The following is a 115343-nucleotide window of genomic DNA, read 5'->3' as shown; positions in this document are numbered from 1 at the left end:
TTGTGTCAGTATTTTCAGTCATTGCAGCTTCGCCAGCGTTCTCTGCCTCCACTTGTGCAGACTCATTTGAAAATGCAGCGACTTCTGCCTCGGAAGCGTTCGTGTCAGCCGCTTCTTCCGCAGCAGCGTTTGTCTGCTTTCTAATCAGCTCCGGATCGGAAGCCGGACCAGATGGTGTCTGGGCTGCTTCGGTGGAAATGCCGTTTGTTTCTTCACCGGCTGCCGCATCTATTTGGGAGACAAGCTCAGTTCCGGCATCTGTGGCTGCCAGTGTATTCATGGTGCCTGCCATGAGACAGACCAGGCTCATTGCCGTTGTGGCAAGTCCGCGCCGCATGGTGTTCATCATATTCATCAAATAAAAACCTCTCATTTCAATTTAGATTCATTTGTCTCATCGCAACGATTGTGTATCTCACAAATATTGCAATGCGTTTACAAATGTTATAATTTGTTACTATTATATTACAAAAATGTTAAATGTCAAGCCGGAGAGCCTGAAATAGGGCTCTGGGAGCGGTCGGAGGTTCGACAAGTCGAAAGCTTGTTCGGACGCAAACAGGAAAGCGGGTGAGTGAGTTTCTACCTATAGAAAGTGTGAAAATCAGCGTGCCTAAAAACAGGGTATGCAGAATGAAAAATTTTATTCGAAAAAAGAAGAAAAAATTTTTTTTAAAAACCGAAAAAAATCATTGACAAATACTTGCGTAAGTAATATAGTATGAACTGTAGATATTAGCACTCTGATAGATTGAGTGCTAACAAAAAACTTCCAGAGCGGGTTTAAGAGACCGGCGGAAGCGGATGCACGGAAGGAGAGATTGGATGGAACTGGATGAGAGAAAAGAAAAGATTTTGAAAGCGATTATCCAGAACTATCTGGAGACCGGAGAGCCGGTTGGTTCCAGAACGATCTCCAAGTATTCCGATTTGAAACTCAGTTCGGCGACGATTCGAAATGAGATGTCGGATCTGGAAGAACTGGGATATATCATTCAGCCGCACACATCGGCAGGCCGGATTCCTTCAGATAAAGGATATCGTTTCTATGTGGATCAGTTGATTCATGAGAAAGAGACGGAGGTCACGCAGGTGCGTGATATGGTCATCCAGAGAGTGGATCGGGTGGAGCTTCTGTTAAAGCAGATGGCAAAGCTTTTGGCGAGCAATACGAATTATGCGACGCTGATCAGCGGACCGCAGTATCACCAGACGAAGATCAAGTTTATACAGCTTTCCAGAGTGGAAGCCGGGAAACTCCTGATTGTCACTGTTTTAGAAGGCAACATTATCAAGAACTCGATTGTGGCACTCGATGCGGAGCTGACTGATGAGGACATCCTGAATCTGAATATTCTTTTAAATAGCGGTCTCAACGGATTGACGATGGAGCAGATTAATCTGGATGTCATTACCCGGATGAAAGGGCAGGCAGGCGAGCGCAGCCACATCGTGGATGTGGTACTAAGCGAGGTGGCCGAGGCGATTCGTTCCGGCGAGGAAGATTTACAGATTTACACCGAAGGTACGACGAACATTTTCAAATATCCGGAACTGAGCGATGGTGCGAAAGCCAGCCAGCTCATCGGGACACTGGAGCAGAAAGACCTCTGGAGAGAGATTCTTACCGAGGACGATGCGGACAGCGATAAGAAAAATGAGATTCAGGTCTACATCGGAAGTGAGACACAGGTGCAGTCGATGAAGGACTGCAGTATCGTTACTGCCAATTATGAATTGGGGGACGGACTTCGGGGAACGATAGGAATCGTTGGACCGAAACGAATGGATTATGACAAAGTTGTATCGACCCTGCGCTCATTAAAGAGCCAGCTCGATCAGACATTCAATCATAAAGATACCGAGTAGCACGGATGTGCAAAATAAAGAGGTGAGAGACATGGCAAAGACAGAGATAGATTCCAAAGCAGCCGAGGCAGCAAATGAGGAGCAGGTAAAAGAAACAGAAACCCAGGCAGAAGCTGAGGTAGTGAAGGAAAAGGAAGCTTCTTCGGAAGACGCACAAGCGCCGGAGGGAGAAAAAGAGAAAAAAGGATTTTTCTCCAAAAAGAAGGATAAGAAAGATGAGCAGATCGAGGAGCTGACGGATCGCCTGAAGCGCACGATGGCTGAATTTGACAATTTCCGAAAACGAACGGAGAAAGAAAAATCAGCGATGTATGAGATTGGCGCAAAGGACATCATCGAGAAGATTCTCCCGGTGGTGGACAATTTCGAGCGTGGTTTGGCGACCATCCCGGAGGGCGAAGAAAAAAGTGCTTTCGCCGAGGGCATGGATAAGGTTTACAAGCAGCTCGTAAAAACACTGGGTGATGCAGGTGTAAAGCCAATCGAAGCGGTTGGTCAGCCATTTGATCCGAACTTCCACAATGCAGTGATGCATATTGAGGATGAAAACCTGGGTGAGAATGTGGTAGCCGAGGAGTTCCAGAAAGGCTATGTATACCGCGACAGCGTGGTTCGCCACAGCATGGTAAAAGTGGCAAATTAAAATAGGTAACACGTAAACAGCTGGCACCCAGAATTCGGTGCTGGTGGTTGATTTGATATAATATAGACAGACAGGCGGCAGAATTTAACTCCCATGGGGAGAAAGAGAACTGCCAGAAAAAGATAATTTCAGGAGGAAATAACTATGAGCAAGATTATCGGTATTGACTTAGGTACAACAAACAGTTGTGTAGCCGTTATGGAAGGTGGTAAACCGGTTGTTATCGCAAATACAGAAGGTATCCGTACCACACCGTCCGTTGTGGCATTTACAAAGACAGGCGAGAGACTGGTCGGCGAGCCGGCAAAGCGTCAGGCAGTTACCAACGCTGAGAAGACCATTTCTTCTATCAAGAGACACATGGGCAGCGACTACAAAGTAACCATTGATGACAAGAAATATACGCCGCAGGAGATTTCCGCGATGATTCTGCAGAAGCTGAAAGCAGATGCAGAGAGCTACTTGGGCGAGAAGGTAAACGAGGCAGTTATTACTGTTCCGGCTTACTTCAACGACGCACAGCGTCAGGCAACCAAGGATGCAGGTAAGATCGCTGGTCTGGATGTAAAGAGAATTATCAACGAGCCGACGGCAGCAGCGCTTGCGTATGGCCTTGATAATGAGAAAGAGCAGAAGATCATGGTATATGATTTAGGTGGCGGTACATTCGATGTTTCCATCATCGAGATCGGTGACGGCGTTATCGAGGTTCTGGCAACCAACGGCGATACACATCTGGGCGGCGATGATTTCGATAACCGTATTACCCAGTGGATGATCGACGAGTTCAAGAAAGCAGAGGGTGTAGACCTTTCCGCTGATAAGATGGCGCTTCAGAGACTGAAAGAAGCAGCTGAGAAAGCGAAAAAAGAGCTTTCTTCCGCAACTACAACCAATATCAACCTTCCGTTCATCACTGCAACCAGCGAGGGACCGAAGCATCTGGATATGAACCTGACCAGAGCTAAATTTGATGAACTGACCAGAGACTTAATCGAGAGAACCGCAATTCCGGTACAGAACGCACTGAAAGATGCTGGTATCACTGCTTCTGAGTTAAGCAAAGTACTTCTGGTAGGTGGTTCCACACGTATGCTGGCAGCACAGGAAGAAGTAAAACGTCTGACTGGTAAAGAGCCGAGCAAATCCTTAAACCCGGATGAGTGCGTAGCAATCGGTGCAGCTATCCAGGGTGGTAAGCTGGCTGGCGATGCCGGTGCCGGTGATATCCTTCTTCTGGATGTAACTCCGCTGTCACTGTCCATCGAGACTATGGGTGGCGTAGCAACCAGACTGATTGAGAGAAATACCACAATCCCGACCAAGAAGAGCCAGATCTTCTCTACCGCAGCTGATAACCAGACCGCTGTTGATATCCACGTTGTACAGGGCGAGAGACAGTTCGCAAAGGACAACAAGACACTGGGAACCTTCCGTCTGGATGGCATTCTTCCGGCAAGAAGAGGTGTTCCGCAGATTGAGGTTACTTTCGATATTGATGCAAACGGTATCGTAAATGTATCTGCAAAAGACCTTGGTACAGGCAAAGAGCAGCACATCACGATTACCTCTGGTTCCAATATGTCCGATTCCGATATCGATAAGGCAGTCAAAGAGGCAGCTGAGTACGAGGCACAGGATAAGAAGAGAAAAGAGGGCATCGATGCAAGAAATGAAGCTGACTCCATGGTATTCCAGACCGAGAAAGCTCTGCAGGATGTAGGCGATAAGATCGATGCAAACGATAAAGCAGCCGTAGAAGCTGACTTAAATGCACTGAAAGAAGCTATCAACAAAGCTCCGATCGACCAGATGACCGATGCACAGATTGATGAAATCAAGGCTGGTAAGGAAAAACTGATGAACAGCGCACAGGCACTCTTCAGCAAGGTTTACGAGCAGGCACAGGCAGCTGGCGCAGCAGGAGCACAGGGCGGTGCTCAGGGTGCAGCTGATGCAGGAAGTGCACCGCACGACGATAATGTAGTTGACGGCGACTTTAAAGAGGTATAATATAATAGGCAGCCATTTTTCAAAGAAAAATGAGCGGATTACGAATGCTTTTGAGGATTGCGGGAGCAGGTAGTGCGGAGCAATCCGGGGCATCGGGGTATCAATAGAAAAACGCAGTGAGGGGCTGTCGCAGGAATCTGCGGCAGACCCCCATTTGTAGGTTGTGGGGTAACTGTTCAGTAGGTCTGCGCATTTACTGCGCGTGACTGTGAAGGTACTGAACAGTTACGTTTTGGGAAGATAAATAGATACGATAGAAACTCTGCCGGATGCGGTCAAATGTACCGGCGGATTTTGGGAAGGAAGAGCTGAAATGGCAGAGAGTAAGAGAGATTACTATGAGGTCTTAGGCGTCCCGAAGGATGCGGACGATGCGACACTCAAAAAAGCATACAGAACCCTGGCCAAAAAGTATCATCCGGATGCAAATCCGGGCGATCAGGCGGCAGCCGATAAATTTAAGGAGGCATCGGAGGCCTACAGCGTACTGAGTGATCCGGAGAAGAGACGTCAGTATGATCAGTTCGGCCATGCGGCTTTTGACGGCGGTGCAGGCGGCGCTGGCGGATTCGGTGGTTTTGATTTCAACGGCGGCGATATGGGAGACATTTTCGGAGATATCTTCGGAGATATTTTTGGCGGCGGACGCAGCCGCGGCGGCAGAAGCAACGGACCGATGCGCGGCGCAGATGTGCGTACCAGTGTGCGGATTACTTTTGAAGAAGCGATCTTCGGCTGTGAAAAAGAGCTGGAGTTAAACTTAAAGGAAACCTGTGAGAAATGTCATGGAACGGGTGCAAAACCGGGAACCCAGCCGCAGACCTGTCCGAAATGTAACGGTAAAGGCAAGATCATGTACACGCAGCAGTCGTTCTTTGGTCAGATTCAGAATGTACAGACCTGTCCGGATTGTAACGGAACCGGAAAGATAATCAAGGATAAATGCCCGGATTGCTACGGAACCGGCTATGTAGCGAAGAGAAAGAAGATCAAAGTGACGATCCCGGCAGGTATCGACAACGGTCAGATGCTGCGTGACCGCGGCAATGGCGAACCGGGTACCAACGGCGGTCCGCGCGGAGATCTGCTGGTAGAAGTAGTGGTATCCCAGCACCCGATCTTCAAGCGTCAGGATACAACGATCTACTCAACCGTGCCGATCTCCTTCGTGAAAGCAGCACTCGGTGGTCCGATCCGCATCAAGACGGTGGACGGCGAGGTAGAGTATGAGGTCAAACCGGGAACCCAGACAGATACGAGAGTCCGTCTGAAAGGAAAAGGTGTTCCGTCTCTGCGTAATCGCAACGTGCGCGGCGACCATTTCGTGACGCTGGTGGTACAGGTTCCGGAGCGCATGACCGAGGCACAGAAGGAAGCGCTTCGCAAGTTTGACGATGCCATGAACGGAATTGCACCGGAGGGCGAGAAACATAAGAAGAAAGGACTGTTCGGAAAGCTGGAGAAATAGAATACGGACAGGACAAAAATAGAAAAGAGCTGTCGGGCTGACATAAAAATGCGGCTCGGCAGCTCTTTGTTTCTGTTTCATAGAAAATTACGTCCCATTACGCGTTCTGTAACAGAATATAGTTACTGTTCACGCATACGTGCCCAGTAACGGAATTTGCCGTGGCTTCGCATTTAAATACGGCAAATTCCTGCTGCCACCACGTTTTCTTACGGCACTTTCGGTTCCAAAAGTGTCTACCCGTGAACAGAAACGTAACAGAATATACCAGAAAATGACAGAGTTTTGTAAGTTGACTTCCGTTTAAAACTTATATACAATAGGACGATGGAGGACCAGCAACACAGATGGCATGGATTTTTGCCGGAAAAATATGCCAAATGATAAAATCATTCCTTGAATGGCAGGTCCTTCCGGGAATAGGAACCCGTATTGGATTTTTAAAGGGAGAATAGGAAGATGACAGATAGAAACGGGAATTTGAATAAAAATTCACGTTCCGGCAGCCGCGAAGATGGGCGGGAACCGGTGAGACGAAATACGGCGATGAATAGCCGGGAGATTGTACTGGAAGATGAAGATTATCTGGATGAGCCGGATGAGGACTATTTGGATGATGATTATTTCGACCGGGATATGGAAGAACGGATCCTGAGAGAAGCGGAGTTGGATATGGAAAACATACACCAGCCAGAGAGTCAGGATCAGAACCGGTGGGAAGAGCCGGAACGCCTGCCGGAGAAAGAGCCGGAGGAGACAGCCAGTCGAAAGCGCAGCCGCGCCCGTGGAAATCAGAGCGCGGGCACAGGGCGGGAGGCAGCCCATGCGGCGCCGCAGCGGGGACAGGATTCCGGAAGGACGGCATCCTGGACGGAAACTACCCCGGAAAAGGCAGCTCTGAAAGCTGAGCATAGAAAAACAACCGGTAAAAAGACGGCATGGATCGCTGCCTGCACGGCGGGCATTCTGCTCGTGGCAGCCGGAGGTGTCTATGCGGGAATGTCCCAGAAATATAAGACTCGTTTCTTTCCGAATACGCAGATCAACGGTGTTGACGCGTCTGGAAAGACAGCGGCAGAGGTGCAGGAACTGATTGCGGAAGGTGTGAATGGTTACACACTGACGATTACTGAGAGAAATAATCAGACAGAAACCATTGCCGGAACCGATATCAAGCTGCATGCGGAGTTTGACGGCAGTCTGGAAAAGATGGTAGCGGCGCAGAACCCGTTCGCATGGCTGTGGCATATGAAACAGGAAGAATATACGATCGGAACGATGGTGGCGTATGACGATGCGGCGCTGGAAAGCCAGATCCGGAATTTATCGTGTTTAGACCCGGAGAAAGCGGTAGAACCGGTCAATGCAAAGATTTCTGAGTATGTGTCCGGACAGGGATATTCGATTGAGCCCGAACAGGAAGGAACGGCAGTCGAGGCGGAGAAGCTGACACAGGCGGTAACGGGTGCGATCGAGAATCTGCAGGATCATTTATCGCTGGAGGAAGCAGATGTCTATAAGAAGCCGACGGTATTGAAAGACGATGCATCTCTGGCAGAACAGCTGGATAAGATGAATAAATACGCGAAAATGAGCGTGACATACCAGTTTGGCGATTCGACGGAGACCTTAAATGGAGATCAGATTCATGGGTGGCTGATTGCCAATGCAGACGGAAGTGTTTCGGTAGATTCCTCCAAGGTGTCGGAGTACGTGTCTGAGATGGCGAAAGCACACAATACTTCAAACAAAGCGAAAACATTGAAAACATCGTATGGTTCCACGATTCAGGTAAGCGGCGGAACGTATGGCTGGAAGATCAACCAGGCGGCAGAGACGGAAGCGCTGGCAGCGATCATTGCCTCCGGCGAGAGTACGACGCGTGAGCCGGAGTATTCCCAGAAGGCGGCGAGCCATGGGGCAAATGACTACGGCGATACTTACGTGGAGATCAACCTGACCGGACAGCACCTTTTCTTCTATAAAGAAGGAAAGCTGGTGGTAGAGTCGGATTTCGTATCTGGAAACCTGGCGAAAGGCTGGGGAACCCCGGCAGGCTCGTATCCGCTGGCATATAAGCAGAAAAATGCGGTCCTGAAGGGTGAGAATTACCGGACGCCGGTTAATTACTGGATGCCGTTCAATAATGGTATCGGTATGCATGATGCGAAGTGGAGAAGCAGTTTTGGCGGTGCGATTTACAAGACGGGCGGTTCCCACGGCTGTATCAACCTGCCGCCGAGTGTTGCAAAGACAATCTTTGACAATATTTCGGCAGGAACTCCGGTGATCTGCTACAATCTGCCTGGTACGGAGAAGAGTACGACGAGCGGTACGGCAAAACCGGCGGAGACGAAGCCGGCAGAGACCACGGCGCCAGCAGAAACACCAGCTCCGGCAGAGACGCAGGCGCCAGCACCGGCAGAAACACAGGCACCGGGTCCGGCATCGACCACAGCGCCGACGCAGGCGGAGACGAAAGCGCCGGAGACTGCGGCACCGACCCAGGCAGGACCGGGAGGTCCTTCGGGGGATAATGGTGGAAATATTGCAGTGGGACCAGGAGCATAGGAAGAAACGGGAATAAAATCGAGAAAAAACCTGCATAAAATGATTTACACCGAAAACATATTGTGTTATACTAAATACGTATGAGTCCGCCGGTGCTCAGTTTTTTGACGACTCCGACATAAACTTAGCATACGGTAAGAATAATTTTAAGGAGGAAATCACAATGATTTCAAAGGAAAAGAAAGCAGCTATTATCGAACAGTACGGAAGAAAAGCAGGCGATACAGGTTCACCGGAGGTTCAGATCGCAATTCTGACCGCTAGAATCGCTGAGCTTACAGAGCATTTAAAATCCAATCAGAAGGATCATCATTCCCGCCGCGGACTTCTGAAGATGGTAGGACAGAGACGTGGTCTTCTGGATTACTTAAAGAAATCCGATCTGGAAGGATACCGTGCACTGATCGAGAAGTTAGGCATCAGAAAGTAATTAAGATTAAAACGTATAGGGTGGAGCAATCCACCCTAGTTGTTTATGTAGAAGAAAAGTCCGAGACCGCTGCTGTACCCGTAAAGCGGAAAAACATATTTGCGGGCAGAGCAGTAGTTTCGGTATTACTTTTCACAGAAAGGCACTTTTGGAACCGAAAGCGGCGTATGAGAATGTGAAGGTTCTTCTGCAAAACAAGATGAAAGGAGATATGAGATGTACAAGAGTTTTTCGATGGAACTGGCTGGCAGAACTTTAACAGTGGATGTTGGCCGTGTGGCAGCTCAGGCAAATGGTGCTGCATTTATGCATTATGGAGATACAACCGTATTATCAACCGCGACAGCTTCTGACAAGCCGCGTGACGGTATTGATTTCTTCCCGTTAAGCGTTGAGTTTGAGGAGAAGATGTATTCGGTCGGAAAGATTCCGGGCGGATTTAACAAGAGAGAGGGAAAGGCATCTGAGAACGCAGTTCTGACAGCACGTGTTATCGACCGTCCGATGCGTCCGCTGTTCCCGAAGGATTACCGCAACGATGTTACCTTAAATAACCTCGTATTATCCGTTGACCAGGACTGCAGCCCGGAGTATACCGCGATGTTAGGCTCTGCAATCGCAACCTGCATTTCCGATATCCCGTTTGATGGTCCGTGTGCGACCACCCAGATCGGCATGATCGACGGCGAGTTTATCGTAAACCCGACCAATGCACAGAAGAAAGTATCTGATATGGCTCTGACCGTTGCTTCCACCCGCGAGAAGGTTATCATGATCGAGGCTGGCGCAAAGGAAGTTCCGGAGAACATCATGATCGACGCGATCTTCAAGGCACACGAAGTAAACCAGGAGATCATCAAATTCATCGACACTATCGTAGCTGAGTGCGGCAAGCCGAAACATTCCTACGAGAGCTGTGCAGTTCCGGAAGAGCTGTTTGCAGCGATTCGTGAGCTGGTTCCGCAGGAAGAGATGGAAGAGGCTGTATTTACAGACGAGAAACAGAAGAGAGAAGAGAATATCCGCGCAATCACCGAGCGCCTGGAAGAGGCATTCGCTGATAACGAGGAGTGGCTGGCTGTTCTGGGTGAGGCTGTATATCAGTACCAGAAGAAGACTGTCCGCAAGATGATCCTCAAAGATCACAAGCGTCCGGATGGCCGCGGTATCACCGAGATCCGTCCGCTGGCAGCAGAGATCGACATTCTGCCGCGTGTACACGGTTCCGGTATGTTCACCCGTGGACAGACACAGATTTTAAATATCTGTACACTGGCTCCGCTGTCCGAGGCACAGAAGATCGACGGACTGGATGAGAATGAGACATCCAAGAGATATATGCACCATTACAACTTCCCGTCCTACTCCGTAGGCGAAACCAAACCGTCCAGAGGACCGGGACGCCGTGAGATCGGTCATGGTGCGTTGGCGGAGCGTGCGCTTGTGCCGGTACTTCCGACTGCGGAAGAGTTCCCGTATGCAATCCGTACCGTATCTGAGACGATGGAATCCAATGGTTCTACCTCCCAGGCAAGTATCTGTGCATCCACTCTGTCCCTGATGGCAGCAGGTGTACCGATCAAAGCTCCGGTAGCTGGTATTTCCTGCGGTCTGGTAACAGGCGACACCGATGATGATTACATCGTTCTGACCGATATCCAGGGTCTGGAAGACTTCTTCGGCGATATGGACTTCAAGGTAGGCGGCACTCACAAGGGTATTACTTCCATCCAGATGGATATCAAGATCCACGGTCTGACCCGCCCGATCATCGAGGAGGCAATCGCTAAGACGAGAGAGGCAAGACTCTACATTCTGGATGAAGTTATGGCACCGGTTATCTCCGAGCCGAGAAAGACCGTCAGCCAGTACGCTCCGAAGATCGTTCAGATCTCCATCGATCCGCAGAAGATCGGCGATGTAGTCGGAAAACAGGGCAAGGTAATCAACAAGATCATCGAGCAGACCGGCGTTAAGATCGATATCGAGGACGATGGCAGCGTATCTGTATGCGGCACCGATCAGGCAATGATCGACAAGGCAGTTTCCATCATCAAGGGCATCGTGACCGACATCGAGCCGGGTCAGATTCTGACAGGTACCGTTGTCCGTATCATGAATTTTGGTGCATTCGTAGAGCTGGCTCCGAACAAAGATGGTATGGTTCATATTTCCAAGCTTTCGGACAAGCGCGTAGCGAAGGTAGAGGATGTTGTCAACATCGGCGATGAAGTTACTGTAAAGGTAATCGAGGTCGATAAGATGGGTCGTATCAACCTGAGCATGAAACCAGGCGATCTGGCTGAAAATAAATAATAAATAGATTGCAAATGCACACGATGTGCTGCAATCATCCATCATAAAATCAATGTGCCTGCATCACTGCGGCGCAGACCAGATAAAGTAAGGAATGCTGCAAGGCAGAGAAGCGGTTCGCTTCTGCTTTGCGGTGTTCCTTTTTACTTTACAAAGAGGAAAAATATGTTAGAGGTAACAGGGATAGAAAAACGGTACCGCGGAAGGACGATCCTAAAAAATGTCTCTTTTCGGGCAAATCCAGGGGAATGCATCGGGATTGTCGGCGGAAATGGATGCGGCAAGACGACGCTGCTCTCGATCCTCGCGGGGATCCGCAAGCCGGATCGGGGGAGTATTCGGATTGACGGGCAGGAGGCGCTTGGAAGACATCGTCTATTAGAAGAAAAAATTGCCTATGTGCCTCAGGAAAATCCATTGATCCCGGAGCTGACGGCATTTGATAATTACCGTCTCTGGTTCCGGGGGAAACGGCGGGAGATGGAGCGGGATCTGGAATGCGGCGTCGGTCGTGTGCTGGGCGTGGACCGATTCTTGAAAACGCAGGCGGGACGGCTTTCCGGCGGAGAGAAAAAGAGGCTGAGCATCGCGGCGGCACTCTCCGGGCGCGCGGATATCCTGATTCTCGATGAACCGGGGGCAGCGCTTGACCTGGAGGCAAAGGAGCAGATCCTGACTTATATCAGGAGCTATGTGAAAGCAGGGGGGACAGTTCTTTTGACGTCCCATGAGATGGGAGAGATAGGGGCGTGTACAACCCTTTATGTATTAAAGGACGGTGTGCTGGTTCCAACGGAGGCAGGGCTTTCGGCGCGGGAGCTGATACAGAGGTTTTAAGGTTACTGGGCACGTATGCGTGAACAGTAACGTTTTAGGAGTGAGAAAACAGGAGGAGGTACAAGATGGAAGAGGGAAACAACACAAACAATACAAACAATGCAAACATGTCAAGCAATTCAACCCCGCTAAACCCGGCAGAGGCAGCGGCACAGGCGCTTACGGCCGCATCTGACACAGCGGATGGAACCGGTGCAGGCGGCTCCGCTGGTGCTGGCGGCGGAATCGGTGGAAATGCTGCAGGCGGCAGTGACGGTGGCAGAACGGGCGGAAATGGTTCTGGCAGGAAGAAATGGCTCATTTCAGCCGGAGCAGCCGCAGCGGTGGCCGTGGTCGGCGGCGGTGTGATGCTCAGCCATCAGGCAGACCCAAAGGACACAGTGATCGATGCGTTCAAGAGCATCACGGCGGAAGGGCAGTTAAATCCGTCTGAGGAGATCTTTGGGACGAAAGAGCTGGAAAAACTTTTACAGAAGGGATCCGCGCAGACGGGGATGGAATTAAGCATGATGGGTATTTCCGATGAATCCCTGAACCAGATGAGCGGTGCGGGCATCGGTCTGGATGTGAAGCGTGATGTGGACAGCGGACGGCAGCTGCTAAATCTTTCCTTGCAGTATGGCGGCGGAGAATTGGCGGACGCACAGCTTTACATGGATGATACACAGATCATGGCGGCGATTCCGGCACTTTCCAGCCGCATGTTTACCCTTGACTATGTCAATGATCTGGAAGGACAGCTCATTAATTCTCCGTATGCGGCGCAGAAGCTCGAAGAGCAGGGGATTGATATTGAGGGGCTGGCAAATTATCTGGGACAGTACAAGGAAGCGCTTTCGGACGAGGAGCCGATGTTGGATCTGAAAGCACTCTGGAACCGCTACAAAGAGGGAAGCAAGGCGATTGATGACCTCAAAGCGGCTATGACCGTCACTAAGAATGACAAAAAAGAGTTTACGATCGATGGACAGAGCGAGAACTGCCGCGGTTACCATGTGACTTTGCCGAAGGATGCGCTGATTCGCTTTGCAAAGACGACGAGAGAATTTTTCCTGAATGATGAGACACTCAAACAGGATGTGGTGCGCTATCTGGAACTGGCAGGCGACGCAAGCAGCATCTATGCAGCGGACGGGGACGGAGAGAGCGTGGATCCGGAGGAACAGCAGAAGGAACTCTGGGCGCAGGCGGAAGCGGTGCTGGACAATCTGGTAGAGGGAATGGAAAATACCATCGGGGATGTGACGATGGATGTCTATGTGAGAAAAGATGGCAAAATGGCTGGATTTTCCTATGAGACGGATGCAACGGTTGAGGAAGAAAATGTCCGTTTTTACGGCGATGTTTCCTTTGGCGGCGGTTACAACATGCTGTCGAATGTGAATGGGGCGTTAAATATTGAGGATTCGGACGGTCAGATTATCACGGTTTCCCTGGATAAAACAGGCGCTTACGAGGCTGGAAAGAGCTGGAGTGGTCAGGTAATTGCGACCCTGGAAGATGACGAAGAGAAATACCAGTTTATCCTGGATGGCGATTATCAGATCGCGGACGGCAGCTATGAGGTAAAGCTGGATTTGCAGAGTAACGGTGCGTCTCAGGCGTCGCTCACGGCGAATGGCGCGGTCAGCGACCTTTCAAAGGGCGAGAGCGTCCATATCGATATGGATTCCCTGCGTCTGGAAACTACATTGTTAAATGGAAGCAGTTCTTATGTTGAATTTGCCGGTTCCTATTATGTCAACCCGCTGGAGGATGAGATCGCGCAGCCGGACGGCGTTCCATTTGATGTGCTGGCTTCCTCCGAGGAGGATTATAACCAGGTCACAACGGAGATAACAGGCAACCTGTTCGCAATTCTACTGAAAGTCATGTCATAGGCGGCGGAAAATGCGAACATATATGATATATCTGCTGCTGACCGGAAAGCGCCTGCTCCGCCAGCTGCCGTATTTTCTGGCAGGGCTGGCAGTGATGGTGCTGCTCATCGGCATGGCGGCGTTTTCGGCATCTAAGGTTTTATATGGGGAAACATCTTTAAAGAAAATCGAGGTGGGTGTGGTGCTTCCGGAGGACGATGCGCTTTCGGAAAAGATAACCAAAATGATTGCCTCGCTGGACAGCGTGGAAAGTCTCTGCGATTTTTCGTATCTGGAACACGATGAAGCGTTCCAAAAGATGAAAAGCGGGGAACTTCAAGCGGTTTTCGAGGTGCCGTCCGGCATGGCGCGCGGCATTTTGGACGGTACGAACCAGCCAGCCACGATCTGGTTTCCGGATGAGAGCGGGCTGGAAGGCACCGTTTTCAGGGAGCTGGCAGAGTCGGGCAGTTCGATGCTTGGCACTTCGCAGGCGGCGATCTACGCGGCAAATGAATGTTTAAATATCCAGGGAGTGCCGGAACAGATTCCGGTGTCTGAACAGGATTTGAACCGTATCTTTTTAAAATATGCGATGAACCGGGAGGCACTTTTCCGGAAGAAAACGGTCAGCGCGGCGGGGGATGTATCGACGGCGGTCTTTTATGGAATTTCGGGGATTGTATTTTTGATGATTCTTACCGGAATCCCGGCAGCGCCGTTTCTGGCGCCCCAGACGGAGGCGCTGGAACAGGGGCTTCGGCGTATCGGGATCCGGCGGTGGTATCCGCTTTTCTGCAAATGCTTGTGCATGATGCTTCTTCTGATGGCAGTCACGGCGGGCGGCTATGGCTGGGCGGTGCAGAAGGGATATGCGCTGGCGGGGCGGGAAGAACTGGCGGCGTGGGGGCTGACCTGCGCGGCAGTTTCGGCGTGGATTCTGCTGTTTTATGAGGTGTGCAGAAGTTCGGCAGCGGCGATTTTGACGTTGTTTGCGGTCAATGTGGTATTTCTCTTTCTGGCGGGCGGCATCATCCCGTCCGTCTTTCTGCCGGAGCTGGTTCAGAAAGTCGGAAATATGACGGTGACGGCGCTCTGGATGGATGGAATCCGCTTTATTGCTTCGGGCGAGGAGACAGGGACGGTTCCGGTGCTGTGGAAACTGGCTGCGGCGGCATTGGCATGCTTTGCACTGGCGCTTGCCGCCGGAAAAAGGAGGGATTGACGGATGCGGAAGCTGGCGTGGTGGTTCTGTATGTTTGGAATGACGCTGCGGCGGGCTCTTTACCGCCCGGTGTTCCTCCTGTTTCTTCTGATCTTTCCATTGGGAATGGGCGCGCTCCATCAGGTGGAAAAACGGGATTCCGGGCGGATCGCGGTGGCGCTCTGCCCGGGAACGGATGCGTGGAATCAGGCGCTTGCAGAAAGACTGGAATCGGAAGAGAGCCGTTCATTTTTCTTTTATCCGTGCGGGACGGAGGAAGAGGCAAAGGAGGCGGTTATGACCGGACGGGCGGAGTGCGCCTACCTGTTTCCAGAGAGATTAAAAGAACGGCTGGACGAGGGGCATTATACCCGTGCGGTCCGCGTGCTGGTGTCGCCGTCCACAGTGGCAGAGAAAATTATATCAGAAAAGATATTTTCTGAACTGTTCGAGGTGTACGGGCGGGAACTGCTGGCGGACTATGGGAAAAATGGAGCGGCATTTCAGACGGTGATGGCACGCTGCCAGACGACGGAGGCGCGGGAAAAGGCGTGCGGCATGCTGCTGGAACTCTATGAAAAATACCGCAGCAACGGAAGCACCTTTACCTTTGATTATCAGACCTTACAGGGAGGAACGGCACTGCAGACAGGGGCGATAAAGGTGGTCTTTCCGGTGCGCGGGCTGACGGCGGTATTCCTTTTTATCATGGGGCTGGCGGCAGCTGTCATGGCGGGCGAGGATGCAGAGCGCGGGCTTTATGCGGCGGTCCGGAGCCGGGAGCGGTGGTTGCTGCAGACGGCGGAGATCGCGGCGTTTGTATTTTTAGCATCCATTTCGGCCTATGCGGCGCTTCTGGCGTCGGGAAATGGGGCAGAGCCGCTTTTAGAGGCGGGAAAGCTGCTTTTTTATCTCTTCTTCGTGACCATGTATGCCTTTGGATGCCTGGCAGTCTGCCGGAAGCCGGGATTTCTGGCGGCGCTGATTCCGGTGTTTATCCTTGCGAGCCTCCTGCTCTGCCCGATCTTTTTTGACGCTTCAGTCTTTTTGCCGGGAGCCGCGGGTATGCGAAAGCTGCTGCCGCCGTGGTGGTATCTGAGCGGCATTTTCGGTTCCAAAAGTGCCTACCCGTGAATAATTACTTTTTAACAACGTTTTTTTGGATAACTTCGATAAAAAGATTGCTATTTTTTCATTCAATTATTATAATAAAAAGAGACATCCGGTATCGAGCATCAATCTGCCGGATGTTTTCATGCGAGAAAATCAGGAGAGGAGTGAACACAATGGAAAGCCGGAGTCATAAGGCGGAATCAGACGGCAGCTACCCAGAACCGAAGGCAGCGTACACATGCATTTGCAGGAATGACAGCTGCAAACAGCGGATTCCTTGTGTACACTGCCGCATCTGTGGATAAGTTTCCGGCATTCTGCCTGTGTGCAGGAGCAGGAAAGGAGCAGCCTGTCCGATTTCCAAAATGACAATATTTTGGAAGGAGACGGGAATGTTAGAAGAAGAGAAGAAAGAAGAGCTGCTGGCTCTGCTGACCGGGAAGAAGTACCGGGAGCTGAAAAGCCAGCTGGTCGAGATGAATGAGGTGGATATTGCCTCATTTATCGAAGAATTGGATTCAGAAAAGACGGTCGTTGTATTCCGTATGCTGCCGAAAGAGCTGGCATCGGAGGTATTTGCCTGTCTGGAAGTCGAACAGCAGCAGCACATCATTACCAGTATCACGGATAATGAGCTGCGTGCCATCATTGACGATTTGTATGTCGATGATGCGGTCGATATGCTGGAGGAGCTGCCGGCGACGATCGTGCGGCGTGTACTTCAGAACTCCAGCCCGGATACGAGAAAACTGATCAACCAGTTCCTCAATTACCCGGAAAACAGCGCTGGAAGTGTCATGACGGCGGAGTACGTGGGACTCAAGAAAAATATGACGGTGGAGCAGGCATTTGCTTATATCCGGAAATATGGTGTGGACAAGGAGACGATCTACACCTGCTACGTCATGGATGAAAAACGCCGCTTAGAGGGCGTTGTGACGGTCAAGGATCTTCTGATGAATGATTATGCGGCGCTCATGGGCGATATCATGGATCCGCATGTGATCAAGGCATATACGACGGAAGACCAGGAGAAGGTCGTGGAGACGTTCAATGAGTACAACCTCCTGAGTTTACCGGTTGTGGACGGCGAAGACCGTCTGGTCGGCATCATCACGGTCGATGATGTCATGGATGTCATGGAGCAGGAGGCGACGGAGGACTTCGAGAAGATGGCGGCGATGCTGCCGAGTGAGAAGCCGTACCTGAAGACGGGCGTGTTCCAGCTTGCGAGAAATCGTATTCCGTGGCTGATGATCCTGATGTTGAGCAGTATGGTGACCGGCGGTATTTTGTTAAAATATGAGAATGCCTTTTCGGTGATTCCGCTTTTGGTTACGTTTATTCCGATGTTGATGGATACGGGCGGAAACTCCGGCAGCCAGGCGAGCACGATGATCATCCGTGGTATGGCGGTCGGCGAGGTAGAACCGGCGGATATTCTGAAGGTTATGTGGAAAGAGATCCGCGTGGGAATGCTCTGTGGACTTTCTCTGGCGCTTGTCAATTTCGTGCGTCTGATGATCCAGTATCCGGGGCAGGTACTCATCTGCCTGACGGTAGTTATCAGCCTGTTCTGCACGGTTATCATCGCGAAGACGATCGGATGTGTGCTTCCGATTGCGGCGAAGACGATCCATCTCGACCCGGCGATCATGGCGTCGCCGATGATCACGACGATCGTGGATGCGTGCAGCCTGATGATTTATTTCCAGCTGGCGTGCCATCTGCTGAATATGAAGGCGTGATATAAATTACCTGCCTGCTGGCCCATGTTTTCGTATGGTCAGCGCAGTAAATGCGCAGACTTACGGAACAGTTACTTTATTTTATAATTCCAATATTTTAATTATTTCTAGGAAAGGAAAAACTGTTTGGAACATAAGCTTCCAGACAGCCGTGTGAAAAGTATGACAAAGATCAGAACCAGATACGCACCGAGCCCGACAGGCAAAATGCATGTAGGAAACTTAAGAACTGCATTATACGCATACCTGATTGCAAAACATGAGGGCGGCGATTTTATCCTGCGAATCGAGGATACCGATCAGGAGCGTTTCGTTGAAGGCGCGACCGAGATCATTTACAATACGATGCGCGATACCGGACTGAAGCATGACGAAGGTCCGGACATCGGAGGTCCGGTTGGCCCGTATGTACAGAGCGACCGTCAGAAACAGGGCATCTACATGGAATATGCGAAGAAGCTGATCGATAAAGGCGAAGCTTATTACTGTTTCTGCGATCAGGAACGCTTAAACAGCTTAAAGAGAGAAGTAAACGGCGAAGAGATCATGACCTATGATAAGCACTGCCTGCACCTTTCCAAGGAAGAGGTAGAGGCAAACTTAAAGGCAGGAAAGCCGTTTGTCATCCGTCAGAACAACCCGACCGAGGGAAAGACTACCTTCCACGATGAGATTTATGGGGATATTTCCGTAGATAACTCCGAGCTGGACGATATGGTTTTAATCAAATCGGATGGATTCCCGACCTACAACTTCGCAAATGTGGTGGACGATCATTTACAGCAGATCACTCATGTAGTCCGCGGTAACGAGTACCTGTCTTCTTCACCGAAGTACAACCGTCTGTACGACGCATTCGGATGGAAGGTTCCGGTTTATGTGCACTGCCCGACCATCACGAACGAGGAGCACAAGAAGCTGAGCAAGCGAAGCGGTCATTCTTCCTATCAGGATCTGATCGATCAGGGCTTCGTTTCCGAGGCAGTTGTCAACTTCGTTGCCCTGCTTGGCTGGTCACCGGAAAATAATCAGGAGATTTTCTCCTTAGACGAGCTGGTAAAAGAGTTCAACTACAAGAATATCAGCAAATCTCCGGCTGTTTTCGATATGGTAAAACTGAAATGGATGAACGGCGAGTACATCAAGGCGATGGATTTTGATAAGTTCTATGAGATGGCAGAGCCGTACATCAAGAAAGTAATCACCAAGGATCTGGATCTGAAGAAGATCGCGGCGATGGTTAAGACGAGAATCGAGATTTTCCCGGATATCGAGGGACACATCGATTTCTTTGAGACACTGCCGGAGTATGATCCGCAGATGTATGTTCACAAGAAGATGAAGACCAATCTGGAGACATCCTTAAAGGTATTAAAAGATGTTCTGCCGATTCTGGAAGCACAGGAAGACTACTCCAACGACGCCCTGTACGCGGCGCTGTCCGAGTATGTATCCAAAGAGGGCGTTAAGACCGGCTTTGTAATGTGGCCGATCCGTACCGCTGTATCCGGCAAGCAGATGACGCCGGCAGGCGCGACCGAGATCATGGAAGTGCTTGGCAAGGAAGAGTCGATCCGCCGTATCAAGAAGGGGATTGAACTTCTGGAGGCACAGCAGTAGGCTGTCGTAACCGTCGATGTTCGACTTGAAGCAAGTTTGGCTTCGCAGATTAAATCAGTAGGTAGTAAATAAATAACTGCTTTTTCATGTATCGTAGATGCATGAAAAGCAGTGAAAAGGTGCGCTTTGTGAGAAATACATTCCAAGGCGCACTTTTCTTACATTTGTACTTGACAGATTTGCTTCAGATGCGCGGCAGAAGGATGTCTTGCACGTCAAAATGCGAATTTCGAAGCAAATATGCCGAGATATTCTTGAATTGTGGAGTAAGGAAACAGGAAATGGCATTCAGTAAAGCACAGACACAGGCAATCATGCATAAAGATGGTCCCATGATGGTTCTGGCGGGACCGGGATCAGGGAAAACAACGGTGATCACCCATCGGGTCCAGTATCTGACGAAGGAGTACGGAATCGATCCGGGGGATATTCTTGTGATTACCTTTACCCGGGCAGCAGCCGAGGAGATGCGGGAGCGGTATGAAGCATTGATCGGCGGCGGATCCAGAGTCACCTTTGGCACGTTTCATTCGATCTTTTTTAGGATCTTAAAGCTGGCATACCGATATACCGCTGACAATATTGTCCGGGAAGAGCAGCAGATGCAGTTTGTCCGGGAGCTGGCTCAGGCCGGAGGTCTGGAGCCGGAGGATGAAAATGAGTTTGCAGCCTCCATTTTAAGTGAGATAAGCTCTGTCAAGGGAGAGAGGATTGCACTGGAACATTACTATTCCAAAAACTGTCCGGATGCAGTTTTCCGTCAGCTCTATGCGGGCTATGAAGAGAAAATGCGCCGGGCCGGACTCATCGATTTCGATGACATGATGGTGCTGTGTCTGGAACTTTTTACGGAAAGAAAAGATATCCTGTCTGCCTGGCAGAGGAGGTATCGGTACATCCTGATTGATGAGTTTCAGGACATCAACCGGCTTCAATATGAGATCGTGCGGATGTTAGCCAAGCCGGAAGATAATCTTTTTATCGTGGGCGATGATGATCAGTCGATTTACCGGTTTCGTGGGGCCAAACCGGAGATTATGCTGGGGTTTGAGCGGGATTATCCGGGTGCCGGACGGATTCTTCTGGATGTGAATTACCGCAGTACCGAGGAGATCGTGGCACCGGCATTGCGGCTGATCGGAGAAAACCAGAAACGTTTTTCAAAGACCATCCATACAACGGGACGGCATGGGAAGAACGTGATCACGAAGCTCTGGCAGGATCCGGGGGAAGAAAATCTGGCCATTGCCAGGGAGATACAGCTGTATCTGCAGTCGGGAGTGCGGCCGGGGGATATCGCAGTTTTATACCGGACCAATGCTGGTCCTCGTTTTCTGATGGAAAAGCTGATGGAATACAACCTTCCCTTCCGGACAAGGGATACGGTGCCGAATCTCTATGAACACTGGATTTCGCGAAATATCCTGACCTATATCCGAATCGCCATGGGAAGCCGGGCTCGGGAAGATATTTTGCAGGTCATCAACCGTCCGAAGCGTTATATCAGCCGGGATGCGATGCCGGATGAGACGGTTTCGTTCGAGAAGATGAAGGCATTCTATGCGGAGAAAGACTGGATTGCCGAGCGGATCGAGAGTCTGGAAGGCGATCTGCGGGCGATCGCCCGGATGTCACCTCTGGCAGCCGTCAATTATATCCGCCAGGGCATGGGATACGACGAATATCTGATCGAGTATGCGGCATTCCGGCGGATGCGACCGGAGGAACTTTTAGAGACTGCCGACGAATTAAAAGAAAGTGCGGCGGGTTTCAAGACCTTTGACGAGTGGTTTGCACACATCGAGGCGTACAAGGAGGAACTGCTCCGGCAGGCGGCGCAGCGGCGGACGGAGACGGATGCGATCACACTCGCGACGATGCACAGCGCCAAGGGGCTGGAATTTCCCATTGTCTATATTCTCGATGCCAATGAGGGCATCACGCCGCACAGCCGCGCGATGCTGGACGAGGATATGGAGGAAGAACGACGTCTGTTCTATGTGGCAATGACGCGTGCAAAGACCCGGCTGCATGTATATGCGGTGCGGGAGAGGTACCATAAAAAGGCGGAAGTATCGCGGTTTGTGTGGGAGTATCTGGGGCGGGATGGAGATAGCAGGTAACGAAATTCACAATGAAAATCGGGAAATCAGGCAAAAAAGTTTGAGGACAAAGGAGAAATGTCGTTCGGTTCCAAAAGTGCCTACCCGTGAACAGTAACAATAACGGTACCAAGCATATATTGTGTATAGTTTGTTGACATTTTTTGAAAATTGTTCAATAATAACAGTATGAGAATTAAACTTCATGAGCGTCAAAAGAGATGAAAGGTAAACAGAGAGGAGATGGGAGAATGAAAGGTATACGAAGGGCGGCAGCGGTGTGTCTGACAATGACATTGGCAGTATCGACATTATTTGGAAATACGGCATGGGCGGATATGCCGCAGAAGACGGAGAGGAAAAAATGTGTCCATGTGCATACAGAGGAGTGCTACGGCGAGCCGGATGAGGAGGCAACCTCGTCCCAGATAGGAGAAGAGCCGACGGAATGTACCCACGTCTGCACTGTAGAAAGCGGATGCATACGGAATACAGCCGTGTCTTCCGGTACGGGCGCGGACGATTCTGAAAACAGTCCGGATGATGAAGAAACCAAGGATCAGAAGAATTCTGCCGACAAAGCAGAGGATGACGAGAAACAGGAGAATGCACCTTCCGTCAGTACACCATCGGATATGGAAGATACGACAGTTCCAGGCGGAACTGTGATACCGGCTGTGAAGTCCCAGATCTTCTCATGGTCCTGGTATGATCCGGAGGAGAACCTGCTGGATGGCAAATTAGAGCTTAGCGGAGTTACCGAGGAAGCCCAGCCATCCTTCGAAGAGGTCACGGAGTACTTACCACAGGCTATTATTGCCCAGGTCGGAGAAGAAAGCGAAGCGGGGGGGGGGGAGAAGAGGAAAAAATTCCGATCACTGGCTGGATCTGTAGCGAGTACGTGCAGGATGAAGAAGACCGCTGGCCTCTGGAAGGCACCTATGAGTTTGCAGCAGAGCTGCCGGAGGCATATGAACTGGCGGAAGATGTAGAGGCGCTGGTGGTGGAAGTGTCTGTGACAGGAGACCAGGCGGCGATGCCTGTAGTAAGTGGAACTCCTGTGTTACATGTAAGTTTTAACTCAGGCGAAGACTCTAAAAGTCTATACTTTGATGACCACAATTTTTCTAGTGTTAATAACGATGTAATGGATTTATTGAACGATCACGGTATAAGGGTTACTAGTTCAGGAGAAAATAGCTTTCAATTAAAAATGACGAGTGCTTCCATACAGAACCTTGAGTTAAGCCGGGGAACATGGGAGATAGAGTTAAATGGAAGCAATGTATTAGAGGGAAAAGGAAAGGGTTTTAACGGATGTGGCCTCAGGATTAATGACTGGACAAGCGCGACGATTAAGGCAGAACCAGAATCGGCTTCTTTGAAAGTTCAGAATTATCCAACGAAAAAAACAAGGGATGATACATCCAGCGCAATAGTGGTCGCAGGCAGCTTGACGATAGAGAGTGGAACGATAGAAGCAGCTGCCGATGCGGAACAAAATAGCGAGCCAGTCTCAGGAGCTATTGTTGTGCAAAGCAAAGGAAATTTAAATATTAACGGAGGCTCTGTTACTGCTACGGGAACACATAAGAATGGTGTGTATGTCCTTAATAATTTTCAGATGACTGGTGGAAGTTTAACGGTAACCGGAAGTGGAAAACCCGGAATTGAGAATGTGGGGAGTTTTGAACTTTCAGGTGGAACAATTTCAACAAAATCTAATAGTGGTGGAATAGGATTTTTGCAGAGTGGTAGATCTGCAACGATCCAAGCCGGAGAACTGATTACGGATCGATTATGTATTACGAATAGTTCCTTCACTGTTGCAAGAGGCGGAAAGGTAACCTCCGAAAGTACGATAATTGATAATGGTACACTTACCAATGCAGGTGAATTTGTTTCAAATGGTCCATTTGAAAAAAGAAACGACGGAACATTCAATAATACCGGTACAATCAGCGGAACCGGAAGCCTGCCCGATGATGCAAAGCAGATTCCGGATAATATTACAGTTTATACAGCGGAAATAAGTGCAGATTATCGCGATAATATGTCGATCAATGTTCAAAACCTTGCGGCTATTCAGAAACCGGTTAACGCCGGAAACCTGCAATATGAACTTGTTGAAGATACAGGAAGTGATAAGGGAGTAGGAACGATTGACAAGGAAAGGGGCCAGTTGAGGGTGACCAAGGCTGGTGTATTTAAAATCAAGGTGAATACACAGGCAAGCGGATTCTATAAAGCCGGAGAACATCCGGTTTATATAATGTTGACGGTTAATAAAGCAGCTTTTCCTGCTTCCTGGAATTTGATCGTAACGGCTACCAGCGGTATATATAATGGATCTAAAGGGTATCCGGCAGCAGCCATTAGCGCAAGTAGTATTCCTAGTGATGCAAAATATGAATATCAGCTGAAGAGTACAAATCGTAAGGATGATTTACAAGAAGCTCAGTGGAAGTCGGAGTGTCCGAAGATTGTGAATGTAGCAGAGTCGGAGCAGTTTGTATTTGTAAGAGTGACAGTAGATAATTACGAGTCGAAGGTATTTTGCTCTGGCAATCAGACAAATATTACCCAACGGAGGTTTGCAGATACAAAAGTAACACTTGAACCAGAGAAAGTCATTTATAATGGTCAATCCCGGGATCCGGAGATCAAGGTGGTTGAGAACTGGCAGGAAGCTTCCGGGGATGTAGTGGATAGGGCGGATTATATAATCCAATATTGGACATATTGGACAGGAACTGATAATATGATAGTTACAGAGCGAAAAGATGCTGGAACATACACTGTCCATCTGTTGGGTCAGAGAAATTATACGAATGAATCGAAACAAGCTATACTTACAATCGACAAGTGTAAATTAAATGCGCGGATAACAGGACACTCTTTCGATAAAGTCTATGATGGAACGACAGATATTAGGGAGGAGCAGAATTTATCCGTTCAGCTTTACAGTGATTCTGGTACTCCTGATTCTCAGGATGTTCGTGCTGACCAGGTGAATTTGGCATATCAGAGTGCGGATGTTGGAGAGCACAATATTGAGGCGGCAAATATTACGTTAGCAGGTGATAACGCAAAGAATTATGAGCTGACAGAAAATAGCGCATCCATTAAAGGTAGCATCATAGCACGTGATTTTGCATCCATGACTGTGTCGGCAGATCCGCTTACCTACAATGGTACCGAGCAGAAACCGCAGATCCAGGCATCTGTGGAAACCGGTCTTTCAAATGTGAGTCCAGATGCAGTGGTATTTACTTATTCTAAGAATGGAGTGGATTACCAGAGTGAGATCCCGGGCTTTACAGATGCGGGAACTTATCAGGTATATGTGAAAGCTTCGATGGTCAATTTCAATGATGCTGTAAAAACAGTCAATGTGACGGTTCAGCAAGCGCCTTCAAGCTCAGGCAGTCATTCAGGCGGCCGAAAAGACAGCGGTGGAAAAGACAGCGGTGGAAAGGGCAGCAGTGGAACAAGCAGCAGCGTAAGTTCCGGCACAGTAACCAAAGATAGCCAGAAAGGCTACCGCAGCGAGGAGCAGGGGGTTATCACCGGTGCATCGAATCAGGCAGTGAATGACGGTTACAGCCATTGGATAAAGGATGCCAGAGGCTGGTGGCTCCGCTACAGTGACGGCACCTGGCCTATGGGCAATACCGGTGCATTTCATTGGGAAAAAGTCAACGGCAGATGGTGGGCATTTGGCGCTGAGGGATATCTGAGTACCGGCTGGATCTATGACACCCTGTACCAGGGATGGTTCTATATGGACGAAAACCAGGGTATGCTTACAGGATGGCAGTTCATCAATGGAAAATGGTATTATCTGAATTCGAATCAAGACGGCAGTGCCGGCATCATGTATTCAAAACGCCGGACACCGGACGGCTGGTACGTGAAAGAAGACGGCAGCTGGGATGAAGAAGCGGGAAGATAATAGGTAAAAGAGTTATTTAAAGCGGTTGATCGGGAGGTCAGCCGCTTTTCTTTGCTCATATTGAGGTCTTAAAGTTTCGCATTTCATATCCGATATATTTACAATTCCCATCCAACTGACTATAATAAAGAATGCCCGTTTGCCTGCAAAGGCGCGGAACTATATCCATCTGCATCAGGGCGATATGACAGAAAAATGAACTTAAAAGAATGGAAGAAAGAACAATGGATGTAATTGAAAAATTTGGAAATAGGGTGAGCAGCCAGGCGCTTAAGGATCCGGAAAAAGCGCGTCGGCTGCTTCTTGCGGGATACCGCCTGCAGGAAAAGAAGCTTCAGTTTTTGCCGGATCGGGGGCTGCCGTCGTCGGGACAGTATGTGGCGCGGGTGGTTATGAAAAATATCATTCAGTCGCTGTCGGAACCGGAGAATGCGGCGATGGTCAGCATATTTGTGCCGGGAGAGCTGGTGATGGCGGCAGGGCTGACGCCGTACTCAGTGGAGGCGATGTCCTGTTTTATGGCGGGAACGAAGTGTGAGCAGACGTTTCTTCGGAAAACGGAGGAAGAAGGATTTCCGGAGACGATGTGTTCGTACCACAGGGTGTTTCTGGGGGCGGCGCTGACGGGGATTCTGCCAAAACCGAACTGCATGATTTATACGAACCTTGCGTGTGATGGAAATATGATGACGTTTCCGTATTTAAAAGATAAATTTGAATGTCCAGGCTTTTATATTGATGTTCCGTATGAGAAAAACCGGGAATCGGTTCTGTATGTGGCGGATCAGCTGCGGAAATTGAAACGGTTTCTGGAGGAGACGACGGACAGACGGATTTCGGAGGAAACAGTGCGGAGTGCGGTAGATAACAGCCGGAAAGCGGCGGCGAATTATAAAAAACAGCTTGCCCTGCGGTGTGCGCATGACCCGGTGACCTCTCTGACGAATGAATTGTATGCGCTTTTTATGTGCCATCTGATGGCTGGCTCAGAGACGGCGGTTACCTATACGGAAAAACTTCTGCGCGATGTGCGGATGTCACCGAGGGGAGATGGTCTTTCGGTAATCTGGATGCACATCATGCCATTTTTACAGGAGCCGGTTAAGGATATTTTTAATTATAGTAAGAAAATGCACATCCGCGCTTGTGATTTCATCGCAGATGGTTTTCAGGAGATGCATGCGGAAGACCCGTATGAGTCGATGGCAGAGAAAATGGTCTATTGCATTTACAATGGCAGTGTGAAACAGAGAATTGAGGAAGCGGAACGGCTTGCCAGAATCACGGAAGCGGATGGTGCTGTTTTATTTGCCCACTGGGGCTGTAAGGGAACGATCGGTGCATCCAGCCTGATTAAGCAGTCCTTAGAAAAGACAGGACTTCCGACGATGATTCTCGACGGTGACGGCTGCAACCCTGCCAATACCAGCGACGGTCAGGTATCGACGCGGCTTCAGGCGTTTGTGGAAATGCTGGAAAAGGGCAAGGAGGAGAAACACGCATGATTTATTACGTCTGTAAGTACACCCCGATCGAGCTGTTCCGGGGGTTTGGAGAAGAATGTTCTGTTTTGGAGGAAATGCCGGAAAATTTCGAACAGTCGGATCAGATTGCACATGCAAATCTGTGCGGCTTTGGAAAATCGGTCATTCAGGCAGTGCTGGAAGGAAAGGTTGAACAGCTGGTGCTGGTAAACTGCTGCGATTCGATGCGACGCGTTTACGATATCGTGGAGAGCACGGGAAAATGTAAGTTTTTATATATGCTGGATCTGCCGCATGATGATAATGAATGTGAAAAAGTGAAATTTGCGGGCACGATCCGGAGGCTTAAAAAGGCGTATGAGGCATATTCCGGGAAAGTGTTTGATAAACGCGCTTTTATCAAGTCCTTTATTACGTCGGAAATGAACACGGAGCCATACATTGGTGTGCTGGGCGTGCGGGTCAGCGGCATTCTGGAGGATATGATCCGGGACAATATCCAGATGGATGTGGAAAATCTGACCTGTACGGGTGGTCGGAAACTGTCGGTCGTACAGGATGAAATGTGGAATATGGAGGAAGAGGAGCTGTTTCTTTCTTACGCGGACGTCCTGCTGGGACAGATGCCGTGTTTCCGCATGAACCGTTCGATCCGCAGAAACCGTCTGTATCTGGATCCGAATTTAAAGGGAATTATTTATCACACGATCAAGTTCTGTGATTATTATGGATTTGAGTATGCGAGTATCAAGCGGGATATCAAGGTTCCGCTCCTTAAGATTGAGACTGATTTTACGAGCCAGAGCGCGGGGCAGCTTTTGACGCGCATTCAGGCATTTGAGGAGACGATCGAGGGATCAGAGGATATGGATCCGGGAAAAGGTATCAGTGAGGAGGCAAGAAAGAAGATGGAGTCGGGCATTTTTTATGTAGCGGGAATCGACAGCGGTTCGACAAGTACGGATGTGGTCATACTGGATCAGGATGGAAAAATTAAATCGACGATGATTATTCCGACCGGCGGCGGTGCGATGATGAGCGCCGAGAAGAGTCTGGATCTGGCGATTGAGAAAGCGGGAATTAAGAAAGAGGAGATCGTGCGGATCGATACGACCGGATATGGACGATCCTACATTGACAGCGGGGATGACAGCATCACGGAGATTACCTGCCATGCCAAGGGCGCAAATTATCTGAATCCGAATGTCCGCACTATCATCGACATTGGCGGGCAGGATATCAAGGCGATCAGCATCGACGGACAGGGAGCCGTGAAAAATTTCCTGATGAATGACAAATGTGCCGCCGGAACGGGGCGTTTTCTGGAAATGATGGCGAAAACGCTGGGACTTTCCCTGGAGGAAATGAGTGTGAAAGGGCTGGAATGGAAGCATAATATCGTGATTTCCAGCATGTGTACGGTGTTTGCAGAGTCGGAGGTCGTGTCGCTGGTGGCACAGAATAAGGATGTGGCAGATATTATCCACGGTTTAAATGTGTCAGTTGCCTCAAAAGTCGGCGCGTTGGCAGCCCGCCTTGGAAAGGATCATCCAGGCGAATATATGATGACCGGCGGTGTGGCGAAGAACCAGGGTATCATCCAGGCATTGGAAGAGAAGCTTGGTGCTAAACTTTATATCTGTGATGAGGCGCAGCTCTGCGGTGCGCTGGGAGCGGCGCTATTTGCTTATGAGAAATGTAAAGGCAGTGCGGAGGAAACGCGATGAAGCGGCAGGGTTAAAACACTTGTATCGATATTTTCGTCAGATATTCACTGGGAGAGGCTGTGGCCAATTCGTCGATCACAGCCTCTTTATAAGAGTATTTGCCGGTTTTAAACTTGTGTTCATCGGTCCAATCAAAGAGTTTTTCGTAGGTGGCTTTCGAGTCATAGTAATTTCCCATTAAGTAAGCAACTGCGTAGGTTCCGGCCGGTTTTAAGTGATAGGGGTGATTTTTCGGTTTTGTTATAACTTTTGTGAAAAAATAAGCATAGGTATCCAGATGATTTTTTCGTAAATCTGCCACATCAAGCATGGCCCCATAAGGATGACCGGCATTTAGAGCGTGGGCATTGCAGTAACCGATGTGGCGGCAAAGAGCCTGGATGATTTTCTGATGGTCATCTGTATGAATCGGATCGCTGAGAATCAGATATTCTTCCGGTGTCGTCTCGAGAAAAATACGACCATTTTTATTTTCTGTATGGAAGAATAATTCATCTTCTGTACGTTCTGCCTGTTTCTGATTCAGTGATTCCTGGAGTGATACCAGGGATAATTTTATATGATTGGACTGTAAAGTGAATAAAAATCCAAGAATGCATCTACATTCTGAAATCAGAAATCAAATTAAAACATTATAATCTTCGATGCCTCGTTGGGAAGCCAACGGGGTATTTTTTTACCCAATCAGGCTGTATAGGACACCTCATTTTTGATGTCTTTGGACGGTGCGGGAAGCATTACTGATTGGAATCCTTATATCTATGATATAGCTTTTTGCAATACAAAAAGACTTTACATATGGCTATAAAAATCAACTGTATTCCAAGCGGAACCTTCCCCCATTTTCTGGAACACGAAAAAGAAGAAACGCTTTCGGTCTATCTGGAGGTCGTCAAATGGGCGCTTCTGGAAGAATGAATATGTCCGAAAAAATGTTGGAATTATAATAATATTAACCGAAAAAACGTGATTTATAATAAAATAATGTCCGCAAAAATGCTGTTTAGCAATGGAAATATGCCCTAAAAAGTGTTAAGATAGAATACAGATGCTTTTGGATGTATATGTTGCGCAGGAGGTTTCTTAATGGAAAGAGAGCTGTTTACGAAACTGGAACGATGGATGAATAAAAAGAACAGAAAGCCGCTGATCATACAAGGAGCGCGCCAGGTCGGAAAAACCTGGATTATGAAGGAATTTGGAGCCAGGTTCTATGAAAATACAGTCTATATCAATTTTGATAATAATAAAGCAATGAAGGATGTATTTGACCTAGACTTTGACTTAAAGCGGATCCTTTCTGCAATCAAAATTGAGTACGGAAAGAGTTTTCAGGCTGAAAATACATTGATTATTTTTGATGAGATCCAGGAAGCACCAAAGGCGCTGGCATCTTTAAAATATTTCTATGAGAATGCACCGCAGTATTCTATCATTGCAGCTGGTTCCCTGCTCGGTGTTGCATTACATCAGGGAACATCCTTTCCTGTTGGGAAAGTTGATTTTTTAAAATTATGCCCTATGAGCTTCAATGAATTCATTTTGGCAGTTGGTGAAAAGGGGTTGCATGAAGCGTTGAGGTCCCAAGATTATGAACTGATCAATGCATATGCCGGGAAATATACGGATTTGTTAAAAAAGTATTATTATGTGGGCGGAATGCCAGAAGTAGTCCAGACATATATTGATTCCGATGATCTATTTGAGGTACGTGAGATCCAAAACAATCTTCTGCAGTACTATGAAGAGGATTTTAGCAAACATGCGCCAAAGGAAGTTGTTCCGCGCATCATGATGGTCTGGAATTCGATTCCTTCCCAATTGGCTAAGGAAAATCGTAAGTTTATGTATGGAGCACTACGAGAGGGTGCACGGGCAAAAGATTTTGAACTTGCAATTCAGTGGTTGGAAGATGCAGGGTTAATCCTGAAAAGCTATAGAGTATCAAAGCCAGATATTCCACTGATTGCGTACATGGAAATGAACAGTTTTAAAATGTTCATGTTCGATGTGGGATTGTTAACAGCAAAGGCCGGACTATCAGCAAGACTTCTATTGGAGGGAAGCCGGATCTTTGAAGAATTCAAGGGGGCACTTACGGAACAGTATGTTGCACAGGAGTTACACGCTGCAGGATATCCGCTTTATTATTTTGCAACAGCACGATCAACTGGGGAGATAGATTTTATGTTGCAGGGAGATTTAGACTGCGTTCCGATTGAGGTGAAGGCAGAACAGAATCTCCGTGCCAGGAGTTTGAGGGCATTTTGCGATAAATATAAGCCGGGCATGGCGATTCGTAGCAGTATGTCAAATTATAAGCAGGAAGACTGGCTGACAAATGTTCCGTTATATATGCTTGCGGAATATTTGAAAAGAACAATATATGTGGTAAGCTGATAACAATTTACCTCAAAACCAACGGGGGATTTTTTGTTCTGAATCAGACAATACAGAAGTTCGCGCTAAGCGAACTAATAAAATGGAGGTTCTGGAGTCCCTTCACGGCAATGTAGTATGTGCATTAGCTGCCGGAATCGGTGACTATGTGCGATGTACTCTCTTGGAATATAGCTATCATGATGACCAGTTTTGGATTTTTACAGAAGGCGGCGAGAAGTTCATAGGACTTGAGAGGAATAAAAATGTCAGTCTTGCTGTCTTTGAAAAGCCCCCGGACTTTGGTGCGCTGAAAAGCGTACTGGTCATGGGAACGGCAAAGCTCATCGAGCCGATGTTATTTGAGGTTCCTGGATTTGATGAATATTCGGAAAACTTGATAAAAAGTTCGATGATAGGAGTTCGAAAAATTTCTTTCGGGAAAGAATCTGTTGCGGAAACGCGGGAAATACCGTATAATAATGCGGTCTGATCTGCACATATGCAACAGATTTGTCCGTAAAAAAATGAAAAATCAGAATTGTGCGTATTTCAGAAACAATTTCTTGCTGTAAGAGTGAAAAAAAGTTATGTAAACTGTCTGCAAAAAAATACTTGACAAGAATTTGTGTTTTTACGCTTACGGAGAAGAACAAAAAAGAACTAAAAAACAGCGATGAACACATCGCAAAAAATGAGAAATGTAGGTAAAAATAATTTTATGAGAAAATTAGCATTAAGTGATGAAATCCTTCTCAAGATCTCCCAGCCGGCGCGTTATATTGGCGGCGAGGTGAATATGGTGAAGAAGGATCCGTCGAAGGTAGCAGTCCGGTTTGCCATGTGCTTTCCGGACGTGTATGAGATCGGTATGTCCCATCTGGGCATCCAGATTCTTTATGATATGTTCAACCGCCGGGATGACGTTTACTGTGAGCGCGTTTATTCCCCGTGGATGGACTTAGATCCGATCATGCGGGAGCAGAAGATCCCGCTGTTTGCTGTTGAAAGCCAGGATCCGATCAAAAAATTTGACTTCCTTGGAATTACAATCCAGTACGAAATGTGCTACACCAATATTTTGCAGGTGCTGGAATTATCACAGATTCCGCTCCATGCAGAAGATCGTACCGAGGAGGATCCGATCGTTATCGGCGGCGGTCCGTGTACCTACAATCCGGAGCCGATTGCACCATTTTTCGATCTCTTCTACATGGGTGAGGGAGAGGTGGTTTATTTTGACCTGATCGACCGCTACAAGGAGATCAAGGCGCGCGGCGGCAGCCGGAAGGAATTTCTGGAGCAGGCGGCGCAGATTCCGGGTATCTATGTGCCGGGATTTTATGATGTGACGTACAAAGAGGATGGCACGATCGAGGCGATGACGCCGAACAACCCGCACGCGCCGCAGACCGTTTCCAAGCAGCTTGTCATGGATATGAGCGATACCTGGTATCCGGAGAAGCCGGTGGTTCCGTATCTGCGCGCGACGCAGGACCGTGTGGTTCTCGAGATCATGCGCGGCTGTATCCGTGGATGCCGTTTCTGCCAGGCGGGCATGGTATACCGCCCGGTGCGCGAGCGCAGCCTGGAGGAACTGAAACGTCTGGCGCGGACGATGCTAAAGAGCACCGGACATGAGGAAATTTCGCTGAGTTCGCTGAGCTCTAGTGATTACACGAAGCTGGAGGGAATCGTCAATTTTCTGATCGACGAGTTTGACGGAAAGGGTGTCAATGTGTCCCTGCCGTCCCTGCGTATTGACGCATTTTCCCTCGATGTCATGAGCAAGGTGCAGGACGTGAAGAAGAGCAGCCTGACCTTTGCACCGGAGGCGGGATCCCAGCGTCTGCGTAACGTTATCAACAAGGGTCTGACCGAGGAAAACATTTTAAATGGTTCTGCCGAGGCGTTCAAGGGCGGATGGAACCGCGTAAAGCTCTACTTCATGCTGGGACTTCCGACTGAGACCGTGGAAGATATGCAGGGCATTGCCGAGCTTTCGGAGAAGGTGGCGGAAGTGTACTATGACACGGTTCCGAAGGAACAGCGCCACGGCAAGGTGCAGGTAACCGCCAGCACCTCGTTCTTTGTGCCGAAGCCATTTACCCCGTTCCAGTGGGCGCCGATGTGCACGAAAGAGCAGTTCTTGGAGCGCGCGAGCATCGTCAATCACCGCATGAAAGAGATGTTAAATAAGAAGAGTCTCCGCTATAACTGGCATGAGGCGGATGTGACCGTGCTGGAAGGTGTTCTGGCGCGCGGCGACCGCAAGGTGGCAGCTGTGATTGAGGAGGCGTATCGCAAAGGTGCAATCTACGATTCCTGGTCAGAGTATTTCAACAATGATATCTGGATGAAGGCGTTTGAGACCTGCGGCGTGGACATTGATTTCTATACGACGCGTGAGCGAAGCCTTGATGAAGTGTTCCCGTGGGATTTCATCGACGCGGGTGTGACGAAGGATTTCCTGAAACGCGAGTGGGCGAACGCACAGGCGGAAACGGTAACGCCGAACTGCCGGATGCGCTGTTCGGGATGTGGTGTCCGTAAGTACGGCGGCGGAGTCTGTTTCGAAGAACGGGCATGAGGAAGGAGCGGTCATGAAAATACGAATTAAATTTCAAAAACAGGGAACGGTGCGTTTTATCGGTCATCTGGACGTGATGCGTTACTTCCAGAAGGTGATGCGCCGGGCGGAAGTGGATATCCGTTATAGCGAAGGATTCAGCCCGCACCAGATCATGTCGTTTGCGTCTCCGCTCAGCGTGGGGCTTATCAGCCATGCGGAGTATGTGGATATTGATGTCAATTCCAGCGGAAATTCGACCGGGATGGTGCGCCGCTTAAATGAGGTCAGCGCCGAGGGGCTGGAGGTGCTCAGCTACCGCGAGCTTCCGGAGACGGCAAAGAATGCGATGTCGCTGGTGGCAGCTGCTGATTACACATTCTGGTTTAAAGAGGGATTTGAACCGGAGGACGGCAGCAGTGTAGAAGAATTTTTCGGGAAATTCCTGACATTCTGCAAAAGCGAGACAATTCCGTTTGTGAAGCAGACGAAAAAGGGCGAGAGAACCGTGGATCTGCGTCCGCTGATCTGTGAGGCGCGAATCGCGGAGCGGAAAGAGTATGTTCCGGCGATGGTCGCAGACTGGTATCCGGATCTGGAAAATGAGACGGTTGAGGAGGAAAAACAGGCAGAAGGAATCTGTGTATTCCTGCGCCTCTTATCGGGCAGTGCGGCAAACGGAAAGCCGGAGCAGGTATTGCAGGCATTCTATGAGAGTCTGGGGCTGACCTACCGCCCGTTTGCCATTCAGGTCGAGCGCGAGGAGCTGTATGCGGACGAGGGCGCCGAGGGCGCACCGGAGTATGTGCCGCTTGAGGCGTATGGAAGCGAGATTGTGTAAATGCTTCAATGTTCATTAAGAGATGAAATGCGAAGCGCCAGCAAAATCCGGCTGCAGTTAGCGCGAAGTGTGAACGGCAGCAAAAAATGAGAGGAGACGAAGAGTTTGGATCAGTTAATAGTGACAAAATGGAAGGATCGAAGCCTGACGGCGCTCCTCTCGGACGGGCACTGCCGGTCGCTGACGCTGGAATCTGGCGATGAAAGCCTGTTGGGGAATATTTACATCGGCAAGGTGAAAAATGTGGTAAAAAACATCAACGCCGCGTTTATTGACCTCGGCGGTGGAAAAACCGGGTATTTCAACCTGGCGGAAAATCCGGTTCCGCTTTATACAGACGAGCTGAACCAGCTATGTTCATTCGGATATTCTGGAAATTCTGAGAAAAAAGTAAGTCCACGGAAACTAAAAGCTGGAGACGAGCTTCTTGTCCAGGTGTCCCGCGACGCCCTGAAAACCAAGGATCCGTCCGTGACCTGCTGTCTGAATTTTCCGGGTACCTATATGGTTCTGACGGTTGGAAAACCGCAGATCGGATTTTCGGCAAAAATCAAGGATAATGCCTGGAAAGAGAAGGTGCGGGAGGAACTTCTGACACATAAGGATGAGCGTTTTGGACTGATTGTCCGGACGAACGGGGCGTCGGCTTCCATCGAAACACTCTGTGCAGAAACAGAGAAGCTGAAACAGCAGATGGAAGAACTTTTTGCCCGGGCAGCCTGCCGCACCTGTTACAGCCTTTTAGAGCAGGGTACGCCGCCCTATATCCAGAGTCTTAGGGATGCGAAGAAAGGAACCCTTTCGGAGATCATCACAGATGTGCCGGAGTATGCGAAGAAGATTGAGGCATGGCTGGAGGAAGAGAAGGAAGAGGACAAGGAACAAAAAGAAAATCAGACCCAGGCAGATAAAAATGAAAGCATAAAACAGGCGGTTCCGAAATTGTCCCTATATACAGATGAGAACCTTCCATTAATGAAGCTGTACCGCCTGGAATCGGTGCTTAAAAGTGCGTCGGATCGCCGTGTCTGGATGAAATCCGGTGGATATCTTGTGATTGAACCTACGGAAGCGTTGACAGTTATCGATGTCAATACGGGGAAATACACCGGCAAGAAGACACCGGCGGAGACCATTCTTAAGATTAATCTGGAGGCGGCGCATGAGGTGGTGCGCCAGCTTTCCCTGCGGAATCTTTCCGGTATTATTATTGTGGATTTTATCGATATGGAATCGAAAGAAGATCAGGAGACGCTGATGCGGACGCTCGGGGAAGAGCTTTCCCGTGACCCGGTCAAAACGATCCTGGTGGATATGACGCGGCTTGGGCTGGTGGAGATCACCCGCAAGAAGGTGCGCCGTCCGCTTCATGAGATTTTGTAGCGGTTGAATCATAGAATGAAAAACACAAGGAGAAGAAAAGATGTTTGAAAAAGTATTTAAGCTATCCGAGCATCAGACGACCGTAAAGACGGAAGTCATGGCTGGAATTACGACCTTTATGACGATGGCGTACATTCTGGCAGTTAATCCGAGCATCCTCGGATCGACCGGCATGGATCCGACTGCGGTGCTTCTGGCTACGGCTCTGGCATCATTCATCGGTACTGCCTGCATGGCATTTATGGCGAACCTGCCGTTCGTTCTGTCCGCAGGCATGGGGCTCAACGCGTATATGGCGTATACGGTGTGCGCGGGCTATGGCTATAGCTGGCATGTTGCACTGCTGGCTGTATTTGCAGAGGGTCTGATCTTCATCGTGCTGTCTCTGACAAACGTGCGCGAGGCGATCTTCAATGCGATTCCGTTGACTTTAAAGCGCGGTGTGTCCGTCGGTATCGGTCTGTTCATCGCATTTATCGGTCTTCAGAATGCGGGACTTTCAGTAGACTCTTCCACACTGGTAACGATCATCAGCTTCCCGGAAAATTTCCATACCGCAGGTATCTGCGCGCTGCTGGCGCTGATCGGTCTGTTTATCATGGCGGTTTTATACACCTACCGTGTGAAGGGCGCGATTCTGTACGGCATTCTGGGAACCTGGATTCTCGGTATGCTGTGCCAGGTAACCGGCATTTACACACCGGACGTAGAGAATGGTTTCTACACCCTGTTCCCGACCCTGGGAATCACCGATTTCTCCAAACTGGGAGAGACATTTGGTAAATGCTTTACCGTTGACTTCGATGCAGTTGGAATTATCAATTTTATCGTAGTTATTTTCTCATTCCTGTTTGTAGATATTTTTGATACACTTGGTACATTAATTGGTGTAGCAACCAAGGCAGACATGCTGGATGAGGAAGGACGTCTTCCGGGTATCCGTCCGGCGCTGATGGCAGATGCGATCGCAACTTCCTTTGGTGCGGTATTAGGTACTTCCACAACGACTACCTTCGTTGAGTCTGCATCGGGTGTTGCAGTCGGAGGACGTACCGGTCTGACTGCCCTGGTATCGGCACTCCTGTTCCTGCTTTCCACCCTGTTTGCACCGATTTTTACGGCGATCCCGTCCTTTGCGACGGCTCCGGCATTAATCATGGTTGGCTTCCTGATGGTGGGAACTGTAACCGAAATTCGTTTCGATGAGGACAATATCACCGAGGCAATCCCGGCATATCTGGCAATCATCGCCATGCCGTTGTTCTACAGCATTTCCGAGGGTATTTCCATGGGAATTATCTCTTATGTGCTTTTGAATGTGGCAGCAGGAAAAGCAAAGAAGATCACTCCGCTTATGTATGTGCTGGCGGTACTCTTCGTTCTCAAATACATTTTCCTGTAACAACTTGTAATAATTTAACCCCTGAAAACTTGACGAAAACAGGTTTTCATAATAAAATAGTCTATATCAAAAAAAGTTTTTAAAATTTTTTTGATTAACGTGCAATAAAATGCGTATGCAGCGCATTAACTTATTGAACGGATGAAAATCATTCCCGCGCGGAAGAACGCGGACAGAGACGAACAAAAACAAATCAAGTTACTCGAAATTCCTTGATGCATTACACTCCGTTACGAACTGTCCAAGATTTTCTGCTGGGATCTTTTCGGTATCGGTTGACAACCAGCAACCGATATTGGGTAAAAAGCGCCGGACCTGCTTGCAGTGCCGGCGCTTTTTACTGTACAAAAAAGGGGTAATTTTTATCAGGAATATCTCATTGACATTTTGGCGGGCAGACGGTATAAAGGACAGAGGGTAACTGTTCACAGGTAGGAATTTTCTGAACGGAAAATTCCGTACGATACAGTTCTGGCAGAAGATTTTGCCGATTTGGAATGCGTAGCATCGGCAAAATCCCGTTGCTGGGCACACGTGTGTGAACAGTAACGACAGAAGAGAGAGTAGACTCTGGCGATAGAAACACGCATGGAACCAGTTCTGGGAGGAAAAGTTAAGAAAATAAAACAGCAGGGCGGGTTTCATACGGAGGTGGGATACATATGAAGATAGAAAATGATTTGGGGCGGGACGATATCCGGCGGCTGGTGCTCCGTCTGGCGATTCCTTCGATGCTGGCGCAGTTTATCAATGTGCTCTACAGCGTGGTCGATCGAATCTATATTGGAAATATCCCGGTGATCGGGGAGACGGCGCTTGCGGGCGTCGGCGTCAGCGGACCGATTGTGACGCTGATCTCCGCGTTTGCCTATCTGGTCGGTCTGGGCGGCTCGCCGCTCATGAGCATCCGTATGGGCGAGGGGCAGGATGAGAAAGCGAAAAAGATTCTGGCAAACAGCTTCTGGATGATTGTCGGGCTGTCGTCGGTTCTGACGTTGGTTCTGTTTGTATTTAAACGAGAAATTTTGACGCGGTTTGGTGCGAGTGAGGCGATTCTGCCGTATGCGGAATCGTACTTTACGATCTATCTGCTGGGAACGGTCTTTGCGCTGCTTTCCATCGGAATGAACCAGTTTATTATCTGCCAGGGATTTGCGCGGATCGGAATGATTTCGGTGGCGCTCGGTGCGGTAACGAATATTGTGCTGGATCCAGTGTTTATTTTTGTGTTTGACATGGGCGTGGCGGGGGCGGCGTTTGCCACGGTTCTGTCACAGTTTGCGTCGGCGGCCTTTGTCCTTCGTTTCCTGCGAGGAAATCGCGTGCTTCTGCGGCTTGAATTTGAATGTCCGCAGGTGAAGACAGTCTGTAAGATTGCGCTGATGGGACTGTCGCCATTTCTGATTATCGCATTTGACAATGTGCTGATCATTTCGCTCAATACGGTAATTCAGATGTATGGCGGCGCGGAGGCGGACATGCTTTTGACCTGTACGACAATCGTGCAGAGCTTTATGCTGATTGTGACGATGCCGCTCGGAGGCATTACATCGGGAACGGGGGCGATCCTGGGCTTCAATTTCGGCGCGGGACGCCCGGATCGGATCCGGAGCGCACAGAAGTATATCACATTGCTGGCGGTGGTGCAGTGCAGCATCATGTTCCTGTTTTCCCGGACGCTGGCGCAGTATTTTGTGTATCTCTTTACGCGCAATGAGTCCTATGTGGAACTGACTGTCTGGGCGATCCGGGTCTACACGATGGGGATTATTCCGCTGGCAGTCCAGTATGAGGTCGTAGATGGATTTACCGGAATGGGTGTGCCGTCGGTGGCGATCTCGCTGTCAATGTTCCGGAAGCTGCTGTACCTGGTCAGCGTGTTCCTGATTCCGGTGTTTGCGGGAGTTGAAAATGTTTTCTATGCAGAAGTGGTATCGGATTTCGGCGGAACGACGATGTCAGTGATCGTGTATCTTCTTTTGATTGGGCGCATTATGGGGCGCTGTGTAGAGCGCGCTAAATTGAACGGGAAAGCAGTGGAAGCAGACACTTGAAGCGGCGCTTAAAATGGCTGAAAATGTGTGTCAGATAACGTTGTCATCAATCAATAAATGAAAAAAATAATGGATTGACAAACGGATTCTCTGGATCTATAATGCAATACAGATAATGAATGACAACAAAATAACGATATCTTCAGGGCAGGGTGTAATTCCCGACCGGCGGTAAAGTCCGCGAGCGCATGGCGCATGATTTGGTGCAATTCCAAAACCGACTGTATAGTCTGGATGAAAGAAGAAAAAACGTAAATAAAAACGGCGGTGCCGAAGAGCTTCCAGATACGAGGTCCCCGGATGATGGATATGGCGGATATATACCGCTATGGCAAAAGAGGGAGAAAAGTCATCGAGAAAGGATGCATAAAAAATATTTACGATAATTAATATCATAAAAGATGTTATGGAATAAAAATTATAAGCCCTGAGATGTGAAAATAAAAGTGTTTCACATTTCAGGGCTTTTTGCATGGAAAGGTGGGGAAAAAGATGGAACGAATCCATGTAAAGGTTCCCGGTGAGCAGCCACAGGATCGGGAATATATGAAGCAGGCGTTAGTACTGGCAGAAAAAGGGCACGGATGGGTCAATCCGAATCCGATGGTCGGCGCGGTGCTGGTAAAGGATGGACACATCATCGGCGAGGGATATCATACACGATATGGACAGCTTCATGCAGAACGGGAGGCATTTAAGAATGCGGCAGAGCGGGGCGAAGAGACGGCGGGAGCAGATTTGTATGTGACGCTGGAACCCTGCTGTCACACCGGAAAACAGCCGCCGTGTACGGAAGCGGTGCTGGCATCCGGGGTGAAGCGCGTGATTGTCGGCTGCACGGATCCGAATCCGGTGGTGGCAGGGCGCGGCATCCGGCTTCTGAGGGAAAAAGGGCTGGAAGTGGTGGCCGGAGTTTTACGCGGGGAGTGTGAACGGCGGAATGAGGTGTTCTTCCATTTTATGCGGACGAAACTTCCGTTTACGGTGCTGAAATACGCGATGACACTCGACGGAAAGACAGCGACGGTGTCGGGTAAATCCCAGTGGATCACGGGCGAGGCGGCGCGGAAGCGGGTGCATGAGGACCGCGGGCGTTATATGGCGATTCTGACTGGCGTTTCGACGGTGCTGGCGGACAATCCGCAGCTGACCTGCCGGATTCCGGGAGGAAAAAATCCGATCCGGGTGATTGCAGATACGAAGCTTCGGACACCGCTTTCATCGACCGTGGTACAGACCGCGCGGGAGACACCGACCTGGATTGTGACGGCGGTATCGGATGCCGGAAGGAAGAAAGCATATGAGGACGCCGGCTGTCGTGTTTTAAGTGTCCCGGCAAAAGAGGGAGAACTGGATTTGCAGGCGATGATGCAGCGGCTGGGCGAGGAGAAAGTGGACAGCGTGATGGTCGAGAGCGGCGGGACGCTGGCATGGTCGTTTTTAAAGGCAGGGCTTGTGAACCGGGTGCAGGCGTACATTGCTCCGAAGATTTTCGGAGGTGCAGGCGCCCCGACCCCGGTGAGGGGAACCGGCGTGGATGCGCCGCCGGAGGCATTTCTTCTTAAAAAGCCGGAGGCAGTGTGGCTGGGAGAGGATCTGCTGCTGGAATATGAAGTGTCCGGTCGAGATGCATGAGGCGGTGTTAGAACGGGAAAAAATCGCTGATTTGAAAAGGAGAAAAGATGTTCACAGGAATCATAGAGGAAGTGGGAAGGATCCGCGCGATTGAGCGTCAGGCGGTATCGGCACGGCTGACGGTTGCGGCGTCCAAGGTGCTCTCGGATGTCCATCTGGGTGACAGCATTGCGGTCAACGGTGTGTGTCTGACGGTCACGTCATTTGGGAGAGATTATTTCTGTGCGGATGTGATGCATGAGACGCTGAACCGTTCGTCCCTGGGGGCGCTGGGCGTCAAAAGCCCGGTCAATCTGGAGCGGGCGATGCTGGCGGGCGGACGGTTTGGCGGACATATCGTCTCCGGTCACATCGACGGAACCGGAACCATCCGGGATGTGCGCCGGGATGGAAATGCCGTCTGGTATACGATTCAGGCCCCAGAACCGATTCTGCGGCTGATTGTGGAAAAAGGATCGATCGCGATCGACGGAATCAGCCTGACGGTCGCACGGGTGGATCACGTATCATTTTCCGTTTCCATCATCCCGCATACGCTGCAGGAGACAGCGCTAGCGTTTAAGCGGGCAGGCGATATCGTCAATCTGGAAAATGACTGCATTGGAAAGTATGTGGCGAAGCTGATAGGAGTGGAAGAAGAGGATAAGGCAGGAAAGGGCATGACAAGAGAATTTCTGCAGCGGTATGGATTTTAATAGAGGAGGAGAACAATGAAGCAGTTTGATACAGTTGAAAAGGCTCTGGACGAGCTGAAACAGGGACATTTAATCCTGGTTACGGATGACGAGGATCGCGAAAACGAAGGCGATCTTATCTGCGCGGCAAGTTTTGCCACGACAGAAAATGTCAATTTCATGGCGACGCATGCGAAGGGCTTAATCTGTATGCCGATGAGCGCAGAAATCTGCCGGAAGCTGCAATTCCCACAGATGGTGATGGATAACACGGATAACCATGAGACGGCGTTTACCGTATCGATCGACCATAAAACGACGACCACCGGCATTTCCGCTGAGGAGCGCGGTATTACGGCGCGTGCGTGTGTCGATCCGGACACAAAGCCGGAGGATTTCCGCCGCCCGGGACATATGTTTCCGCTGATGGCGAAGAAAAACGGCATTCTGGAGCGCAACGGCCACACAGAGGCGACGGTAGATCTGATGCGGCTTGCAGGGCTGCCGGAATGCGGTCTGTGCTGCGAGATTATGCGCGAGGATGGAACGATGATGCGGTCGGAAGAATTATTTGCGATGGCAGAACAATGGGGGCTGGCGATGATTTCCATTAAACAGCTGCAGGAGTACCGCAAGAGACATGAAAAACTGGTCGAGTGTGTGGCAGAGACGCGGATGCCGACGAAATATGGCGAATTCCGCGCGTATGGCTACCTGAATCTCTTAAATGGAGAACACCATGTGGCACTCGTCAAGGGCGATATCGGAGATGGGAAAGATGTACTCTGCCGCGTGCATTCGGAGTGCCTGACCGGCGATGCATTTGGTTCCCTGCGGTGCGACTGTGGACAGCAGCTTGCGTCGGCGATGACCCAGATTGAGAAAGAGGGACGAGGCGTTCTCCTTTATATGCGGCAGGAGGGACGCGGCATCGGGCTTTTAAATAAGTTGCGCGCCTACAAGCTGCAGGATGGCGGCATGGATACGCTGGATGCGAACCTGGCGCTGGGATTTAAAGGCGATCTGCGGGAATACTACATTGGGGCGCAGATTTTAAAGGATCTGGGAATCAAGACGCTTCGTCTTTTGACCAATAACCCTGATAAGGTATATCAGCTTTCGGATTTTGGCATGGAAATCAAAGAGCGCGTGCCGATTCAGATGGAGGCGACGCCGTATGATGGATTTTACCTGAAAACGAAGCAGGCGCGGATGGGACATATTTTGAATTTTAAATAGAAAAAGTGACAGGCGAAAATAGATCGTCGGAAAGGATGGTACTTATGCGTACATTTGAAGGAAACGTAGTAGCGGAAAATAATATGAGGATCGGAATTGTGGCGGCACGATTCAATGAGTTTATCACCTCGAAACTGGTTGCAGGCGCGCAGGATGCGCTGCGCCGTCACAATGTCTCGGAGGAGGATGTAGATGTTGCGTGGGTTCCAGGTGCTTTTGAGATTCCGCTGATTGCGTCGGAGATGGCGAAGTGCGGAAAGTATGATGCGGTGATCTGCGTGGGTGCAGTTATCCGTGGAAGCACAAGCCATTATGATTATGTGTGCAGCGAGGTTTCGAAAGGAATCGCACAGGTTTCTCTGGCAAGCAGCGTGCCGGTTATGTTCGGTGTGCTGACGACGGATACGATCGAGCAGGCGATCGAGAGAGCGGGAACAAAGAGCGGAAATAAGGGATTTGACTGCGCGACGGGAGCAATCGAGATGGTGAATTTGCTGCGGGAGATCCGGAAGTAAAAATAATCAGGTAATCGGGCATCGAAAAAGCCAGGACTGCGGAATGCTGCAGCCCTGGCTTTTTTGTCTTAGGAAAATTTGTCCATGCGCCAGGTTTTGGGTGTTATCTGTTTTTGTTTGCTATCATGTTACTCTGTTTTCAACAGCCCCTGTTCCGTATAATATTTCTCAGCTCCCGGATGCAGCGGAATAGGAAGCTGGCTGCATATATATTCCGGATCAGATAAGTTACTTAAGGAGGGGTGGGCGCTGATCAGTTCTTCACGGGATTCGTCGAGAATCTTGGTGATGGTGTAGACCAGCTTTTCGTCCATGGATGCGTCCACGCAGAGAAGGCATTTGATTCCGAAGGTTTTCAGTGTCTCGGTTTGTCCCGGATAGGTACCGGCTGGGACGGTGGCGCGGACGTAGAAGGGGCTGGCTGCAAGAATTTTTTGCAGTTCTTCGTCAGTGTACTCCAGCAGGCGGCAGGGCGTCTGGCTGGCCAGGTCGGTCAGGCTGTGGACTGGGATTCCGGCGAAGCTGTGGACGGCGTCGAGTTTACCGTTTAAGACAGAGTCCACGCTGGCGGAGAAGCTGTAGTTTTCAAGGGCAGTGTTGGCAATATTGAGCCCGGCTGCCTTGAGAGCGGTGCGGGCGGAAAGCTCCGTGGTGGATCCTTCTGGTCCGACGGCAATGTGGTGTCCGGCGAGTTCATGAACGTAGGAGATATGCTCGGATTCCGGCGCCATCCAGGTGGACAGGCTTGAATAGACGGCCCCGATCGCCCGCAGGGATTCGACCGGATGACCGGAAAATTCGTCCGTTCCCTGATAGGCGGAAAATGCCACATCGCCGCTGACCAGTCCCATATCAAATTGTCCGTTTTTGATATTTTCCACGTTCGTGTAGGAACCGTTGGAGGCGCTTAAATTGACCTTGAGCTGTTCATCATGTCCGCTTAAAACAGAGGCGATGGCACTGCCAACCGGGTACATGGTTCCGCCGCTGTCGGCAGTTCCGATGGTCAGAACGTGCAGCTCTTCGTCTGCTTCGTTGGGATGGTCGTTGACCCGCGCATCTGCGGAGGTGCTGCCGGAACAGCCGGAAAGTCCGAGCAGGAAGGTAAGAAGCATCATTGGTGCCAATTTTACTAGTTTTTTTATTTTCATAGATCTCACCTTTTCGTAGTTTATCAGTATATAAAAAAACGCAGCGGTTCTGTCGAATGCTGCCTTAGCGATTAAAAGAATATTAAAACTCTATAAAAGTATAACATAAAAAACAGTGATAAGACAAGACCAAGGAAGAGGAAAATATAAATGTAACTGTTCACAGGTAGGCACTTTTGGAACCGAAAGTGCCGTAAGAAAACGTGGTGGCAGCAGGAATTTGCCGTATTTAAATGCGAAGCCACGGCAAATTCCGTTACTGGGCACGTATGCGTGAACAGTAACAAAAAAGAGCGTCCGGTTTATGTGGGGGAACCGGACGCTCTTCTTTCAGGTTACATTTTCAATTGAGCTTTAGGTATGTTGTTATATAAAAGATGTCTTATATGAAGTGTTCCTATCTCGTCTCAGTGATTATTTTGTAATCAGGCTGGAGAAGATGGAAAGGAAAATCGGGTTGTAAATATCGTCGATGATAACTGCGAAGGACGGATACAGAACCCAAGCAACGGTGTGCCATCCATACTGATCCATAACGGCTTTCTCGTTTGCTACTGCGTTCGGACCTGAACCACAGCCCCATCCACAGTTACCAGCTGCCATAACAGCTGCACCGTAATCGCGGCCAAATACGTTGAAGGATACGAAGATTGCAAAGAGTGCCATCAGGATAGCCTGCGCAAGGAGGATGATACCCATCTGACCAGCTACCGGAGCTAGCTTTGTGATATCGATGGTCATCAGAACCAGTGCCAGGTAGAGTTCCAGGAACATATGCTCGATAGCGTCGATCTCCGGAACCGGGAATTCGATACCAGCTGCATCCATGATGTTTCTTGCGATAGCACCTGCGAACAGACAGCCGATGAATTTCGGCATCTCGATCATCGGGATGTTGTCTAACAGGCAGTAGATCGGCATACCAAGTGCTGCTACAAGCAGAGACAGGGCAAATGCTTTGATCATACGGGTGTTGTTAAGAACAGCTGCTGAACCTGCTTTTGCGGATTCCGGTCTGTCGTTCGGGTCAGATTTCAGACCGTGACGGGAAATCAGGAAAGCTGCAACCGGACCACCGATTAAGGAACCCATGATGTTGCCCATAGTACCGGCTGCTACACCGACTGTGGTTGCATCCGGAGCACCCATGTTCTCGAAGATAGGACCAAATGCAGAAGCAGTACCAACACCGCCGGACATAGCTGAGGAAGAACACTGCAGAGCCAGAAGCGGATGAAGACCGATGGCGCTGCCTACCAGGTAACCAACGACATCCTGTAAGGTAATCAGGACACAGGCTGCAACTGCGATTGCGATACAAAGCTTTCCGCCTGCGTGCTTTAACATCTTGTAGCTGAAGCCGAAACCTACGCACAGGAAGAATAAGTTCTGGCATAAGTCTTTTACGATTTTTGCATCAAAGGAAAAACCGATGATTCCGGAACCCTTGATGATAGATACAACAACAGAAAAGATGATACCGGAAATAACCGGAGCCGGTATAGCATATTTTCTGAGCAGGGCGCTGTGAGCGACAATCGCGCGTCCTAAGAAGATAACGATGGCTGCGAAACCAAGTGTGGTCAGATACTCAAACTGGAATGTTGCGATGGCACCGTCCGCTGCCGGTGTGTAAGTTCCAAAGTATCCCATAATGTGTTCTAACATAGAACTTCCCTCCATTCTTTTTTAAGAATTTGTTTATTTCTTTTATAAACAGTTTATAAGATTGAAAAAGGGAAGTCAATTTATGTAATTTTAAATACAGTTTTGTAAGTATTGTAAATAAAAATGACTATAAGAAAGCGACTGCAGTATAGATACGGTTCTATGATGAATCTGTACAGCTGCAGCCGCGAACAGGCAGGAAAAACCTGAAGATTGCTGGAAAACGAAGTGGCTCTTATTTTCCGGAATATCGTAACTGTTCAGTACCTTCACAGTCACGCGCAAAAATCCATTAAAAATTGCCTGCGGCAATGGGATTTTTGCCTGCTGGCCCATGTTTTCGTACGGTCAGCGCAGTAAATGCGCAGACCTACTGAACAGTTACGGAATATCTATACTTAATAGAAGGGCGTCCACCGGTCTGGTAATCGATCATGCTGACCAGTTCGTTGGTTTCAACCAGGTAATTTAAGTACCGCCGGACTGTAATACGGGACAAATGAACCTGTTCCGAAATCTGTTCGCTGGACCAGACCTCCTCCGGATGTTCGGAGAGAAAGAGACGGATCAGTCCAAGGGTGCGTTCATTTAGGCCCTTTGTCAGCGGAGCGCTCTGGGAGGAGACATCCGGGACGGAGAAGAGGCGGTCGATCTCCGCCTGTCCCAGGTCAGAAGCGGACGCCGATGTTTTCAATTCCTCCTGACGTTTCACAAATCGTTCCAGGGCAGCTTTGAAACGGTCATATTCAAATGGTTTGACGAGATAATCGGTGACGCCGCGGGATATAAGCCGGCGGACGGTCTCTGCGTCGTTGGCAGAGGTTACCATGATGATCGCAGGGGTCATGCCAGCCGCGTGGAGCTGGTCGATAAATTCGTCACCGTTCATCTGAGGCGTGTAGTAGTCGAGAATAATCAGGTCAACCGTGCAGTTCTGCAGATACTGCAGGGCAAGGATGCCGTTTTTGAAAGTTGCCTCCACGTGAAAAGAGGAGGTCAGCTCGACATACTGTTTATTGATGGATGCAACCATCGGATCATCTTCTATAATAATGACTTTATACATTAGATTCTGTCTCCTTTCGGGTAAATGTCAGGGTGAAGCAGGTGCCCTCGCCAGGCTCTGTGTCAATATCGATGGTTCCGCCGTACTCCTCCATCAGCTCATGAACCAGGAAAAGCCCGGTTCCGCGGTTCTCGCCCTTGGAGGAAACACCTTTTTCGAAAATATGATCGAGCAGCTCCGGCTGTATGCCGTGCCCGGTGTCCTCGCAGGTGATGATGTTGACGTCTGGGCGGCAGTAGATGCCGATGTGGATCTCGCGCGGGCTTTCAGATGCGTTAATGACATCCGGACTGGCGGTGTGATCGTGGCTTAGCTCTTCAATGGCATTTTCCATCAGATTGCCGAGAATGGTGACAAATCCTTCCACCGGGATCAGCAGATCATGGTCGCGGCAGGTGCTGTCGGCGCTGACCTGCAGGCGGATGCCAAGCTCGGCGGCGTGCATCATTTTCCCGATCACAAGCGCACAGATTTTCGGAACGCGGATGCAGTTGGCTGTCTCACGGACGGACTGGCTGGAGACAAGGCTGCTGTTGGTGATAAAATTCATCGCCTGCTGAATCTCCCCGGTCTGTAGGTAGCCGAGAATGATGTGCAGCTTATTTAAAAATTCATGGTTGAACGCGCGCAGCGTGTCCAACATATTGTGGGCGCCGGAAAGCTCGTCGGAGAGACGCAGGAGGTCGGTGCGGTCAAATAAAACGATCAGGACACCTCGGCGCGCCTGTTTACCGCGTCCATGGATCGGCACCTCCTTGACGATGAGCTGGCGTCCGGCGAAGCTGATGCTCTCGTGCGTTACACTTTCGCCGGTTTTTATGACCTGATCGAATGAGGTCTGTGGAAACAATTCCTGAATCGTTAAGTGGGTGAGCGGAGGTTCGTTTGCAGGACGACCGAGTATCGTGGAAACTTTCTGGTTGGCAAAGAGAATTCTGCCGTCCAGATCGGTTGCGGCAAGTCCCTCGTCGATCATATTCATGACCTCATCCTGGCGGGTATAAATATTGACGAGTTCTTCCGGGTCATATCCCAACAGGGAGTCGCGCAGCAGGGAGAACATTGTGTGCGTCAGGGAAATGCTGACGATCATCATGATCAGGAATATAATTATATAAAAGAACAGCAGACTGCGGTGCTGGGCTGACAGAGTAGCGGTGAACAGGGAAACCATCACAAAACCGACGATCTCTCCGTCGCTGTTTTTTACTGCGTGAAAGGCGCGCCGCTGCATGCCGTGCGTGCCGTAGCCGGTTGTGATATATGGATCGCTTCCTGCCAGAATAGCGTCCTCGTCACCTGCCACGTAGGAATCGCCGGTTTTCAGACGGTTCGTGTGGTAAAAGCGCAGTCCGTTTTTATCACTGATGAGGATGACATTGATATCTGGTATATTCAAAGAAAGAGAATCCAGGTCGCGGGTCACGGTGGAATCAGGATAGCCGTTTTCCAGCATGGCGGCGACATCCGGAATTGCAGCAATATAAGAAGCAGTACCGCTGATCAGCTTGTCCATATCCTTTCGCTGCCTGGAAATATCAAAAAACAGAGTAAAACCAAGTGAGATGAGCACCAGGGTAGCGGAAAGGAGCAGAAAGGATCGGTACAGATTCTGTTCCAGCGCTGATTTTCCTTCCTTTATCTTCATATATAAAACCTCCGGAATTTATTTGATGTAGGAAATGAGTTGATCCGGTCTGCAAAATGTGTAAACCAAAACGATGATTAAAGTTATTATAGTAAAAAAAGAAACGATCTGCAAGAAAGTGTGGAGGTTTACAAGGCGCCGGATGGCGAATTGCAAAGTGGACGGGTTATTGTTCACGGGTAGGCACTTTTGGAACCGAAAGTGCCGTAAGAAAGCGTGGTGTCAGCAGGAATTTGCCGTATTCAAATGCGAAGCCACGGAAAAAGGTTGAAAAACAAGAAGAGATCGATTAAAATGAAAATAGTTCGAATTAGAGCATTTGGTTAAAAAATTATGCAAAATTAAGGCTGCCAGCACAAAATTCCATTTAAGATATGACAATCCGTCGAAGTTGTGCGCAGCAAGAGAGAGAATACTGAATATTTGCTGCAAAATTTACAAAAAACCACTTGCTATTTTAGGAAAAGTTGGGTACAATACAAGCAGGGTTGATTAATATTTAACAATCATGAAGATGAATTTCTAGGAGGAATGAGATCATGGCAGTAAAAGTTGCAATTAATGGTTTTGGTCGTATTGGTCGTCTGGCTTTCAGACAGATGTTTGGCGCTGAGGGTTACGAAGTCGTAGCTATCAACGATCTGACAAATCCGAAAATGTTAGCTCACCTGTTAAAGTATGATTCTGCTCAGGGCAGATACGATGGACATACGGTAGAAGCTGGCGAAGATTATATTGTAGTAGATGGCAAGAAGATTACTATCTACGCAAAGGCAAACGCTGCTGAACTTCCGTGGGGCGAGATTGGTGTAGACGTAGTTCTGGAGTGTACCGGATTCTATACATCCAAGGCAAAAGCACAGGCACATATCGATGCAGGCGCTAAGAAAGTCGTTATCTCCGCACCGGCAGGCAATGACCTTCCGACTATCGTATACAATGTAAACCACAAGACACTGAAACCGGAAGATAAGATTATCTCCGCAGCATCCTGTACAACTAACTGCCTGGCTCCGATGGCTAAGGCATTAAACGATTATGCTCCGATTCAGTCCGGTATCATGTCCACCATCCACGCTTACACAGGCGATCAGATGATTCTGGACGGACCGCACAGAAAAGGCGATTTAAGAAGAGCAAGAGCAGGCGCTGTCAACATCGTTCCGAACTCCACCGGTGCTGCAAAAGCGATCGGTCTGGTTATTCCGGAATTAAACGGCAAGCTCATCGGTTCTGCACAGCGTGTTCCGGTTCCGACTGGTTCCACTACCATTCTGACAGCCGTTGTTAAGAAAGCTGACGTTACCAAGGAAGCTATCAACGAGGCTATGAAGGCAGCTCAGACTGAGTCCTTCGGCTACAACGAGGATGAGATCGTTTCTTCCGATATCGTAGGTATCCGCTATGGTTCCCTGTTTGATTCTACACAGACTATGGTATCTCCGATCGGTGATGACTTATATCAGGTACAGGTTGTTTCCTGGTATGACAACGAGAACTCCTACACAAGCCAGATGGTTCGTACAATCAAATACTTCGCAGAGCTGGCATAATTTTATCGATTCGATAGAAAATCATAAGGATTCAAGATGGGTCCGGTCCTCGGTCGGGACCGGACCTGTTTTTTATTCTTTTATAATGTAAAGGAGACAGGATATGCTGAATAAAAAATCCGTGGATGATATCAATGTAAAGGGCAAACGCGTTCTGGTACGCTGTGATTTCAACGTACCGTTAAAAGAAGGAAAGATCACCGATGAAAACCGTCTGGTGGCAGCGCTTCCGACGATCAAAAAACTGATTGCGGACGGCGGAAAGGTAATTCTCTGCTCCCACCTTGGCAAACCGAAGGGAGAGCCGAAGCCGGAGCTGTCTCTGGCACCGGTAGCCGTTCGTCTGTCTGAACTTCTGGGACAGGAAGTGAAATTTGCAGCCGATCCGGAAGTGGTTGGACCGAACGCAAAGGCAGCCGTTGAGGCGATGAAGGATGGCGAGGTTGTTCTGCTTGAGAACACCCGTTACCGTGCCGAGGAAACCAAGAACGGTGAGGCGTTCAGCAAGGATCTGGCATCCCTGTGTGATGTCTATGTGGACGATGCATTTGGTACTGCACACCGCGCACACTGCTCAAACGTAGGTGTGACCCAGTATGTGGACACCGCAGTAGTTGGTTACCTGATGCAGAAAGAGATCGATTTCCTTGGAAATGCAGTAGATAACCCGGTCCGCCCGTTCGTTGCCATTTTAGGCGGCGCGAAGGTAGCCGATAAATTAAACGTTATCTCCAACCTGCTGGAGAAGTGCGACACGCTGATCATCGGCGGCGGCATGGCATTTACATTCTTAAAAGCACAGGGCAAGGAGATTGGTAAATCCTTAGTCGATGATACAAAGTTAGATTATTGCCGTGAGATGGTAGAGAAGGCGGCGAAGCTTGGCAAGAAACTGCTTCTTCCGGTTGATGCAGCTGTAGCAGCATCCTTCCCGGATCCGATCGATGCACCGATCGAGGTACAGAATGTATCGGTTGACGCTATCCCGGCTGATACGATGGGACTTGACATAGGACCGGAAACTGCAAAGCTGTATGCAGACACCGTAAAATCTGCTAAGACAGTTGTATGGAACGGACCGATGGGTGTATTTGAGAACCCGACTCTGGCACAGGGTACAATCGCAGTTGCAAAAGCACTGGCAGACACCGAAGCGACCACGATCATCGGCGGCGGCGATTCTGCAGCAGCGGTCAACCAGCTTGGATTTGGCGACAAGATGACCCATATTTCTACCGGCGGCGGCGCTTCTCTGGAATTCTTAGAGGGAAAAGAGCTTCCGGGCGTAGCGGCAGCGAATAATAAATAAATAGAAAAGAGGAATAGAATAGTCATGGCTAGAAGAAAGATCGTAGCAGGCAACTGGAAAATGAACATGACGCCGTCGGAGGCAGTAGCTCTGGTAGAGCTTCTGAAGCCGCTCGTTGTTTCGGAAGATGTAGACGTTGTATTCTGCGTACCGGCGATTGATATTATCCCGGTTGTAAAAGCGTGCGAGGGAACCAACATCGCAGTCGGCGCTGAAAATATGTATTTCGAGGAGAAAGGTGCTTACACCGGCGAGATTTCCCCGAATATGCTGACCGATGCAGGCGTTAAATACGTGATTATCGGACATTCCGAGCGCAGAGAATATTTTGCAGAGACCGATGAGACGGTCAATAAGAAGGTACTGAAAGCATTTGAGCACGGTCTGACCCCGATCATTTGCTGCGGCGAGACTCTGACCCAGAGAGAGCAGGGCATCACGCTTGACTGGATCCGCCAGCAGATCAAGATCGCATTCCAGAATGTGACCGCAGAGCAGGCAAAGACAGCTGTGATTGCATACGAGCCAATCTGGGCGATCGGTACCGGCAAGGTAGCGACCACCGAGCAGGCTGAGGAAGTGTGCGGCGCGATCCGTGCGTGCATCAAGGAAGTGTACGATGAGGCGACCGCAGAGGCGATCCGCATTCAGTACGGCGGTTCCGTATCTGCAGCATCGGCTCCGGAGCTGTTTGCACAGCCGGATATCGATGGCGGTCTGGTAGGCGGCGCATCCTTAAAGGCAGATTTTGGAAAGATTGTAAATTATAAATAAGAGATGAGCAAAAGGGGGCTGTCGCACGTGTGAGGCGTGGCAGTCCCCTTTTTGCCAGTAAAAAAAGAAGGTGAAGGTTTTGAACTGAAACAATCAAAATTGTTGGTTCATCCGGTTGTTTCAGAAAAAACGGTTCATTTCATGGAAGGAAAGGAAGAAGAAAGAGATGAAAAAAAAGCCAACCGTATTAATGATTCTCGATGGATACGGCATGAGAGATACCTGTGAGCACAATGCCGTGTGTGAGGCGAAGACACCGATCATGGATCAGCTGATGAGCCAGTGCCCGTTTGTGCGTGGCAATGCCAGCGGTCTGGCGGTCGGTCTGCCGGACGGACAGATGGGTAACTCGGAGGTTGGACATTTAAATATGGGTGCCGGACGTATCGTATACCAGGAGCTGACCCGTATCACGAAATCAATCGAGGATGGCGATTTCTTTGAAAATCCGGAATTTCTGGCAGCCGCAGACACCTGCAAGAAAAATGATTCCGCTCTGCATCTGTTCGGACTGGTATCAGACGGCGGCGTTCACAGCCATCTGACTCATTTATTCGGACTTCTGGAGTTTGCAAAACGTCAGGGACTAAAAAAAGTGTATGTGCACTGCTTCCTGGACGGACGCGATACACCGCCGACCTCCGGCAAGGAGTTTGTAGCAGAATTAGAGAAGAAGATGCAGCAGCTTGGCGTCGGCGAGGTGGCTTCCGTGATGGGACGCTACTATGCGATGGACCGTGATAAAAACTGGGATCGTGTCCAGAAGGCTTACAATGTGCTGACAAAGGCAGAGGGCGAGAAGGCAGAAAGTGCGTGTGCAGGCATTCAGGCATCCTATGATAAAGAGGTAAACGATGAGTTCGTCGTACCGTTCTATGTAGAGAAGGACGGAAAGCCGGTTGCCACGATTCAGGATGGCGATTCCGTCATTTTCTTCAACTTCCGTCCGGACCGTGCAAGAGAGATCACCCGCGCATTCTGCGATGAGGGATTTACCGGATTTGCGAGAGAGAAGAAGCTTGACCTGACGTTTGTATGCTTTACCGATTACGATGAGACGATCGGGAACAAGATGATTGCGTTCAAGAAGGAAGAGATTAAGAACACGTTTGGAGAGTTCCTGGCGGCGCACCATATGACGCAGGCACGTATCGCCGAGACCGAGAAATATGCACACGTAACATTTTTCTTCAACGGCGGCGTGGAAGAGCCGAACGAGGGCGAGGACCGCATTCTGGTTCCGTCTCCGAAGGAGGTTCCGACCTACGACCTGAAACCGGAGATGAGCGCACCGATCGTGTGCGATAAGCTGGTGGAGGCGATTGAGTCCGGCAAATATGATGTCATCATCATCAATTTTGCAAACCCGGATATGGTAGGTCACACGGGCGTGGAGTCGGCTGCGATCAAGGCGATTGAGACCGTCGATGCCTGCGTAGGACGTGCAGTTGAAGCCATCAAGGCAGCCGGAGGTGTTCTCTTTATCTGCGCCGATCACGGTAATGCAGAGGTGATGGTTGATGAGGCAACCGGCGAGCCGTGGACCGCTCATACGACCAATCAGGTACCGTTTGTCCTGGTCGGCGCTGACCCGGCGTACAAGCTGCGCGAGGGCGGACGCCTCTGCGATATTGTGCCGACGCTGATTGAACTGATGGGACTTGAGAAGCCGAAGGAGATGACGGGAGAGTCGCTGTTGGTGAAATAGGGAGAATTTTCGAATATATTAGGAAAGTATAAATATAACCGTCAATAAGAATCGGGAAAACTGCCATAAAGCAAGAAAAGATCATGAACAGAGAAATGGTCGGGGCTTGTTTTGTGGCAGTTTTTGGTTACTTCTCTCTTCCATTTCATAAGAAAATAGGATAAAATAAAATCATCTATGTGAACCGCTCGGAGGCTGTTCCAGGGCAGACATTTTTAGAAAAGAAAGTGTTATGCGGAAAGGAAAATGGGATGGCAGCAGATTCACAGGGAAAACAGGAGGAAACAAGCATGAAGGTAGCGGTTGTTACAGACAGCAACAGCGGAATTACACAGGCACAGGCGAAAGAGATGGGCGTATATGTCCTGCCGATGCCGTTTATGATTGATGGAACCGAGTATCTGGAAGATATAAATTTGACACAGAAGGAATTTTACGAGCATCTGAGCGGGGATCACGATGTGAGCACATCCCAGCCGTCCCCGGAGACGATCTTAAATCTCTGGGAAAAACTTTTGGAGGAATACGATGCAGTTGTGCACATCCCGATGTCCAGCGGGCTTTCGAGCTCCTGCCAGACGGCAAAGATGCTGGCAGATGATTTCGACGGAAAAGTACAGGTGGCGGATAATCACAGGATTTCCGTGACCCAGCGCCGTTCGGTGCAGGATGCGCTTGACATGGCGGCAGCCGGCATGGACGCGGAGGCGATCTGCAAAAAGCTGGAAGAGACAGGTTTGGATTCAACTATTTATGTCACGGTTGACACATTAAAATACCTGAAAAAGGGCGGTAGAATCACACCAGCGGCAGCAGCGCTCGGAACACTTCTCCGTTTAAAACCGGTTCTGACGATACAGGGCGAGAAGCTGGACGCATTTGCGAAGGCGCGGACGATGAAACAGGCGCGTTCCATGATGATCACGGCGATCACCCGCGATCTGGAAAATCGGTTTGATGATATGACGGGAGAAAAAACGTATATTGATGTAGCGCATACCGACAATGATGAGATGGCGCAGGAGCTGGCAGCCGAGCTTCGGGAACTTTTCCCGGAGACGGAAGTCCGTGTAGAGCCGCTGTCCTTAAGTGTAGCCTGCCATATCGGACCGGGAGCGCTGGCGATTGCGGCAACGAAGAAGCTTGAAATCGGATCGTTGTTGTGAAAAACGCAGTTACAGAGCAGCATTTCGGGGTTACAGTTTACAGCCAATGTCAGGAAGTTAAGCAACCCAAGTAAGAGCGCGTGAATTGTAATCGTTCAGGACAGGAACATGAGAAGAATAGCAGAACATAAAAGAAAGATATGGAAAGCGATGGAGCACACGATCGGGATGAGAATCCCTCTGTTCCTCGCCTTTCTGATTCTGACGCTGGTTCCGCTTCTGGTACAGGTTCGTTTTACATCGGGGTATTTTTACCAGAGCCACGTGGAAGAACGGATGGCGGAAGCGCAGAACCGGTGTCTGATTTTAGCAAACAAGATACGCAGCAGTGATTATATCAATGTACTGCTGTCGGGAAATCCAAATCCGGCGCTGGATGCGGAACTTAGTACAACGGCGGATCTGATGAACGGAAGAATCGTGCTGGCGGACGACAGCTTTAAGATTTTGAAAGACACATTTGGTATTTCCAGAGGGAAAACGCTGGTTGTATCGGATGTGTTAAAGGCATTTGACGGGGAAACTTCCAGCTATCTGAACCAGAAGAAAAAGTATTTCTATGTAGCGCAGCCGATTCAGGCAAAAAGCACGGATGCAGCGCCGATCGATTCGGATGTGGCAGCCGGAAATGGGAAAAATACGGCAGGCGTGCAGGGAGTCCTTCTTCTGATGGCGTCCACGGAAAATTCGGCGCTTTTGCAGGAGAAAATTGTGCAGAAGACGGGATTTTTGCAGCTCGTTATGTTCTGTTTTATTCTGATCGCAGATTTATTGGCGGCGGCTTGCCTGCTGAAACCATTCCGCCGCCTGCAGCAGCAGCTCGATATGGTGGCAGAGGGAAATCTGGATCAGGATATTGATGTAAAAACATATCGGGAGACGCGGGACATTTCGGAGGCAGTCATGCAGACCATCCGGAAACTAAAAAACCTGGATCGGTCGCGTCAGGAGTTTGTTTCCAACGTGTCGCATGAGCTGAAAACACCGCTGACTTCGATAAGAGTGCTGGCGGATTCTCTGATGGGGATGGAGAGCGCTCCGGCGGAGCTATATCAGGAGTTTATGCAGGATATTTCGGCGGAGATTGACCGCGAGGGCAAGATTATCGATGATCTGCTGACGTTAGTCAAAATGGATAAATCATCGCCGGATCTGAATATTGCCCAGACTTCGATCAATGGTCTTCTGGAACAGATTTTAAAACGTCTGACCCCGATCGCGAAGCGGCGGAACATTGAGATCACGTATGAGAGCAAGCGGGAAGTATCGGCGGATGTGGACGAGGTAAAATTGAGCCTGGCACTTTCGAACCTGGTGGAAAATGCGATCAAGTATAACCGCGAAGAGGGAAAAGTCTGGGTGACGCTGGATGCTGACCACAAGTTCTTTTATGTGAAGGTAGAGGATAATGGCGTGGGAATCCCGAAAGAATTCCAGGAGCGCGTATTTGAGCGTTTTTACCGTGTAGATAAGGCGCGCTCACGCGAGACAGGCGGTACCGGGCTGGGGCTTGCGATCACGAAGAATATTATTCTTCTTCATCAGGGCGCGATCCGCCTAAAGAGTGAAGAAGGCAAGGGAGCAACCTTTACGGTGCGGATTCCGTTGAATTATATTCCGTAGACAGCGTGGTTCTGGGCGGTTTAGAGGTTCGAGAGGGTTGCTGGTGCTGCGGTGTTCGAATATTTCGGTGTTTGAATGCTGCAGTGTTCGGATGTTTCAGTGTTTGAATGTTGCAGTATTTGAGGGTTGCAGTGTTCGAATGTGCGGTCAGGGCAATGTCTATTGTGAGATAGATTGCAAAATAACAACAGGAAATAATAAATGGAGAAAATAAGAAAAAAAAGCTCTGGAAAATGGGCAGGAAGCGTAAGTTTGTGGCTGATCCTTTGCCTGGCATGTCTGCTTCTTCTGAGCGGATGCCGAAAAAAAGAAGAGGTGCATCCGACGGCGGGTGAGGACGGCGTCTATCAGATTTATTATCTCAATTCGACGCGCACGGGGCTGGCGAGTGTTTCCTATCAGACGGAGACGGCGGACGCTGAGATCCTGATCGGGGAGCTGGCGGGGCAGATCCTTGCGGCACCGGAAAACCCGGAGTATCAGGCAGTTTTAAGCGATAAGGTTGAATTCCTGGATATTAACCGGGACAATAACGTGCTGACGTTGAATTTTAATCAGGAATATATGAATACGAAAGCGTCGCGGGAGATTCTGTGCCGGGCGGCGCTGGCAAAGACCTTTACACAGGTTAAGGGAGTCGATTATATCAGCATTAATTGCGAGGGACAGCCGCTCCTGGACACACATGGAAACCCGGTGGGCGCGATCGCAGGAAGTGATTTTGTAGACAGTATTTCGGATGTCAATTCGTATGAAAAAGTAGAGCTGACCCTGTATTTTGCCAATGAAGAAAAAGATGGTCTGGTGGCAGAAAAACGGGAAGTATTTCACAGTATGAACACGTCGCTGGAACGCCTGGTAGTGGAACAGCTGCTGGCAGGTTCCCAGAATGGAGGGCTTTCAGTGATGCCGAAAAATACAAAGGTATTAAACGTATCACTGACAGATAATACCTGCTATGTCAACCTGGATAGCAGTTTTATTTCCGGGGATATCGATGTGGCGGAGTATATTCCGATTTACGCGATCGTCGATTCGCTGACAGAGCTTCAGACGGTAAATAAAGTACAGATCACGGTCAATGGCTCGGCAGATGTGACGTACCGGAATGTGATTTCGCTGGTGCAGCCTCTGGAGAGAGAGGAGAAGTATATTGTGAAGTAACTGTCAGACAGAATCTATATTCCGTGTTTGGAAGAGAGCAGCAATGGGATTTTGTTGATGTTTTGTAGAATACAGGAAAAGAGGAATTGAATATCAAACGACCGGTAATGTGGATGATGGTGGCTTTCGTACTTGGAGAGGTCGCAGCGTACCAGATGGGCATGACGGTGTGGTTTATAATTGCAGCAGCGCTTTTTTTGTTTCATAGGAAATTGTGTCCTATGAAACACAAGGCACATTCTTTTTCACCTGCAGTCATAAAAACAGCAGAAGGACGGGTAGATTCGGACTTTCAGACAGACGCAGAACGCGTCTGGAATTGGAAAGATCCGATGATGTGCCGTGTCTTTCTGCTGTTTTTCTGTTTCCTGGCAGGATGGGGACGGATGACGGTGGAAATGCGCCCGGATGCGCTGGAACGGATGGTAACGCAGAAGGGTGGTTCGGCAGAGGTGGCGATATCTGGAACACTGGATTCTATTTCGGAAAAAAATGGGTGGTGTACGATGATTTTGACGGGGGTGGAGGTAGAGGATGAAAGTGTAAGAAAGGTACTGATATCGTGTAAAAGCGATTTACTGGAGATGTGTGAAGAGAAAATTCTGCCACCCTGCGGAAGTCAGATTCATCTGACGGGAACTGCTGAGTTTCTGGAAGAAGCGCGCAATCCGGGGCAGTTTTCGTATCGGATGTATTATCGGGGACTAGGAATCAGAAACCGGGTGACGGCGGATCGGATTTTTATTTCAGAAGGAAAAAGTTCCCCTCTCCGAAGTCAGGCAGAATGCTTCCGGGCGTACACGACGGCTGTTTTTCAGGAAATCTGTGATCCAGAAGATGCAGGGATTTTCCAGGCAATTTTGCTGGGGGATAAATCCGGGTTATCGGAAGAACTGCGCGAACGGTTTCAGGATAATGGGATTGCACATATTCTGGCAGTCAGCGGGCTTCATGTCTCTTTGATTGGCATGAGCGTTTACAGCGCACTGCGTTTTTGGGGCATATCGTATGGATGGGCGGGACTGGGTGCTTCAGCGCTTCTTACCTTTTATGGTTTTGTAACCGGATTTGGAGCATCGGTATTCCGGGCGGTATTTATGCTAGAGGTGTCCTGTCTGGCGGCATATCTGGGGCGGAGTTACGATCTGCTGAGTGCGCTGTCGCTGTCTTTGATTTTGCAAGCGTGGCAGTCGCCGTATCTGCTCTTTTCGGCAGGATTGCAGCTTTCCTATGGCGCGGTTGCCGCGATTGGGCTGGAGACGGAGCGGCTGCGGAAAGTGGGAAAAAGGAGAAAAGAGCGGGAAGAGGAGGAACAAGAGAAAGAGAAAAAGAAAGGATATGAAACATTCATGCTCAGCTCGGCAATTCAGCTTTATACGATGCCGATTCAGCTGTATCACTATTTTACATTTCCAATGTTGGGAATTTTTCTGAATCTGATCGTGATACCGCTTCTCACGTATGCAGCCGGAAGCGGTCTGCTGGCGCTTGGAATTTACAGTATAGCGTTTGTGGGAGGAAAAATGGGGGGAATGGGCGGAGGCAGCAGCATTGCGGGAGTACTTTCGGATTTTGGAGGTGCGGCATCGGGAATATCAGAAATACCAGAAATATTCAGAATAGCGGCAAGTGCATGTACGGGTCCGGGGCATTATATTTTTCAGTTGTATGAATGGCTTTGCATCCAGGTGGAACGCGTGCCGTTTCATTCCATCGTGGCAGGACGCCCGGAAATGTGGAAAATAGGGGTGTTTTATGTGGCGCTGGGGATTCGATATGTGTGGAGTGTGGGAGAAGCAAGAGAGAATTTAGGGAGAAAAGGGATTTTTCGGTTTCCAAAAGACTGGAATGCACAGGGAAAAAATAGTGTATTTATTGCTGTGGCGGTAGTCTTTTTAGTGGTTAAGCCTGTTCATGGCTTTCAGAGCTGGTTCCTCGATGTAGGACAGGGCGACGGCGTCTTTCTGCGGACGCGGGATGAGGCAATTCTTTCGGACTGTGGCAGCAGCCAGGATAAAAAAATCGGGAAAAATGTGCTGGGACCATTTTTGAAAAGTCAGGGAATCCGCACGCTGGACTGGATTCTGGTCAGCCATGCGGATGCGGATCACACGAACGGGATCGAGTGGCTTTTGAAGGAGGAGGCAGATATCCGGGTGCGGAATCTGGCACTTCCGGCGGCGGGAAAAGGGCAGGAGGCATATAAAAAACTGGAAACTCTTGCCAGAAAACGGGGTGCGGAAGTCTATTATCTGTATCGGGGAGAAACGGTGCGGGGGAAAAGCCTGGCGCTTCGGTGCCTGTACCCGGAGGCGGGGGAAAAGCCAGTCGAGGAGCGAAATAGTCATTCACTGGTGTTTGATGTCACGTATGGAAAGTTTCGTATGCTTCTGACTGGAGATATTGGAGTGGAGGAAGAAAGAGAAATTCTGGGAATGGAAGAGGACAAAAAGGGGGAAAAAGTGACACTGTTAAAAGCTGCACACCATGGTTCGAACGGTTCCTCCTCAGAGGAGTTTTTGGAGTGCTTTTCCCCAGCTTTCACGGTGCTCTCTTATGGAGAGGGAAATACTTACGGGCATCCGGCACCGGAGGCGGTGGAACGTCTGGAACAGACGGGAACGGAGATCTGGAGAACGGCGGATTCAGGGGCAGTGAATGTGTGGACGGACGGGAAACGTATGTATATCAAGGGATATAAGAAACAAGATTATGGGAAGGAAAGAGATAAAAACAGATAAAAAACTAATTGTTAACTATATAAAAATAATAGGTTGACAATAGAAAAAGGCTATGTTATGCTTGCAATCAGTTCTGCATCTGTTTCGACTACCCGGGATCTGGAACGGCCGCTGCTGTTTTAGATGGTTGGAACAGGGGTTGCGGAGAGAAATTTATGTACATGTGCGAGAATAGAATGGCTTCGGATGCCTGAAATCATTCAGATAACCAAGGAGGAAAAAGGTTTGAAACACATGAAGACAAAGGATTTAGTTTTGTGCGCGATGTTTGTCGCACTGATTGCAGTGGGAGCATTTATCAAGATACCGGTTCCGGTGGTTCCATTTACATTGCAGTTTTTATTTACGATGCTGGCAGGTCTGCTTTTAGGTCCGGTCAACGGGGCGCTGGCGGTTGTGGTTTATATCGTATTAGGTTTAATTGGACTTCCGATTTTCACTCAGGGCGGCGGACCGGGATATATTTTCCAGCCGAGTTTTGGATATATCATCGGATTTGCGGTTGCGGCGTATGTGAATGGTAAGATTGCCAATGCCAAGACGCATCCGAGTTACCGGCGCCTGCTGGGAGCTAATTTTCTGGGACTTTTTATTGTCTATGCATTTGGAATGATTTATTACTACGTGATCAGTAATTTCTATCTGAATTCGCCGATCGGCGTAGGAGCGCTGTTTTTATATTGCTTTGTTCTGGCAGTTCCGGGCGATATCGTGCTCTGTATTGTGGCTGCCATCATAGGAAAACGGATGATTCCGCTGATTCAGGGAGGGAGACTTGGATAAAAGATGAGCAAGGGGATTTTTATAACAGGTACGGGAACGGATATTGGAAAAACGTATGTGACAGGCTTGATTGTTAAAAAACTGCGGGAGAGCGGCGCGGATGCGGCGTATTATAAAGCGGCAATGAGCGGCAATGAGCGGCGTGTGGATGGAAGCCTGATTCCAGGAGATGCCCTGCAGGTAAAAACAATGTCGGGAATCGGGCAGCCGCTTGAGGAAATGTGTCCGTATGTGTACGAGACGGCGGTATCGCCGCATCTGGCATCCCGTCTGGAGGGCAACCCGGTCCAGATGGAACGAGTGCTGGAAGATTTTCACAAAGTCTGTGAAAAATATGAGTATGTGACGATGGAAGGAAGCGGCGGAATTCTCTGTCCACTCTGCATAGACGAGGCGGATATCCGTCTTCCAGAAGTAGTAAAAGCGTGCGGGCTTGGCTGCCTGCTGATTGCAGATGCGGGGCTTGGGACGATCAATGGCGTGGGGCTTACTGCCTATTATCTGAAACAACAGGGAATTGCCCTGAAAGGAATTATTTTCAACCATTATGAGACGGGGAATCTGCTTCATGAGGATAACCGGAAAATGTGTGAATATTACACGGGCGTTCCGGTGGTTGCCTGTGTGGCGGATGGGGATACGGAGCTTTCCATGGATGCGGAGACGCTGAAAGGGCTGTATGCGTAAGACAGAAGATAAAGGAGAAGAAAAATGATCTGGTATCCATATGAACAGTTAAAAACAATGAAAGCACCTTATGAGATCGTGGATGCGAACGGGGTATATCTTTACACGAAGGATCAGAAGCTGATTGATTCGGTTTCATCCTGGTGGAGCGTGATTCATGGATATAAACATCCGGTGATCAATCAGGCAATTATTTCACAGGTAGAAAAATTTTCTCATGTGATGCTGGGCGGGCTGACGCATGAGCCGGCGCGCAGACTTTCAGAAAAACTGGCGTCCTGGCTGCCGGGCGATCTGGACTACTGCTTTTTTTCAGATTCCGGCAGCGTGGCGGTTGAGGTAGCGCTGAAAATGGCGCTGCAGTATTATATGAACCGCGGTGATGAGAAGCGAACGATGATTCTGGCGCTGGAACACGCGTACCACGGCGATACCTTTAAGACGATGGAGGCAGGCGATGATGAGGACTACCATTTTGTGCTGAAAGCGTATGGTGCAAGCCCGTATGTGGTTCACATTCCGACTGAGATCCCGGCGCTGGAGAAAGCATTTGAACAGTATCATGACAAGTTGAACTGCGTGCTGGTGGAACCGCTTTTACAGGGTGCTGGCGGAATGCGGATGTACGACATTTCATTTTTGGAGAAGGCAAGGGAACTCTGTGATAAGTACGGCGTGCTGCTGGTTTTTGATGAGGTGGCAACCGGATTTGGCAGAACCGGAAACCGCTTTGTGGCAGATCGGGTGCTTCCGGATATTCTGGTCCTCGGAAAGGCATTGACCGGCGGTTACATTGGTCATGCGGCGACTGTGGCAAATAAAAAGGTATTTGATGGATTTTTCGATGATAACCCGGAACATGCGCTGATGCACGGACCGACCTTTATGGGAAATGCCCTCGCGTGCAGCGCGGCGCTTGCCTCGATTGAGCTGTTTGAGACGCAGAACTATATGGAAAAGATTCAGAAGATCGAAGCTATCACCCGCCGGGAGATGGAAGGATTTACCGATCCGAGAATCAGGGAGGTCCGCATGATGGGCGGATGTGTCTGTGTCGAGGTATATGATCCGGCAGTCCTGAAAGGGTATCAGGAATATGCGTACAAACGCGGCGTGTTCAGCCGTCCGTTCTTAAATTATCTGTACGCGATGGTTCCGTATATTATCAAGGAAGAAGAGCTGGTGCAGGTGCTTCAGTGCATGAAAGACTGGTTTGCGCGGAGATAGGTAACGAAGAAACGTAACCGTTCACAGGCAGGAATTTTCTGAACTGAAAATCCCGTATGCGTGAACAGTCATAGACATCTATCTTAGAATAAAAAATAATTTAAGTATTTCTTTCTGAATGAATTTCATTTATGATAGAAGATATGGAGTATTGTTTTAAGAAACGATACATGGATTGTGCTGTCTGCGATTGTGAATGGATAGGACAGAAGCAATCAGAATTCTAGTATAAAACTTACATTCGGGGAGAAACCAATATGAAAGAACAAATGAAGAAAATAGCGCTGCTATCGCTGTCATTGATACTGACATCGGCGTATTCTGTTTCGATCGTGCTGCCATCGCTGCTGCAGCATTTCAGTGAATATACAACCGCACAGGTGGAGATGTTGATCTCAGCACCGTCGTTTGCGATCACTGTCATGATCGTGCTGAATGCATGGCTGTCGCGTTATATGAAAGACCGTCCAATGATTGTGGGCGGTCTGCTTCTTTTATCGGTCAGCGGCATGGTACCGGTGTTTGTACAGGAATATCCGGTGATGTTCGCGTCCAGGATTTTCCTGGGGATCGGGATTGGGCTCATTAATGCGAAAGCAATCAGCATTTTCAGTGAATATTATGAAGGCAGGGAAAAAGCGGCGTTGCTCGGATACCGCGGATCGGCGGAGGTGCTGGGAAGCGCGGTTATGACGCTGGTTGCTGGAAAATTGGTGTTGATCCGGTGGAATCTGGCATTTTGGGTGTACGCGCTCGGATTTGTGATTGTACTTCTGTATCTTGTATGGGTTCCGGGGAATATGGAGCCGGGACAGAGTGCGGGCTCACAGAGTGCAGGGGGAGAGAAAGAAAGTCTGGAAGCGGAGGAAGATGGAAAGAGAAAATGCTGGAAAAAAGAAGTCCTGCCCATTGCTTATGCACTGTTTGCAGGATTTGTCATCTGCATCTACTGTTCCAATTCCCTGCGTGTCCCGATGTTGATTTTAGAGAAGAAACTTGGAACGGAGTCGGAAGCCAGCATCATTCTCACGCTCATGATGCTGATGGGAATAGCTGCCGGTGTTTATTTTGGAAAACTGACGATGTGGTGGAAGGAAAAATTACCGGGGGTTGGATGCCTGATGCTTGGAGCGGGGATGCTTCTGACCGCATATGCGGGCAATCTGCCGCTGATTGGAATTGGCATCAGTATCGTTGGATTTTTCTATACCGTTCTGGTTACCTATTCCTTCCACCAGATTTCCGAGCAGATTCCGCAGTCTTCTATCAATACAGCCACATCAATCGTGCTGGTCGGCTGCAATCTGGGAGCGGCGTGTTCGCCGTTTGTGCTGAAATGGATGGGAAGATTCAGTGAGGGCGTGAGTGTGCCGTTTGTGGGGTATGCGGGGATGATGGGAGTATTAGGAATCGTTCTGATAGTAGTCACGGGAAGAAAGAAATAATACAGTAAACCAATAATAGGAATGACGGCAAAATCTGCAACCAGAACTGTATCGTACGGAATCTTCAGTTTAGAAAATTCAGAAAATTCCTACCTGTGAACAGTTATCTGAAATCGAACGTTTGTACTGATTTGTTTTGCTTTTATGTATACATTCATGGGTGGATTTGGTATAATAGAAATACTTAATGGGATTTTTTGTGTACTAGGAAATTCCTTGGAATCCCCTATTACACAAAAAGGCACATTCTTTATTTGTGAATTATATCAAATCAGGAGAAAGCAATGGATCATTTTGAGTTGGTATCAGAATACAGCCCGACCGGCGACCAGCCGCAGGCGATTGAAAAGCTGGTGGAGGGCTTCAAGGAAGGAAATCAGTTCCAGACATTACTGGGTGTAACGGGCTCTGGCAAGACGTTTACGATGGCAAATGTGATTCAGAAGCTGAATAAGCCGACGTTAATTATTGCACATAATAAGACGCTGGCAGCCCAGCTTTATTTAGAAATGAAGGAATTTTTTCCCAATAATGCGGTGGAATACTTTGTCAGCTACTATGACTACTACCAGCCGGAGGCTTACGTCCCGTCCACGGACACATATATCGAGAAGGATTCCTCCATCAACGACGAGATCGATAAGCTGCGGCATTCAGCGACGGCGGCGCTGTCGGAGCGGCAGGATGTGATTATTGTGGCATCGGTTTCCTGTATCTATGGTCTGGGAAGCCCGATCGATTATAAAAACATGGTTATTTCCCTGCGCCCGGGCATGGAGAAGGACCGCGACGAGGTCATTCACAAGCTGATCGACATTCAGTACAGCCGGAATGACATGGATTTCAAGCGAGGTTCGTTCCGGGTGCGCGGCGATGTGCTGGAGGTATACCCGGCGTATTCGGGCGGCGATGCGTACCGGATTGAGTTTTTCGGGGATGAGGTAGACCGGATCACAGAGATTGACACGCTGACGGGCGAGATCAAGGCGCAGCTGGGACATATCGCGATTTTCCCGGCATCGCATTATGTCATCCCGAAAGAGCGGATGGAGATTGCGGCAAACAATATTTTAGAGGAAATGAAGGAGCAGGTCGCTTACTTTAAGAGTGAGGATAAGCTTCTGGAGGCACAGAGAATCGCGGAGCGGACGAATTTTGATGTGGAAATGATGCGGGAAACAGGCTTCTGTTCTGGTATCGAGAATTATTCACGCCATCTGATTGGTTCGAAACCGGGAGAACCGCCGTGTACGCTGATGGATTATTTCCCGGATGAATTTCTGGTAATTGTGGACGAGTCGCACATCACGCTGCCGCAGGTGCGCGGGATGTACGCGGGCGACCAGTCGCGCAAGAAAACGCTGGTGGAATATGGCTTCCGCCTGCCGTCGGCGCTGGATAACCGACCGTTAAATTTTGAAGAATTTGAGAGCAAACTGGATCAGATTCTCTGCGTTTCAGCAACACCGGGCGAGTATGAGGCGGATCATGAGCTTCTGCGGGCAGAGCAGGTGATCCGTCCAACGGGACTTCTTGATCCGCCGATTGAGGTGAGACCGGTCGAGGGACAGATCGACGATCTGATTTCGGAGGTCAACCGGGAGGTGGATCGAGGGTTTAAGGTGCTTGTTACGACGCTGACAAAGCGGATGGCAGAAGACCTGACCGACTATATGCGCGATGCGGGAATCCGCGTCAAATATCTGCATTCGGATATTGACACGTTGGAACGCGCCCAGATTATCCGGGATATGCGTCTGAATGTCTTCGATGTGCTGGTCGGCATCAACCTGCTTCGTGAGGGTCTGGATATCCCGGAGATTGCGCTGGTGGCGATTCTGGATGCGGATAAAGAGGGATTCCTGCGTTCGGAAACGTCTCTGATTCAGACGATCGGCCGAGCAGCGCGAAATTCCGAGGGGCATGTTATCATGTATGCAGATTCGATCACGGATTCGATGCGTGCGGCGATCGAGGAGACGGAGCGAAGACGCGCGATTCAGCAGGCGTACAATGAGGAACATCACATTACGCCGACGACGATCAAGAAAGCTGTCCGGGATCTGATCACGATCTCGCAGGCAGCCGAATCGGTTACGAATAAGGTAACGAAGGATCTGGAATCGATGGATCGCCAGGAATTAGAAAAACTCGTAAAGGAACTGACGAAGAAGATGAATCAGGCGGCAGCCGAGCTGAATTTCGAGGAAGCGGTCGTGTTGCGTGACCGTATGGTAGAGGTCAAGAAAATGTTGCTGGATTTGGAAAATTCGTAAATCAGAGGGTGGTTGGTATGGAATATGGCGCGCTGATGGAGATGGCGGTCCGGGCGGGGGAGATCATGCTGGCGAGCGGAGCGGAGGTCTACCGTGTGGAGGACACGATTCACCGTATTTTAAAGCATTCAGGGATTGCACGGGCAGATGTGTTTGTCGTGACGACGGGGATCGTGGCGACGATTGCGGATGCATCACTTCCGCCGCTTACCTTGGTAAAAAGGGTGGAAAACCGGGCAACGAATTTGAACCGCATCTATCAGGTAAACAATGTTTCAAGGGAATTTTGCAGCGGAAAATTGTCCGTCGGGGAGGCGCAGGAACGACTGGATCGGATTGCTAATACGACATTATACGGATTCTGGAAGAAATGCATTGGCTATGCGGCAACGACGGGATTTTTTGCGGTGATGTTTGGAGGCGGTCCGGGCGAATGCCTGGTGGCGGCTGTCGTGGGAGTCGTTCTTGCGTTTGTCCTGCGGGCGGCGTCCAACCTTATGCTGAATGATTTCTGTCAAAATGCACTTGGCTCGTTTGCACTGGCGGTTGCGGCGTATCTGCTGCGCCGTGGGGCATTTCTGGGAATGAGCCTGGATGTAGTGATTATCAGCGCAATCATGCCGCTGGTGCCTGGGGTCACATTTACGGCAGCAATCCGCGATACGCTGAATGGAGATTACAGTTCGGGAGTCGCGCGGATGGCGGAGGCAGTCGTGGTGGCGCTGGCGGTTGCGTCGGGCGTCGGTTTGGCGATCGTGGCAGTCCGGCTGGCGGGAGGATCGGTATGACAGAGATGATAAGAGAATTGATGATCCAGAGCGTGGGGGCATTTCTGGCGGTTTTTGGTTTTTCCCTGCTGGTCGATATGCCGCGGAAATATCTGGTTTATGCGGGCATTACCGGAGGTGCCGGATGGCTGGCGTACCTGGTATCAATGCAGGTGGGAACCTCGCAGGTGGCGGCGGCATTTTTTTCCAGTCTGGCAGCGGCTCTGCTGAGCCAGGTATTTGCACGCGTGTTAAAAGCGCCCGTCACGATCTTTCTGGTGGCAGGAATCCTGCCGACGGTGCCGGGCGCATCGATCTACCGGAGCGTCTATTTTCTGATACAGGGACAGACAAAATGGTACAATTTTTATCTGATCCAGACGATCCAGATAGCGGGGGCGATGGCGGTTGCCATCTTTATTGTGGATTCACTGTTCCGTCTGCTCCGGAATAAAGCGTCGTAGTGGAACTGGGCGGCAGGTAGAGACAGCCCTGAATCCTGCTAAAATAATAAATATGATCTGACAGGCGGTCTTCAGCGGGCACATCCGACTGATTGATCGCCTGAACCATTTCATTGAGTTCTTCCGGCGGAAGGGAGACGCTGCTGGGAGTGAGAAGCACTTCATGGATGCTGGATGGAAGGATAATCAGATCTTCGCCCAGGCTTTCGGCAAACTCTTTTAAGACGCGGGGATAGAGCATGCAGGCAGCGCCGTTGATGCCGCGCGAATTTGTCAGAACGTAGAGAGCGACCGATGGAAGAGCTTCCGTTTCAACGATGTCCTCCATTTCGAGCTGATTGAGGGTGGATTCGATGGAGCTGATGTGGTACGGCAGTATGCGAGGTGTATTTTCTTCCGCCAGTATGCCGAGCTCTTCCAGAGAAATATCCCACAGGGCAAGATGGTCGCTGTGTACCAGGGTCGTCATCTGCCCCTCATCATTGTCAGTGAGGATCAGATAGAAAACGATCGCCAGATCGAGATACGGAATATGTGGGACGTGGGAGAGAAGCACCTTATTTTTAGCGGCGTGGATCAATTTGTAGGCAATCCGGCCGCGTACGGCATCAAAATCGCGCAGTTCCTCGCAGATATCCTCCGAAAATCCTGGATTTGTCTCATACACCATCAGGATCTGATCAGTAATAATGGAGAGCGGCATCCCTTCCTCCGCTTCATTATAGTAGGCGTTCAGATAGACAGTCGGTGATAACCGTGAGCCGGGTTTCGTAAAGCTCAGCCCGTCGAGCATCAGTCCATTATTTTTCAGAACCCGCCGCAGGGAGACGTTGGCTTTTTTATTGAGGCGCGTCTGCACCATCGACTGGATTGTTTTCAAAAAAGTTTCATAGACCATAAAGTACCTCCTGAAATAAAATTGCAGATAGGGGATGTCCGCTTGCTCATGTAGGTTATGAATTTCAGCAAGATGAGAAACAGTTTCCCCGTGTGAATAAGTTTTAAGGAATCAAATCAAGAAGCAGTCATGAAGTTTGAGATGTGAAGAAAGATTGCTTAGTGATTAAAAAATAAATAAAAAGTTCAGAGATTTAGCGTTTACCTTTTGAGTGCGTAAGTATGAAAATAGTCATGGAAATCATCGAAAAAACTGAACATGAGAATCGCAGGAACCAGTAAGATGTGAAAAAATTGCCTGCATATAAAGAAGCAGGTGCCAAATGCACCGATATCATGATTATACTGGAAAATGGGAAGATTGGCAAGAAAAATAACAGGGAAAAAAGTGAAGTTCTGGTTGCGGATTGTTACTGTACACGGGTAGGCACTTTTGGAACCGAAAGTGCCGTAAGAAAACGTGGTGGCAGCAGGAATTTGCCGTATTTAAATGCGAAGCCACGGCAAATTTCGTTACTGGACACGTATGCGTGTACAGTAACTGCGGATTTGTTGCTGTTCACGCATACGTTCCCAGTAACAGTTTGCATGATGCTCATAATGTGTGAACGATGGTAAATAAAGAGATAAGATGGCGCGACTGCGAGACGAAAACTAATAGCTGGCATTCGTGATGAAGATAAAACTGAAAAATAACAAGAAAATACAAAATTGGTATTGACAAAATGCGACATATGTATTAGAATAAAACCATCAAAAGAAACAAGAAATAAAACAAAAAAAGAAGGGAGCTGATTCCACCGAAAACATAAAACTGGTTCAATTTTTTAATAAAAAAATTGAACAAAGGAAAACCAAAATCAACAAGTAAAAATCAGTCAATCATCTATCATACATATTTAGAAACAGGATTCGGTTTAGTGATATGACGAGAAAGTATCATTAAAAAGAAGCGTTTTTTAAAAGAGAGATAGATAAGTGGAAAAAGAAAAAATAAGATTGAACGATTCAGAAATTGTTGAAAAAGGAATCAAAATTGAATAAAGGAAAAGTTCAAAGAAAGAGGTATCATCCAATGGACGAGATAGTTTAAAGGGTATCGATAAAATGTCAATTTATCGATACCCTTTTTTCTGGTTCATGGAAAAGTATCAAGAAGGATTTTTTCTTATATAAATATCAAATCCCCTGCAACTCAAACGGCGGCGTGTATTCTTCTTTCGCGCTGCTTTTTTCCTGCATAAAGCCCTGTGTGAGTCCCAGCTCAATCGCGGCATCGACGACTTTCTGGTATTCGTAGCTTGTGATGCGACGGTTGATTTCCGGATATTTGTTGCTCTGGTAGAAGGGGGTGTACTGGCTCATAAGGCTTACCAGAAAATGCCCCTCCGGGAGGTTGTCGTGAATCCAGTGGAGCAGGCGGATGGAATCGTCTTTGTGTTTTGGAAGAACCATATGCCGCAGGATCACGCCGCGCTTCATGAGCTGGCAGGCCTGGCCATTTTCGGAGAAATCTTCCAATACCAGCGGACCGGTGTGCTTGATCATCCGTTTGACTGCTGCGGAGGCGACCGGAAAATAGTCCGGGGCGGCGGAATAGCGGGCGGACAGTTCGGAAGAGTAATATTTTAAATCCGGCAGCCAGATATCGATATAGGGAGCCAGCGCATCAACCGCCTCCAGCGTCTCATAACCGCCGCAGTTGTAGACGATCGGGATGAAAAGCTGCGGTTTGACCCGTTTTAAGACGGGCAGTAGCGACGGAAGGTACTGCGTCGGCGTCACCAGATTGATATTGTGCGCGCCCTGTGCCTGCAGTTCCAGAAAAATTTCCTCCAGGCGCGTTCCGGAAATATCTTTTCCAAAGCCTTCGCTGCTGATCTGGTAGTTCTGGCAGAAACAGCAGCGCAGCGTGCAGCCGGAAAAAAAGATGGTACCGCTTCCGTGCAGACCGCTGATACACGGTTCCTCCCACGGATGAAGCGCCGCGCGTGCCGCCCGGATACCGGCAGGGCTGTGACACCAGCCCTGTTTTTTGGTGCGGTTGATCTGACAATTTCGCGGACAGCAATGGCAGCTTTCGTAGGAATAGGCGGCTGGTTCAGAGAACTGGACAGGCGAGCCGGCACTTGAATTGGGGAGGGGAATATATGTGTTCATAGGTTTTGCTTCCTTTTTTTATAAGATTTTTTGTAAAGGTAATTCCTTCAAAGCTTTTTACATAGTTCAAATCTGTGTTGAATCCGAAAAATCGATCGTTATAATGTATTTATTCTACTAAGAAAGATGAGCAGTGTCAAATGTGATTACATTTAATACGAAAGGGCTGGACTTTGCACTGACGGCACTGTTTGTAATGATTTTTACGGAACAGTGGATCGGACAGAAGCGTCATTGGCCGGCAGGAACTGTATTTTATATGATTCTGGTGCAGATGGTGTTTGTTTAGATGATGCGTGTTTTTGCTTCGCGTGCGTTGCCATCGGAAACAGTGTTTTTTGTTTCAGATCCGGGTTCCCCCAGGATCTGGTTGATACATTTCCAGGCATCTGTCAGCCGGTCGAGGTTCCAGGCGGCATTGGCAGGGCTGGTGGATGGCAGTTTGATTGCCTCAATGCCAGTCTGTTTACGGCAGAAGCGGTCGTACATTTTTCCGGACAGCCCGCCGTTTGTGTAAATCGCCTGGATGGAAGCGTGATCCAGGATAGAGGCGAGGTCGTTTGGAACAACATCGCGGATGGAACTGTCGCTGGATCCTTCGATGGAACAGCTATGGATGGTGTCCCAGACGGCGATGTGGTTCCGCAGCAGAAATTCCTTCTTTTCCTCGATGGAGGATGGAACGTCTTCCTTTCGCAGGCGTGCTAAGAGCTTCCAGAAACGATTCTGCGGGTGCCCGTAGAAAAAACAGCTTTCTCGGGATTTGACCGACGGAAAGGAACCGAGGATCAGGATGCGGGAGTCGGCGTCAAAAACAGGTGGGATTGGGTGGATGATGTGGGATGGCATGGTGGAATCTCCTTTTTGCGGATTATTGTTGTCAATTATAATAAATACGAAATCAATTTTCGACTTTGATCTGGCTTCATTTGGTACATGGACATGATACTCACGAACCCGCGCTATCGCGCTCTACCGCCCTGCTTCGCAGGGCGGTTCGTTCGTTAATGGCGCAAGAAAAGAATATGTCTGCTTTACAGCCGCATTCTTTTCTTCTGGGCTCATTATACCATGACCACTAAATTCGTGAAACACCTCATTAAGTGGTCAGGTATATGTTCTCACTAGACTCGAAAATATCTCGTCAAGTGTTCACATTATATCATAGATCAAAAATGATAGAATGTTTTTTTGAAACTCCCTTTTTACAAAAGTGTGTCTGATGCATACTAACTCATAATTATACGAAACACCACACTTTTATTCGTTTTCTATTCATTTCCGGCTAATGGGTATTCATTTTTACTCTAAGTTATCATGCAATTTATTAGAATGGAATTTTTGAAAGAGCCAGCACCTTGAATGGGCTGACTCTTTCAATGTCACCTGTAATTGACAAACTGGAATTGTTCTACTTCTTTATCTTTTTAATATCCTGATACAGCCCATATCCCAGAAACAGGATTCCAATAATAAACGCAATACCAGCCGCTATTGCTAAAAAAGGACCTACATATTCAAGACCTGCTGCAAATAAAGTGGCATTCCACGAAGCTACTCCACTCATAAATATCGCAGCAGAAATATATCGTGCAGAAATTAAAACTGCTGACATGAAACAGAAAATAGCACCTACAATTTTGTTTTCCATTTAAATCACCTCCAAATTCCGATTTTTCGTTCTCTGTGACTTCCCAATAAACGGGAATTTATCGTTTTATTCTGGTATAAAACTCTTTTTCATCTTGGTGATGAATATAGGCCCCATTTTTAATCTGCACACGCAAAGATGCCATATTATCCCTATGAACAGACATATATATTTCGTCTTCTTTAATAATGTGCCAGGCTTTTTCGATTGTCAATCTCAACCCTTCCGAGGCGTATCCCTTGCCTCTGAATTCTTTCTTTATTCCATATCCTATATGGCCTCCTCCGTTTGCAAGTGCAGGAGTAAGGTAATGACGCACGCGAAATAAGCCTACTATTTTCTCATCATCCCATAAGAAAAAATCCGTTTCTGGAACCCATCCATCAGCCAGATCAATTCCCTTTTCAGCATTAATATAACCAGGTAATATTTTTATTTCAAATTCCTTTCTTGAACATCCAGACGCAAAATTCGTAAATCCATTTTCATTGGAAGGGGTATTAGTAATAAATTCGTATTCCTTTTCAATATCTTCCAAATTGGCTGATTTTAAGTACAACATAAAAAGCTGCTTCCTCCTATTTTTCTCAAAGAGTTCGGTCAATCCCGATTTGTATAACAGTAGTCTAACACACGTTGTTTAAAAATACTACAGCCAAGCCAATGTCTGTAATTTGCCCTAAAATTTCATTTTATGGAATTTGGACTACTTGATTTTCTAATTGCATACGCAATTCGTGAAATGTATCATTATACTGTTGATACATCAGACACACAAATGTAAATAGGGACTTTTTAAAAAGCAATTTTTCGAATAACTGTGACAAGGTAACTGTATCGGGAAGAGATACACAGCGGATGATTTTGATGGCATTTCATATATGCAGAGAAAACACCTATATTTTATAAGGAGTTCACAAGTTTTTAATATTTTCACTTCTTGATTTATAGGCAATCTGCCACTATAATGGATAAGAGTACGCAGAAATTTGTGCGCTGACGGGGAAGAAAAGCGGGCATGAAGCCGGATGAGAAGCAGATGCGGCAGATTTAGAGGAGCTTTTGAGTAACCTGATGTGGCAGATTCCGGATGTACAGTGACACAGAATGGAGAAAGTGTATGGATAATAAGGGAAACCAGAATAAAAATGGAAAAAATCCCCGCGGTCAGAATTATGCAGTGCTGATCATGACGATGCTGTTTACGCTTCTCTGCGTGGCGATGATGCACAACCTCTGGCAGGGCAGCCGCACGCACAAGATGCCGTACAGCGAGTTTAATCAGATGCTTAAGGATCACGAGGTAGAATCGGTTGTGATTGGCAATGGAAAGATTCAGATCACGCCGAAGGAAGATTCGAAGAAATATGGCGGCAGCCAGGGCAAATACGGAAATCTGGTAGGAATGGAGTACTACACGATTCCGATCAACGATCCGGATTTGGAGAAGAAGCTGGATGAAGCTGGTGTTACGACCTATGAACAGGCAGAAGTGGACGCGACAGGCAGTATTATCATGCTTCTGCTTGAGTGGGTGCTTCCGATTGCAGCGATGTTCGTCATTTTCAATATGATGATGAAGCGCATGGGCGGCGGAGGCGGCATAATGGGTGTCGGCAAGAGCAATGCCAAAGTATATGTACAGAAAGAGACCGGTGTTACGTTCAAGGATGTGGCAGGCGAGGATGAGGCGAAGGAGTCTCTGACGGAGATTGTTGATTTCCTGCATAACCCGGGAAAATATACGAAGATTGGTGCGAAACTGCCAAAGGGTGCGCTGTTAGTCGGACCGCCAGGAACCGGTAAAACACTTCTTGCCAAGGCAGTAGCTGGAGAGGCGAAGGTTCCGTTTTTCTCTCTGTCCGGTTCGGATTTTGTGGAAATGTTTGTCGGCGTCGGCGCATCCCGTGTGCGTGACCTGTTCAAGCAGGCGCAGCAGTCGGCTCCGTGTATCATTTTCATCGATGAGGTGGATGCGATCGGTAAAAGTCGTGATTCCCGTCTGGGCGGCAACGATGAACGTGAGCAGACGTTAAACCAGCTCCTTTCGGAGATGGATGGATTTGATTCCTCCAAGGGTCTTTTAGTCATGGCGGCGACGAACCGCCCGGAGATTCTGGATCCGGCGCTGCTTCGCCCGGGACGTTTTGACCGCCGGATTATCGTGGATAAGCCGGATTTAAAGGGGCGTGTGCAGATTTTAAAGGTACATTCCAAGGATGTAAAACTGGATGAGACGGTTGATTTCGAGGAGATCGCGCTGGCGACATCTGGCGCTGTAGGTGCGGATCTAGCCAATATGATGAACGAGGCGGCGATCACAGCCGTTAAGAATGGCAGGAAAGCCGTTTCCCAGAAGGATTTATTTGAGGCAGTTGAGCTGGTTCTGGTCGGCAAAGAGAAGAAAGACCGCATCTTGAGCCAGGAAGAGCGCCAGATTGTTTCGTATCATGAGGTGGGTCATGCGCTGGTCAGCGCCCTGCAGAAGGATTCGGAGCCGGTACAGAAGATCACGATTGTGCCGCGTACCATGGGTGCGCTCGGTTATGTCATGCAGGTGCCGGAGGAAGAGAAGTACTTAAATACTGAGAAGGAAATCCGCGCGATGCTGGTCGGATTTTTAGGCGGACGTGCGGCTGAGGAGATCGTTTTTGATACGGTAACGACAGGTGCGTCAAATGATATTGAAAAAGCAACCCGGATCGCGCGTGCGATGGTAACCCAGTACGGTATGTCCAAGAAGTTTGGTCTGATGGGACTGGAAAGCCAGGAAAATCAGTACCTGAACGGGAGAACAGTCCTGAATTGCAGTGATATGACGGCGGCAGAGATTGACCAGGAAGTCATGCATATTCTGAAGGTTTCTTATGAGGAGGCAAAACGCCTGCTGAGTGAAAACCGCGAGGCGCTTGATAAGATTGCGGCGTTCCTGATTGAGAAAGAGACGATCACCGGTAAAGAGTTCATGAAGATTTTCCATGAGGTAAAGGGAATTCCGGAGCTGGAGGAAAAGAAACAGGAAGGCGAGGACCGGATTGAGATGCCGGAGGCTGAGAAGACAGGCGATGAGGTGCAGCCGGTAAAGACTGCGGAGGAAACGAACGCGGAAAACTCACAGAACCAGCAGAAGCTGGAAGGAAAACCGGCGGATGAAGCACCGGCAGACGAAACACCGGAATCGGCAGAAGCTGTAGCATCAGAGAGTCCAAATGAGGATGAGATGCGCGGTGGAAGCTCGTTCGACCGGAAATAAAAGTGATGTATAGCATAAAAGAAATATTTATACAGTAAATAGAACGGCTGTATTTCAGCAATGTGAATCCATATATTGAAAAATCTATGAGTTCTGTTTTGCTGAGATACAGCCGTTATTTATATAGGATTATATCAATTACTGGTACAGGCGGTTGTGCTCATATACCGGCTCGGAGGTCAGTTCGATGCCGAGACGTTTGAAGGTCTTGATATCAACCTCCGACAGCATGACGGAGGTGTGAACCTGGCAGCCACGCAGCTTTTCAAGCTGTTCCAGGGCGATCTGCGCGTGTTTGTTGGTAGCGGCGCACATGGACAGCGCGATCAGAACTTCATCGGTGTGGAGACGTGGGTTGCGGCTTCCGAGGTACTCGACTTTCAGCTTCTGGATCGGCTCGATCGCGATCGGGGAGATCAGGTGCTCATCGTGCGGAATATTGCCAAGTACCTTGACAGCATTTAGAAGCAGGGCAGCGGAAGCGCCGAGCAGGTTGGTTGTCTTTCCGGTAGCGATGGTTCCGTCCGGAAGTTCGATGGCAGCAGCCGGAGCACCGGTTTCTTCGGCGCGTTTCAGGGCAGCCGGAACAACCTTGCGCATATCGGTGGTCAGTTTTGCCTGCTTCATCAGAAGTTCGATCTTATAAACTTCCTCTTTGCCGACATCCTCTTTGACAACGCGGTTTAATGCCTGATAGTAGCGGCGCAGGATTTCCTGACGGGATGCTTCGCAGCAGGCTTCGTCGTCAATGATACAGTTTCCTGCCATGTTGACGCCCATATCAGTCGGGGATTTGTACGGGTTCTCGCCGTAGATTCCCTCGAAAATAGCGCTCAGAACCGGGAAAATCTCGATGTCACGGTTGTAGTTGACCGTTGTTACACCATAAGCCTCCAGATGGAACGGATCGATCATGTTGACATCGTTTAAGTCAGCGGTCGCTGCCTCGTATGCCAGGTTGACCGGGTGCTTTAACGGGATATTCCAGATCGGGAAGGTCTCAAATTTGGCATATCCAGCCTTGACGCCGCGTTTGTTCTCGTGGTAGAGCTGGGAAAGGCAGGTTGCCATTTTTCCGCTTCCCGGTCCCGGCGCGGTGACAACAACGAGTGGACGTTTGGTTTCAATGTAATCATTTTTACCATAACCTTCATCGCTGACGATCAGCGGAACATTGCCCGGATAACCGTCGATGGTGTAGTGGCGGTAAACCTTGATGCCCATGGATTCGAGCTTGTGTTTGAAGACATCCGCAGTGTTCTGCCCGGAATAGTGGGTGATTACAACGCTTCCAACATAGAGTCCCTTGTCGGTAAAGGACTGAATCAGACGGAGTACGTCTACGTCGTAAGTAATGCCAAGGTCGGAACGTACTTTGTTTTTCTCGATATCCGCAGCACTGATGACGATGACGATCTCCGCCTGATCCGCTAACTGCAGAAGCATCCGCAGCTTGCTGTCAGGTGCAAAGCCCGGAAGAACCCGGGATGCGTGGTAGTCATCGAACAGTTTTCCGCCAAATTCGAGGTAGAGCTTATCACCGAACTGGTTGATACGCTCACGGATATGTTCCGACTGCATTTTCAGGTATTTGTTGTTGTCAAAACCGATTTTCATCTAATCCTCCGTTCTTAGTTTCGTCCCGCACAGAATACCGGTATCGCGGTGGGGGCAGATGCCGGTGTCCATCTGGTGGGATGAAAATCATATGTTTGTATGGATGATTGCGCCGCCAGGTCACAGTCCATGTCCGGCACAGACTGCCATTCGCAGTTGTTTATGTCGATGCTCTTTGTGTGAAATGAACGCAGCACAGCAGACCGCAAAGAATCACAATTAGTTCTATTATCCTACAAAAAAGTCTATTTGAGTAGAGGGAAAATAAAAAAAATTTAAAATCGGAAAAATGACGGATTTGGTTTTCGGAAATGTAATATTTTCTGGCGAAAATTTTTGTGTACAGGCGATGGGGATGGAGGAAAGAAAATCTGGATGTAAATTGATAAAAAACAGAAAAGGGCATACAAAATGTGATATAATGAGCGCAGAAGAAAAGAATGCGGCTGCGAAGCAGACATATTCTTTTCTTGCGCCATTAACGAACGAACAGCCATGCGAAGCAGGGCGGTGGAGCGCGATAGCGCGGGTTCGTGAGTGGACGGGTGAGAATACGTTCTTATGATATAATGAGCGCAAGTGAGCCAGAAAGCTGCTTGCAGATTTAAGGCGAACGGCGAATCGTGATATAATGTGAACACGTAGCGAGATGTTTTAAGGAGGTATCAGCATTCATGCGGGAAATTCCAAAGCCGGGCGAGCGGTACCGGCATTTTAAAAATAAAGAATATCAGATTCTGGCGGTGGCAACCCACTCGGAAACGGGGGAAAAGATGGTTGTCTATCAGGCGCTCTATGGAGAATATGGCGTCTGGGTTAGACCGCTTTCTATGTTTATGGAAGAGGTAGATCGGGTAAAATATCCGGAGGCGGCGCAGAGATACCGGTTTGAGCGGATTGCGGCGGGTCCGTGGGAAAATTCGAAACAGCAGGAAATAAGGACAACCAGAACGACTCATGTCGTAAATGAAGGTGTACGCCGTTCGAAAATGTCTGACGCAGCCACTCATTCCTGGGACATACCGCAGGAGGAACCGGAGCTGCATCCGCTTGTGGCAGAATTTCTGGATCAGGAAACGACCGAGGGCAGGCTGGAAGTGCTCCAGAGAATGAGCGGCAAGGTGGACAAGCGTGATCTCGACAGTCTCTGCTTCTGTCTGGATATGAATCCGGTCGGTGGAAGCGTGGAGGAAGAGCTGGACGCGATCCGTCAGTGCATCCGGATGCAGCAGAGGTATGATGCACCGCGCCTGCGGTATGGAAAGTGAGCGGCTGTCTGGCAGAAGAGTCTGGGTAACTGTTCACGGGTAGGCACTTTTGAAACCGAAAGTGCCGTAAGAAAACGTGGTGGCAGCAGATTAGAAAACAGGATGGTTTGAGATGTTTCAAATAGAAGAAGAACTGAAAAAACTGCCGGGGCAGCCGGGTGTTTATATTATGCACGATGCGAAGGACGCGATCATCTATGTCGGCAAGGCGATCAGCCTAAAAAACCGAGTCCGCCAATATTTCCAGAGCAGCCGGGATAAGACGGCGAAGATCAAGCAGATGGTCTCGAAGATAGCACGTTTTGAGTATATCGTGACGGATTCGGAGCTGGAAGCGCTGGTGCTGGAGTGCAACCTGATCAAAGAGCACCGCCCACGCTACAATACGATGCTCAAGGATGACAAGACGTACCCGTACATCAAGGTGACGGCTTCGGAGGAGTACCCGCGGATCTTGTTTTCACGCCAGATGAAAAAGGATAAAAATAAGTATTTTGGTCCTTTTACGAGCGCGGGAGCAGTCAAAGACACAATCGAGCTGATTCGGAAGATATACCGGATCCGGGCGTGCAGCCGGAAGCTGCCGCAGGATATGGGAAAGGACCGTCCGTGCCTTTATTACCATATTCACCAGTGCGACGCGCCATGTCAGGGGTATATTTCACAGGCAGATTATCAGAAATCGGTGAAGCAGGCGGTCGGGTTTTTAAATGGACAGTATGAGCCGGTCATGAAATATCTGGAAGAAAAGATGAGGACGGCGTCCGAGACGATGGAGTTTGAGAAGGCGATTGAGTACCGGGATCTGCTTGACAGTGTCAGAAAGGTGGCGCAGAAGCAGAAGATTACGAGCCAGAGCATGGAAGATCGGGATATTATCGCGATGGCGAAGGATGAGCGCGATGCGGTTGTGCAGGTGTTCTTCGTGCGCGATGGCAAGCTTATTGGGCGGGAACATTTCCATATGAATCTGACCGGCTCGGAGAGCAAGGCAGAAATCTTAAACAGCTTCGTCAAACAGTTTTACGCGGGAACGCCGTTTGTGCCGCATGAGATCTGGGTGCAGGAGGAGTTAGAGGACGCGGAGGTTATCGCCAGCTTCCTGACGGCGCGCCGGGGACAGAAGGTGCGCTTTGTCGTGCCAAAGATGGGCGAGAAAGAGCGGCTGGTCGAGCTGGCGGAGAAGAATGCGAAGATGGTGCTCTCCCAGGATAAGGAGAAGATCAAGCGCGAGGAGCTCCGGACGATCGGGGCGATGAATCAGATTGGATCGTGGATCGGGCTTTCGGGGATCAAGCGGGTAGAAGCCTACGATATTTCCAATATCAGCGGTTTTGAGTCGGTCGGTTCGATGATTGTCTACGAAAATGGACGTCCGAAACGCAATGATTACCGCAAATTCCGTATCCGGACGGTTCAGGGACCGAACGACTACGCTTCGATGCGCGAGGTGCTGCTGCGGCGGTTTTCCCATGGTCTGGAGGAGACGAAGAAACTGCAAGCCGAGGGCGGCGATCTGGCGATGGGAAGTTTTACGCGTTTTCCAGATCTGCTGATGATGGATGGCGGACGCGGACAGGTTAATATCGCGCTGGAGGTATTAAGAGAGCTTCAGCTGGAAATCCCGGTCTGTGGCATGGTAAAGGATGATAACCACCGGACGAGGGGATTGTATTATCAGAATGTGGAAATTCCAATCGATCGCCATTCGGAAGGATTTCAGCTGATCACCCGGATTCAGGACGAGGCGCACCGGTTTGCGATCGAGTACCACCGGAGTCTCCGGGGCAAGGAGCAGGTGCGCTCCGTGCTGGATGATATCAAGGGCATCGGACCAGCGCGCCGTAAGTCTCTGATGCGGACGTTCAAGACGATCGAAGCAGTCCGGGAGGCGAGCGTGGAGGAGCTGGAAGCTGCGCCACAGATGAACCAGGCAGCCGCCGAGGCAGTCTATATATTTTTCCGTGATGACAAGCAGGGGAAGATGTGATAGGATGTAGACAATAGTAAAAATAAAAGGAGACAAAAGTATGGGTGGAGTGACGATAACAGAACTGATCGATAAGATGGGGCTTCGCAATATGACGCCGGAGCTGGAGACGGACAATGTTATGCTGGTGCATGCGGATGTGAACCGTCCGGCATTGCAGTTGACTGGATTTTTCGACCATTTTGACAAGGACCGTGTGCAGATCATCGGTTATGTGGAAAATGCGTATATCTCGACCCTGACTCCGCAACGCCGCCGGGAAATGTTTGACAAACTGCTGTCTTCGGGTATACCATGTCTGGTATATAGCCGCGGCATGGCACCGGAGGAGGAAGTGCTGGAGCTGTGTAACCATTATGGGGTTCCGTGCATGGTATCGGAGAAGACGACTTCGGATCTGATGGCGGAGATCATCCGCTGGCTGAACGTCAAGATGGCGCCGATGATCAGCATTCACGGCGTACTGGTCGATGTATTTGGCGAGGGTGTCCTGATTATGGGCGAGAGCGGTATCGGCAAGAGTGAGGCAGCGCTGGAACTGATTAAGCGCGGTCACCGTCTCGTCAGCGATGATGTGGTCGAGATCCGCCGCGTCAGCGATGAAACCCTGATCGGTTCGGCACCGGATATTACCCGTCATTTCATCGAGCTTCGCGGTATCGGCATTATCGATGTCAAGACGCTGTTCGGTGTAGAGAGCGTAAAGGATACACAGTCGATTGACATGGTAATCAAGCTGGAAGAGTGGGATAAGGACAAGGAGTATGACCGCCTTGGCATGGAAGATCAGTATACCGAGTTTCTTGGCAACAAGATTGTATGCCATTCAATCCCGATCCGTCCGGGACGTAACCTGGCAATCATCGTAGAGTCGGCGGCAGTCAACTATCGTACCAAGAAGATGGGATATAATGCGGCGAAAGAACTGTACAAGCGGGTACAGGCGAACCTGGCAAGAAGAGATTAATGGAACGATTCACGCAGTCTGATTCGTGTGATTTAGTGCGGAAATCCCGACTTGCAAGGGATGGAGCCGTTATGAAATGAATAAAGGAAAATAGATATGTCTAATTTTTATCAGAAACTTTGTGATGCCATCGGCGCTGCTTCCGTGCGGGAGCAGGAGCCGATGAGCGCACATACGACCTTTCGGGCTGGTGGACCAGCCCGCTATTTTGTGACCCCGGAGGGCGAAAAAGAGCTGGCGGCAGTGCTGGCGGCGTGCCGGGAGGCAGAGAAAGCGTATTACATATTAGGAAATGGAAGCAATCTGCTTGTCAGTGATGCGGGCTATCCGGGCGTGATGATCCTTCTGGGAAGCCAGTTTACAGAGGTGGTCCGTCCGGAGGGCGAACCGGGCGTCTATGAGCTGGGCGCCGGTGTGCTGCTTTCGCGTGCCGCCAGGGAGGTGCAGAAGGATGGAATGACCGGATTTGAGTTTGCAGCCGGGATTCCTGGAACTGTGGGCGGCGCGGCGGTCATGAATGCGGGCGCTTACGGCGGAGAATTAAAGGATGTGCTGGAATCTGTGCGCGTGATGACGCCGGACGGCGAGGTAAAAGAGCTTAAAACGGAAGAACTGGATCTGGGTTATCGTCACAGCTGCATCCCGGAGCGCGGATATATCGTTTTATCGGCGCGGATCCGTCTGGAGAAAGGTGATCCGGAAGCGATCCGGGTGCGGATGGATGAACTGGCAGCCAAACGGCGGGAAAAACAGCCGCTGGAATATCCCAGTGCCGGAAGCACCTTTAAGCGCCCTGAGGGCTATTTCGCCGGAAAATTGATCGAAGATGCCGGACTTCGCGGCTATCAGGAGGGCGGCGCACAGGTGTCGGAGAAACACTGTGGTTTCGTTATCAACCGCGACCATGCGACGGCTTCGGACATCGCGGGGCTGTGTGGGACGGTGCAGAAGCGCGTGTATGAGCAGTTTGGGGTGAAACTGGAGACGGAAGTAAAGATGCTGGGCTTTTAAGATATTAAGGTATATAGAGTATGGAAAAGGGAGGAACAATATGTGGCTTGTGATCGTAACCGGTATGTCGGGAGCCGGAAAGACGGCGGCACTGAAAATGCTGGAGGACATGGGATTTTATTGTGTTGACAATCTCCCGATCCCGCTGGTGGGAAAATTTGCGGAGCTGGTGCAGAGCAGCAGCGGGGAGGTAAGCTGTGCAGCGTTGGGAATCGATGTCCGCAGCGGCGACGAGCTGGCACAGCTGGAGGGAACACTGAATGACTGGAATAACATCCAGTTCCCGTATGAGATCCTGTTTCTGGATGCCAGCGATGAGGTGCTGATCAAGCGATATAAGGAAACGCGCCGTTCCCATCCGCTGGCAGGAAAAGAGCGGCTGGACCGCGGTATTGCGAAAGAGCGCCTGAAACTCGATTTCCTGAAAAAGCGGGCGGACTATATTCTGGACACCAGCACGCTTCTGACGCGGGAGCTCAAGGCGGAACTGGAACGGATTTTCATGGGGCGCGAGCGCTTTTCCAGCCTCTTTGTGACGATCTTAAGTTTTGGCTTTAAATATGGGATTCCGTCGGACGCGGATCTCGTGTTTGACGTCCGTTTTCTGCCGAATCCTTATTATGATGAGAATTTAAGAAGCCATACCGGCAATGAGAAGGCGGTGCAGGACTTTGTGCGCCGCGGCGGGACGGCAGACGTATTTTTGGATAAACTCTATGACATGATTGACTTTCTGTTTCCGTACTATGTAAAAGAAGGAAAGAATCAGCTTGTCATAGCAGTCGGATGTACCGGTGGAAAGCACCGTTCAGTTACGGTGGCGAACCGGCTCTATGAGCGCCTCAAGGAGCACTCGGAAATAGGGCTTAAACTGGAACATCGGGACATAGAGATGGATAACCGGACAAAAGGGTAAACGGAGGTAGAGGACTTTGTCATTTTCAGCCCGGGTAAAGGAAGAGCTGTCGCATCAGCTGAGTAAGGCGAGGCACTGCCAGATTGCAGAGCTGGCGGCGATTTTGAGCCTTTGCGGCAAGATTCATATCGATGAAGAGGATCATTTCAGCATACGGATCCACACGGAAAACGTAGCGGTTGCACGAAAATACTTTACATTATTGAAAAATACATTTAATATTAAGGCGGACATTTCGATCCGGCGCAATGCATTTTTAAAAAAGAGCCGTTCTTATACGCTTCTGGTGCGCGATCACGAAAATGCACTCCGGGTGCTGGAGGCGGTCAAGATGGTGGATGCGCAGGGAAATGTCGGGGAAAACCTTTCGGTGGTGCGGAATCTGGTGATTCAGAATGCGTGCTGCAAGAAGGCATTTATCCGGGGCGCTTTTCTGGCAGCCGGATCCTTAAGCGATCCGGAGAAATTTTATCATTTTGAGATCGTATGCGCGTCGCTTGAAAAGGCGGTGCAGCTTCAGAATGTGATTCTGACATTCGACATCGATGCAAAAATAGTTGTCAGAAAGAAGTATTATGTGGTATATATAAAAGAAGGCAGTCAGATTGTGGAACTTCTGGGACTGATGGAAGCGCATGTGGCATTGATGGAGCTGGAAAATATCCGGATCCTGAAAGAAATGCGAAACAGCGTCAACCGTCAGGTCAACTGCGAGACTGCCAATATCAATAAGACTGTTTCGGCGGCAGTCAAGCAGCTTGCGGACATCACATACATCCGTGATACGGTCGGGCTGGATTACTTGCCGGAGCTTCTTTCAGAGGTAGCACAGGTCCGTCTGGAGATGCCGGATGCGACCTTGAAGGAATTGGGGGAGAATCTGAGCCATCCAGTTGGAAAATCGGGAGTCAATCACAGGCTCAGAAAGATAAGTGCAGTAGCTGAAAGCCTCCGCGAAGAGCGGGGCGAGTAAAGTTAGGTTATTGTTCACAGGCAGGAATTTCCCGGATGGAAAATTCCGTGCGATACAGTAGTGGCAGCGGATTTTGCCGTTTTTTTCGAGCGGGGCTCGATGAGGAGGATATTATGACAAGTAAGGAAATCAGAATTGGTTTGAGTTCAGGTCTGGAGGCACGTCCTGCGGCGATGCTGGTGCAGGTGGCAAGCCAGTATGAGAGCAGCATCTATGTGGAAAGTGAAGAAAAACGCGTCAATGCAAAGAGCATCATGGGCATGATGACGCTGGGACTGGCAGAGGGCGCGCACGTAAAGGTAACGGCTGATGGCAGCGACGAGGAGAGTGCGATCGAGGGAATTGAGAAATATCTGAGCAATCAGTAGAAATCCAGATTTCTGACCGTTTTTCGGAAAGAGACAGGGGATGTAACAGTTACACAAAACAAGAGCTTTGATAGACGAGGGGGTGTCGTTTCGCGGGAAACGGCAGTCCCTTAAAAGATCTGAATGGGAGGAAAAAGGTGGCATTTACACATCTGCATGTGCATACAGAGTACAGTCTGCTTGACGCATCGAGTAAAATAAAAGAACTGACCGCCCGGGCGAAGGAACTGGGGATGGACAGTCTGGCGATTACCGACCACGGCGTCATGTACGGCGTGATCGATTTTTACCGGGCAGCCAGGGAAAATGGGATCAAGCCGATCATCGGCTGCGAGATCTATGTGGCGCCCGGATCGCGTTTTGACCGGGAGGCGGGAAGCGGCGAGGATCGCTATTATCATATGATTCTGCTGGCGGAAAATAATACCGGCTATCAGAATCTGATGAAGATCGTCTCCAAGGGCTTTGTCGAGGGATTTTATTATAAACCGCGTGTGGATGACGAGGTGCTGAGAACCTACCATGAAGGCATTATTGCACTCAGCGCGTGTCTGGCGGGCGAGATCCCAAGGTATTTGTCGAGAGGCATGTATGAGGAAGCGTGCAAGTCGGCGCAGAAATACCGCGATATCTTTGGACCGGACAATTTCTTTCTGGAATTGCAGGATCACGGCATCCCGGCGCAGCGGACGGTCAACCAGGGCTTGATGCGGATGAGCCAGGAACTGCAGATTCCGCTGGTGGCGACGAACGACTGCCACTATATTTATAAAGAAGATGTGGAATCGCACGATATTTTGCTCTGTATCCAGACGGGCAAAAAAGTCACGGACGAGAACCGGATGCGCTATGAGGGCGGGCAGTTCTATGTCAAATCCGAGGAGGAGATGCGTGCGCTGTTTCCGTATGCACAGGAAGCACTTGACAACACGCACAAGATCGCCGAGAGGTGCAATGTCGAGATCGAGTTTGGCGTGACGAAGCTGCCGCAGTATGATGTCCCGGACGGATATACGTCCTGGGAATATCTGCAGAAGCTCTGCGGGGAGGGCTTTCACAAGCGCTACCCGAACGACGATGGGACGCTGCAGGAGCGCCTGAGCTATGAGCTGGACGTTATCCATTCGATGGGATATGTCGATTATTTCCTGATTGTGTGGGATTTTATCCATTTTGCAAAATCAAACGGTATCATGGTCGGTCCGGGACGTGGTTCGGCGGCGGGCAGTATCGTCGCGTACAGTCTGGAGATCACGGACATCGATCCGATCCGCTATCAGCTGATTTTCGAGCGTTTCCTGAACCCGGAACGAGTTTCCATGCCTGATATCGACGTCGATTTCTGTTTCGAACGGCGTCAGGAGGTGATCGACTATGTCGTGCGGAAATACGGAAAAGACCGCGTCGTGCAGATTGTTACCTTCGGTACGCTGGCGGCAAAGGGTGTCGTCCGCGACGTGGGGCGCGCGCTCGATATGCCGTATGCACAGTGTGATGCGATCGCAAAAATGATTCCGGGTGATCTCGGCATGACGCTAGACAAGGCGCTCAAAGCCAGTCCGGATCTGCGTGAGGCGTATGAGTCGGATGATTCGGTCAAATATCTGATCGACATGAGTAAACGTCTGGAGGGGCTGCCGAGACATACCTCCATGCATGCGGCGGGGGTTGTCATCAGCCGTGCGGCGGTCGATGAGTATGTGCCGTTGTCCAGGGCATCTGACGGTTCGATCACGACCCAGTTTACGATGACGACGCTGGAAGAGCTGGGACTTCTGAAAATGGATTTCCTGGGTCTTAGAACCCTGACGGTTATCCAGAATGCGGTTCGCCTGGTGGAGAAAACGACCGGAAAACCGCTTGATATAGATAAGATCGATTACAACGATAAAAAGGTGCTGGATTCGATTGGAACCGGCAAAAATGACGGTGTGTTCCAGCTGGAGAGTTCCGGCATGAAAGGATTCATGAAAGAGTTAAAGCCGGAAAACCTGGAGGATCTGATCGCCGGTATTTCCCTGTATCGTCCGGGTCCGATGGATTTCATTCCACGTTATCTGAAAGGCAAAAATGACAAGGCTTCGATTGCCTATGAGTGCCCGCAGTTAGAACCGATTCTGGCGCCGACCTATGGCTGTATCGTCTATCAGGAGCAGGTTATGCAGATCGTGCGCGATCTGGCTGGCTATACCTGGGGACGAAGCGACCTGGTGCGCCGTGCGATGGCAAAGAAAAAAGCGGCAGTCATGGAGAAAGAACGCCAGAATTTCGTCTACGGCAATGCACAAGAGGGCGTAAAGGGCTGTATTGCGAATGGGATCGACGAGAAGACGGCGAACCATATTTACGATGAGATGATCGATTTTGCGAAATACGCCTTCAACAAGTCGCACGCGGCGGCGTATGCGGTTGTCTCCTACCAGACGGCATATCTGAAATATTACCATCCGGTCGAATTCATGGCGGCGCTGATGACCTCAGTCAAGGATAATGTTACGAAGGTATCGGAATATATCATGAGCTGCCGTCAGATGGGTATGAAGATCATGCCGCCGGATATCAATGAGGGCGAGGGCGGCTTCTCTGTTTCGGACGGCGCGATCCGCTATGGTTTATCGGCGATCAAGAGTATCGGTCAGTCGGTGGTGGATGAGATTGTGCGGGAACGGACCGAACATGGAAAATTCCGCTCGCTGGAAGATTTCATTGACCGGATGTCGGGCAGGGAGGTCAATAAGCGCACATTGGAAAGCTTTATCAAATCCGGTGCGATGGACGGGCTGCCGGGAACCCGCAAGCAGAAATGTATGGTCTGCGGCTCGATGGTCGATCAGAAGAATAAAGAGAAGAAAAATACGATGGAAGGGCAGATGTCGCTCTTTGATTTTGCAGCGGAAGAGGACAAGAAGAGTTTTCAGATCACATTTCCGAATGTCGGAGAGTATTCGAGGGAAGAATATCTGGCATACGAGAAAGAAATGCTGGGCGTCTACGTCAGCGGGCATCCGCTGGAGGAATATATCGGCACCTGGGAGAAAAATGTGACGGCGAAGAGCTCCGATTTTGTTGTGGATGAGGAGACCGGTTCGGCGGTGATTCACGACGGCGCGTATGTGACGATCGGCGGAATGATCACCGAGAAAACGGTTAAGACGACCCGGAATAACAAGATGATGGCGTTCCTGACGGTGGAAGATCTGGCGGGAAGTGTGGAAGTGCTGGTATTCCCGAAGGATTATGAAAAACGGCGCGATATGCTGATCAAGGATGAAAAAGTCTTTATCCGCGGGCGCGCATCGGTCGGCGATGAGCCGGTCGGAAAACTGATCTGCGAGCAGATTATCCCATTTTCGCAGGTGCCGCGCGAGCTGTGGATTCAGTATGCGGACAAGGACGCGTATCTGGCGGGAGAGAAAGAACTTCTCGACCTCCTGAAAACAAGTGATGGAAATGACACCGTGATCATTTACCTGGGACGTGAGCGCGCGAAAAAGGTTCTGCCGCGCAACTGGAATGTGCGGGCAGGCGAGGCGCTGGTGACGACGCTCAGCGAGATGCTGGGCGAGAAGAACGTCAAGGTGGTGGAGAAGCCGCTGGGGAAGATTTCTTCATAAGTGTTAAAATTTGCATTGGACATTGAAAGTTTTGGTAACTGGGCACGTATGTGTGAACAGTAACACGCTTTGGCGACATGTTAAAAAAATATCATAAAAAATCTTGAAATGACCTATAAAATGAATTACAATAAAATTGTTTGAAAATTGTGGTAGCACGCAGTGCAGAACAATTTGGTATCAGAAGGGTCAAAAGATTCGAAAATAAAACGGCTGGTTCACGGTTGGGGATGTGAAGCGGAAAGCCTTAGGACGGAGGAATAAGCGATGGCAAAAGAGGTTAAAACGATTGGTGTACTGACAAGCGGCGGCGATGCGCCGGGTATGAATGCAGCGATCCGTGCGGTGGTCCGGACGGCGATCAACAAGGGCATGAAGGTAAAAGGTATCATGCGTGGTTACGCTGGACTTTTGCAGGAAGAGATTGTGGACATGGACGGAACCAGCGTGGCAGATACGATTGGCCGTGGCGGTACGATCTTATACACAGCCCGCTGTCCGGAATTTATGACCGAGGAAGGTCAGAAGCGCGGCGCAGAAATCTGCCGCAAGCACAACATTGACGGTCTGGTCGTCATCGGCGGTGATGGTTCCTACCGCGGCGCCGGAAAGTTATCCGCGCTGGGAATCAATACGGTAGGTCTTCCGGGCACGATCGATCTGGATATTGCCTGCACCGATTATACGATCGGGTTTGATACCGCGATCAACACGGCGATGGAGGCGATCGATAAGGTAAGAGATACTTCCACCTCCCATGAGCGCTGCAGTATCATCGAGGTTATGGGACGCCACGCGGGATATATCGCCCTGTGGTGCGGTATCGCTAACGGCGCCGAGGATATTCTGCTTCCGGAGCGGTACGATGGCAATGAGCAGATGCTGATCAACCGCATCATCGATAACCGGAAACGTGGCAAGAGACATCATATTATCATTAATGCCGAGGGCATCGGACATTCCGCGTCGATGGCGAAGCGAATCGAGGCGGCAACCGGCATCGAGACACGTGCGACGATCCTTGGTTATATGCAGCGAGGCGGCGCGCCGACCTGTAAAGACCGCGTCTATGCGTCCATCATGGGCGCCAAGGCGGTGGAGCTGCTGGAAAAAGGAAAGACCAACCGCGTGGTAGCGTATAAGCACGGCGAGTTTCTGGATTTTGATATTCAGGAGGCGCTGAATATGAAGAAGGATATTCCGGAAGATCAGTATGAGATTAGTAAGCTGCTGATTCGTTAAGGAATTTGATGGCTGCTTGTGAGATGGGCTGGCATATGAACGGAGAACAGGCTTCTCAGGGATAAAGGGAGAGCCTGCTCTCCGTTCGTGCGTCAGCCCTGTTTGTGGGCAATGGAAAATGAAACAGATGGAGGTGCAAGAAAATGGCAGAAATGCAGAATCCCAATACAGATGGGGACTCCACCGTACTCTGCGGTGCGAATTCGTATGTGGAAAAATATTATCTGAATGAGCAGTTTTCGGGGCTGCCGGAGTCAATTAAGCAGGAATTGCAGATCATGTGTGTTATGTACACAGAGGACATCGGCGGTATTATTTTGCTGGAGTTTATGCCGGATGGCAGACTGCAGTTTAAGGTTGAGGCGGAGGAGAATGATTACCTCTTTGACGAGATCGGAAGCGCGCTTAAAATCAAGCAGTATCAGGCGGAGAAGCGTGAGCTGCTGGAATCGCTGGAGCTGTATTATAAGGTGAAGGTGCTGGGAATCCCGGCGGACGAACTGTTAGACGACGAGCAGATGGAACGGTATCAGGAAGATTAGAAATAAAATGAAGATTGGAAACGTAGAATTAAAAAATGCAATCGCCCTTGCGCCGATGGCAGGTGTGACGGATCTGCCGTTCCGTCTGCTCTGTAAGGAGCAGGGATGTGGTTTGATGTACACGGAGATGGTCAGCGCGAAGGCGCTTCTTTATAAGAACCGCAATACAAAGCCGTTATTAGAGACGCGGCCGGAAGAAGAGCCGGTTGCGGTGCAGCTGTTTGGCTCAGATCCGGAGATCATGAGCGAGATGGCGCTGCAGCTGGAGGAAGGACCGTATGCCATCATCGACGTCAACATGGGTTGTCCGGTGCCAAAGATTGTCAATAACGGCGAAGGTTCGGCACTGATGAAGGATCCGAAGCTGGCAGAGCAGATTTTGACGGCGATGGTAAAGAAACTTCATAAACCGGTTACGGTCAAATTCCGCAAGGGATTTAATGATTCGAATATCAATGCGGTTGAGTTTGCGAAGATGGCAGAGAGCTGCGGCGTGGCGGCGGTAGCCGTGCATGGACGGACGAGAGAGCAGTATTATTCCGGAAAGGCGGACTGGGACATTATCCGTCAGGTCAAAGAGGCGGTTTCAATCCCGGTCTGGGGAAACGGTGATGTATTTACACCGGAAGATGCCAAGAGAATGAAGGAAGAAACCGGCTGCGACGGCATCATGGTGGCGCGCGGCGCGAAAGGAAATCCATGGCTGTTTAAACGGATTCTCCACTATCTGAAAACCGGAGAACTTCTGCCGCCGCCGACTGCGGAGGAAGTAAAGAGGATGATTGTCCGCCATGGGACGCTTCAGACGGAATTTCGCGGCGAGGAGATCGCAATGCGGGAGATGCGTAAGCACGTGGCATGGTATACGGCAGGATTTCCACATTCGTCGGCGCTTCGCAATGATATAAACCAGGTGGAGACGCTGGAGGAGCTGGAACGGCTGGTGGATGAGAGAATTTAAGAGAAGGATGAATGTGTGGAATCAAAACGATGGTTGTGTTACATGGATGGACGAAATCGAAAGGCACAGAAAAAGCACGAAAATGCAGGATTTTCCCTTGTTTTTAAAGCCATTATGGCACTTTGTGATTCTTGACATTACACCAAGAATCATGTATAATAGTGCGATGCAATTATTAGGGGATTCAATGATGAATCGATAGAAGGAAGGATAGCTGTCATGGCAGAAAAGAAGAACATTTTAACTTACACAGGATTGAAAAAGTATGAAGATGAACTTCATGATCTGAAAGTAAATAAACGCCAGGAGATCGCACAGAAGATCAAAGAGGCGAGAGAGCAGGGCGACCTGTCTGAGAACGCTGAGTATGATGCAGCAAAAGATGAACAGAGAGACATCGAGGCAAGAATCGTAGACCTTGAGAAACTGTTGAAAAACGCAGAGGTTGTTGTTGAGGATGAGATCGATCTGGATAAGATCAGCATCGGATGTCAGGTAAAGGTACTGGATGTCGAAGAGGATGAAGAGATGGAATTTAAGATCGTAGGTTCCACCGAGGCAAACAGCTTAGATGGTAAGATCTCCAACGAGTCTCCGGTTGGTCGTGCCCTGCTTGGCAAGAAAGCTGGCGAGACCGTAGACGTAGAGACACAGGCGGGCGTTATCCAGTACAAGATCCTGGACATCCAGCGAGTATCATAAAGAGACGAAGGAGTGAAAGAGAAAGTGGCAGAGCAGAATCAGCAGAATAAGAACGAGGAGAAGGACTTAAATCAGTTATTAAAGGTGCGCCGCGAGAAACTGAAAGACCTTCAGGACAACGGAAAGGATCCGTTCCAGATTACAAAATTTGATGTAACTGCACACAGCAGCGAGATCAAGGATAACTTTGAGCAGATGGATGGCAAAGAGGTTACGATCGCAGGACGTATGATGTCCAAACGTGTGATGGGTAAGGCATCTTTCTGCAATGTGCAGGATTTAAAGGGCAATATCCAGTCTTATGTTGCCAGAGACAGCGTAGGCGAAGAGGCTTATAGAGATTTCAAGAAGATGGATATCGGTGATATTGTCGGAATCAAAGGTACCGTATTCCGCACCAAGATGGGAGAGATCTCCGTTCACGCAGAGTCCATCGTACTGCTGTCCAAGAGTCTGCAGATTCTGCCGGAGAAATTTCACGGACTGACCAACACGGATATCCGTTATCGTCAGAGATATGTGGATCTCATCATGAATCCGGAAGTAAAAGACACCTTTGTAAAACGTTCTCAGATCCTCAAGGAGATCCGCAATTTCCTGGATGGACGCGGATTTATGGAAGTGGAGACCCCGATGTTGGTAGCTAATGCCGGCGGTGCGGCTGCACGTCCGTTTGAGACCCATTATAATGCTCTGGATGAAGATGTAAAACTGCGTATTTCTCTGGAACTCTACTTAAAGAGACTGATCGTAGGCGGCTTAGAGCGTGTTTACGAGATTGGTCGTGTATTCCGTAACGAGGGTGTTGATACCCGTCACAACCCGGAATTTACCCTGATGGAGCTGTATCAGGCATACACCGACTATGAGGGCATGATGGAACTGACCGAGAGTATGTTCCGCTACCTGGCTGAGAAAGTCTGCGGAAGCTCTGTCATCAGCTATAACGGCACTGTGATTGATATGTCCAAGCCGTTCGAGCGCATCACCATGATCGATGCAGTTAAGAAATACTCCGGTGTTGATTTCAACACTGTTAAAACTGACGAGGAAGCAAAGGCAATCGCAAGAGAGCACAATGTTGTATTTGAGGAGCGCCATAAGAAGGGTGATATCATCAATCTGTTCTTCGAGGAGTTCTGCGAGGAGAAGATGATTCAGCCGACCTTCGTTATGGATCACCCGGTTGAGGTATCTCCGCTGACCAAAAGAAAACCGTCCAATCCGGAGCTGGTTGAGCGCTTCGAGATGTATATCTACGGCCGCGAGATGTGTAACGCATACTCTGAGTTAAATGATCCGATCGATCAGAGAGAACGTTTCAAAGCACAGGAAGAGGCTTTTGCTGCTGGCGATGAGGAAGCAAATCATACGGATGAAGACTTCCTGAACGCACTGGAGATCGGTATGCCGCCGACAGGTGGTATCGGATACGGTATCGACCGTCTGGTTATGCTGCTGACCGATTCCCAGGCAATCCGTGACGTACTGCTGTTCCCGACAATGAAGTCCTTAGACGCTAAGAAGGGCGAAGGGAAGGCTGAAAAGGCAGTAGAAAATGCTGCTGTGGCAGAGGAAAAGGTTGCAGAAAAGATTGATTTCTCCAACGTAAAAATCGAACCATTGTTTGAAGAAATGATTGATTTCGATACCTTTGCAAAGGCTGATTTCCGTGCAGTAAAGATTCTGGAATGTGAAGCAGTACCGAAGTCAAAGAAGCTTTTAAAGTTCACTCTGGATGACGGAACAGACCGGAAACGCACGATTTTAAGCGGTATTCACGAGTATTACGAGCCAGAAGATCTGATTGGCAAGACAGCGATTGCAATCGTAAATTTGCCTCCGAGAAAGATGATGGGCATTGATTCCGAGGGTATGCTGATTTCAGCAGTACACGAGGAAGATGGACATGAGGGATTAAATCTTCTCATGGTGAATGACCGGATTCCGGCAGGTGCGAAGTTGTACTAAGAATCAGAAAATCCATAGACTTTTATGAGTTTATCGAGTGTTTGACATCAAATTGACATCAAATTTGTGTCATTCGGTGGACTAATATGGACTGAAAAGGGATGTTTTAGAAATCAGAACCTTTCAAAACTTAATAGTTGAATGCTATTAAAAGGACATTTTCCAATAAAACGGAGAGTGTCCTTTTTCTGTTGTTATGGTCAAAACAAAATCAAAATAACACAAGGAGGGTTCTATTATGACAAGTACAGCGTTAGGAGCAGAAACCAAAAAGGAAGAAAAGATTATTTTTATCAGCGATGCACATGAGAAATTCTACTACGAGAAGTTAAAGGAAGTCCGGTATCAGGATGTTTACCACAAGGCACTCTGCTATTGTCTTGGGATCAGCGATGATACCAGAAGAAATGTTTACAGAATTTATGATTTCAAAACAGGATGCGTAATAACAGAGTGTTTACACGAAGGCTGGCAGACCAGTGGAAGTGTGAGAGTGATCAGAATGGCATTCAATCTGTATTGCAATGGAACACCAAGTGTTTCCGATTATGAAGATGCAGAAGAACAGGTGGACGAGTGCAGGCAGTACACGGTGGAGGAAATATTCTGCTGTGCTTATGCACCATATTTCTGGCAGGCAATTCAGATTCGGTATCCGGAATATGCCACATACAACCATAAGCTGTATGCCTTATTGGGAGGAACAGACTAATGTTAAAAGTCAGATTGATGGGAACAAAGAATGATATTAAGTGGTTCGGAAAGATTTTGCAGAGGAATCCGAAAGTGGAAGTAACGGAGTTTTCCGAGATGTATCCGAATAAGGGAACGAAGAAATTTTACAGGGCGTATGTAGAAGTAAAGAAAAGAAACGTAGCAGAAAAATAGCAGAAAACAAAGGAGAATCTATCATGTGTAAAATAATCGCAATCGCAAACCAAAAAGGTGGTGTGGGCAAGACCACCACAACCAGTAATTTAGGCATAGGATTGGCAAAACAGGGCAAGAAAGTCCTGCTGATTGATGCCGATGCACAGGGCAGTCTGACAGACAGTCTTGGCTTCACAGAGCCGGACAAGCTAGAGGAAACACTTGCAACAGCACTTGGCAATATCATCAATGATGAAGATATGGAAGCGGATTATGGTATCCTGAAACACAAAGAGGGAATTGACCTGATGCCGGGAAACATTGAGCTTTCCGGTCTGGAAGTATCACTTGTAAATGTGATGAGCAGAGAGCTTGTGATGCGTTCCTACATAGAGCTGGTAAAGGATAATTATGATTATATTCTGATTGACTGTATGCCCTCTCTCGGCATGATTACTATAAACGCTTTTGCCTGTGCGGACAGTATTCTGATTCCAGTGCAGGCGGCATATCTTCCGGCAAAAGGGTTGCAGCAGCTTATTAAGACCATAGGAAAGGTCAGGAGACAGATTAACCCGAAGCTGATGATTGAGGGGATTCTGCTGACAATGGTGGATGCTCGAACCAATTATGCAAAGGACATTACTGCATTACTGGTGGAGAATTACGGTAGCAAGGTGCGGATATTTGAAAACAGTATTCCCATTTCCGTCCGTGCGGCAGAGATTTCCGCAGAGGGTGTCAGTATCTACGAACATGATCCGAAAGGCAAAGTAGCCGCTGCTTATCAGTCTTTGACGGAGGAGGTGCTTGGGAATGAGTAAAGCAGGAAGTGCCGCAAAGGTAAAATTAAGCAGTTATGATGATTTATTTGGAAATGCAGAAGAAAAGACAGGGAGCGAAGAGCAGATTATCAGAGCCAAGCTCACGGATTTGCATGAGTTTAGAAATCATCCGTTCCGTGTACTGGACGATGAAAAAATGGAAGAAACAACGGAAAGCATCAGTAAGTATGGGGTGCTCGTACCGGGAATTGCAAGACCGAGGGCAGAGGGTGGCTATGAAATCATAGCCGGACACCGCAGAAAACGAGGTTCAGAACGGGCAGGAAAAGAGGATATGCCTGTGATAGTCCGCAATTATACAGACGATGAAGCTACGATTATCATGGTGGATTCCAACATTCAGCGTGAGGACATTCTGCCAAGTGAGAAGGCGAAAGCTTATGCCATGAAATACGAGGCTATGAAGCATCAGGGCAGAAAAGGAAACGGAAATACGCTTGACGAGGTAGGAGAAGCTGCCGGAGAAAGCGGAAAGACGGTGCAACGGTATATCTGGCTTGCAAGGCTGTCCGATGAGCTGCTAGAGTTGGTTGACAGAAAGAAAATCGGTCTGGTACAGGGTGTTGACATTTCCTTTCTGTCGGAAGATGCACAACAGTGGGTGCTGGTAATCCTTGAGGAAAGCGGAGCAAATATTTCCACAGTACAGTCTGCCAAGCTGAAGGAATATGGGAAAAGCGGCGAACTGACGCTGCCGATGGTGCGTCTGATACTGACCGAGGAAAAGCCGAAAGAGAGGAAAGTTACAATCAAGTCTGAAAAAATCAGCCAGTTTTTTTCAGAGGAATACTCCAGCGAAGAGATTGAGGGGATTATCCTGCAATTATTGGAGGAATGGCAGAAGAAACAGTAAAGGGGGTGCGGTAAAATGGGTAAACAGATACAGTTTGATTATTACTATGGGATTGAAGCAGAACAGTTTTCCTTTTATCGTGTTCCTCGGTTGCTGATTAAAGACGAGCGTTTCAAGGGGCTTAGCAGCGATGCCAAGCTCCTGTACGGTCTGATGCTTGACCGTATGTCACTGTCTATGAAAAATGGCTGGTTGGATGAAGAAAACAGAGCCTATATCATTTATACTCTTGATACTGTCATGGAGGATTTGGGATGTGCAAAAGCAACCTGTGTTAAGATTATGAAAGAGTTGGACAGTGATAATGGGATAGGATTGATCGAAAAGAAACGCAGGGGACTTGGAAAACCGGATATTATTTATGTAAAGAATTTTGCCACAATAGGAGAAGCAGAAGAAGAAACGCCTGCAAATGCTGATGTTTCCACAGAAGTTCAGGATTTGAACCTCAAGAGTTCTAAAAGTTATACTTCCAGAAGTTCAGAAACTGAACTTCAAGAGGTTCAAAAAGCAGACTTCCAGAAGTCTAAAAATTTTACTTCAAGAAGTACAATATCTGAACTTGCGGAAGTTCAAAAAGCAGACCCTAATTATACTAACTATAATCATACTAACCAGAGTAATATTGATAGGAATTATATCAATCCTATCAATCAATCCGGCAGTGAGTTGGAAGGGGAGATTGATGTGATGGAAGATGTCAATGCTTACATGGAAATCATCAAAGAGAATATTGAGTACGAACATCACATGAAATATGGCAGATGGCAGGACAAAGGGCTGTATGAGGAATTGTATGAGGTAATCTGCGAGATTGTATGTGTGAAGCATAAGACTGTTAAAATCGGTGGAAATGATTATCCATATGAGCTTGTAAAATCAAAGTTCCTCAAACTGAATAGCTCCCATTTGGAATATGTGATAGGATGTATGCAGGAAACAACTACGAAAATTGCAAATATCAAGGCATATATGGTAACAGCTCTTTATAATGCACCCTCAACGATGAATCATTATTATCAGCAGGAGGTACAGCATGATATGTACGGAGGTGGCTGGAATGAAAAGAATATTGGTTAAAATTGTGCTTCCGGTATCGTTGCTGGCAGTTTGGATGATAACCTGTTATCCGATTTGCAGAAAAGCAGAAGGATTTGATTTTTTCCTGTATTGGGTACTGGTCGGCTGTCCTTATGGGATCAGAAAAATGTGTATGATTCTCATACCAAAAAATTTCGGAATTGCAGGAAGTATAGGAATACTGGCACTGAACTGTATTGTAGGTGGTCTGATTGGCGGTGTGGTTGTAATTCTGAGAATGGTTATGGTGCTGATGGAGATAATAAAGATAATCAGTGATACTTCTGGACACGATGTCCAAAGGTGCAGATGAAAAGCGAAAATGAAAAAGGCATTGTTCATCAATCAGAACAACACCTTTAATTATCATCCGGGACGTATTCCATAATCTCTTCAATCCGGCAGTTAAGTATCTGGCAAAGCCTGTTTAAAATAAGCGTTTTTACAACAAGGTTCTGCCGAAGCCGCTGAAGCTGTGCTTTATCAATGCCATAATCTTTGATAAGCTGGTACTGGCTGATTCCTTTTTCCTTTAGCGTACGCCAAAGCGGATCGTATTTAATCATACTGAAAGCTCCTTTCCACACTTGTATTCTAAGTGCATGAAACATATAATAATATGGTGCGTGTACGCACCATAAAACATACAAGGAGAGTAAAAAAGTTATGGAACATAATGAGTTTAAGGATCAGCTATACGAAGTATTAGATGAAAATGATGTGGCTTTAGGGATTGAGGATATAGATACCTCTGATGCCGCAAATATTTTTACAATAAAAACAAGGGACGGAAGTGTTTTTGAAATAGAAACACGGAAGATTGAATAAGAGGCAGCACGATGCCTCGAAACAGGAGGTTTGCAACTGTGGAGAAAAGTTACATTACAGACATAGAACGGGAACGGTGCAAAAAGGTTGCCGCAGCCTATGCAGAACTGTATGAGCTGGAAAGCATTTTGGTATTGGATGTAGGACGGTACGGTTTTGTGAAGCTGCAATATTACACACCGGAGTATGGATTTAATGATGTTATAACCTATACAGACAGTGAGAGTATGTTTGAGGACTTATGGCAGGAATGGCTTGATACCCGGCTCTATCTCTTCGCAAAGGGAACGCCGATGCTGGAAATGGGATATGAGGAAATCTTCAAATGTCTGCCGGAGGAAAAACAGAAAGAGCTTTTAGAGCAAAAAGCAGTATTTGCAAAAATGGCAGAAATAGAACTGAAATAAAACAGCGTCAGGGCAGTTATGAATTGAAAGATTTGTAGCTGCCCTTTTTTTATTGCTTTTGGACACGATGTCCAGAAGCGGAAAGGAGCAAAATGGAATCATTACGAGATGTAAAAAGAGTTATGGAACGGGAGATAGAGAAAGGGAGCTGCCCATTACAGTTTGAATATCTGGAATTTGGAGAAAAACCGTTTCAGTTCATAGAATCAGAGGAAAAGCTGAATGAGGTGCTTTCGTATTTGTTGCGGTTGGGGGAATATAGAGGATATACGGAGCATCTTGTAGGAAATAACGTGTATATGGATTTGGATATGTTGTGCCGGAAAATTCAGTTTAAGCGTACCCATTCCCCTGTGGAGCGTAGTGAAATCCAGTGGAAAATACAACGCTATAAAAATAAACTGAAACCGGACTATGCAGGTAAGGTTTGTTTAGAAATAGTGCAGTGCGTTTTCAGTCTGCCGGAAGGAGCAGCGGAGAAGTACCAGATTGTATATGATGGACAGAAAACCTATGCTTTTGCCATGTCAAATAAGTATATTCTGGGACTTTTTACTCATTGTGAAGCCGCAAGAAAATCTGCTGTGGAGGACGGTGTGGAGTTTGTACATCTGCCGGAGAATGAACAGAAAATCGTCAGTCTTGAAAATGTGAGGAATGTGTTGTTTCAGGCATTGCTGCTTGATAATGTTACGGTGGAGAATGGTCTGTTCCATGCACAGATGTGTACGGTTATGCTGTTGAAATAAATGTACCGGAAATATTTGATACAGGCATAAATTTTGTTATAATGGCTTTGAACAGAATTTGTCCGAAAGAGGGATTGTATGAAACCAAATCATCATTCACTGGCATATAAACAGCAGAAACAGCCGAATAAGACCTATAAGGATTTAAAACAGAAGCAGAAGATGAAAATAGCAGACTGGATGTTTCGGGAAACCTGCATTTTCTATAAGGAAAATGGAGAGATACCAAATGAGGAGGTAGCAAAGCAGATTATTGACCGGATTTATGAAAAACTGAAATCTCTTGCAATCTGGGTTCCGTATGAAGAGGTTTACCGAGCATATCTTTTAAAATTGCCACGATATGAGCTTCGTATTGCGGAAAATGGGATACCGGAAGAAAAGCCGCCGAAGGAGAAAAAGGAGGATGTGCCGAAAAAGAAAAAGGGAAGCAGTAATAAGCGGTGTCCGGTATGCGGCAGGAGAATGAAACAGCAGTTTATTGGTTTGCAGCATTGCAAATGTGGAATGAGCTGGAAAAAGGACATCGGCTTTTTTGAGCGAACCGGAGATATGGTGTTTGCCTTGGAGCGGAGAAAAATAGGAAATAAACAAAAACAGTGCCCTGTCATTCGATATAAGGAATAGGGCATGGAAAAACAGAAAACAGCGTCAGGGCAGTTATGAGTCGAAAGATTTGTAGCTGCCCTTTTTTATTGCTTTTGGACACGATGTCCAGAAGCCGGATGGAGGTCAGATGAAATGAAAAAGAGAGAATTTCAGAAAAAAGCAGCCGCAGCGTTATTGGGAAAACTGGCAGATGTTGTGATGGAACTGGAAGAAAATCCAAACATCACAATAACGTCGGAGTATCATAGTAGCTATTTTAAATTGAGAAAGAATTACAATCTGATTCAGATTTCGGTCAAGCAGACAGGAGAGCTGACGTATCAGTTGACGGATATGCTGGGAAACACAGGCAGAAGTCAGATTTATGTACAATATCATGCTGGAGATGATCCGGAACATTTGATAAAGAAGTTTGTTGAGGATTTTGGGCGGCTTTATAAGGATTTTCTTTTAGCGGGAACGCTGCATGATTTTGTTCGTATCCAGTTATCTGTGGATGCAGATACAGAGGAAGCATTAAGGGAGTACGAGGACTGTATCAGAGCAGGCTGCCTGTAAATCAGAATTTTTGGACACGATGTCCAGAAGCGGAAAGGAGAGAACATGAAATATTTACTACATCGGCTGCTTGTTCCGCCCTGAAGGAACAGCAGTAAAAAGGAAAGAAGGAGGTACAGATGCAGGAAGAAGTAACGCAGAAAACAATCGCCCTTGTGATTAAGGCTGCAAAGCTGGATGCCAATATCCTGAAATCTGCCATGAGAATGTATCTGAATCATTGCAGAAAACAGGCACAGAAAACGCATGGGAAAGTGTCGGTTAAGGAACTGGTGGGCGAGGGTGCAGGTGCTTCATCCATTGAAATCACAGATGGCAATATCAAATCCTTTGAGCGGGTAGCTCGTAAATACAATGTTGATTTTGCTGTGAAAAAGGATAAGACCACCGAGCCACCGAAGTATCTGGTATTTTTCAAGGGCAGGGATGCCGATGCTGTGGCACAGGCATTTAAGGAATTTGTTTATGGAAATGAGAAAAAGAACAGTAGGACTTCTGTAAGGCAGAAATTAAAGCATTTCCGGGATGTGGTATCAAAGGATCAGAACAAAGAACGGAGCCGGGAAAAGAATAAGGACAGGGGGCAGAGCCTATGACTAATATCATAGCAGGCATTACCAAAGATTTAAAAGCTGTCCCCAAAAAGCTGAAGGAAAAAGCAAAAAGTGCAGATGTTAAAAAGCTGATACTGCTGAATCTTCCCTATGTGCTTGCCGGGTACTTCTGTAATAAGGCAGCATTTTTATGGAGAGTGGCAGAGGGCAGTAATGCGTCTGACAAGATGATGGTAGTAATGAGCCAAATGGACAGGATGTTTTCCAATCCGTTCCCCAGTTTTTTTCTGAGTGATTTGCTGATTGGAATCGCCGGAGGCGTTGCCTTAAAATTCATTGTTTATTATAAGGCGAAGAATGCCAAGAAATTCCGGCAGGGTGTGGAATACGGTTCTGCACGGTGGGGGAATGCCAAAGATATAGAGCCATATATGGATTCTGTATTTGAAAATAATATTCTTCTGACCGCTACGGAGCGTCTGATGATGTCCGGCAGACCGAAAGAACCGAAGTATGCAAGAAATAAAAATATTCTTGTGATTGGCGGTTCCGGCTCCGGTAAAACAAGATTTTTCGTGAAGCCGAACCTGATGCAGATGCACTCGTCCTATTGCGTCACTGACCCGAAAGGCACAATCTTAGTGGAATGTGGGAAGATGCTGAAGCGGGGCAAGTATAAGATTAAAGTCCTCAACACCATAAACTTTGCAAAATCCATGCATTATAATCCATTTGCTTATCTGCGGAGCGAAAAGGACATTTTGAAACTCGTCAACACAATCATAGTCAACACAAAAGGAGAGGGGCAGCAATCCGGTGAGGACTTTTGGGTCAAAGCAGAAAAACTCTATTATACAGCATTGATTGCATACATCTGGTACGAAGCACCGGAGGAAGAACAGAATTTCGCCATGCTGATTGATATGATTGATGCAAGTGAAGCAAGAGAGGACGATGAAAACTTCAAAAATGCTGTTGATCTGCTCTTTGAGGAGCTGGAGGAAAAAGACCCGAACCATTTTGCTGTAAGGCAGTATAAGAAATATAAGCTTGCGGCAGGAAAAACAGCGAAGTCGATTCTGATTAGCTGCGGTGCGAGGTTAGCACCATTTGATATAAAAGAGCTGCGTGACCTGATGGAATATGATGAACTGGAGCTTGACACGCTGGGAGAGGAAAAAACAGCGTTGTTCGTTATTATTTCTGATACAGATGCTACGTTTAACTTTGTGGTGTCTATCATGTATTCCCAGCTCTTTAATTTGCTTTGCGACAAGGCAGACGATGTTTATAACGGAAGGCTCCCGGTTCATGTGCGTATGCTCCTTGATGAGTTTGCGAACATCGGGCAGATTCCACAGTTTGAGAAGCTGATTGCTACGATCCGAAGCAGGGAAATATCAGCTTCTATTATTTTGCAGTCAAAATCACAGCTCAAAGCGATTTACAGGGACAATGCCGATACCATAGAGGGCAACTGCGACACTACGCTGTTTCTCGGAGGAAAGGAAAAGACCACCCTAAAGGAATTAGCAGAGGTATTGGGGAAAGAAACCATTGACCTGTACAACACCTCGGATACGAGGGGGACGAGCCAGTCCTACGGTCTGAATTACCAAAAGACCGGAAAGGAACTGATGAGCCAAGATGAGATTGCTGTCATGGATGGCGGGAAATGTATTATGCAGCTTAGAGGTGTCAGACCATTTTTCTCGGATAAATTCGATATAACGAAGCACAAGCGGTACAAAGAGCTGTCCGATTATGACAAGAAAAATGCCTTTGATATGGAACAGTATGTGAAACATCTGCACCACTTGAAGGTCACAGAAAAGACAAAGGTAGATGAAGCCTTTGAATGCGGGGAGATTTCCCCGGATACAACTGAATAGGAACATTTGGACACGATGTCCAGAGGTACAGGAGTTTTGCGGATAGAAAGCAATGCTCCTTATTTTTTGCAAAAAATAAATTTTCGGAAAGAACGAGGTAACTGAATATGGCATTTTTTACATCAGCAGTAACAGGATTAAAGACCGTTGTAACCGCAATCGGAGCAGGCGTGGCAGTATGGGGCGTTATCAATCTTCTTGAGGGATACGGAAATGATAACCCAGGGGCAAAATCACAAGGGGTCAAGCAGCTCATGGCGGGTGGCGGTATTGTAATTGTGGCACAGACGGTAATTCCGCAGCTTACAAGCCTGTTTTCCTAAGTCATGGGAGCGATTCTCGACAAGATAACTGAATTTATAAAGGAAATACTGCAAGGGTGGGTCATGGACAACCTTACTACGATGTTTACAGATGTGAATGATAAGGTCGGAACAATCGCAGGGGAAGTCGGCAGGACACCCAGTTCATGGAACAGCGGAGTGTTTTCTATGATAGAGAACCTTTCGGAAAATGTGATGATACCCATAGCGGGCATGATCATCAGTGCGATACTCTGCTATGAGCTGATTACAATGGTCATGGATAAGAACAATATGCATGAAGTAGGAAGCGAGTTCTTTTTCCGTTACCTTATCAAAGCCTGTATCGCTGTGCTGCTTCTCAGCTACACCTTTGACATCACAATGGCGATTTTTGATGTGGGAAACCATATCGTGACCAGAGCAGGCGGTATTGTTTCGGGTTCCACTACCATTGATGTGACGGATACCCTAAAAACCATGTTTGACAGTCAGATTGATACAATGGGCATCGGCGAGCTGATCGGGCTTGGTATCGAAACTATGATTGTCAGCTTATGTATGAAAATCATCTCCCTGCTTATTACCGTCATGCTTTTCGGGAGAATGATTGAAATCTACCTTTATATTTCAGTAGCTCCGGTTCCCTTTGCCACATTCAGTAACCGGGAATGGGGCGGTATCGGCAACAATTATATCAAGGGACTGTGTTCACTGGCGTTTCAGGGATTTTTCATTATGGTATGCGTGGCAATCTATGCGGTGCTGGTATCCGGCATTGCGGTTGCGGACAATCTGCACACAGCACTGTGGTCGGTGGCAGCTTATACCGTTGTTCTGTGTTTCAGCCTGTTCAAGACAGGTTCCCTTGCGAAATCAATCTGGAATGCTCATTAGAACACATTTCAAAGAAAGGAGGGAACAGCCGGGGCTTGCAGTATCAGCTCCGGCTGTGATGTTATGGCAATATCCGTAGCAGTGCCAAAGAATTTAAGCGGCATAAAGACAAAAGTAGCGTTAAATCTGACGAAACGCCAGCTTATTTGCTTCAGCGGTGCAGGTGCGGTAGGGATTCCCTTTTACATTTTTACAAAAGGGTTTATCGGCACACAGGCATCGGCACTTTTGATGGTAGCGGTCATGCTGCCTTTTTTCTTTCTGGCAATGTATGAGAAGGACGGATTTCCGGCAGAGAAGATTCTGTATTTTATGATAAGGCAGAAATTCCTCACACCGGGGATTCGTCCCTACAAATCAGAAAATATTTACAGAAGATTAGAAGAAACAGAGCGTATAAAAGAGGAGGTGCGTAAACTTGAAGAAAAAGCAGGCGGCAGAAAAGCCGGACAGACATAAGAAAAAAGGAAAAACGAAGCCGGGGCTGACCTTTGTGGAGCGGAGAAGGCTTGCGGAGTTAAAACACATGCTTGCCGGAACGAATAAAAACGCAGAAAAGCCCACCACAGCACAGAAGACCATTACCTTTCAGAAGATGTACCGGGACGGTATCTGTCAGGTCACTTCTGGCTTTTATACGAAAATGGTGGAGTTTTACGATATAAATTATGACCTGCTGGAAATCGAGGATAAGGGGGAAATACTGGAGGAATACAGCAGGCTTATCAATTATTTTGACCCGTCTATTAAATTTGAGCTGTTCCTGTTCAACCGACAGGTTAACGAGCAGACCTTAATTGACCAGTTTGACATTCCATTGCAGGCAGATGATTTTGATGATATTCGTGAGGAATACACGCAGATGTTAAAGAAACAGGCTGCAAAGGGAAATAACGGTATTATCAAATCAAAGTATCTGATTTTTGGAATTGAGAGTAAAGGCTTTAAGGAGGCAAGGGCAAAACTTGTCAGCATTGAAGCAGATGTGATTAAAAATTTGACTAATCTGGGCACACACGCTAAGAGCCTTGACGGAAAGGAACGTCTGCGTATCCTGCATGAGTATTTTAACCAGGATACTATGGAGCCTTTCCGTTTTTCTTTTAAGGAACTGGCGGAGTCGGGAAAAAGTGTGAAAGATTACATCGCTCCGCCGGGATTTGATTTTCGCTATCCGAGTCGTTTTAAGGCGGGAAAAATGTATGGCAGTGTGCATTATCTGGATATTATTGCCCCGAAGTTTGATGATGAGTTGTTGAAAAAGCTTCTTGATCTGGATGCGAACCTGACTATTACCATGCATATGCAGACAATGGATCCGGTCAAGGCGATTAAGATGCTAAAAGGTGCTTTGACGAATATTCAGAAGATGAAGATTGAAGAGCAGAAAAAGGCGGTAAGGTCAGGTTATGACATGGACATTCTTCCAACGGACATTATCACTTATGAAAAAGATACCCTTGACCTTTTGGACGATTTAAACAGCAGCAATCAGAAAATGGTAAAGATGACATTTCTTCTGACCTGCTATGGCAGAAACAAGCGGGAACTGGAAAATATCACGCAGAGGGTATCCGGCATTATCCAACAGGCGAACTGCAACCTCAGATGTATGCAGTATTTACAGGAGCAGGGACTGATGGCATCGGCACCAATCGGGTGCAACGATACGGGAATTGAACGGGATTTGACAACAAAGAGTACCGCTATCTTAGTACCGTTCTGTACGCAGGAATTATTTATGCCAGCTCCGGCTATTTATTATGGTTTAAATGCCCTTTCCAACAACATGATTATGGCAGACCGGAAACGGCTTCGTACACCAAACGGTGTGATTCTTGGTACACCGGGAAGTGGTAAGTCTTTTAGTGCAAAGCGTGAGATTCTTTCCTGTTTCCTGATGACAAAGGACGATATTGTGGTCTGCGATCCGGAGGGCGAGTATTTTGCCCTTGTGGGAGCATTGCACGGACAGGTGGTAAGGCTGGCAACCAATTCCAAAGATTATTTAAATCCGATGGACATTCAGCTTTCCCATAAAGGGGATAAGGAAGCCTTAAAGCTGAAATCCGATTTTATCATTACTCTGTGTGACTTGATTGCCGGAGGAAAGAACGGTCTGGAAAATGATGAGAAAGGTATCATTGACGAATGTATCCGTCATATTTACGATGCTTATTTTGAAAATCCCGTACCGGAGAATATGCCTATCCTTGAGGATTTGTATAATGCCCTGTTAGAGCATAAGAACAAAAAGGCAGAACGGATTGCAAACTCCCTTGTGCTATATGTGCATGGTTCGCAGAATTATTTTAACCACAGGACGAATGTAGACAGTCAGAACCGTATCATGTGCTTTGACATCAGGGACTTGGGAAACCAGTTGAAAGAGCTTGGAATGTTAATCGTACAGGATGCGGTCTGGAACAGGGTATCGCAGAACCGGGAGCGTAAGATTGCCACCCGCTATTATTGTGATGAGTTCCACCTTTTGCTGAAGGAGAAGCAGACCGCTATCTATTCGGTGGAAATCTGGAAGCGTTTCCGTAAGTGGGGCGGTATTCCTACGGGGCTGACGCAGAACGTAGGCGATTTTTTGAAGTCGGAGGAAATCGAGGGAATCCTCGGCAATTCCGATTTTGTATATCTCCTGAATCAAAATGCAAAGGATCAGGCAATCCTTGCAGATAAGCTGGGATTGTCAGAAAAACAGCTTGCCCATGTAACCAATTCCGAGCCGGGGTGCGGACTGATTCTGTTTGACAACGTGGTTATTCCGTTCGTAGATAAATATCCGGTAGATACCAAGACCTTTGCGGTTATGAATACCAAACCAGAGGAAAGTGTAAGGCAGGAGGTAAATGAGTAGTGGCGGAGAAAAAGAAACAGAAACCGGCTGCATTTGCACAGGAGAAAAAAACCTTTACCGGAGAAATTCCAAAGAAAGCAAACGAGGGTAAAGGTAAAAAATCCGCAGCATATCAGCCGAGAGATGCAGATACCACTTCTGGACACGATGTCCAGAGGTCGAAAAATACAAAGAAGTATCAGAAAGCAGATGCTTCTGGACAGAATGTCCAAAAGTCCGAGGGAGCAGAAGCCGGAGAGAAGTCTAAAAGCGATTTTATGCAGCCGGACAGCACTTTTACGGAGGAAGCCGGAGAGGAGCAGGGTAGAAAAATTGCCAGCGATGACTACCGCCACAGGGACACCTATCATTCGTCACAGAAAAAGGGCAGGTATCAAAGGCGGGAGATAAAGAGCCGGGAGCGAGTAAAGCAATTTGATTTTGAACAGGATTTCCAGACAAAGGACACTACCTTTACCGAAGAGGCAGAACCGGAATTTCATGGAAGCAAAAAGTTAGACCGACTGCAAAAGAAAGCGGAGAAAGCCAGAAAAAAGACGGAAGCTGCAAGAAAGAAGATTCCAAAGAAAACGGAGTATTCTCTGGAGCGTGTTTTTGATGAAAAGACGGGCAGAACAAAGTATGTATTGACTTCTGTAAAAAAAGAGAAACCATTCAAACCGGACAGTCCGGTAAAAAGAGCGGCTGGCAGGGTGGGAATGGAATCTTCTAATTTTGCCCATAGTAAGGTTGCCGAAGTGGAGAAAGAAAATTCCGGTGTGGAGGCTGCCCACAAGACAGAGCAGAGCGGGGAAGATGTTTACCGCTTTTTCAAAGGGCATTACAAAGGGAAAACGGAAAGACGGAGAGCGAAAGCTGCAAAGCTGGAGAAAAAGCAGATGCAGAAAGAGGTCAATTTCCGTTATCAGAAGTTCTTGGAAGAAAATCCGGAAATGCAGGAAAAGACCATTCAGAAGCAGTTGCAGAAAAGACTGCAAAAGCAGCGTATCAAACGGGAATATGCAAAAGCAAGACGGGCGGGACAGACAGCGAAAGCCGCAAAGGAAACAGCGGCGAAGTCCGGGAATCTTTTTACAGCGGCAGCCAGAAAGATACAGGAGATTGCATCAAAAAATGTTTCGCTTCTGCTTGCCATAGGAGCCTTTTCGGTGCTTCTTGTGATGATTATGACAGCAGTATCTTCCTGTGGGGCGATGTTTGCCGGAGGAATCAGTACCACGCTGGCAGGAAGTTATATGAGCGTTCCGGCAGAAATAGATGCGGCAGATTTAGCTTTTTCTGAACTGGAAAAAGAATTGCAGGCAGAGATTGATGCCATAGAAACCACTTATCCGGATTATGATGAGTACCGTTATAATCTGGCATCTATCGGGCATGACCCATTTGCACTGATCAGCTATCTGTCGGCAGTCCATACGGAATTTACTGCAAGTGAGGTACAGGCAGAAATAGAATATCTGTTTGATGAAATGTATGAGTTGACACTAAATCCTACAGAGGAAACGAGGACAAGGACGGTAACAAAAACAGGCACTCATACGGTAACAGACCCGGTTACGGGGGAAACAACAGAAGAGGAATACGAGTATGAAGTGGAAGAGGAATATACCGTAACCATTCTGGAAGTGACCCTGACAGCAAAAGATTTAAACGTAGTAGTTGCCGGACGCATGAATGAGGAGCAGAGAGAAATCTATGCTTTTTATAACCAGACCCACGGGCTGACACAGCAGTTTTATAAGCCCCTTGATTTATATTGGTACAACTATGTGAGCAGTTATTATGGCTGGCGTATCAATCCGGTCACAGGGCAGGAACAGTTACATCGGGGCGTAGATATTGCAGTACCTACCGGAACAACCGTATATGCGGCGATGGACGGGACAGTAACTACCGCAACTTATGACAGCTATTACGGAAATTATGTAGTGATTGAAGATGAAAAAGGCTACTGCACAAAATATGCCCACATGGATACCTTAAATGTCCGGGCAGGACAGAGCGTGACGCATGGAAATGTGATCGGAACAACAGGGAATACGGGAAGCAGTACCGGAAGTCATTTACATATCGAATGTCTGTATCAGGGGGAATATTATAACCCTCTTTTTTATTTTGAAGCAGGCACGGATACGCTGTATGGCGAAACGCCGGGCAGCGGAAGCGGCGGAGGAAATGTGATACCGCCGGATTCCTATGACGATGCAACCGTGCAGGCACTTATGGAAGAAGCGGCGAGATATTTAGACTATCCCTATGTATGGGGAGGCTCCAGTCCGTCCACCAGCTTTGACTGTTCCGGTTTTGTCTGCTGGGTATTTACAAACAGCGGTGTCCATAACCTGCCACGAACCACAGCACAGGGCATTTATAACCAGTGTACGCCTGTGTCGGCGGCAGATGCAAAGGCGGGGGATATTATCTTTTTTACAGGTACATACAATTCGGGCGTACCAGTCAGCCATGTGGGGATTTACTGCGGAAACGGGGTCATGATTCATTGCGGAGATCCAATCAGTTACGCTTCAATCAATTCGTCCTATTGGCAGAGCCATTTTTATGCGTTTGGAAGATTATCAGGAAATTAAAATAACAGGAAGTGAGGAACGATGACGAAAGAGAGAATTGTAAAGGAGCTTTCCAAAGTCCGGGAACAGCTTGCGGGATTGCAGGCGAGGGAGAGGGATTTGGCGGAACAGCTTCAGATGGCAGAGGATGCGGAGAAGATGAAATTCATTGAAAAGAATAAAATCTCTCTGGATCGGCTGATTCTGTTAAACAAGGTCAGCGAAGAAGAAATTATGCGTCTGCTGAAAGAAAAAGAGCAGAAAGAAGCAGCACAATCAGAAGAAAGGGAGGCTTACAGCCATGAAGAACAGGAAGTTATCATCTAAGGCAGTTATATCACTGATATTGTCCGCTGTGCTATTTACCATGCCTGCGGTAGCGTTTTCTGTAAATGGGAACTACGCAATCAGTGCTTTTGCCGAAGAAACAAAAGAAACCGAAGAATCCAAACCGGAGGAAAGTACGGAGCAGACACCCGGCGAAAGTGAAACTGATGTCAGTACGGAGGAAAATACAGAAAACAGTACCGAGGGAAGCACGGAAGAAACTACGGAGGGCAGCACGGAGGGAAGCACCGAAGGCGGCACCGAAGAGAATACAGAAGGCAGTACCGATGAAAGCACCGGGGATGGCACTGTATCGGGAAATGATAAACCGGAGCCGGTATGTAATTGCGAAGATCAATGCGGTGCGTATGAGTATGACAAAAACTGTCCCGTCTGCGTCACAGATTATAAGCTCTGTACCTATAAAAAACCGAATGTGAGTATCAAAATCAGACAGCCGGAGGAGTGGCATAATGACATTGTTTCCGTTTCTTTCAGTGTAAAAGATACCGCAGATACGGGGAATTTTGAAATCGCAAAGATAGAGGCAAAGGTAGGGCAGAATGGAAGCTGGACAGATGTGACGGAGGAAAAGAAATTAAGGATTTCCGAGAACTGTACCGTGTATGTGCTTGTCACAGACCAGAAAGGCAATACCTATGAGAAGAACCGTGCCATAAAGTGCTTTGATACCGTAAAGCCGACCTTAAATGCGGCAGTCAGTGACGGGCTTTTAAGCATACAGGTACATGATACGGATTCCGGTGCAAAGGCGGTATATGTCAATGGATATGAGTTTACAGATCTGACGGGCGGTACGTTAAATATCCGCCTCCAGCAGTTTGACGCAGGGTATGAGTATTTTACCATTTCTGCAATGGACAATGCCGGAAATATGTCTGAGGTTTATAAAACGAAAAATCCGTACTATAAAGACCCTGCCGATACCAGTGATGGGAATCCGGCGGAGCAGCTCCCGGAGAGTGCGACCCCGACGAAACCGGGGAGTGCTACGGGAACCGTGACGGAGCATACCAAAACAGACAGTAACGGAAATACCACATCACAGACAAGTCCTGCCGAACAGAAAAAGCAGGCAATGAAAGAAGCTGCGGAGGCAGAAAGCGGGAAAACAGAAAGTACGGAAAAATCCGGTCAGGGCAAGGAGTTTTATACTATTCAGACCGCCACGGAGAAAGTTTTCTATCTGATTATTGACCGGGACGGAGAGGAAGAAATGGTATATTTTTTGACTGAGGTTACGGAAAATGACCTGTTAAATGCAACTTCCGATAACAGTGAAACCTTGCCGAAAAATTCCGCTGCGTTGGAATCTGCAATTCCGAATGGGGAGAGTGCATTGCCAAACAACAACGGAGAGCAGGCAGATACAGAGGGAAAGGAAACGGAAACAGAAAAAGGTACGGAAGGTGCAGAGAGTACGGGAAATACAGAGGAAACCGAACCGGAGCCGGAAGTGAAAGAAGCACCGAATCCGATGATTTCGTATGTGCTGATTGGTAGTCTTGCCTTAATCGTTATCGGAGCTGCTTATTATTTTAAGGTTGTCCGCAAGAAAAAAGAGGACTTTATCGAGGACGAAGATGAAGATGAGGAAGATAACGAGGAGTATGAAAACGAAGATGAGGAATCGGAGGAAGATACGGAAGAAGATTTCTTTGACGAACAGGAGGAATAAGGTATGCAGTTGGTGGTTACAGAGAAGCCCAGCGTAGCACAGGCAATTTCCCATGTGATCGGGGCGAAAGAGAGAAAAGACGGTTACATGGAGGGAAACGGATTTCTCGTTTCATGGTGTGTAGGACATCTGGTAGAGCTGGCACAGCCGGAGATGTATTCAGAAGCATGGAAAAAATGGAGCTATGAGAGCCTGCCCATGATACCGGAGCAGTGGCAGCATGAAGTGAAAAAGGAAACAGCAACGCAGTATAAAATCTTGAAAAATCTGATGCACGATACAAGAGTTGAAAGTGTGGTGTGTGCCACCGATGCCGGACGGGAGGGAGAACTTATCTTCCGTCTGGTATATGAACAGGCAGGCTGCCGGAAACCAATGAAACGCCTGTGGATTTCATCAATGGAGGAGAGTGCAATCCGTGACGGGTTTGAAAACTTAAAGCCGGGAAGCGATTATGACAGCCTGTACCAGTCTGCACTTTGCAGACAGCAGGCAGACTGGCTGGTGGGATTAAATGGTACGAGATTATTTACTGTACTGTATGGCGGAAAGGTATTAAAGGTGGGCAGAGTACAGACGCCCACCCTTGCCATGCTGGTAGACCGTGAAGTGAAGATTATGAATTTTGAAAAAGAGCAGTATTACATGGCTCATATTCTGATGGATGGGATAGATGCCATGACAGAACGGATTGACGATAAGGCAAGGGCAGAAAGTATTGCTGCAGCGTGTGAAAGTCAGAGTGGAGTGGTTCGTTCCGTTATAAAGGAAAATAAAAGCGTTGCACCACCAAAACTTTATGACCTTACCACGCTTCAGCGGGATGCCAACCGTATCTTTGGTTTTACTGCAAAGCAGACATTGGAGTACACCCAGAGCCTTTATGAGAAAAAGCTGGTCACTTATCCGAGAACGGACAGCCAGTATTTATCCGATGATATGGAAGAAACTGCAAAAGCGGTAATCGGGGCAGTTTATCAGGCGATTCTCTTTGAGGAACAGACCGGAGCAGAGCCGGATATAAAAAGAGTGTTGAACAGTAAAAAAGTGACCGACCACCATGCAATTATTCCCACCATAGAAATTACAAAGACAGACCTTTCCGCTGTGCCGGAGGGAGAAATGAAAATCTTATCCCTTGTCGCTAATCGTCTGTTATGTGCAACCGGGAAAAAGCAGTTGTATGAAACGGTAAAAGCAGAGTTTTCCTGCGGTGGTTACAGCTTTCATGTATCCGGAAAAACGGTTCTGCAGAACGGGTGGAAAGAATTTGAAGCAGCATTGAAACGTACCTACCGGGTAGAAAAAACAGATGAGGATAAGGAAGAGAAGAAACTGCCGGAGCTTTCTGAAGGCATGACGTTTCCAGTTATCCAGACAAAGGTAACAGAGCAATTCACGCAGCCTCCCAAACATTTTACCGAGGACAGCCTGCTTTCTGCGATGGAACGTGCCGGAGCAGAGGATATGGGCGATGAGGTGGAACGCAAAGGACTTGGCACACCTGCCACCAGAGCTGACATTATTGAAAAGCTGGTCAAAGACGGTTTTGTGAAACGGGAGAAAAAGCAGATGCTTCCCACCGAGGACGGGATGAAGCTCATTACTGTTCTGCCGGATATGGTAAAATCCCCGAAGCTTACAGCAGATTGGGAGAATACGCTGACTTTGGTTGAAAAAGGCGAATACACCATGCAGGAGTTCATGGATGGCATTGAAGATATGGTGCGGGAGCTGGTGCAAACCTACCACAGTATCAGTGACGATCAGAAGTCTTTGTTTGGAACGATGCAGGAAGTGCTTGGAAAATGCCCGAAATGCGGCAGCGATGTAGTAAAAGGAAAATTCGGTGCTTACTGCAAACAAAAATGCGGCATGAATGTGGGTAGGGCAATGGGAGCAACGTTTTCCGATACACAGATGAAAAGTCTGCTTGAAGGGAAAAAGACCCTTGTGAGAGGATTAAAAGGGAAAAAGGGAAGCTACGATGCGTACCTGATTCCGGAGGGAATTGAGGATTATTCTTATATCAAAGACGGAAAGGAAATCAAAGGTTCGCAGTACAAATTCAAGATGGAATTTCCACCGAGAAAAAGCAAGTGAAAAGGAGACAGAAAAATGAATACAGAAATGAAAAAGACCGTTGTTTACAGCACCGGAGATAAAATTTTAAACATTATGAAAGAGCAGGATATGGATATTCCAGAACTTTCTTTGCGGTGCGGTGTCAGGGAAGATGTATTGATGGATATTCTGGCAGGTATCCGGGAAGCAGATATAAGTACGCTCTGCAAAATTGCAGACGGACTGGAGATTTGTGTACGGGAGCTTTGCCCTGATGAAGAAAGCTATGTCGTTCCGGTGGAAAAAGATATCCTTGCAAAGCTCATTGTGATCAGCGAGCTGAAGGAGATGGAATTGGAGGAGCTGATTGGCACAATTCTGGAAAACGGTATCGAAGAAC

Annotated in this window: 93 protein-coding genes, 2 pseudogenes and 1 riboswitch (2 of these 96 cut by a window edge); of the genes and pseudogenes, 82 read left to right on the top strand and 13 right to left on the bottom strand. The window is 48.4% G+C overall.

All coding sequences use genetic code 11. The features are described from left to right. A protein-coding gene (locus C7U56_RS10025) for a 3D domain-containing protein (RefSeq protein WP_181357222.1) crosses the window boundary here: on the bottom strand, nucleotides 1–355 show its 5' portion. It extends 329 nt beyond the left edge of the window; only the first 355 of its 684 coding nucleotides appear in the window; its start codon is at nucleotides 353–355; the stop codon falls past the left edge of the window. Between the two features lie 470 nt (nucleotides 356–825). On the opposite strand from C7U56_RS10025, the gene hrcA reads away from it, so the two are divergent. The 18 genes from hrcA (at nucleotide 826) to C7U56_RS09935 (ending at nucleotide 28959) form a co-directional block, all read left to right on the top strand. Next, a complete protein-coding gene (gene hrcA, locus C7U56_RS10020) occupies nucleotides 826–1869 on the top strand; it encodes a heat-inducible transcriptional repressor HrcA (protein WP_107001098.1) in 1044 nt (347 codons plus the stop codon). Between the two features lie 31 nt (nucleotides 1870–1900). After that, nucleotides 1901–2512: a nucleotide exchange factor GrpE gene (gene grpE / locus C7U56_RS10015; protein ID WP_107001097.1), complete on the top strand. Its 612-nt coding sequence runs from the start codon at nucleotides 1901–1903 to the stop codon at nucleotides 2510–2512. A 144-nt stretch (nucleotides 2513–2656) separates the two neighbouring features. Continuing rightward, a complete protein-coding gene (gene dnaK / locus C7U56_RS10010) occupies nucleotides 2657–4525 on the top strand; it encodes a molecular chaperone DnaK (protein WP_022359496.1) in 1869 nt (622 codons plus the stop codon). Between the two features lie 313 nt (nucleotides 4526–4838). Then, complete coding sequence (gene dnaJ / locus C7U56_RS10005; RefSeq protein ID WP_107001096.1) at nucleotides 4839–5993, top strand: molecular chaperone DnaJ; 1155 nt, start codon at nucleotides 4839–4841, stop codon at nucleotides 5991–5993. Between the two features lie 459 nt (nucleotides 5994–6452). Then, on the top strand, nucleotides 6453–8564 hold the full coding sequence (locus C7U56_RS10000) for a L,D-transpeptidase family protein (protein ID WP_233430243.1): 2112 nt from the start codon (nucleotides 6453–6455) through the stop codon (nucleotides 8562–8564). 163 nt (nucleotides 8565–8727) lie between these two features. Continuing rightward, nucleotides 8728–8994, top strand: a complete 267-nt coding sequence (gene rpsO, locus C7U56_RS09995) for a 30S ribosomal protein S15 (protein ID WP_022358577.1) — start codon at nucleotides 8728–8730, stop codon at nucleotides 8992–8994. A gap of 216 nt (nucleotides 8995–9210) precedes the next feature. Continuing rightward, nucleotides 9211–11310 carry a polyribonucleotide nucleotidyltransferase gene (locus C7U56_RS09990; RefSeq protein ID WP_107001095.1) on the top strand — a complete coding sequence of 700 codons (2100 nt, stop codon included), beginning with the start codon at nucleotides 9211–9213 and terminating at the stop codon, nucleotides 11308–11310. A 165-nt stretch (nucleotides 11311–11475) separates the two neighbouring features. Next, nucleotides 11476–12147 carry an ABC transporter ATP-binding protein gene (locus tag C7U56_RS09985; protein WP_107001094.1) on the top strand — a complete coding sequence of 224 codons (672 nt, stop codon included), beginning with the start codon at nucleotides 11476–11478 and terminating at the stop codon, nucleotides 12145–12147. Nucleotides 12148–12212: 65 nt separating this feature from the next. Beyond that, the gene (locus C7U56_RS09980) at nucleotides 12213–14027 is read left to right on the top strand and encodes a zinc ribbon domain-containing protein (RefSeq protein ID WP_107001093.1); all 1815 of its coding nucleotides are present in this window, start codon (nucleotides 12213–12215) and stop codon (nucleotides 14025–14027) included. Between the two features lie 10 nt (nucleotides 14028–14037). Continuing rightward, on the top strand, nucleotides 14038–15231 hold the full coding sequence (locus C7U56_RS09975) for an ABC transporter permease (RefSeq protein WP_107001092.1): 1194 nt from the start codon (nucleotides 14038–14040) through the stop codon (nucleotides 15229–15231). Nucleotides 15232–15234: 3 nt separating this feature from the next. Next, a complete protein-coding gene (locus C7U56_RS09970) occupies nucleotides 15235–16344 on the top strand; it encodes a hypothetical protein (protein WP_107001091.1) in 1110 nt (369 codons plus the stop codon). A 371-nt stretch (nucleotides 16345–16715) separates the two neighbouring features. Then, a complete protein-coding gene (mgtE, locus tag C7U56_RS09965; RefSeq protein WP_107001090.1) occupies nucleotides 16716–18071 on the top strand; it encodes a magnesium transporter in 1356 nt (451 codons plus the stop codon). A 162-nt stretch (nucleotides 18072–18233) separates the two neighbouring features. Further along, complete coding sequence (gene gltX / locus C7U56_RS09960) at nucleotides 18234–19691, top strand: glutamate--tRNA ligase (protein WP_107001292.1); 1458 nt, start codon at nucleotides 18234–18236, stop codon at nucleotides 19689–19691. 281 nt (nucleotides 19692–19972) lie between these two features. After that, nucleotides 19973–21814 carry an ATP-dependent helicase gene (locus C7U56_RS09955; RefSeq protein WP_107001089.1) on the top strand — a complete coding sequence of 614 codons (1842 nt, stop codon included), beginning with the start codon at nucleotides 19973–19975 and terminating at the stop codon, nucleotides 21812–21814. Between the two features lie 230 nt (nucleotides 21815–22044). Continuing rightward, entirely contained in the window at nucleotides 22045–22785 is a 741-nt protein-coding gene (locus tag C7U56_RS09950; RefSeq protein WP_107001088.1) for a hypothetical protein, read from the top strand. Continuing rightward, nucleotides 22695–25748 (top strand): YDG domain-containing protein, encoded by a 3054-nt coding sequence (locus C7U56_RS09945; RefSeq protein WP_146143922.1) that lies wholly within the window; start codon nucleotides 22695–22697, stop codon nucleotides 25746–25748. Before C7U56_RS09950 ends, C7U56_RS09945 begins: the two co-directional genes overlap by 91 nt. Nucleotides 25749–25972: 224 nt before the next feature. Then, nucleotides 25973–27253, top strand: coding sequence for a 2-hydroxyacyl-CoA dehydratase family protein (locus C7U56_RS09940; RefSeq protein ID WP_107001086.1), 1281 nt, complete (start codon nucleotides 25973–25975; stop codon nucleotides 27251–27253). Beyond that, nucleotides 27250–28959 carry an acyl-CoA dehydratase activase gene (locus tag C7U56_RS09935; protein ID WP_107001085.1) on the top strand — a complete coding sequence of 570 codons (1710 nt, stop codon included), beginning with the start codon at nucleotides 27250–27252 and terminating at the stop codon, nucleotides 28957–28959. Before C7U56_RS09940 ends, C7U56_RS09935 begins: the two co-directional genes overlap by 4 nt. A gap of 10 nt (nucleotides 28960–28969) precedes the next feature. Here C7U56_RS09935 and C7U56_RS09930 read toward each other — a convergent pair whose 3' ends face one another. Further along, the gene (locus C7U56_RS09930; protein WP_420867025.1) at nucleotides 28970–29341 is read right to left on the bottom strand and encodes a GyrI-like domain-containing protein; all 372 of its coding nucleotides are present in this window, start codon (nucleotides 29339–29341) and stop codon (nucleotides 28970–28972) included. A 704-nt stretch (nucleotides 29342–30045) separates the two neighbouring features. Between C7U56_RS09930 and C7U56_RS09925 the strand changes: the two genes are divergently transcribed. The 11 genes from C7U56_RS09925 (at nucleotide 30046) to ribH (ending at nucleotide 43650) form a co-directional block, all read left to right on the top strand. Beyond that, nucleotides 30046–31359: an ATP-binding protein gene (locus tag C7U56_RS09925; RefSeq protein ID WP_107001083.1), complete on the top strand. Its 1314-nt coding sequence runs from the start codon at nucleotides 30046–30048 to the stop codon at nucleotides 31357–31359. Between the two features lie 82 nt (nucleotides 31360–31441). Further along, nucleotides 31442–31831, top strand: coding sequence for a pyridoxamine 5'-phosphate oxidase family protein (locus C7U56_RS09920; RefSeq protein WP_107001082.1), 390 nt, complete (start codon nucleotides 31442–31444; stop codon nucleotides 31829–31831). Between the two features lie 228 nt (nucleotides 31832–32059). Next, nucleotides 32060–33928, top strand: coding sequence for a TIGR03960 family B12-binding radical SAM protein (locus C7U56_RS09915; protein WP_107001291.1), 1869 nt, complete (start codon nucleotides 32060–32062; stop codon nucleotides 33926–33928). Between the two features lie 13 nt (nucleotides 33929–33941). Next, a complete protein-coding gene (locus C7U56_RS09910) occupies nucleotides 33942–34748 on the top strand; it encodes a TIGR03936 family radical SAM-associated protein (RefSeq protein ID WP_107001081.1) in 807 nt (268 codons plus the stop codon). A 105-nt stretch (nucleotides 34749–34853) separates the two neighbouring features. After that, nucleotides 34854–36131: a ribonuclease E/G gene (locus C7U56_RS09905; protein ID WP_107001080.1), complete on the top strand. Its 1278-nt coding sequence runs from the start codon at nucleotides 34854–34856 to the stop codon at nucleotides 36129–36131. A gap of 40 nt (nucleotides 36132–36171) precedes the next feature. After that, a complete protein-coding gene (locus tag C7U56_RS09900; RefSeq protein WP_022359656.1) occupies nucleotides 36172–37533 on the top strand; it encodes an NCS2 family permease in 1362 nt (453 codons plus the stop codon). A 662-nt stretch (nucleotides 37534–38195) separates the two neighbouring features. Further along, nucleotides 38196–39587, top strand: a complete 1392-nt coding sequence (locus tag C7U56_RS09895; protein WP_107001079.1) for an MATE family efflux transporter — start codon at nucleotides 38196–38198, stop codon at nucleotides 39585–39587. A 134-nt stretch (nucleotides 39588–39721) separates the two neighbouring features. Continuing rightward, a riboswitch (FMN riboswitch) is annotated at nucleotides 39722–39837 on the top strand. A gap of 242 nt (nucleotides 39838–40079) precedes the next feature. Further along, nucleotides 40080–41222 (top strand): bifunctional diaminohydroxyphosphoribosylaminopyrimidine deaminase/5-amino-6-(5-phosphoribosylamino)uracil reductase RibD, encoded by a 1143-nt coding sequence (ribD, locus tag C7U56_RS09890; protein WP_107001078.1) that lies wholly within the window; start codon nucleotides 40080–40082, stop codon nucleotides 41220–41222. A 47-nt stretch (nucleotides 41223–41269) separates the two neighbouring features. Further along, entirely contained in the window at nucleotides 41270–41917 is a 648-nt protein-coding gene (locus C7U56_RS09885; RefSeq protein ID WP_107001077.1) for a riboflavin synthase, read from the top strand. 15 nt (nucleotides 41918–41932) lie between these two features. Then, nucleotides 41933–43135: a bifunctional 3,4-dihydroxy-2-butanone-4-phosphate synthase/GTP cyclohydrolase II gene (locus tag C7U56_RS09880; protein WP_107001076.1), complete on the top strand. Its 1203-nt coding sequence runs from the start codon at nucleotides 41933–41935 to the stop codon at nucleotides 43133–43135. Nucleotides 43136–43179: 44 nt separating this feature from the next. Continuing rightward, nucleotides 43180–43650 carry a 6,7-dimethyl-8-ribityllumazine synthase gene (gene ribH, locus C7U56_RS09875; RefSeq protein ID WP_107001075.1) on the top strand — a complete coding sequence of 157 codons (471 nt, stop codon included), beginning with the start codon at nucleotides 43180–43182 and terminating at the stop codon, nucleotides 43648–43650. Nucleotides 43651–43778: 128 nt separating this feature from the next. Here ribH and C7U56_RS09870 read toward each other — a convergent pair whose 3' ends face one another. From C7U56_RS09870 to C7U56_RS09855, 4 genes are all read right to left on the bottom strand, one after another. Then, entirely contained in the window at nucleotides 43779–44801 is a 1023-nt protein-coding gene (locus tag C7U56_RS09870; protein ID WP_107001074.1) for a TAXI family TRAP transporter solute-binding subunit, read from the bottom strand. Between the two features lie 414 nt (nucleotides 44802–45215). Beyond that, the gene (locus C7U56_RS09865; RefSeq protein ID WP_107001073.1) at nucleotides 45216–46469 is read right to left on the bottom strand and encodes a sodium/glutamate symporter; all 1254 of its coding nucleotides are present in this window, start codon (nucleotides 46467–46469) and stop codon (nucleotides 45216–45218) included. A gap of 370 nt (nucleotides 46470–46839) precedes the next feature. After that, the gene (locus tag C7U56_RS09860; RefSeq protein WP_107001072.1) at nucleotides 46840–47535 is read right to left on the bottom strand and encodes a response regulator; all 696 of its coding nucleotides are present in this window, start codon (nucleotides 47533–47535) and stop codon (nucleotides 46840–46842) included. After that, nucleotides 47528–49183, bottom strand: a complete 1656-nt coding sequence (locus C7U56_RS09855; RefSeq protein WP_107001071.1) for an ATP-binding protein — start codon at nucleotides 49181–49183, stop codon at nucleotides 47528–47530. The genes C7U56_RS09860 and C7U56_RS09855 overlap by 8 nt, the downstream gene beginning before the upstream one ends. A 539-nt stretch (nucleotides 49184–49722) precedes the next feature. Here C7U56_RS09855 and gap point away from each other — a divergent pair. The 15 genes from gap to C7U56_RS09780 all read left to right on the top strand — a co-directional run bounded on the left by gap (nucleotide 49723) and on the right by C7U56_RS09780 (nucleotide 68870). Further along, the gene (gene gap / locus C7U56_RS09850; RefSeq protein WP_022359484.1) at nucleotides 49723–50736 is read left to right on the top strand and encodes a type I glyceraldehyde-3-phosphate dehydrogenase; all 1014 of its coding nucleotides are present in this window, start codon (nucleotides 49723–49725) and stop codon (nucleotides 50734–50736) included. Between the two features lie 103 nt (nucleotides 50737–50839). Continuing rightward, on the top strand, nucleotides 50840–52045 hold the full coding sequence (locus tag C7U56_RS16010) for a phosphoglycerate kinase (RefSeq protein ID WP_107001070.1): 1206 nt from the start codon (nucleotides 50840–50842) through the stop codon (nucleotides 52043–52045). A gap of 24 nt (nucleotides 52046–52069) precedes the next feature. Continuing rightward, on the top strand, nucleotides 52070–52819 hold the full coding sequence (gene tpiA, locus C7U56_RS16005; protein WP_022359187.1) for a triose-phosphate isomerase: 750 nt from the start codon (nucleotides 52070–52072) through the stop codon (nucleotides 52817–52819). Between the two features lie 166 nt (nucleotides 52820–52985). Further along, a complete protein-coding gene (gene gpmI, locus C7U56_RS09835) occupies nucleotides 52986–54527 on the top strand; it encodes a 2,3-bisphosphoglycerate-independent phosphoglycerate mutase (protein WP_107001069.1) in 1542 nt (513 codons plus the stop codon). A gap of 290 nt (nucleotides 54528–54817) precedes the next feature. Further along, nucleotides 54818–55693, top strand: coding sequence for a DegV family protein (locus tag C7U56_RS09830; protein ID WP_107001290.1), 876 nt, complete (start codon nucleotides 54818–54820; stop codon nucleotides 55691–55693). A gap of 108 nt (nucleotides 55694–55801) precedes the next feature. Further along, the gene (locus C7U56_RS09825; protein WP_107001068.1) at nucleotides 55802–57316 is read left to right on the top strand and encodes a sensor histidine kinase; all 1515 of its coding nucleotides are present in this window, start codon (nucleotides 55802–55804) and stop codon (nucleotides 57314–57316) included. A 201-nt stretch (nucleotides 57317–57517) separates the two neighbouring features. Then, nucleotides 57518–58480: a GerMN domain-containing protein gene (locus C7U56_RS09820; RefSeq protein WP_107001067.1), complete on the top strand. Its 963-nt coding sequence runs from the start codon at nucleotides 57518–57520 to the stop codon at nucleotides 58478–58480. Nucleotides 58481–58701: 221 nt separating this feature from the next. After that, complete coding sequence (locus C7U56_RS09815) at nucleotides 58702–61221, top strand: ComEC/Rec2 family competence protein (protein ID WP_233430242.1); 2520 nt, start codon at nucleotides 58702–58704, stop codon at nucleotides 61219–61221. Between the two features lie 234 nt (nucleotides 61222–61455). Next, on the top strand, nucleotides 61456–62004 hold the full coding sequence (locus C7U56_RS09810; RefSeq protein WP_233430256.1) for a biotin transporter BioY: 549 nt from the start codon (nucleotides 61456–61458) through the stop codon (nucleotides 62002–62004). Between the two features lie 3 nt (nucleotides 62005–62007). Beyond that, complete coding sequence (bioD, locus tag C7U56_RS09805; protein ID WP_107001064.1) at nucleotides 62008–62691, top strand: dethiobiotin synthase; 684 nt, start codon at nucleotides 62008–62010, stop codon at nucleotides 62689–62691. 24 nt (nucleotides 62692–62715) lie between these two features. Next, the gene (bioA, locus tag C7U56_RS09800) at nucleotides 62716–63918 is read left to right on the top strand and encodes an adenosylmethionine--8-amino-7-oxononanoate transaminase (protein ID WP_107001063.1); all 1203 of its coding nucleotides are present in this window, start codon (nucleotides 62716–62718) and stop codon (nucleotides 63916–63918) included. A 257-nt stretch (nucleotides 63919–64175) separates the two neighbouring features. Continuing rightward, complete coding sequence (locus C7U56_RS09795) at nucleotides 64176–65363, top strand: MFS transporter (protein ID WP_107001062.1); 1188 nt, start codon at nucleotides 64176–64178, stop codon at nucleotides 65361–65363. A gap of 284 nt (nucleotides 65364–65647) precedes the next feature. Next, nucleotides 65648–67639 carry an excinuclease ABC subunit UvrB gene (gene uvrB, locus C7U56_RS09790; protein ID WP_107001061.1) on the top strand — a complete coding sequence of 664 codons (1992 nt, stop codon included), beginning with the start codon at nucleotides 65648–65650 and terminating at the stop codon, nucleotides 67637–67639. A gap of 17 nt (nucleotides 67640–67656) precedes the next feature. Beyond that, nucleotides 67657–68427, top strand: coding sequence for a threonine/serine exporter family protein (locus C7U56_RS09785; protein WP_107001060.1), 771 nt, complete (start codon nucleotides 67657–67659; stop codon nucleotides 68425–68427). After that, on the top strand, nucleotides 68424–68870 hold the full coding sequence (locus tag C7U56_RS09780; protein ID WP_227589434.1) for a threonine/serine exporter family protein: 447 nt from the start codon (nucleotides 68424–68426) through the stop codon (nucleotides 68868–68870). The genes C7U56_RS09785 and C7U56_RS09780 overlap by 4 nt, the downstream gene beginning before the upstream one ends. Here C7U56_RS09780 and C7U56_RS09775 read toward each other — a convergent pair. Further along, complete coding sequence (locus C7U56_RS09775; protein ID WP_107001059.1) at nucleotides 68824–69768, bottom strand: DUF5688 family protein; 945 nt, start codon at nucleotides 69766–69768, stop codon at nucleotides 68824–68826. The genes C7U56_RS09780 and C7U56_RS09775 overlap by 47 nt on opposite strands. Nucleotides 69769–70946: 1178 nt before the next feature. Continuing rightward, nucleotides 70947–71927, bottom strand: coding sequence for a radical SAM protein (locus C7U56_RS09765; protein WP_107001057.1), 981 nt, complete (start codon nucleotides 71925–71927; stop codon nucleotides 70947–70949). 142 nt (nucleotides 71928–72069) lie between these two features. Between C7U56_RS09765 and C7U56_RS09760 the strand changes: the two genes are divergently transcribed. Continuing rightward, nucleotides 72070–72216, top strand: a complete 147-nt coding sequence (locus C7U56_RS09760) for a hypothetical protein (protein ID WP_243017769.1) — start codon at nucleotides 72070–72072, stop codon at nucleotides 72214–72216. Here C7U56_RS09760 and C7U56_RS09755 read toward each other — a convergent pair. From C7U56_RS09755 to C7U56_RS09745, 3 genes are all read right to left on the bottom strand, one after another. Next, on the bottom strand, nucleotides 72213–72776 hold the full coding sequence (locus C7U56_RS09755) for a DNA-deoxyinosine glycosylase (RefSeq protein WP_107001056.1): 564 nt from the start codon (nucleotides 72774–72776) through the stop codon (nucleotides 72213–72215). The genes C7U56_RS09760 and C7U56_RS09755 overlap by 4 nt on opposite strands. Nucleotides 72777–73338: 562 nt before the next feature. Then, complete coding sequence (locus tag C7U56_RS09750; protein ID WP_107001055.1) at nucleotides 73339–73578, bottom strand: hypothetical protein; 240 nt, start codon at nucleotides 73576–73578, stop codon at nucleotides 73339–73341. Between the two features lie 58 nt (nucleotides 73579–73636). After that, on the bottom strand, nucleotides 73637–74140 hold the full coding sequence (locus tag C7U56_RS09745; protein ID WP_107001054.1) for a GNAT family N-acetyltransferase: 504 nt from the start codon (nucleotides 74138–74140) through the stop codon (nucleotides 73637–73639). Between the two features lie 558 nt (nucleotides 74141–74698). On the opposite strand from C7U56_RS09745, the gene ftsH reads away from it, so the two are divergent. Then, nucleotides 74699–76831, top strand: a complete 2133-nt coding sequence (ftsH, locus tag C7U56_RS09740) for an ATP-dependent zinc metalloprotease FtsH (RefSeq protein WP_107001053.1) — start codon at nucleotides 74699–74701, stop codon at nucleotides 76829–76831. A gap of 138 nt (nucleotides 76832–76969) precedes the next feature. Here ftsH and C7U56_RS09735 read toward each other — a convergent pair whose 3' ends face one another. Then, entirely contained in the window at nucleotides 76970–78448 is a 1479-nt protein-coding gene (locus C7U56_RS09735; RefSeq protein ID WP_022359314.1) for a DUF1846 domain-containing protein, read from the bottom strand. A 674-nt stretch (nucleotides 78449–79122) separates the two neighbouring features. Between C7U56_RS09735 and C7U56_RS09725 the strand changes: the two genes are divergently transcribed. The 19 genes from C7U56_RS09725 to C7U56_RS09635 all read left to right on the top strand — a co-directional run bounded on the left by C7U56_RS09725 (nucleotide 79123) and on the right by C7U56_RS09635 (nucleotide 98934). Further along, entirely contained in the window at nucleotides 79123–79716 is a 594-nt protein-coding gene (locus C7U56_RS09725) for a DUF1653 domain-containing protein (protein ID WP_022359296.1), read from the top strand. 112 nt (nucleotides 79717–79828) lie between these two features. Beyond that, nucleotides 79829–81706, top strand: coding sequence for an excinuclease ABC subunit UvrC (gene uvrC, locus C7U56_RS09720; RefSeq protein ID WP_107001051.1), 1878 nt, complete (start codon nucleotides 79829–79831; stop codon nucleotides 81704–81706). Nucleotides 81707–81746: 40 nt separating this feature from the next. Beyond that, entirely contained in the window at nucleotides 81747–82673 is a 927-nt protein-coding gene (gene hprK, locus C7U56_RS09715; RefSeq protein ID WP_022359298.1) for an HPr(Ser) kinase/phosphatase, read from the top strand. Between the two features lie 96 nt (nucleotides 82674–82769). Then, entirely contained in the window at nucleotides 82770–83684 is a 915-nt protein-coding gene (gene murB, locus C7U56_RS09710; RefSeq protein WP_107001050.1) for a UDP-N-acetylmuramate dehydrogenase, read from the top strand. 40 nt (nucleotides 83685–83724) lie between these two features. Continuing rightward, a complete protein-coding gene (gene rapZ / locus C7U56_RS09705) occupies nucleotides 83725–84600 on the top strand; it encodes an RNase adapter RapZ (RefSeq protein ID WP_107001049.1) in 876 nt (291 codons plus the stop codon). A 16-nt stretch (nucleotides 84601–84616) separates the two neighbouring features. Continuing rightward, nucleotides 84617–85573, top strand: coding sequence for a DNA-binding protein WhiA (gene whiA / locus C7U56_RS09700; RefSeq protein WP_022359301.1), 957 nt, complete (start codon nucleotides 84617–84619; stop codon nucleotides 85571–85573). 113 nt (nucleotides 85574–85686) lie between these two features. Beyond that, complete coding sequence (locus C7U56_RS09695) at nucleotides 85687–85941, top strand: HPr family phosphocarrier protein (protein WP_107001048.1); 255 nt, start codon at nucleotides 85687–85689, stop codon at nucleotides 85939–85941. A gap of 137 nt (nucleotides 85942–86078) precedes the next feature. Next, on the top strand, nucleotides 86079–89555 hold the full coding sequence (locus C7U56_RS09690) for a DNA polymerase III subunit alpha (protein WP_107001047.1): 3477 nt from the start codon (nucleotides 86079–86081) through the stop codon (nucleotides 89553–89555). Between the two features lie 267 nt (nucleotides 89556–89822). After that, nucleotides 89823–90797, top strand: a complete 975-nt coding sequence (gene pfkA, locus C7U56_RS09685; protein ID WP_022359304.1) for a 6-phosphofructokinase — start codon at nucleotides 89823–89825, stop codon at nucleotides 90795–90797. Between the two features lie 143 nt (nucleotides 90798–90940). After that, nucleotides 90941–91339 (top strand): DUF6145 family protein, encoded by a 399-nt coding sequence (locus C7U56_RS09680; RefSeq protein WP_022359305.1) that lies wholly within the window; start codon nucleotides 90941–90943, stop codon nucleotides 91337–91339. A gap of 7 nt (nucleotides 91340–91346) precedes the next feature. Further along, entirely contained in the window at nucleotides 91347–92300 is a 954-nt protein-coding gene (gene dusB, locus C7U56_RS09675) for a tRNA dihydrouridine synthase DusB (protein WP_107001046.1), read from the top strand. A 219-nt stretch (nucleotides 92301–92519) separates the two neighbouring features. Continuing rightward, nucleotides 92520–93002 carry a transcription elongation factor GreA gene (gene greA, locus C7U56_RS09665; protein ID WP_107001044.1) on the top strand — a complete coding sequence of 161 codons (483 nt, stop codon included), beginning with the start codon at nucleotides 92520–92522 and terminating at the stop codon, nucleotides 93000–93002. Nucleotides 93003–93014: 12 nt separating this feature from the next. Beyond that, nucleotides 93015–94973, top strand: coding sequence for a lysine--tRNA ligase (gene lysS / locus C7U56_RS09660; protein ID WP_416242441.1), 1959 nt, complete (start codon nucleotides 93015–93017; stop codon nucleotides 94971–94973). A gap of 238 nt (nucleotides 94974–95211) precedes the next feature. After that, a complete protein-coding gene (locus tag C7U56_RS09655) occupies nucleotides 95212–95685 on the top strand; it encodes a DUF6075 family protein (protein WP_002596299.1) in 474 nt (157 codons plus the stop codon). Beyond that, nucleotides 95685–95861 carry a hypothetical protein gene (locus C7U56_RS15670; protein WP_002596300.1) on the top strand — a complete coding sequence of 59 codons (177 nt, stop codon included), beginning with the start codon at nucleotides 95685–95687 and terminating at the stop codon, nucleotides 95859–95861. The genes C7U56_RS09655 and C7U56_RS15670 overlap by 1 nt, the downstream gene beginning before the upstream one ends. Before the next feature lie 23 nt (nucleotides 95862–95884). Continuing rightward, nucleotides 95885–96667, top strand: a complete 783-nt coding sequence (locus tag C7U56_RS09650) for a ParA family protein (RefSeq protein ID WP_002596301.1) — start codon at nucleotides 95885–95887, stop codon at nucleotides 96665–96667. Continuing rightward, a complete protein-coding gene (locus C7U56_RS09645; protein WP_002596302.1) occupies nucleotides 96660–97541 on the top strand; it encodes a ParB/RepB/Spo0J family partition protein in 882 nt (293 codons plus the stop codon). The genes C7U56_RS09650 and C7U56_RS09645 overlap by 8 nt, the downstream gene beginning before the upstream one ends. A 15-nt stretch (nucleotides 97542–97556) precedes the next feature. Beyond that, nucleotides 97557–98621: a DUF6017 domain-containing protein gene (locus C7U56_RS09640; RefSeq protein ID WP_002596303.1), complete on the top strand. Its 1065-nt coding sequence runs from the start codon at nucleotides 97557–97559 to the stop codon at nucleotides 98619–98621. Continuing rightward, entirely contained in the window at nucleotides 98602–98934 is a 333-nt protein-coding gene (locus tag C7U56_RS09635; RefSeq protein WP_038259775.1) for a DUF6050 family protein, read from the top strand. Before C7U56_RS09640 ends, C7U56_RS09635 begins: the two co-directional genes overlap by 20 nt. A gap of 46 nt (nucleotides 98935–98980) precedes the next feature. On the opposite strand, the gene C7U56_RS09630 is transcribed toward C7U56_RS09635, so the two are convergent. Beyond that, a complete protein-coding gene (locus tag C7U56_RS09630) occupies nucleotides 98981–99187 on the bottom strand; it encodes a helix-turn-helix domain-containing protein (RefSeq protein ID WP_002596305.1) in 207 nt (68 codons plus the stop codon). A 100-nt stretch (nucleotides 99188–99287) separates the two neighbouring features. Here C7U56_RS09630 and C7U56_RS15665 point away from each other — a divergent pair, with 100 nt between their 5' ends. The 17 genes and pseudogenes from C7U56_RS15665 to C7U56_RS09555 all read left to right on the top strand — a co-directional run. After that, complete coding sequence (locus tag C7U56_RS15665; protein WP_002596306.1) at nucleotides 99288–99449, top strand: hypothetical protein; 162 nt, start codon at nucleotides 99288–99290, stop codon at nucleotides 99447–99449. Between the two features lie 38 nt (nucleotides 99450–99487). Continuing rightward, nucleotides 99488–99856 carry a hypothetical protein gene (locus C7U56_RS09625; protein WP_014081156.1) on the top strand — a complete coding sequence of 123 codons (369 nt, stop codon included), beginning with the start codon at nucleotides 99488–99490 and terminating at the stop codon, nucleotides 99854–99856. A gap of 92 nt (nucleotides 99857–99948) precedes the next feature. Continuing rightward, nucleotides 99949–100605: a hypothetical protein gene (locus C7U56_RS09620; RefSeq protein ID WP_002596308.1), complete on the top strand. Its 657-nt coding sequence runs from the start codon at nucleotides 99949–99951 to the stop codon at nucleotides 100603–100605. A gap of 78 nt (nucleotides 100606–100683) precedes the next feature. Next, entirely contained in the window at nucleotides 100684–101232 is a 549-nt protein-coding gene (locus C7U56_RS09615) for a hypothetical protein (protein WP_002596309.1), read from the top strand. Nucleotides 101233–101346: 114 nt separating this feature from the next. After that, on the top strand, nucleotides 101347–101772 hold the full coding sequence (locus C7U56_RS09610) for a hypothetical protein (protein WP_002596310.1): 426 nt from the start codon (nucleotides 101347–101349) through the stop codon (nucleotides 101770–101772). Between the two features lie 119 nt (nucleotides 101773–101891). Then, a complete protein-coding gene (locus C7U56_RS09605) occupies nucleotides 101892–102368 on the top strand; it encodes a PcfB family protein (protein ID WP_002596311.1) in 477 nt (158 codons plus the stop codon). Further along, entirely contained in the window at nucleotides 102365–104218 is a 1854-nt protein-coding gene (locus C7U56_RS09600; RefSeq protein ID WP_083382899.1) for a VirD4-like conjugal transfer protein, CD1115 family, read from the top strand. The genes C7U56_RS09605 and C7U56_RS09600 overlap by 4 nt, the downstream gene beginning before the upstream one ends. Nucleotides 104219–104325: 107 nt before the next feature. Further along, nucleotides 104326–104541 (top strand): Maff2 family mobile element protein, encoded by a 216-nt coding sequence (locus C7U56_RS09595; protein WP_071144656.1) that lies wholly within the window; start codon nucleotides 104326–104328, stop codon nucleotides 104539–104541. Nucleotides 104542–104544: 3 nt separating this feature from the next. Beyond that, nucleotides 104545–105417: a VirB6/TrbL-like conjugal transfer protein, CD1112 family gene (locus C7U56_RS09590; protein ID WP_038259682.1), complete on the top strand. Its 873-nt coding sequence runs from the start codon at nucleotides 104545–104547 to the stop codon at nucleotides 105415–105417. Nucleotides 105418–105480: 63 nt separating this feature from the next. Further along, on the top strand, nucleotides 105481–105876 hold the full coding sequence (locus C7U56_RS09585; protein WP_002596354.1) for a PrgI family protein: 396 nt from the start codon (nucleotides 105481–105483) through the stop codon (nucleotides 105874–105876). 67 nt (nucleotides 105877–105943) lie between these two features. Continuing rightward, entirely contained in the window at nucleotides 105944–108286 is a 2343-nt protein-coding gene (locus C7U56_RS09580; RefSeq protein WP_418536083.1) for a VirB4-like conjugal transfer ATPase, CD1110 family, read from the top strand. A gap of 257 nt (nucleotides 108287–108543) precedes the next feature. Then, nucleotides 108544–110379, top strand: a pseudogene (locus C7U56_RS09575) (M23 family metallopeptidase); the annotation flags it as partial. Between the two features lie 114 nt (nucleotides 110380–110493). Then, nucleotides 110494–110874 (top strand): annotated as a pseudogene (locus tag C7U56_RS16390) (C40 family peptidase); the annotation flags it as partial. Between the two features lie 21 nt (nucleotides 110875–110895). Then, nucleotides 110896–111180 (top strand): hypothetical protein, encoded by a 285-nt coding sequence (locus C7U56_RS09570; RefSeq protein ID WP_002596357.1) that lies wholly within the window; start codon nucleotides 110896–110898, stop codon nucleotides 111178–111180. Further along, complete coding sequence (locus C7U56_RS09565; RefSeq protein WP_002596358.1) at nucleotides 111155–112879, top strand: CD1107 family mobile element protein; 1725 nt, start codon at nucleotides 111155–111157, stop codon at nucleotides 112877–112879. The genes C7U56_RS09570 and C7U56_RS09565 overlap by 26 nt, the downstream gene beginning before the upstream one ends. A 3-nt stretch (nucleotides 112880–112882) precedes the next feature. Further along, nucleotides 112883–114982: a type IA DNA topoisomerase gene (locus tag C7U56_RS09560; protein WP_002596359.1), complete on the top strand. Its 2100-nt coding sequence runs from the start codon at nucleotides 112883–112885 to the stop codon at nucleotides 114980–114982. 15 nt (nucleotides 114983–114997) lie between these two features. After that, on the top strand, nucleotides 114998–115343 hold the 5' portion of the coding sequence (locus tag C7U56_RS09555; protein WP_002596360.1) for a helix-turn-helix domain-containing protein. It continues 17 nt past the right edge of the window; only the first 346 of its 363 coding nucleotides appear in the window; it begins with the start codon at nucleotides 114998–115000; its stop codon lies off the right edge, out of view.

It is taken from the genome of Clostridium fessum, assembly GCF_003024715.1.
GTDB lineage: Bacteria > Bacillota > Clostridia > Lachnospirales > Lachnospiraceae > Otoolea > Otoolea fessa.
Note: the sequence above shows the minus strand (reverse complement) of the source record. Positions and strands in the feature narration are given on the sequence as shown.

Coding starts and splice junctions, on each gene's coding strand:
- hrcA (WP_107001098.1), top strand. CDS start 826: ATGGAACTGGATGAGAGAAAAGAAAAGATTTTGAAAGCGATTATCCAG.
- grpE (WP_107001097.1), top strand. CDS start 1,901: ATGGCAAAGACAGAGATAGATTCCAAAGCAGCCGAGGCAGCAAATGAG.
- dnaK (WP_022359496.1), top strand. CDS start 2,657: ATGAGCAAGATTATCGGTATTGACTTAGGTACAACAAACAGTTGTGTA.
- dnaJ (WP_107001096.1), top strand. CDS start 4,839: ATGGCAGAGAGTAAGAGAGATTACTATGAGGTCTTAGGCGTCCCGAAG.
- C7U56_RS10000 (WP_233430243.1), top strand. CDS start 6,453: ATGACAGATAGAAACGGGAATTTGAATAAAAATTCACGTTCCGGCAGC.
- rpsO (WP_022358577.1), top strand. CDS start 8,728: ATGATTTCAAAGGAAAAGAAAGCAGCTATTATCGAACAGTACGGAAGA.
- C7U56_RS09990 (WP_107001095.1), top strand. CDS start 9,211: ATGTACAAGAGTTTTTCGATGGAACTGGCTGGCAGAACTTTAACAGTG.
- C7U56_RS09985 (WP_107001094.1), top strand. CDS start 11,476: ATGTTAGAGGTAACAGGGATAGAAAAACGGTACCGCGGAAGGACGATC.
- C7U56_RS09980 (WP_107001093.1), top strand. CDS start 12,213: ATGGAAGAGGGAAACAACACAAACAATACAAACAATGCAAACATGTCA.
- C7U56_RS09975 (WP_107001092.1), top strand. CDS start 14,038: ATGCGAACATATATGATATATCTGCTGCTGACCGGAAAGCGCCTGCTC.
- C7U56_RS09970 (WP_107001091.1), top strand. CDS start 15,235: ATGCGGAAGCTGGCGTGGTGGTTCTGTATGTTTGGAATGACGCTGCGG.
- mgtE (WP_107001090.1), top strand. CDS start 16,716: ATGTTAGAAGAAGAGAAGAAAGAAGAGCTGCTGGCTCTGCTGACCGGG.
- gltX (WP_107001292.1), top strand. CDS start 18,234: ATGACAAAGATCAGAACCAGATACGCACCGAGCCCGACAGGCAAAATG.
- C7U56_RS09955 (WP_107001089.1), top strand. CDS start 19,973: ATGGCATTCAGTAAAGCACAGACACAGGCAATCATGCATAAAGATGGT.
- C7U56_RS09950 (WP_107001088.1), top strand. CDS start 22,045: ATGAAAGGTATACGAAGGGCGGCAGCGGTGTGTCTGACAATGACATTG.
- C7U56_RS09940 (WP_107001086.1), top strand. CDS start 25,973: ATGGATGTAATTGAAAAATTTGGAAATAGGGTGAGCAGCCAGGCGCTT.
- C7U56_RS09935 (WP_107001085.1), top strand. CDS start 27,250: ATGATTTATTACGTCTGTAAGTACACCCCGATCGAGCTGTTCCGGGGG.
- C7U56_RS09925 (WP_107001083.1), top strand. CDS start 30,046: ATGGAAAGAGAGCTGTTTACGAAACTGGAACGATGGATGAATAAAAAG.
- C7U56_RS09920 (WP_107001082.1), top strand. CDS start 31,442: ATGGAGGTTCTGGAGTCCCTTCACGGCAATGTAGTATGTGCATTAGCT.
- C7U56_RS09915 (WP_107001291.1), top strand. CDS start 32,060: ATGAGAAAATTAGCATTAAGTGATGAAATCCTTCTCAAGATCTCCCAG.
- C7U56_RS09910 (WP_107001081.1), top strand. CDS start 33,942: ATGAAAATACGAATTAAATTTCAAAAACAGGGAACGGTGCGTTTTATC.
- C7U56_RS09900 (WP_022359656.1), top strand. CDS start 36,172: ATGTTTGAAAAAGTATTTAAGCTATCCGAGCATCAGACGACCGTAAAG.
- C7U56_RS09895 (WP_107001079.1), top strand. CDS start 38,196: ATGAAGATAGAAAATGATTTGGGGCGGGACGATATCCGGCGGCTGGTG.
- ribD (WP_107001078.1), top strand. CDS start 40,080: ATGGAACGAATCCATGTAAAGGTTCCCGGTGAGCAGCCACAGGATCGG.
- C7U56_RS09885 (WP_107001077.1), top strand. CDS start 41,270: ATGTTCACAGGAATCATAGAGGAAGTGGGAAGGATCCGCGCGATTGAG.
- C7U56_RS09880 (WP_107001076.1), top strand. CDS start 41,933: ATGAAGCAGTTTGATACAGTTGAAAAGGCTCTGGACGAGCTGAAACAG.
- ribH (WP_107001075.1), top strand. CDS start 43,180: ATGCGTACATTTGAAGGAAACGTAGTAGCGGAAAATAATATGAGGATC.
- C7U56_RS09870 (WP_107001074.1), bottom strand. CDS start 44,801: ATGAAAATAAAAAAACTAGTAAAATTGGCACCAATGATGCTTCTTACC.
- C7U56_RS09865 (WP_107001073.1), bottom strand. CDS start 46,469: ATGTTAGAACACATTATGGGATACTTTGGAACTTACACACCGGCAGCG.
- C7U56_RS09860 (WP_107001072.1), bottom strand. CDS start 47,535: ATGTATAAAGTCATTATTATAGAAGATGATCCGATGGTTGCATCCATC.
- C7U56_RS09855 (WP_107001071.1), bottom strand. CDS start 49,183: ATGAAGATAAAGGAAGGAAAATCAGCGCTGGAACAGAATCTGTACCGA.
- gap (WP_022359484.1), top strand. CDS start 49,723: ATGGCAGTAAAAGTTGCAATTAATGGTTTTGGTCGTATTGGTCGTCTG.
- C7U56_RS16010 (WP_107001070.1), top strand. CDS start 50,840: ATGCTGAATAAAAAATCCGTGGATGATATCAATGTAAAGGGCAAACGC.
- tpiA (WP_022359187.1), top strand. CDS start 52,070: ATGGCTAGAAGAAAGATCGTAGCAGGCAACTGGAAAATGAACATGACG.
- gpmI (WP_107001069.1), top strand. CDS start 52,986: ATGAAAAAAAAGCCAACCGTATTAATGATTCTCGATGGATACGGCATG.
- C7U56_RS09830 (WP_107001290.1), top strand. CDS start 54,818: ATGAAGGTAGCGGTTGTTACAGACAGCAACAGCGGAATTACACAGGCA.
- C7U56_RS09825 (WP_107001068.1), top strand. CDS start 55,802: ATGAGAAGAATAGCAGAACATAAAAGAAAGATATGGAAAGCGATGGAG.
- C7U56_RS09820 (WP_107001067.1), top strand. CDS start 57,518: ATGGAGAAAATAAGAAAAAAAAGCTCTGGAAAATGGGCAGGAAGCGTA.
- C7U56_RS09815 (WP_233430242.1), top strand. CDS start 58,702: ATGAAACACAAGGCACATTCTTTTTCACCTGCAGTCATAAAAACAGCA.
- C7U56_RS09810 (WP_233430256.1), top strand. CDS start 61,456: ATGAAGACAAAGGATTTAGTTTTGTGCGCGATGTTTGTCGCACTGATT.
- bioD (WP_107001064.1), top strand. CDS start 62,008: ATGAGCAAGGGGATTTTTATAACAGGTACGGGAACGGATATTGGAAAA.
- bioA (WP_107001063.1), top strand. CDS start 62,716: ATGATCTGGTATCCATATGAACAGTTAAAAACAATGAAAGCACCTTAT.
- C7U56_RS09795 (WP_107001062.1), top strand. CDS start 64,176: ATGAAAGAACAAATGAAGAAAATAGCGCTGCTATCGCTGTCATTGATA.
- uvrB (WP_107001061.1), top strand. CDS start 65,648: ATGGATCATTTTGAGTTGGTATCAGAATACAGCCCGACCGGCGACCAG.
- C7U56_RS09785 (WP_107001060.1), top strand. CDS start 67,657: ATGGAATATGGCGCGCTGATGGAGATGGCGGTCCGGGCGGGGGAGATC.
- C7U56_RS09780 (WP_227589434.1), top strand. CDS start 68,424: ATGACAGAGATGATAAGAGAATTGATGATCCAGAGCGTGGGGGCATTT.
- C7U56_RS09775 (WP_107001059.1), bottom strand. CDS start 69,768: ATGGTCTATGAAACTTTTTTGAAAACAATCCAGTCGATGGTGCAGACG.
- C7U56_RS09765 (WP_107001057.1), bottom strand. CDS start 71,927: ATGAACACATATATTCCCCTCCCCAATTCAAGTGCCGGCTCGCCTGTC.
- C7U56_RS09755 (WP_107001056.1), bottom strand. CDS start 72,776: ATGCCATCCCACATCATCCACCCAATCCCACCTGTTTTTGACGCCGAC.
- C7U56_RS09750 (WP_107001055.1), bottom strand. CDS start 73,578: ATGGAAAACAAAATTGTAGGTGCTATTTTCTGTTTCATGTCAGCAGTT.
- C7U56_RS09745 (WP_107001054.1), bottom strand. CDS start 74,140: ATGTTGTACTTAAAATCAGCCAATTTGGAAGATATTGAAAAGGAATAC.
- ftsH (WP_107001053.1), top strand. CDS start 74,699: ATGGATAATAAGGGAAACCAGAATAAAAATGGAAAAAATCCCCGCGGT.
- C7U56_RS09735 (WP_022359314.1), bottom strand. CDS start 78,448: ATGAAAATCGGTTTTGACAACAACAAATACCTGAAAATGCAGTCGGAA.
- C7U56_RS09725 (WP_022359296.1), top strand. CDS start 79,123: ATGCGGGAAATTCCAAAGCCGGGCGAGCGGTACCGGCATTTTAAAAAT.
- uvrC (WP_107001051.1), top strand. CDS start 79,829: ATGTTTCAAATAGAAGAAGAACTGAAAAAACTGCCGGGGCAGCCGGGT.
- hprK (WP_022359298.1), top strand. CDS start 81,747: ATGGGTGGAGTGACGATAACAGAACTGATCGATAAGATGGGGCTTCGC.
- murB (WP_107001050.1), top strand. CDS start 82,770: ATGTCTAATTTTTATCAGAAACTTTGTGATGCCATCGGCGCTGCTTCC.
- rapZ (WP_107001049.1), top strand. CDS start 83,725: ATGTGGCTTGTGATCGTAACCGGTATGTCGGGAGCCGGAAAGACGGCG.
- C7U56_RS09695 (WP_107001048.1), top strand. CDS start 85,687: ATGACAAGTAAGGAAATCAGAATTGGTTTGAGTTCAGGTCTGGAGGCA.
- pfkA (WP_022359304.1), top strand. CDS start 89,823: ATGGCAAAAGAGGTTAAAACGATTGGTGTACTGACAAGCGGCGGCGAT.
- C7U56_RS09680 (WP_022359305.1), top strand. CDS start 90,941: ATGGCAGAAATGCAGAATCCCAATACAGATGGGGACTCCACCGTACTC.
- dusB (WP_107001046.1), top strand. CDS start 91,347: ATGAAGATTGGAAACGTAGAATTAAAAAATGCAATCGCCCTTGCGCCG.
- greA (WP_107001044.1), top strand. CDS start 92,520: ATGGCAGAAAAGAAGAACATTTTAACTTACACAGGATTGAAAAAGTAT.
- C7U56_RS09655 (WP_002596299.1), top strand. CDS start 95,212: ATGACAAGTACAGCGTTAGGAGCAGAAACCAAAAAGGAAGAAAAGATT.
- C7U56_RS15670 (WP_002596300.1), top strand. CDS start 95,685: ATGTTAAAAGTCAGATTGATGGGAACAAAGAATGATATTAAGTGGTTC.
- C7U56_RS09650 (WP_002596301.1), top strand. CDS start 95,885: ATGTGTAAAATAATCGCAATCGCAAACCAAAAAGGTGGTGTGGGCAAG.
- C7U56_RS09645 (WP_002596302.1), top strand. CDS start 96,660: ATGAGTAAAGCAGGAAGTGCCGCAAAGGTAAAATTAAGCAGTTATGAT.
- C7U56_RS09640 (WP_002596303.1), top strand. CDS start 97,557: ATGGGTAAACAGATACAGTTTGATTATTACTATGGGATTGAAGCAGAA.
- C7U56_RS09635 (WP_038259775.1), top strand. CDS start 98,602: ATGAAAAGAATATTGGTTAAAATTGTGCTTCCGGTATCGTTGCTGGCA.
- C7U56_RS09630 (WP_002596305.1), bottom strand. CDS start 99,187: ATGATTAAATACGATCCGCTTTGGCGTACGCTAAAGGAAAAAGGAATC.
- C7U56_RS15665 (WP_002596306.1), top strand. CDS start 99,288: ATGGAACATAATGAGTTTAAGGATCAGCTATACGAAGTATTAGATGAA.
- C7U56_RS09620 (WP_002596308.1), top strand. CDS start 99,949: ATGGAATCATTACGAGATGTAAAAAGAGTTATGGAACGGGAGATAGAG.
- C7U56_RS09615 (WP_002596309.1), top strand. CDS start 100,684: ATGAAACCAAATCATCATTCACTGGCATATAAACAGCAGAAACAGCCG.
- C7U56_RS09610 (WP_002596310.1), top strand. CDS start 101,347: ATGAAAAAGAGAGAATTTCAGAAAAAAGCAGCCGCAGCGTTATTGGGA.
- C7U56_RS09605 (WP_002596311.1), top strand. CDS start 101,892: ATGCAGGAAGAAGTAACGCAGAAAACAATCGCCCTTGTGATTAAGGCT.
- C7U56_RS09600 (WP_083382899.1), top strand. CDS start 102,365: ATGACTAATATCATAGCAGGCATTACCAAAGATTTAAAAGCTGTCCCC.
- C7U56_RS09595 (WP_071144656.1), top strand. CDS start 104,326: ATGGCATTTTTTACATCAGCAGTAACAGGATTAAAGACCGTTGTAACC.
- C7U56_RS09590 (WP_038259682.1), top strand. CDS start 104,545: ATGGGAGCGATTCTCGACAAGATAACTGAATTTATAAAGGAAATACTG.
- C7U56_RS09585 (WP_002596354.1), top strand. CDS start 105,481: ATGGCAATATCCGTAGCAGTGCCAAAGAATTTAAGCGGCATAAAGACA.
- C7U56_RS09580 (WP_418536083.1), top strand. CDS start 105,944: ATGCTTGCCGGAACGAATAAAAACGCAGAAAAGCCCACCACAGCACAG.
- C7U56_RS09570 (WP_002596357.1), top strand. CDS start 110,896: ATGACGAAAGAGAGAATTGTAAAGGAGCTTTCCAAAGTCCGGGAACAG.
- C7U56_RS09565 (WP_002596358.1), top strand. CDS start 111,155: ATGAAGAACAGGAAGTTATCATCTAAGGCAGTTATATCACTGATATTG.
- C7U56_RS09560 (WP_002596359.1), top strand. CDS start 112,883: ATGCAGTTGGTGGTTACAGAGAAGCCCAGCGTAGCACAGGCAATTTCC.